Source organism: Pseudomonas sp. fls2-241-R2A-110 (assembly GCF_030209165.1).
Classification (GTDB): Bacteria; Pseudomonadota; Gammaproteobacteria; order Pseudomonadales; family Pseudomonadaceae; genus Aquipseudomonas.
Map to the genome: position 1 here is coordinate 1 of NZ_JARVSN010000047.1, position 82,702 is coordinate 82,702.

General features: G+C 59.7%; 77 protein-coding genes and 1 pseudogene. 40 read left to right on the forward strand and 38 right to left on the reverse strand.

Annotated elements, in window-relative coordinates; all coding sequences use genetic code 11:
* The coding region (locus tag QRN31_RS30395) for a retention module-containing protein (protein WP_285436545.1) at positions 1–1,918 on the reverse strand (1,918 nt) is incomplete at its 3' end.
* 591 nt (positions 1,919–2,509) lie between these two features.
* On the opposite strand from QRN31_RS30395, the gene QRN31_RS30400 reads away from it, so the two are divergent.
* Genes QRN31_RS30400 through QRN31_RS30410 form a run of 3 tightly spaced genes read left to right on the forward strand, consistent with a single transcriptional unit; the run spans position 2,510 to position 7,436 of the window.
* Complete coding sequence (locus tag QRN31_RS30400; RefSeq protein WP_285436547.1) at positions 2,510–3,868, forward strand: TolC family outer membrane protein; 1,359 nt, start codon at positions 2,510–2,512, stop codon at positions 3,866–3,868.
* Between the two features lie 19 nt (positions 3,869–3,887).
* Positions 3,888–6,047: a type I secretion system permease/ATPase gene (locus QRN31_RS30405; RefSeq protein ID WP_222585174.1), complete on the forward strand. Its 2,160-nt coding sequence runs from the start codon at positions 3,888–3,890 to the stop codon at positions 6,045–6,047.
* A 9-nt stretch (positions 6,048–6,056) separates the two neighbouring features.
* Entirely contained in the window at positions 6,057–7,436 is a 1,380-nt protein-coding gene (locus tag QRN31_RS30410; RefSeq protein ID WP_090181407.1) for an HlyD family type I secretion periplasmic adaptor subunit, read from the forward strand.
* Positions 7,437–7,573: 137 nt separating this feature from the next.
* Here the strand turns inward: QRN31_RS30410 and QRN31_RS30415 are convergent, their stop codons facing one another.
* On the reverse strand, positions 7,574–8,170 hold the full coding sequence (locus QRN31_RS30415; RefSeq protein WP_285436548.1) for a tRNA-uridine aminocarboxypropyltransferase: 597 nt from the start codon (positions 8,168–8,170) through the stop codon (positions 7,574–7,576).
* A 4-nt stretch (positions 8,171–8,174) separates the two neighbouring features.
* Positions 8,175–9,068: a LysR family transcriptional regulator gene (locus QRN31_RS30420; protein WP_007945995.1), complete on the reverse strand. Its 894-nt coding sequence runs from the start codon at positions 9,066–9,068 to the stop codon at positions 8,175–8,177.
* A 311-nt stretch (positions 9,069–9,379) separates the two neighbouring features.
* On the opposite strand from QRN31_RS30420, the gene speB reads away from it, so the two are divergent.
* The 6 genes from speB (at position 9,380) to QRN31_RS30450 (ending at position 15,016) form a co-directional block, all read left to right on the forward strand.
* On the forward strand, positions 9,380–10,330 hold the full coding sequence (gene speB / locus QRN31_RS30425; protein WP_090181405.1) for an agmatinase: 951 nt from the start codon (positions 9,380–9,382) through the stop codon (positions 10,328–10,330).
* A gap of 10 nt (positions 10,331–10,340) precedes the next feature.
* Entirely contained in the window at positions 10,341–10,763 is a 423-nt protein-coding gene (locus tag QRN31_RS30430; protein WP_285436551.1) for a YybH family protein, read from the forward strand.
* A 54-nt stretch (positions 10,764–10,817) separates the two neighbouring features.
* Complete coding sequence (locus QRN31_RS30435) at positions 10,818–12,329, forward strand: purine-cytosine permease family protein (RefSeq protein WP_285436553.1); 1,512 nt, start codon at positions 10,818–10,820, stop codon at positions 12,327–12,329.
* Positions 12,330–12,518: 189 nt separating this feature from the next.
* A complete protein-coding gene (locus QRN31_RS30440) occupies positions 12,519–13,898 on the forward strand; it encodes a sodium:solute symporter family protein (protein WP_222585170.1) in 1,380 nt (459 codons plus the stop codon).
* Between the two features lie 85 nt (positions 13,899–13,983).
* A complete protein-coding gene (locus tag QRN31_RS30445; RefSeq protein ID WP_285436554.1) occupies positions 13,984–14,709 on the forward strand; it encodes an MBL fold metallo-hydrolase in 726 nt (241 codons plus the stop codon).
* 55 nt (positions 14,710–14,764) lie between these two features.
* A complete protein-coding gene (locus tag QRN31_RS30450) occupies positions 14,765–15,016 on the forward strand; it encodes an acyl carrier protein (protein ID WP_285436555.1) in 252 nt (83 codons plus the stop codon).
* Between the two features lie 88 nt (positions 15,017–15,104).
* Here the strand turns inward: QRN31_RS30450 and QRN31_RS30455 are convergent, their stop codons facing one another.
* Both QRN31_RS30455 and ptrR read right to left on the reverse strand, forming a co-directional pair.
* Positions 15,105–15,233: a PA1414 family protein gene (locus QRN31_RS30455; RefSeq protein WP_007914492.1), complete on the reverse strand. Its 129-nt coding sequence runs from the start codon at positions 15,231–15,233 to the stop codon at positions 15,105–15,107.
* Between the two features lie 139 nt (positions 15,234–15,372).
* Positions 15,373–16,266 carry a putrescine utilization regulator PtrR gene (gene ptrR / locus QRN31_RS30460; protein ID WP_285436559.1) on the reverse strand — a complete coding sequence of 298 codons (894 nt, stop codon included), beginning with the start codon at positions 16,264–16,266 and terminating at the stop codon, positions 15,373–15,375.
* A 103-nt stretch (positions 16,267–16,369) separates the two neighbouring features.
* Between ptrR and QRN31_RS30465 the strand changes: the two genes are divergently transcribed.
* Entirely contained in the window at positions 16,370–17,551 is a 1,182-nt protein-coding gene (locus QRN31_RS30465) for an MFS transporter (RefSeq protein ID WP_285436561.1), read from the forward strand.
* Here the strand turns inward: QRN31_RS30465 and QRN31_RS30470 are convergent.
* The 4 genes from QRN31_RS30470 to QRN31_RS30485 all read right to left on the reverse strand — a co-directional run bounded on the left by QRN31_RS30470 (position 17,496) and on the right by QRN31_RS30485 (position 21,690).
* Complete coding sequence (locus QRN31_RS30470) at positions 17,496–18,428, reverse strand: DMT family transporter (RefSeq protein ID WP_285436563.1); 933 nt, start codon at positions 18,426–18,428, stop codon at positions 17,496–17,498. The two genes, QRN31_RS30465 and QRN31_RS30470, sit on opposite strands and share 56 nt — an antisense overlap.
* A gap of 166 nt (positions 18,429–18,594) precedes the next feature.
* Positions 18,595–20,040 carry an NCS1 family nucleobase:cation symporter-1 gene (locus QRN31_RS30475; RefSeq protein ID WP_285436565.1) on the reverse strand — a complete coding sequence of 482 codons (1,446 nt, stop codon included), beginning with the start codon at positions 20,038–20,040 and terminating at the stop codon, positions 18,595–18,597.
* A 377-nt stretch (positions 20,041–20,417) separates the two neighbouring features.
* Entirely contained in the window at positions 20,418–20,807 is a 390-nt protein-coding gene (locus tag QRN31_RS30480) for a DUF2177 family protein (RefSeq protein WP_285436566.1), read from the reverse strand.
* A 46-nt stretch (positions 20,808–20,853) separates the two neighbouring features.
* Positions 20,854–21,690, reverse strand: a complete 837-nt coding sequence (locus QRN31_RS30485; RefSeq protein WP_090181387.1) for a CvfB family protein — start codon at positions 21,688–21,690, stop codon at positions 20,854–20,856.
* Positions 21,691–22,041: 351 nt separating this feature from the next.
* On the opposite strand from QRN31_RS30485, the gene QRN31_RS30490 reads away from it, so the two are divergent.
* From QRN31_RS30490 to QRN31_RS30500, 3 genes are all read left to right on the forward strand, one after another.
* Positions 22,042–22,230: a PFL_1563 family small protein gene (locus QRN31_RS30490; RefSeq protein ID WP_017337097.1), complete on the forward strand. Its 189-nt coding sequence runs from the start codon at positions 22,042–22,044 to the stop codon at positions 22,228–22,230.
* Positions 22,231–22,435: 205 nt separating this feature from the next.
* Entirely contained in the window at positions 22,436–23,152 is a 717-nt protein-coding gene (locus tag QRN31_RS30495) for a TorF family putative porin (RefSeq protein WP_285436569.1), read from the forward strand.
* Positions 23,153–23,230: 78 nt separating this feature from the next.
* Entirely contained in the window at positions 23,231–24,100 is an 870-nt protein-coding gene (locus tag QRN31_RS30500) for a DUF6279 family lipoprotein (RefSeq protein WP_285436570.1), read from the forward strand.
* A gap of 57 nt (positions 24,101–24,157) precedes the next feature.
* Here the strand turns inward: QRN31_RS30500 and QRN31_RS30505 are convergent, their stop codons facing one another.
* Complete coding sequence (locus QRN31_RS30505) at positions 24,158–24,547, reverse strand: transcriptional regulator (protein WP_285436571.1); 390 nt, start codon at positions 24,545–24,547, stop codon at positions 24,158–24,160.
* Positions 24,548–24,724: 177 nt separating this feature from the next.
* Between QRN31_RS30505 and QRN31_RS30510 the strand changes: the two genes are divergently transcribed.
* Together QRN31_RS30510 and QRN31_RS30515 are read left to right on the forward strand one after the other, a co-directional pair.
* Positions 24,725–25,459: a DUF899 domain-containing protein gene (locus QRN31_RS30510; protein ID WP_285436573.1), complete on the forward strand. Its 735-nt coding sequence runs from the start codon at positions 24,725–24,727 to the stop codon at positions 25,457–25,459.
* Between the two features lie 174 nt (positions 25,460–25,633).
* A complete protein-coding gene (locus QRN31_RS30515) occupies positions 25,634–25,909 on the forward strand; it encodes a hypothetical protein (RefSeq protein ID WP_222590238.1) in 276 nt (91 codons plus the stop codon).
* A gap of 69 nt (positions 25,910–25,978) precedes the next feature.
* On the opposite strand, the gene QRN31_RS30520 is transcribed toward QRN31_RS30515, so the two are convergent.
* Positions 25,979–27,325: a DEAD/DEAH box helicase gene (locus QRN31_RS30520; RefSeq protein ID WP_090181378.1), complete on the reverse strand. Its 1,347-nt coding sequence runs from the start codon at positions 27,323–27,325 to the stop codon at positions 25,979–25,981.
* 193 nt (positions 27,326–27,518) lie between these two features.
* Between QRN31_RS30520 and QRN31_RS30525 the strand changes: the two genes are divergently transcribed.
* Entirely contained in the window at positions 27,519–28,817 is a 1,299-nt protein-coding gene (locus QRN31_RS30525; protein WP_285436576.1) for a mechanosensitive ion channel family protein, read from the forward strand.
* 137 nt (positions 28,818–28,954) lie between these two features.
* Here the strand turns inward: QRN31_RS30525 and QRN31_RS30530 are convergent, their stop codons facing one another.
* Complete coding sequence (locus QRN31_RS30530; protein WP_222590236.1) at positions 28,955–29,599, reverse strand: hydrolase; 645 nt, start codon at positions 29,597–29,599, stop codon at positions 28,955–28,957.
* Positions 29,600–29,759: 160 nt separating this feature from the next.
* Here QRN31_RS30530 and QRN31_RS30535 point away from each other — a divergent pair, with 160 nt between their 5' ends.
* Complete coding sequence (locus QRN31_RS30535) at positions 29,760–30,647, forward strand: LysR family transcriptional regulator (protein ID WP_285436578.1); 888 nt, start codon at positions 29,760–29,762, stop codon at positions 30,645–30,647.
* A gap of 8 nt (positions 30,648–30,655) precedes the next feature.
* Here QRN31_RS30535 and QRN31_RS30540 read toward each other — a convergent pair whose 3' ends face one another.
* The 3 genes from QRN31_RS30540 to QRN31_RS30550 all read right to left on the reverse strand — a co-directional run bounded on the left by QRN31_RS30540 (position 30,656) and on the right by QRN31_RS30550 (position 32,946).
* Complete coding sequence (locus tag QRN31_RS30540; RefSeq protein ID WP_222590234.1) at positions 30,656–31,522, reverse strand: carboxylate/amino acid/amine transporter; 867 nt, start codon at positions 31,520–31,522, stop codon at positions 30,656–30,658.
* Positions 31,523–31,866: 344 nt separating this feature from the next.
* Positions 31,867–32,466: an FMN-dependent NADH-azoreductase gene (locus QRN31_RS30545; protein WP_285436580.1), complete on the reverse strand. Its 600-nt coding sequence runs from the start codon at positions 32,464–32,466 to the stop codon at positions 31,867–31,869.
* 150 nt (positions 32,467–32,616) lie between these two features.
* Positions 32,617–32,946 carry a 3-phosphoglycerate kinase gene (locus QRN31_RS30550; RefSeq protein ID WP_285436581.1) on the reverse strand — a complete coding sequence of 110 codons (330 nt, stop codon included), beginning with the start codon at positions 32,944–32,946 and terminating at the stop codon, positions 32,617–32,619.
* Between the two features lie 49 nt (positions 32,947–32,995).
* Here QRN31_RS30550 and QRN31_RS30555 point away from each other — a divergent pair, with 49 nt between their 5' ends.
* The 5 genes from QRN31_RS30555 to aqpZ all read left to right on the forward strand — a co-directional run bounded on the left by QRN31_RS30555 (position 32,996) and on the right by aqpZ (position 38,207).
* Positions 32,996–33,919, forward strand: coding sequence for a PA3225 family LysR-type transcriptional regulator (locus tag QRN31_RS30555; protein WP_285436582.1), 924 nt, complete (start codon positions 32,996–32,998; stop codon positions 33,917–33,919).
* A gap of 14 nt (positions 33,920–33,933) precedes the next feature.
* Positions 33,934–34,749: an alpha/beta fold hydrolase gene (locus QRN31_RS30560; protein ID WP_285436584.1), complete on the forward strand. Its 816-nt coding sequence runs from the start codon at positions 33,934–33,936 to the stop codon at positions 34,747–34,749.
* Positions 34,743–35,300, forward strand: a complete 558-nt coding sequence (locus QRN31_RS30565) for a peptidylprolyl isomerase (RefSeq protein WP_285436586.1) — start codon at positions 34,743–34,745, stop codon at positions 35,298–35,300. The genes QRN31_RS30560 and QRN31_RS30565 overlap by 7 nt, the downstream gene beginning before the upstream one ends.
* 85 nt (positions 35,301–35,385) lie before the next feature.
* On the forward strand, positions 35,386–37,218 hold the full coding sequence (locus QRN31_RS30570; protein WP_285436588.1) for an ABC transporter ATP-binding protein: 1,833 nt from the start codon (positions 35,386–35,388) through the stop codon (positions 37,216–37,218).
* A 293-nt stretch (positions 37,219–37,511) separates the two neighbouring features.
* Positions 37,512–38,207 carry an aquaporin Z gene (aqpZ, locus tag QRN31_RS30575; protein ID WP_285436590.1) on the forward strand — a complete coding sequence of 232 codons (696 nt, stop codon included), beginning with the start codon at positions 37,512–37,514 and terminating at the stop codon, positions 38,205–38,207.
* Positions 38,208–38,223: 16 nt separating this feature from the next.
* Here aqpZ and QRN31_RS30580 read toward each other — a convergent pair whose 3' ends face one another.
* Entirely contained in the window at positions 38,224–39,348 is a 1,125-nt protein-coding gene (locus QRN31_RS30580) for a GNAT family N-acetyltransferase (RefSeq protein ID WP_090181356.1), read from the reverse strand.
* 281 nt (positions 39,349–39,629) lie between these two features.
* Between QRN31_RS30580 and QRN31_RS30585 the strand changes: the two genes are divergently transcribed.
* Positions 39,630–40,961: a putative porin gene (locus QRN31_RS30585; RefSeq protein WP_285436593.1), complete on the forward strand. Its 1,332-nt coding sequence runs from the start codon at positions 39,630–39,632 to the stop codon at positions 40,959–40,961.
* A gap of 136 nt (positions 40,962–41,097) precedes the next feature.
* Here the strand turns inward: QRN31_RS30585 and QRN31_RS30590 are convergent, their stop codons facing one another.
* The 5 genes from QRN31_RS30590 to aceK all read right to left on the reverse strand — a co-directional run bounded on the left by QRN31_RS30590 (position 41,098) and on the right by aceK (position 49,352).
* Positions 41,098–41,334: an anti-sigma factor family protein gene (locus tag QRN31_RS30590; RefSeq protein ID WP_090181353.1), complete on the reverse strand. Its 237-nt coding sequence runs from the start codon at positions 41,332–41,334 to the stop codon at positions 41,098–41,100.
* Positions 41,328–41,939, reverse strand: coding sequence for an RNA polymerase sigma factor (locus QRN31_RS30595; protein ID WP_222590223.1), 612 nt, complete (start codon positions 41,937–41,939; stop codon positions 41,328–41,330). The genes QRN31_RS30590 and QRN31_RS30595 overlap by 7 nt, the downstream gene beginning before the upstream one ends.
* Positions 41,940–42,092: 153 nt before the next feature.
* Complete coding sequence (locus tag QRN31_RS30600) at positions 42,093–43,214, reverse strand: beta-ketoacyl-ACP synthase III (protein WP_090181350.1); 1,122 nt, start codon at positions 43,212–43,214, stop codon at positions 42,093–42,095.
* A 329-nt stretch (positions 43,215–43,543) separates the two neighbouring features.
* Positions 43,544–47,455, reverse strand: coding sequence for an ATP-dependent RNA helicase HrpA (gene hrpA / locus QRN31_RS30605; RefSeq protein WP_285436595.1), 3,912 nt, complete (start codon positions 47,453–47,455; stop codon positions 43,544–43,546).
* A gap of 178 nt (positions 47,456–47,633) precedes the next feature.
* Entirely contained in the window at positions 47,634–49,352 is a 1,719-nt protein-coding gene (gene aceK / locus QRN31_RS30610) for a bifunctional isocitrate dehydrogenase kinase/phosphatase (RefSeq protein ID WP_285436597.1), read from the reverse strand.
* 157 nt (positions 49,353–49,509) lie between these two features.
* Between aceK and QRN31_RS30615 the strand changes: the two genes are divergently transcribed.
* Positions 49,510–50,418, forward strand: a complete 909-nt coding sequence (locus tag QRN31_RS30615) for a DMT family transporter (RefSeq protein WP_285436598.1) — start codon at positions 49,510–49,512, stop codon at positions 50,416–50,418.
* Between the two features lie 130 nt (positions 50,419–50,548).
* Here the strand turns inward: QRN31_RS30615 and QRN31_RS30620 are convergent, their stop codons facing one another.
* From QRN31_RS30620 to QRN31_RS30645, 6 genes are all read right to left on the reverse strand, one after another.
* Positions 50,549–52,129, reverse strand: coding sequence for an aldehyde dehydrogenase (NADP(+)) (locus QRN31_RS30620; protein WP_285436600.1), 1,581 nt, complete (start codon positions 52,127–52,129; stop codon positions 50,549–50,551).
* Positions 52,130–52,171: 42 nt separating this feature from the next.
* Positions 52,172–53,167, reverse strand: coding sequence for an AraD1 family protein (araD1, locus tag QRN31_RS30625; protein ID WP_285436601.1), 996 nt, complete (start codon positions 53,165–53,167; stop codon positions 52,172–52,174).
* A gap of 52 nt (positions 53,168–53,219) precedes the next feature.
* Positions 53,220–54,395, reverse strand: coding sequence for an L-rhamnonate dehydratase (locus tag QRN31_RS30630; RefSeq protein ID WP_285436602.1), 1,176 nt, complete (start codon positions 54,393–54,395; stop codon positions 53,220–53,222).
* Between the two features lie 451 nt (positions 54,396–54,846).
* The gene (locus QRN31_RS30635) at positions 54,847–55,851 is read right to left on the reverse strand and encodes a 4-hydroxythreonine-4-phosphate dehydrogenase PdxA (protein ID WP_222590216.1); all 1,005 of its coding nucleotides are present in this window, start codon (positions 55,849–55,851) and stop codon (positions 54,847–54,849) included.
* Positions 55,848–56,819, reverse strand: a complete 972-nt coding sequence (locus tag QRN31_RS30640; protein ID WP_285436604.1) for an amidohydrolase family protein — start codon at positions 56,817–56,819, stop codon at positions 55,848–55,850. Before QRN31_RS30640 ends, QRN31_RS30635 begins: the two co-directional genes overlap by 4 nt.
* Positions 56,812–58,152, reverse strand: coding sequence for an MFS transporter (locus tag QRN31_RS30645; RefSeq protein WP_285436605.1), 1,341 nt, complete (start codon positions 58,150–58,152; stop codon positions 56,812–56,814). The genes QRN31_RS30640 and QRN31_RS30645 overlap by 8 nt, the downstream gene beginning before the upstream one ends.
* 377 nt (positions 58,153–58,529) lie before the next feature.
* Here QRN31_RS30645 and QRN31_RS30650 point away from each other — a divergent pair, with 377 nt between their 5' ends.
* From QRN31_RS30650 to QRN31_RS30665, 4 genes are all read left to right on the forward strand, one after another.
* Positions 58,530–59,546, forward strand: coding sequence for a Bug family tripartite tricarboxylate transporter substrate binding protein (locus QRN31_RS30650; RefSeq protein WP_259151365.1), 1,017 nt, complete (start codon positions 58,530–58,532; stop codon positions 59,544–59,546).
* Positions 59,547–59,598: 52 nt separating this feature from the next.
* Positions 59,599–60,132 carry a tripartite tricarboxylate transporter TctB family protein gene (locus tag QRN31_RS30655; RefSeq protein WP_285436607.1) on the forward strand — a complete coding sequence of 178 codons (534 nt, stop codon included), beginning with the start codon at positions 59,599–59,601 and terminating at the stop codon, positions 60,130–60,132.
* Positions 60,129–61,658 (forward strand): tripartite tricarboxylate transporter permease, encoded by a 1,530-nt coding sequence (locus tag QRN31_RS30660; protein WP_285436609.1) that lies wholly within the window; start codon positions 60,129–60,131, stop codon positions 61,656–61,658. Before QRN31_RS30655 ends, QRN31_RS30660 begins: the two co-directional genes overlap by 4 nt.
* A 69-nt stretch (positions 61,659–61,727) precedes the next feature.
* Positions 61,728–62,669: a LysR family transcriptional regulator gene (locus QRN31_RS30665; protein ID WP_208671748.1), complete on the forward strand. Its 942-nt coding sequence runs from the start codon at positions 61,728–61,730 to the stop codon at positions 62,667–62,669.
* A 38-nt stretch (positions 62,670–62,707) separates the two neighbouring features.
* Here the strand turns inward: QRN31_RS30665 and QRN31_RS30670 are convergent, their stop codons facing one another.
* Positions 62,708–63,571 carry a DMT family transporter gene (locus QRN31_RS30670; protein WP_285436612.1) on the reverse strand — a complete coding sequence of 288 codons (864 nt, stop codon included), beginning with the start codon at positions 63,569–63,571 and terminating at the stop codon, positions 62,708–62,710.
* A 445-nt stretch (positions 63,572–64,016) separates the two neighbouring features.
* On the opposite strand from QRN31_RS30670, the gene QRN31_RS30675 reads away from it, so the two are divergent.
* Together QRN31_RS30675 and QRN31_RS30680 are read left to right on the forward strand one after the other, a co-directional pair.
* Positions 64,017–64,562 carry a hypothetical protein gene (locus QRN31_RS30675; RefSeq protein WP_285436613.1) on the forward strand — a complete coding sequence of 182 codons (546 nt, stop codon included), beginning with the start codon at positions 64,017–64,019 and terminating at the stop codon, positions 64,560–64,562.
* Positions 64,559–64,759 (forward strand): hypothetical protein, encoded by a 201-nt coding sequence (locus QRN31_RS30680; protein ID WP_285436615.1) that lies wholly within the window; start codon positions 64,559–64,561, stop codon positions 64,757–64,759. Before QRN31_RS30675 ends, QRN31_RS30680 begins: the two co-directional genes overlap by 4 nt.
* 52 nt (positions 64,760–64,811) lie before the next feature.
* Here the strand turns inward: QRN31_RS30680 and QRN31_RS30685 are convergent, their stop codons facing one another.
* Together QRN31_RS30685 and cysK are read right to left on the reverse strand one after the other, a co-directional pair.
* Positions 64,812–65,750 (reverse strand): aspartyl/asparaginyl beta-hydroxylase domain-containing protein, encoded by a 939-nt coding sequence (locus QRN31_RS30685; RefSeq protein WP_259151370.1) that lies wholly within the window; start codon positions 65,748–65,750, stop codon positions 64,812–64,814.
* A 223-nt stretch (positions 65,751–65,973) separates the two neighbouring features.
* Positions 65,974–66,948, reverse strand: a complete 975-nt coding sequence (gene cysK / locus QRN31_RS30690; protein ID WP_285436617.1) for a cysteine synthase A — start codon at positions 66,946–66,948, stop codon at positions 65,974–65,976.
* 126 nt (positions 66,949–67,074) lie between these two features.
* Between cysK and QRN31_RS30695 the strand changes: the two genes are divergently transcribed.
* The 3 genes from QRN31_RS30695 (at position 67,075) to QRN31_RS30705 (ending at position 70,454) form a co-directional block, all read left to right on the forward strand.
* Positions 67,075–68,151, forward strand: a complete 1,077-nt coding sequence (locus QRN31_RS30695; protein WP_285436618.1) for an AsmA family protein — start codon at positions 67,075–67,077, stop codon at positions 68,149–68,151.
* A 253-nt stretch (positions 68,152–68,404) separates the two neighbouring features.
* Positions 68,405–69,250, forward strand: coding sequence for an AAA family ATPase (locus QRN31_RS30700; RefSeq protein ID WP_222590206.1), 846 nt, complete (start codon positions 68,405–68,407; stop codon positions 69,248–69,250).
* Positions 69,251–69,275: 25 nt separating this feature from the next.
* On the forward strand, positions 69,276–70,454 hold the full coding sequence (locus QRN31_RS30705; protein WP_285436620.1) for a vWA domain-containing protein: 1,179 nt from the start codon (positions 69,276–69,278) through the stop codon (positions 70,452–70,454).
* A gap of 107 nt (positions 70,455–70,561) precedes the next feature.
* Here the strand turns inward: QRN31_RS30705 and QRN31_RS30710 are convergent, their stop codons facing one another.
* The 4 genes from QRN31_RS30710 to QRN31_RS30725 all read right to left on the reverse strand — a co-directional run bounded on the left by QRN31_RS30710 (position 70,562) and on the right by QRN31_RS30725 (position 74,303).
* On the reverse strand, positions 70,562–71,488 hold the full coding sequence (locus QRN31_RS30710; protein ID WP_285436622.1) for a 5-oxoprolinase subunit C family protein: 927 nt from the start codon (positions 71,486–71,488) through the stop codon (positions 70,562–70,564).
* Positions 71,485–72,189, reverse strand: a complete 705-nt coding sequence (pxpB, locus tag QRN31_RS30715; RefSeq protein ID WP_285436624.1) for a 5-oxoprolinase subunit PxpB — start codon at positions 72,187–72,189, stop codon at positions 71,485–71,487. The genes QRN31_RS30710 and pxpB overlap by 4 nt, the downstream gene beginning before the upstream one ends.
* Positions 72,186–72,938 carry a 5-oxoprolinase subunit PxpA gene (locus QRN31_RS30720; protein ID WP_285436625.1) on the reverse strand — a complete coding sequence of 251 codons (753 nt, stop codon included), beginning with the start codon at positions 72,936–72,938 and terminating at the stop codon, positions 72,186–72,188. The genes pxpB and QRN31_RS30720 overlap by 4 nt, the downstream gene beginning before the upstream one ends.
* Positions 72,939–73,016: 78 nt before the next feature.
* The gene (locus QRN31_RS30725; protein ID WP_285436626.1) at positions 73,017–74,303 is read right to left on the reverse strand and encodes an MFS transporter; all 1,287 of its coding nucleotides are present in this window, start codon (positions 74,301–74,303) and stop codon (positions 73,017–73,019) included.
* A 147-nt stretch (positions 74,304–74,450) separates the two neighbouring features.
* Here QRN31_RS30725 and QRN31_RS30730 point away from each other — a divergent pair, with 147 nt between their 5' ends.
* Entirely contained in the window at positions 74,451–75,365 is a 915-nt protein-coding gene (locus tag QRN31_RS30730) for a LysR family transcriptional regulator (RefSeq protein ID WP_285436627.1), read from the forward strand.
* A 97-nt stretch (positions 75,366–75,462) separates the two neighbouring features.
* Here the strand turns inward: QRN31_RS30730 and QRN31_RS30735 are convergent, their stop codons facing one another.
* Genes QRN31_RS30735 through QRN31_RS30745 form a run of 3 tightly spaced genes read right to left on the reverse strand, consistent with a single transcriptional unit; the run spans position 75,463 to position 77,319 of the window.
* Entirely contained in the window at positions 75,463–76,005 is a 543-nt protein-coding gene (locus tag QRN31_RS30735; protein ID WP_285436629.1) for a DUF2937 family protein, read from the reverse strand.
* 13 nt (positions 76,006–76,018) lie between these two features.
* A complete protein-coding gene (locus QRN31_RS30740; protein ID WP_090181320.1) occupies positions 76,019–76,795 on the reverse strand; it encodes a class II glutamine amidotransferase in 777 nt (258 codons plus the stop codon).
* A gap of 26 nt (positions 76,796–76,821) precedes the next feature.
* Positions 76,822–77,319, reverse strand: a complete 498-nt coding sequence (locus QRN31_RS30745; protein ID WP_285436631.1) for an MFS transporter — start codon at positions 77,317–77,319, stop codon at positions 76,822–76,824.
* A gap of 152 nt (positions 77,320–77,471) precedes the next feature.
* Here QRN31_RS30745 and QRN31_RS30750 point away from each other — a divergent pair, with 152 nt between their 5' ends.
* Both QRN31_RS30750 and QRN31_RS30755 read left to right on the forward strand, forming a co-directional pair.
* Positions 77,472–79,526 (forward strand): S9 family peptidase, encoded by a 2,055-nt coding sequence (locus QRN31_RS30750; RefSeq protein ID WP_285436633.1) that lies wholly within the window; start codon positions 77,472–77,474, stop codon positions 79,524–79,526.
* A gap of 195 nt (positions 79,527–79,721) precedes the next feature.
* On the forward strand, positions 79,722–80,195 hold the full coding sequence (locus QRN31_RS30755; protein ID WP_285436634.1) for a cyclic nucleotide-binding domain-containing protein: 474 nt from the start codon (positions 79,722–79,724) through the stop codon (positions 80,193–80,195).
* Here QRN31_RS30755 and QRN31_RS30760 read toward each other — a convergent pair.
* Positions 80,192–80,482 (reverse strand): hypothetical protein, encoded by a 291-nt coding sequence (locus QRN31_RS30760; RefSeq protein ID WP_285436635.1) that lies wholly within the window; start codon positions 80,480–80,482, stop codon positions 80,192–80,194. The genes QRN31_RS30755 and QRN31_RS30760 overlap by 4 nt on opposite strands.
* Positions 80,483–80,562: 80 nt before the next feature.
* Between QRN31_RS30760 and QRN31_RS30765 the strand changes: the two genes are divergently transcribed.
* The 4 genes and pseudogenes from QRN31_RS30765 to QRN31_RS30780 form a co-directional block, all read left to right on the forward strand.
* Positions 80,563–81,249, forward strand: coding sequence for a spermidine synthase (locus QRN31_RS30765; protein ID WP_090188515.1), 687 nt, complete (start codon positions 80,563–80,565; stop codon positions 81,247–81,249).
* A gap of 49 nt (positions 81,250–81,298) precedes the next feature.
* Positions 81,299–81,673 carry a YajD family HNH nuclease gene (locus tag QRN31_RS30770; RefSeq protein WP_285436637.1) on the forward strand — a complete coding sequence of 125 codons (375 nt, stop codon included), beginning with the start codon at positions 81,299–81,301 and terminating at the stop codon, positions 81,671–81,673.
* 191 nt (positions 81,674–81,864) lie between these two features.
* On the forward strand, positions 81,865–82,335 hold the full coding sequence (locus QRN31_RS30775) for an RNA methyltransferase (protein WP_008153126.1): 471 nt from the start codon (positions 81,865–81,867) through the stop codon (positions 82,333–82,335).
* Between the two features lie 91 nt (positions 82,336–82,426).
* Positions 82,427–82,651 (forward strand): annotated as a pseudogene (locus tag QRN31_RS30780) (YgaP family membrane protein); the annotation flags it as partial.
* Between the last annotated feature and the right edge of the window lie 51 nt (positions 82,652–82,702).

Sequence of the window (82,702 nt, forward strand, 5' to 3'; positions counted from 1 at the left end):
ACGTACCGTTGGCGTTCAACACCAGCGTGCCGTAAACCCCGGTGAACGTGCCGGGCGTGATCGGCCCGGTATTTTCGCCGACGGTCACGCGGTCGGCGCCTTGTACATCGTTGGTCAGCACGTTGCCGTTGAGGGTCAGCAGGGTTTCCGAGGCGGTGCCGGCATGACTGTCATCGAGCGCTTTGGGCACATCGTCGACGATGTTGACGTTGATCTGGCCCGACGCGGTGCTGCCGTCAGTGTCGGTCGCGACTACGTTGAAGTTTTCGGTGAGGCTGTTGGCGCCGTTGGCAGTTGGATGCGCTTCGTTTTCCACCAGGGTGTAGGTGTAGCTGACCACGCCAGTGGCGGCGTTGTAGCCGGTGACGGTCAGCGTACTGCCGAGCGGCGTAACGACCGATTGCGGAAAGCCTGCCGCAACCCCACCGACCACCACATGAATACCGCCGACATCAAGGGTTTGCAGACCATCGAGGGCAGCCACCGTGAAGGTGCCGCTCTGGGTCAGGGTCGGCGCATTAGGGCTGGTGCCGTCGCTGAGGTTTTTCTCGTAGACGGTGAGTTCACCACCTTCGACGTTGAGGCCGCCGAGGGTCACAGGATCGTCGTTGTTGTGGATTTGCAGCACCAGGTTGGCGGTGCTGGTGTCGCCGTCGGCATCGGTGAGGGTGTAGGTGAAGGTTTCGGTGCCGTTGCCACCGCCGTGCAGGGCTTTGAAATCTGCATCGCTGGTGTTGAGGGTGTAGGTGTATGTGCCGTTGGGGTTGAGCACCAACGTGCCGTAGGTCCCAGTGAAGGTGCCGCCAATGATCGGCCCGCTGTGGGGGCCGACGGGAATGCGGTCGGCGCCTTGTACATCGTTGGTCAGGACGTTACCGGTGAGGGTCAGCAGGGTTTCCGAGGCGTTACTTGCGTTGCTGTCATTGACCGCTTTGGGCACGTCATCGGTGATGTTGACGTCCAGCGTGCCGGTGGCGGTATCGCCGTTGGAATCACCGGCCACCACGGTGAACTGTTCGCTGAGGTTATTGGCCCCGTCGCCGGCCGAATGGGTTTCGTTGCCGACCAGCGTGTAGCTGTAACTCAACACGCCCGTGGCCGGGTTGTAGCCGGTGACGGTCAGGGTGTTGCCCAGTTGCGTGGTGATCGACTGCGGAAAGCCGACAGCCACTCCGCCCGTGATCACGTTGATCCCGCCGATGCTCAGGCTGGTCAGACCATCAGGCGCGGATACGGTGAAAGTGCCGTTCTGGGTCAGCGCGCCCGGGTTGCTGGCGGAGCCGTTGGCGAGGTTGGCTTCGTTGAGGGTCAGCTCGCCACCCGCGACCGACAGGCCGGTAAGGGTGACCGGGTTGTTCGGAACGTCAGGCACGGGCACAACGCCTGTGTCGCCGGCACCGTTGTTCGGATCAGCGGCCAGACGCTCCAGCGGAAATTCGGGAATGCCGTTGAAGCCCGCGGTAGGGAACCCGATGGTCGGGTCGACGTGCCCCCCCACTTCTTCGAGCATGACGAAACTGTGGCCACCACCCGCTGCACCACCGGGTGCGCCCGTCGATGCCGGACCGGCCGCCGTGGCTTCAGCGTTCTGGGTCGGGTCATCGCCGGCCGCGATAGCTTTTTGCAGTTGCTCGACATCGGTCAGTTGCGCTTGCGTCGGCGTCACCGCTTCAGCGGTGTCCACATGGGGCGCCTGATGCGCCAGTAACTGCGGCGTCATGTCCAGGCTGCTGCCACGCCCAAGGGTCAGTTCCTGGCCATTTTGCAGATGCACCGCCACCGCGCCTTCGGCCCCGGTGACCAGTTGATCGCCAGCGAACAATCGATCGCCCTCGACCAACGCGCGCCGGGTGCCGTCGCCCGCGACCGCGAATACTTCACCAATGACCTTACTGACGATACCGATGAGCGTTGCCATGTGCATTTCCTCCGCTGCCAACAGCTGTCGGCATCCTGTTGTTCGCGAAGATGTGCTCATGGTTCAAGCAGGTGGCCTGGCGGATCGCCTGCCGGGCGCGTTTACCTGAGTAAGCCGCCGCCCTGGCGATCGTCTCGCCAAGCGTGTCGCTCACGGGGCGAGGTGTCCGGATTTTTTGTAAACCTCAATGCAATCAATGACATTGAAGGTCTGTTCCGGGTCAACCTGCTCAGTGAACGATGCGTAACGATTTTGAAGCACCAAAGTGACAAAAAACCGTCACCCCAAAATCGCTCGCTTCCCTCCCCTTCAGCACTTCTCCGCCCTATGTCGATAAGTGGATGGAACTTTTTCAAAGTCCCGAGAAGCTCCCTAAAGCTCCGAAATCAAGGGCTTTCGGAGTGAACAATGTGCTGGATTTAGCAGAGCGCATAAGTTTTTTTTGGCATAAGGCTTATGAAAAAAATTTCTTAGCTATTCTCTAGAATGTTCTTAGCTCTGTTGTTACAAGAGTGAAACGATTTCACCTATAAAAGTCGTCAAATAATTGGCGATCGATAAAGTACCATCAGGAATCAGGGAGATGTACCCATGCGCGTTTTAACCCCCCTATGCAGCGCAATTCTGCTGGCCATGGCCTGTACATCCCAGGCTCAAGCCATGTCATTGACCGAGGCGATCCAGAGCACCATCGCGACCCACCCGGAGCTGGCGTCACGCGTTGACAGCCGTCTCTCGGCCGATGAGCAAGTGAAAGTTGCCAAAGGGGGCTTTTATCCAACAGTTGATCTGAACGCCGCCTACGGGCGCGGGTACAGCGATAACACCAATACTCGAGCGTTGGGCAATCACCACACCGAAACCCTCAACTACACCCAGTCGGAGCTGCGCCTGCGGCAAATGCTCTTCGACGGTTTCAACACCGCCAACGAGGTTGAGCGCACCAAAGGCGTGGTCAATTCCCGGGCCTATTACGCTCAAGGCACCGCCCAGGATCTGGCATTGCGCACCATCGAGGTCTACCTCGAAGTGCTCAAGCGTCGTGAACTGGTGACCCTGGCCACGAACAACCTGCAGGCGCACCTGCGGGTCAACGACCAGATCGGCCTGCGCACCCAGCGCGGCGTCGGCAGCAACGCCGACTCCGACCAATCGGTAGCCCGTAAGGCACTGGCGCAAAACAACCTCGAAACCGCCGAAGTCGATCTGGCGGACGCCGAGTCGAATTTCTACTCCGTCGTGGGTCGCCTGCCCGATGAGCTCGAAGCACCGCCGTCGATTCGCGGCGAGGTGCCCACCACCCTGCCGGAAGCCCAGCAGAGCATGGTGGAAAACAACCCGTACCTGAAATCCGCGCAGGCCGATGTGCAATCGGCCGAGAGCCAGTACGAAGTCGCCAAGTCGCCGTTCTACCCGCGTTTCGACGCCGAAGCGGCAGTGGGCGCCAACAACAACGTGCAAGGCGATATTGGTCACGACAACGAGTGGCGCGCGGGTGTGGTGATGAACTACAACCTGTTTCGCGGTGGCAGCGACAAGGCGCGCCTGGCGTCCGACGCGCACCAGATCAACCAGGCAATGGACATTCGCAACAATGCCCTGCGCCAACTCAACGAAAACATCCACCTGGCCTGGAACGCCATGGTCAACGCCAAGAAACAAACCCCGACCGCACGCGAATACGCTGAGACCAGCCGGCGCGTTCGCGTGGCGTACCAGGATCAGTTCGGCCTCGGCCAGCGCACCCTGCTCGATTTGCTCGACAGTGAAAACGAGCTCTACAACGCCAATCGCCGCTACACCGAAGTGCGCTACATCGAGGAATTCTCGATGTACCGCGTGCTGGCGAACATGGGCCAGTTGCTGAGCAAACAACGCGTGGTGCTGCCCGCAGATGCGATCGCCTCTTCTGAAGTGAAAAACGAAGCGCGCTTGCCTGAACTGAAATAGCTCAACCGGAGCGATCAATGTGACCAGCATGGAACCCGGCAACATCGGTGTTGATCCGCGCCTGAGCTTCGATGACCCGCTTCTGGACGGTCTGTTGATCCTCTGCAAACTCCACGGCGCGACGGTCAGTCGCGCCAGTCTGAGCGCCGGGCTGCCCTTGAACAAACAGCGTCTGAGCCTGGACCTGTTGCCGCGCGCAGCGGCCCGGGCCAGCTTGCAGGCGCGTTTGCTGCGCCGTGAACTGGCGGATATTTCCGCGCTCAACCTGCCGGTGATGCTGATTTTCAATAACGGGCGCACCGCCATCCTGCGACGTTTTGGCGATGACGGCCGGCTGTTGATCCTGCCCAGCGAAGCCGACGGCGGTGAACAATGGGTCAGCCGCGAGGAACTGGCCGAAAATTACAGCGGCCAGGCCTTGTTCGCCCGGCCGCGTCACGAACTCGAAGACTTGCGCTCGCCACTGGTGCCGCGCGTGGAGGCGTGGTTTCGCGACACGTTGAAGCTGTCGAAATGGCTGTACAGCGACGCGATTCTGGCGAGTTTCCTGATCAACCTGCTGGGGTTGATGGTGCCGCTGTTCGTGATGCAGACCTACGATCGGGTGGTGCCTAACCAGGCCACGTCGACCTTGTGGGTGCTGTCGATCGGTCTGTTGATCGGCACCGGTTTCGAACTGGTGTTGCGGGTGGTCCGCGCGCACTTGCTGGACACTGCCGGGAAGAAAACCGATGTGATTCTGTCGGCCACCTTGTTCGAACGCATCACCGGCATGGCGATGAAAGCGCGGCCGGCGACCATCGGTGGTTTCGCCCAGAGCATTCATGATTTCCAGGGCCTGCGTGAGTTTCTCACCGCGGTCACGCTGACCAGCCTGATCGACCTGCCCTTCGCCGTGCTGATGCTGGTGGTGATCGGCTTGCTCGGCGGCTGGCTGGTGGTGATTCCGCTGCTGGCTTTTCCGATCACGATCATTTTCGCCATGGTGATCCAGGTGCGCCTGCGCGACACCGTGCAGAAAAGCTTGAGCCTGGGCGCGGAACGCCAAGCGTTGCTGATCGAAACCCTCGGCGGCCTCGAAACCCTCAAGGCCTGCAGCGCCGAAAGCGAACGCCAGCACAAATGGGAAAGCACCCACGGCGCCCTCACCCGCCTCGACAGCCATGCGCGCAACCTCTCGGCGCTGGCCACCAACGGCACGCTGTTCATCCAGCAATTCTCCGGCATGGCGACCATCGTCGCCGGGGTCTACAGCATCATCGCCGGCAACCTGAGTGTCGGCGCGCTGGTGGCGACCTACATGCTCGGCAGCCGCGTCCTCGCGCCCCTGGGGCAGATCGCCGGCCTGATCACCCGCTACCAGCAAGCGCAACTGACGATGAAAAGCACCGACGCGCTGATGTCCTTGCCGCAGGAGCGCGACGCCAAACAAAGACCGCTTGAGCGCACGCAACTGCAAGGCGCACTGGACGTCAGCGGCGTGACCTTCCACTACAACGGCCAGAATGCGCCGGCACTGGCCAACGTCAGCTTCAGCGTCAAACCGGGTGAACGGATCGGCATCATCGGTCGCAGCGGCTCGGGCAAGAGCACTCTGGCGCGGCTGGTGATGGGGTTCTATGCCCCGGAAGAAGGCCAGTTGCTGCTCGATGGCCTGGATCTGCGGCAACTCGATGTCGCCGACCTGCGCCAGCAAGTCGGCTACGTCGCCCATGACCTGCCGTTGCTCGCCGGCAGCCTGCGCGACAACCTGACCCTCGGCGCGCGTTACATCAGCGACTCGCGGATGCTTGAGGTGGCTGAATTGACCGGCGTCACCGAGCTGGCTCGCCAGCACCCACAAGGCTTCGACCGGCCCGTGGGCGAACGCGGCCAATTGCTCTCGGGCGGCCAGCGTCAGGCCGTGTTGCTGGCTCGGGCGCTGTTGCTCGATCCGCCGATCATGCTGCTCGACGAACCCACCAGCGCGATGGACAACAGCAGCGAAGACGTCTTGCGGCAGAAACTTCACGGCTGGGTCCAGGGCAAAACCTTGTTGCTGGTGACCCACCGCACCTCGATGCTCAGCCTGGTGGATCGGCTGGTGGTGCTGGACAACGGGCGGATCGTCGCCGACGGTCCGAAAGAAGCGGTCATCGATGCACTGCGCAAGGGCCGTGTCGGCTCTGCGGCTGTCTAGGAGCTCACCATGGCCCGTTCATCTTCCGACGCGTCGCTCCCTGAATCGAAGTCGCGCGGCTATTTCGGCAGCTTCGGCAAAACCGCCGAGAGCGAGTTCATGCCGGAAACCGCTGGCGCTTCGTTGCAGGACTCACCCCGTGGTTCGCGGATCACCGTCTGGCTGGCCGCCGGACTGATTATTGCGGCGCTGGTCTGGGCCAAGTTTGCGGTGCTGGAAGAAGTCACCATGGGCGAAGGCAAGGCGATTCCATCCAGCAAGGTTCAGGTGATCCAGAACCTGGAGGGCGGCATCGTCACCGAGATTTTTGTCCGCGAAGGACAAATGGTGAACAAGGGCGATACTTTGCTGCGCCTGGATGACACGCGCTTTCTGTCGAACAAGGGTGAGAGCGAAGCGGATCGCTACGCGCTGACGGCGCAAGTCGAACGTCTTTCGGCGGAAGCGGAAGGCCGGCCGTTCAAGCTCTCGCCTGAAGTGATCGCCAAGGCGCCGCAAGTGGCCGAAGACGAACGCTCGCTGTATGAACAACGCCAGCGCCGACTGGCCAGTGAACAGCGCACGCTGAGTGAGCAACTGCGGCAGAAAACCCAGGAGCTGGCGGAATTTCGCTCAAAACAAGGGCAGTTCAGTTCAAGCCTGGCGCTGCTGCAACAAGAGATGAACATGTCTGCGCCACTCGTGGGCACCGGGGCGGTTTCCCCGGTGGAAATCCTGCGCCTCAAACGCAGCGCGGTGGAAATTCGCGGCTCGTTGAATGCGACGACGCTGGCGATTCCCCGGGCCGAATCGGCGATCAACGAGATCAAGAGCAAGATCGATGAATCGGAACAATCCTTCCGCTCGGACGCGGCGAAAGAGCTGAATGAAAAACGCACCGATCTGTCGAAAATCACTGCGTCGAGCATCGCCATCGACGACCGCGTGAGCCGCACCACGGTGGTGTCGCCGGTGCACGGGATTATCAAGGTGCTGAAGGTCAACACCATCGGCGGCGTGGTCCAGCCCGGCAGCGACATGGTGGAAATCGTGCCACTGGAAGACAACCTGCTGATCGAAGCCAAGGTGCGGCCGCAGGACGTGGCGTTTCTGCACCCGGGGCAGAAAGCGATGGTCAAGTTCAGTGCATACGACTACACGATTTATGGCGGGTTGAGTGCCAAGCTTGAGTTGATCGGGGCGGACACGATTACCGATGACAAGGGCAACAGTTTTTATTTGATTCAGGTGCGCACGGACAAGAATCACTTGGGCGGGGATGTGAAGCCGTTGCTGATCATTCCGGGGATGGTGGCGACGGTCGATATCATTACCGGTGAGAAGAGCGTGCTGGATTACCTGCTTAAACCGGTGCTTAAAGCCCGGACCGAAGCGATGCGCGAAAGGTAGTTTTTGCTGGGATTCCCTGTGATTGTTCTACCGCTATCGCGAGCAGGCTCACTCCCACAGGGGCCGCATTCCTTCAGGAAGAACTTGGTCAACTGTGGGAGCGGGCTTGCCCGCGATGAGGCCATCAGCGAAACCGCCTATTTCAGCCCATGGTTGCGCTGGAAAGTCTCCTCCCCCATCGCTGCAATCTGCCCTTCGATCAACGCCTCGAACGGTTTTAACAACGGCTCGAACGTCGTTGGCGCTTCAAGCGTCTGCAACGCCTGGACTATCGCTTCCACCGTCGACAACGCCCCCGGCCCCGGCGACTTGCGCAGTCGATAGCGCGACACGCCGCCCTCCGCCAGCGTCACCCTCGGCAACGCCGCCAGCAACGGGTTGAGGTGCAATAGCTTGCGCGCCTTGCGCCAGGTGCCGTCCGGGACCACCAGCAACAGCGGCTCTTCGTTCCCGGTGTACGCTTGCAACGGCTGCGCATCATCAGCTGGAAACAACAACCGCGCCTGATAACCCGGCTGATTCAACAACGCCGACAGATCGTCGAACACCTCGCCCACCACCAACTCGGCATTGTTCAAGCCCAACGCCGCCAATCGAGCGGTGTTCAGTGCGTGGTTCACCTCGCTTGGATGCTGCAACAACAGCACCCGCGTGCGGCTGTCGAGACTGGGGATCAGTGGGCACAGGCAATGGGTTTGTGGGCGCAGGCAGCGCGGACATTGGGCTCTGGACATGTTCTCAAGCCTGATTCAGTTGTGCTTTAAGCAGGTCGCGGAAAGTCTGGATCAATGGTTCACGGCTGCGACCACGGCGCACGATCATCGAGAACGGCGCCTGATAACCAAAGGTCGCCGGCAGCAACACGCGCAAATCTCCCTTGTCGGCCCACGCCTGGGCGTAATGCTCCGGCAGGTAACCGATGTAGGCGCCGGACAACACCAGAATCAACTGCGCCTCCATACTTTCCACGGTCGCGGCGCTGTGCTTGAAACCGTGGCGGGCCAGTTCAGCCTGGCTCCAATAGCCCCGGCCGACCATGCGTTGCTGGGTGATGACTTGTTCTGGGATGCGCCGCTCGGTGAACAACGGATGCCGGCTGCTGCAATACAACCAGTGCTGCTCGCGATAAAGCGGCATGTAGACCAGGCCGCTCATGCGCGTGGAAAACGCCCCGATGGCCAGGTCGAGGCGGTTGTCCTGCACGCCGAGCTGCAATTCGTAGGGGCTCATGACCGACAGGTGCAAGTGCACGGCCGGGTGCTCCTGGCTATAGGCGCCGATGGCTTCGGCGAAAGGCAAGGCCTTGTCGCTGACGGTGGAGTCGATCACGCCGAGGTTCAAGGTGCCGCGCAGCTCGCCCTTGAGCGCCGCCGCGTATTGCTCGAACCCTTCGAGCTCGCCGAGCAGGCGCAGGGTTTCCTGATGGAACAACTCGCCCTTGCTGGTCAGGCTGAAGCCGCCGCGACCACGATGACAGAGCACTAGGCCAAGGGCTGCTTCGAGCTGGCTCATGTAGGTGCTGATGGCCGAGGTCGAGAGGTTGAGCTCTTGCTGAGCGTTGGCAAACCCCTGATGGCGAACCACGCTGACGAAGATGCGCAATAGTTTCAGATCGGGTAAAGCGTTGGCCATGGGTTTCTCCACCGGTCGATCGTTCCCACGCTCTGCGTGGGAATGCAGCCCGTGACGCTCTGCGTCACATGCACAAAAAGAGCGGGACGCGGAGCGTCCGTGGATGCATTCCCACGCGGAGCGTGGGAACGATCACGCGAAGAAGTCTATCGCTGTCGCGGCCTTTAGTTTAGAAAAATCTGAACTAAGTATTTGCCCGTAGCGATTCTTCCCGCGCACTACATTTCGCAGAATCGCCCCACAACGGTGCCTGTGTCTGTCCAGACCTGCGCAACCGACATAAATAAAACAACGACGATGAGGCCTTTCCCGTGGACAAGATTCTTCACCAACCACTGGGCGGTAATGAAATGCCGCGCTTCGGCGGCATCGCCACCATGATGCGCCTTCCCCATTTGCCAACCGCTGCCGGTCTGGATGCTGCCTTTGTTGGTGTCCCACTGGACATCGGCACCTCCCTGCGTCCAGGCACCCGTTTCGGACCTCGCGAAATCCGCGCTGAATCGGTGATGATCCGTCCGTACAACATGGCGACCGGTGCAGCCCCTTTCGACTCGCTGTCGGTGGCCGACATCGGCGACGTGGCGATCAACACGTTCAACCTGCTGGACGCCGTACGGATCATTGAAGAGTCCTACGACGCCATCCTCGAACACAACGTGATCCCCCTGACTCTGGGCGGCGACCACACCATCACCCTGCCGATCCTGCGTGCCATTCACAAGAAGCACGGCAAAGTCGGCCTGGTGCACATCGACGCTCACGCTGATGTGAACGACCACATGTTCGGCGAGAAAATCGCCCACGGCACCACGTTCCGTCGTGCGGCCGAAGAAGGCCTGATCGATTGCGATCGTGTAGTGCAAATCGGCCTGCGCGCTCAGGGCTACACCTCTGAAGACTTCAACTGGAGCCGTAAACAAGGCTTCCGCGTGGTTCAGGCCGAAGAGTGCTGGCACAAATCCCTGGCTCCGCTGATGGCCGAAGTTCGAGAGAAAGTCGGCGGCGGTCCGGTGTACCTGAGTTTCGACATCGATGGCATCGACCCCGCGTGGGCACCCGGCACCGGCACCCCGGAAATCGGTGGTCTGACGACCATTCAGGCGATTGAAATCGTTCGTGGCTGCCAAGGCCTCGACCTGATCGGCTGCGATCTGGTAGAAGTCTCGCCCGCTTACGACACCACCGGCAACACCTCGCTGTTGGCCGCCAACTTGCTGTACGAAATGCTCTGCGTGCTGCCTGGCGTGACCCACCGCTGAGGGATGGTTGATGAACGAACGTGATCAGGTTCTGAAAGCCGCCGCCGACCTGGTGTCGGCGTTTGCCCGCAACGATCGCGAAGCCTACTTCGGCGCCTTCAGCGCCGATGCCAGCTTCGTCTTTTACACCCTCGAGCAGCCTCTGCTGTCGCGCGATGCCTATCAGGCGTTGTGGGACAGCTGGCGCTCGGAGGATGGCTTCGAGGTGCTCTCGTGCACTTCGAGCAACGCCTTCGTCAGCCTGCAGGGTGATGTAGCGATTTTTATCCATGACGTGGCCACCGAGCTGCGCATGCAGGGGGAGCAACACTTCAGCCAGGAGCGCGAGACGATTGTTTTCAAGAAACAAGCGTCTGGCCAAGAACAACAAGGCCTATGGCTGGCCTGCCACGAACATTTGTCCGCAATGCCGGAAGGGCTGCCAACCCCTTAGCCAAACAGGTGACGCTCACACACGATGAGTGCGCCTTTATGATCGGAGCTGATCATGAATAACAACAACAAAGACCAAAGCCTTACGCAAATTGAAACCTACGGGGTGGAACAGATCCCGGACAACGAACGTACCGCAGGCCCGACGGACTTGTTCCGGATGATCTTCGGCGGTTCGAATACCTTTGCCACCGCCGTGCTCGGCAGTTTCCCGGTGCTGTTCGGCCTGTCTTTTCAGGCCGGCGTCTGGGCGATTGTCCTCGGTGTGTTGCTCGGTTCGCTGATCCTCGCGCCAATGGGCCTGTTCGGCCCGATCAATGGCACCAACAACGCCGTGTCTTCCGGTGCGCACTTCGGCGTGCACGGGCGGATCGTCGGTTCGTTCCTGTCGCTGTTGACCGCTATCGCGTTTTTCTCGCTCTCGGTATGGAGCTCGGGTGATGCGTTGATCGGTGGCGCCAAGCGCCTGATCGGCCTGCCGGAAACCGACCTGACCCTGGGCCTGGCCTACGGTCTGTTCGCGATCCTGGTGCTGACCGTCTGCATCTATGGCTTCCGCTTCCTGCTGTGGGTCAACAAGATCGCCGTGTGGAGCGCCAGCTTGCTGTTCCTGCTGGGCATCTTCGCCTTCATCGGACCTTTCGATGTGAACTACGCCGGCACCGTGAGCATGGGCCAGCCGGGCTTCTGGGCGGCCTTTATCGGCGCTGCGCTGGTGGCGATGAGCAACCCGATTTCCTTCGGTGCGTTCCTCGGTGACTGGTCGCGCTACATCCCTCGTGATACGCCTAAAGGCCGGATCATGGCGGCGGTGGTGATCTCGCAGGTTGCGACCTTCATCCCGTTCCTGTTCGGACTGGCGACCGCCACCATCGTGGCGATCAAGGCACCGGACTACATCGCGGCCAACAACTACGTTGGCGGTCTGCTGGCAGTTTCGCCGAGCTGGTTCTTCCTGCCGGTGTGCCTGATTGCGGTGATCGGCGGCATGTCCACCGGCACCACGTCGCTGTATGGCACCGGGCTGGACATGTCCAGCGTATTCCCTCGCGTGTTGTCGCGGGTCAAGGCGACGTTGCTGATCGGTGTGATGTCGATCGCGTTCATCTTCATCGGTCGCTTCGCGGCGAACCTGGTGCAGAGCGTGTCGACCTTCGCCGTACTGATCATCACCTGCACCACGCCATGGATGGTGATCATGATCATCGGCCTGGTCGTGCGTCGTGGCTTCTATTGCCCGGATGATCTGCAAGTGTTCACTCGCGGCGAGAAAGGTGGTCGTTACTGGTTCACGCACGGCTGGAACTGGCGTGGCCTGGGTGCCTGGATCCCGAGCGCACTGGTGGGTCTGTGCTTCGTGAACCTGCCAGGGCAGTTCGTGGGCGTGCTGGGCGATTTGGCGGGTGGCATCGACATCAGCCTGCCGGTCACCCTCGGCCTGGCGTCGCTGGTGTACCTGACGTTGCTCAGCCTGTTCCCGGAATCACGGGAAGTGTTCGGCCCGCAGGATGCACGCAGCAAGGGTTCGAATTCGCTCGGTAAATCGGCGGTTCGACAAGCCGCCTGATCAAACGCATTACCTGTGGCCAACACATGACCTGTGGGAGCGGGCTTGCCCGCGATGAACGATGACGCGATCTGTCTGACAGATCGGTGTACTCCCATCGCGGGCAAGCCACGCGCCCACAGGAATTGATGTTCCCGCAGGGATTGATTTTCGCTTCAACATAAAAAAGACAATCGGAGACACGCCAACATGGCACTGGATTTATTCGTCGTACTCATCTACGCAGCCGCAATGCTGATACTCGGCTACTACGGGATGCGTAAGGCCAAGACCAACGAAGACTTTTTGGTCGCCGGCCGGAACCTCGGCCCGAGCCTGTACATGGGTACCATGGCCGCCACCGTACTGGGCGGCGCGTCCACCGTCGGCACCGTACGCCTGGGCTACGTCCACGGCATTTCCGGTTTCTGGCTTTGCGCCGCACTGGGTTGCGGGATCGTGGCGCTGAACCTGTTCCTCGCCAAACCACTGTTGAAACTGAAGATCTACACCGTTACCCAGGTGCTGGAAAAACGCTACAACCCGATGGCCCGTTCCGCGAGCGCGGCGATCATGCTGGCCTATGCACTGATGATCGGCGTGACCTCGATCCTGGCGATCGGCACGGTCCTGCAAGTGCTGTTCGGCCTGCCGTTCTGGGTCTCGGTATTGCTCGGTGGCGGCGTCGTGGTGATCTACTCGGCGATCGGTGGCATGTGGTCCCTGACCCTGACCGACATCGTCCAGTTCGTGATCAAGACCGTAGGCCTGATGTTCATCCTGTTGCCGATCTGCCTGTATCGCGTCGGCGGCTGGGATGAGTTGGTGCTGAAACTGCCGGCAACTGCCTTCAGCTTCACCACCATCGGTTGGGACACCATCATTACCTACTTCATGATCTACTTCTTCGGCATCCTGATCGGTCAGGACATCTGGCAACGGGTGTTCACCGTCAAGTCTGCCAAAGTCGCCCAGTACGCCGGTACGTTCGCCGGTTTCTACTGCATCCTTTACGGACTGGCCTGCGCCCTGATCGGCATGGCCGCTCACGTGCTGATCCCGGACCTGGACAACGTCAACAACGCCTTCGCCGCCATCGTCAAACTGTCCCTGCCGGACGGTATCCGTGGCCTGGTGATCGCCGCTGCACTGGCGGCCATGATGTCCACCGCCAGCGCCGGCCTGCTCGCCGCTGCCACCACCCTGACCGAAGACCTGCTGCCGAAACTGCGTGGCGGTAAACAGTCGAGCCTGGGCATCAACCGCCTGTTCACCCTGCTGACCGGTATTGTTGTGCTCGGTATCGCGCTAGTGGTGAACGACGTGATCAGCGCGCTGACCCTGGCTTACAACCTGTTGGTCGGTGGCATGTTGATCCCGCTGATGGGTGCGATCTTCTGGAAGCGCGCAACCACCGCCGGCGCTATCGCCAGCATGGGCATGGGCTTCGCTACCGCGCTGGTGTTCATGTTCAAAGACGGTCTGGACGCCAACACCCCGATCTACTACAGCCTCGGCGTCGGCCTGGTGAGCTTCGTGCTGGTCAGCTTGCTGTCCCCGCGCCCGGCAGCCGTGGCCAGCCCCGCCTAAGCTGAACATAACGACTTGATGCTTTCTTCGACGGGTGTGGCGTCGGTTGCCACATCCGTTTTTTTTCGCCTGAAGGAAAATGCTTATGAAGATCGTCAGCCGCGACCAGTGGTTCGAAGTCAAACAGCTCAGTGACGGCATTCGGCTGATTCACGAGCCTTACATCCGGCCCTTCTATCGCTGCAACCTCTGGCACGTTCAGGGCCGCGACAAAGACCTGTTGCTGGACAGCGGGTCCGGGCTGGTCAGCCTGCGCGAGCAATTGCCGTGGATCACCGAGCGGCCGTTGGTGGCGGTGGCCAGTCACTGCCATTTCGACCACATTGCCGGACATCACGAATTCCCCGAACGGCTGGTGCATCCGGCCGAAGCACAGATTCTTGCTCACCCCGATGGCGATAACACGCTGAGTACGGCGTTTGTCGGTGACGACATGTTCGAAGCGCACCCGGACTGTCCGTTGTGCTACGCCGAATACCGGGTCAAAGCCGCGCCGGCCACCGGCATGATTGAAGAAGGCGACGTACTGGATCTCGGTAATCGTGTGCTGCAGGTTCTGCACACACCGGGGCATTCACCGGGCGGCATCAGCCTGTATGAAGCGGCGACCGAAACGTTGTTCAGCGGCGACATCATCTACGACGGCCCGCTGATCGAAGATGCCTACCACTCCAATCTCGACGACTACGCCCGCAGCCTGCAGCGCTTGCGCGAGTTGCCGATCCGCACGGTTCACGGCGGGCATTTCGGCAGCTTTTCCGGAGAGCATTTGCGCACGATGATTGACGAGTGGCAGCGCTCACATGCCTGAAGCCTGCTGTACTCAACGTCAGGGAAAACAACAATAACGCCCTCGAAGAACAACCATGAAAAGAGCCGCCGTTCGCGCCGCCGTGCATCGTTTCATCAGCCGCCTGCTGGAGCGTCAGGATGACTTCGACGACAACGCCAGCCTGGCGCAGATGGGATTGGATAAGCAGGACATCGAAGAGTTGATCTTCCATCTGGAAGATGAGCTGGGGTTAACGGCGTTTACGGCGGAAGAAGACCAGATGCTCAAGACCGCCCGGACGGCGAATGACTTGAGCCGGTTTTTGATCGAGATCGGGCGGCATTGAAGTCCGCCCACTCTTTTGGATTTGCGTCTGCGCCGCCGAACGCGGCCTCGCGGGCTCGGCAGCGGCTACAAACACTACTTGCGCCGCGTTACCGGCGGCGCTGCTGGCGTCGGCGTTGTTCGTCGTCAGTACGAATAGGCACAGGTTGCAGAGGCGGTTCAATCAAACCGAGTGCAACACCCAGATCGTGCAGCCAGTTTTGGATTTTCTCTTTCATGGTGCCCCCTTCAGGGTAGTGCCGAGCGACCGGAATTCTGTAGCCGCTTCGCACTGATAATAGTCCGAAGTCCTACGTATTGCTCGTCCAAATCCGCAATGATCTGTTACTGAATTGAACAAAATACTTGACCATTAGTTCAAGCAATCGCTCGATCCCGAACCGCTGTCGATGGATAGACCGCTTGCTGTTGTTCGATCCAGGCATTCAGGTTGGCCCCGACCATGCCCTTGCGCCACATCAGCCAGGTGGTTGCGCGGGCAAACGGCTCGGCCAACGGGTGCACCGCCACGCTTTCACGGCCCGGCAGGCTGGCGAGCATCGACTCCGACATCAACGCCACCCCTGAACCCGCAATCACGCAGGCGAGCATCCCCGGGTAGGACTCGATCTCCATCGCCCGGCCCATCGCGGCGTGGTCGTGAGCAAACCAGGCCTCCAGACGCATCCGGTACGAACAGCCTTGCCGAAACGTGAACACCGACCGGCCTTCAACATCCCGCGCACTGTGCACCGGCGGATGATCGGCCTCGCTGATCAGCACCAGCCGTTCGTCGCACAATGGCACGCCGTCCAGGCCTGCCAATTCCAGCGGGCCATCCACCAGCGCGGCATCGAGACGACCGGTGAGCAAACCTTCAAGCAATTCGCCGCTGGGCCCGGACTGCACCTGCAGGTTCACCGCCGGGTACGTGCGGTGATAACGCGCCAACAACTCGGGCAGATGAATCGCCGCCGTGCTGTACATGGTGCCCAGCACGAAATCCCCGGCCGGTTGCCCGCCCTGCACCGCCGCACTGGCTTCGTCATGCAGGGCGAAGAGCTTGGCGGTGTAGTCCAGCAGGACTTTTCCCGCAGGCGATAACTGCAAACGCTGACGCTCGCGGACGAAAAGTTCTACGCCCAGTTGCTCTTCAAGCTGTTTGAGCCGGGTCGACAGGTTTGACGGCACCCGATGCAAACGCTCGGCGGCGCGGGTGATCGAGCCTTCCTGCGCGACCGCCTGAAAGATCCGTAATTGGCTGAACTCCACGATATTCTCCAATTCAGAACAAGTTACTCACTATTATTCATTTTTAAAGAAAGTCAATCAGTCCTAGCCTGACGGTCATTGATCCTCTGCTGGAACTCAGACCATGTCCCCTCTGATCCGCTTGTCCGCCAGTTTTATCGCCCTGATGATGGCCATGGGCATCGGGCGTTTCGCCCTCACCCCGCAAATGCCGCACTTGCTCAGCGAAGGCCAGATCGACCTGACCGCCGCCGGTCTGATTGCCGCCGCCAACTACCTCGGCTACTTCGTCGGCGCCGTGGATGCAATGTTCTCCCGTCGCCCGGAGCAAGTCCGGCGACGTCTGCTGGGAGGCTTGTGGCTGTGCGTGCTACTGACCTTGGCGTCGTTCTGGGCCAACGGTTTCTGGTCGCACCTTGTGTTGCGCTTCGGCACCGGCGTCGCCAGTGCGTGGGTGTTGGTGATGATTACGGCGTTGAGCCAGCCACTGGCCGCAGCCGCCGGACGTCCACGCCTCGGCGCTCTGGTATTTGCCGGACCGGGTCTGGGGATTTTTCTGACAGGGTTGCTGGCTTTGGGCTCGAACCTGCTGGGGCAGACCTCTGCCACCTTGTGGCTGGTCTACGCCGGCGTAGGGCTGGCGATGCTGCTTGGGATCCTGCCTTTCCTGCCGCAGCCTGGCGCGAGTGCGCCCACCGTGCAACACGCCGTCACATCGGGCAATCAAGGCATCGGCCGTCTGGCGTTGATCTACGGCTTGTACGGTTTGGGCTACATCATCCCGGCCACGTTTCTCTCGCAAATGGCCAGCGCACAGTTTCATGGCCAATGGCAGGCCGACCTGTTCTGGCCGTGCTTCGGCTTGGCGTCGGCCATCGGCGTGGTGCTGGTCAGCCTGCGTCGACAAACCGCGAATGGCACGCGTCACTGGCTGATAACCACATTGTGGCTTCAAGCGGCCGGGGTGTTCGCCTGCCTGTTGGGCAGCGGTCCGGGCCTGGCATTGGGGGTGATCCTGTGCGGCACGCCGTTCCTCGCCTGCATGCAACTGGTGATGCAACGTTCGCGGGAACTGGCGCCCCACGCCGCCCAGCGCAATGCCGGGCTGCTGACAGCGTGCTTTGCCGTGGGCCAACTCAGCGGGCCGTTGCTGGCAGCCTTGAGCAGCCACTTCAGCGGCGGATTGGCGCCAGCGCTGGTATTCGCCGGCAGCGGCTTGCTCATCGCCGGCGGGCTGTTACTTCGTCCGGTCAGTGCTGCCCAAGGGCTTTGCGCAAACGACGGCGCACCCACTGCTCAGCGCTGACAAAGGTGATGCCAAGCAACACCAGTACGGCACCGATGACGAAGTTGAGGCTCAATTTTTCACCCAGCAGCACCACGCCGAACGTGACGCCGAACAGCGGCGTCATGAACGAAAACACCGCCAGATTCGCCGCCAGGTAACGGCGCAGCAGCCAGAACCACGTCAGGTAGCTGAAGAACGACACCACCAACCCCTGAAACAGCACGCTCGCCACCGCAAACGTGGTCAGGCTGACATGGGTGACCTGACCACTGAGCATCGCGATCAGCAGCAGGCCGACGAATCCGACGATCAGTTGATAAAACAGGGTCAGGGTGACGGGTGCTTCCGACAGTCGCGAGGCGCGCACCACTACTGTGGTCGCGCCCCAGGAAGCACCGGCCAGCACGCCCAATGCATCGCCCATCAACATGCGGTGATCGAGGTTGTCCCAGGACACGCCACCCGCAAAGGCAACGGCGATCCCGACGAAGGCGAGGAAAATCCCCAGCCACTGCACGGGCCTCAAACGCTCACTGGGCAGCAGCCAGTGCACGCCCAACGCGGTGAAGATGGGCGCGGTGTAAAGGAACACCGACATGTGCGCGGCCGTAGTCAGTTGCAAACCTTCGGAAATGAAGTAGAACTCCAGGCCGAACAATGCTCCGGCCAGCAAGCCGCCGCGCCAAGTGCTACCGACCTGATCCCAGCCGCCCTTCCAGCAGATCAACAGTCCTACAAGCAACGCGGAAATACCCGACCGCCCCGCCGCTTGCATCACGGGTGCAATATCGGGCGCCGCCCACTTGATCATGACCTGTTGCACACCCCAGATCAGGCACAGCCCGATCATCACTTGCAGGGCAAACCCATCGGCGCTACGCCGGGTGGCGCTCACCGGAACACCTCGACAACACAATCCATGGCAGTGACTCGACAGTAAAAAGCAAAGCCCCGGCGTGCTTGTTCAAAAAGCATCGCCGGGGCGAAAAATTATGCTGTCGATTATTAACCAGATGGCCAGAAAATGCCGCCTGAACGGGACCTTTAAATTCCCGATTGCGTCATCCGGCGGTGGCCACCGCTACGGTTTGCTGGGTTTGTTCGCGCCAGGCCAGCACGAGATACAGGGCGCCCCCGAGGAAGCAGCCAGTGAACCAGGCGAAGTTCGCCATCGGTTGCAATACAGGGGTAAAGGTAATGGCCACGCCCGTGAAGGTTGCAGGAATCAGCGCTTTAACCGCCGTCCAATTGACCCCGCCGCTGTAGTAATACTTACCGTTGGGGCCATCATCGAACAGCGCATCGACGTCAATTTGCTGTTTTTTGATCAGGTAGTAATCCACCAGCAGAATCCCGAACAGCGGACCGATGAACGCCGCCAACACGTCGAGGGTGTAGTGAATCACTTCGGGGTTGTTGAACAGGTTCCACGGGGTGATGAAGATCGAGGCCACGGCCGCAATCATCCCGCCGGCACGCCAGCTGATTTTGCTCGGGGCGACGTTGGCGAAATCGAATGCAGGGGACACAAAGTTGGCGACGATGTTGATGCCGATGGTCGCGGTGACAAAGGCGAAGGCGCCGAGCAGCACGGCCACGCTGTTGTCGATGCGCGCCACAGTGGCAATCGGGTCGTGCAGCATTTCACCGAACACCGGCAAGGTCCCGGAAACGATGACCACCGTAACCAGGGAGAAGGCCAGAAAATTCACCGGCAAGCCCCAGAAATTTCCACGCCGCACGTCTTTCATGCTTCGGCAGTAGCGACTGAAGTCACCGAAATTCAGGGTCGGACCGGAAAAGTAAGACACCACCAGCGCCGTGGCGACAATCACTTGTCCGAACGCTTCCCAGCCGGACAGGGATTTTTCCGCAAGGGTGAAACTGATGTTGCTCCAGCCGGCCTGCCAGACGATCCAACCCGCGAGCATGAACATCACGCCATACACCACCGGTCCTGCCCAATCGATGAAACGTCGGATCGACTCCATGCCGGCCCAGAACACCAACGCCTGGACACACCACAAGCTAAGGAAACCGAACCAGCCCAGGTAGGACAAACCGGCGAAATGCGGTTCGGCGTAGGCCGCCATTGCAGGAAAGAATCGCAATACAACGATGATCAAGGCGCTGGACGCCAGGTACGTCTGAATTCCGTACCAGGCCACGGCGATCAGTCCGCGGATAACCGCAGGAATATTCGCCCCGAACACGCCGAAGGCCAGTCGGCAGATCACCGGGTATGGCACCGCCGCTTGTTGGCTCGGCTTGGCCACCAGGTTGGCGATCAGTTGCACGATGCAGATCCCGCCAAGCAATGCGATCAATACCTGCCAACTGGCCAGGCCCAGGGCGAACAGGCTGGCGGCGAACACATAACCACCGACGCTGTGCACATCGCTCATCCAGAAAGCGAAGATGTTGTACCAATTCCATTTCTGCGGCAGCGGCCCCAGATCCTCGTTATACAGGCGGGGGCTGTAGCCGTTGGGCAATTGCTCGGTCATCGCGGGGCTCCTCGAAACAGCCCCCGGAATTGATGCAGCAACCACACTGCACACGGGAGCTGGCATGGTTTGTATACGAGTTGCTACGCAGAATGCGTGCCATGCGACTAGAACCTGTGACAAACCGGTCTTTCAGCGCCAGATAGCGTCAAGCAATTAGGGGTTGAAGCTCACGACAATGCCCATGAACAGGGCAACCCCGCCAGCAAACGGTGCAGAATTTTATGTATACAACCGAATAAGTGGCTGCTGCGCAGCCAATCGCGAGCAGGCTCACTCCCACATTTGATTGTTGTCGTACCAAATATTTGTAATCACTGAAGATCAATGTGGGAGCGAGCCTGCTCGCGATGGCGTCACTGCAAACCGCCGAGATGCTAGGCCTTGCGCGCAGCCCAGAATCCAATAGAACAGGCCACACACGTCGCAAAAGTACCCCAGGCCATGTCCATCAACGCCAACTGCGCCGACCACCCGTGCAACGTCGCCCAATTACTCAAGTCATACGTGCCGTAAGCCACCAGCCCCAGCAACGCGCCCAACGCCGAGGCACGTCGCCAGGTTTTCGCCGGCAACACCACGAACACCACGCAACCGAATACATAAAGCAGATAGAACACCGCTGCCGGGGCCAGCAGCGGTGAATCGAGCATCAGCGAACCGAGCAGCGCCCGATAAGTGGGCGCCATCAACACGCCAAGCCAGAGGCCGTCGAGCACGAGAAACGCCAGCAGGGTGCCAGCGTATGCCCACAGTGATTTCTTCATAGCCGCTCAACCCCATGCCATCGACCTGCATGGGGCCGATGCGAGGTCAGCTTAGTTCAATGCGATCGGCATGAATGACGATCTGGCCATTCTTGTACAGCGCGCCGATGGCCTTCTTGAAGTTGCCTTTGCTGACGCCGAACAGATTGGTAATCACGGTCGGGTCGCTCTTGTCGCTGACCGGCAGGGTGCCGTTGTTTTCACGCAACTTGGCAAGGATCTTCGAATTGAGGCTGGTGGCCGCTTCTTCGCCGACCGGTTGCAGACTCAGGCTGATCTTGCCGTCGGCACGGACTTCTTTGATAAAGCCCTTCTCTTCTTTGCCGGCGCGCATGAACTTGAAGATTTCGTTCTTGTGAATCAGGCCCCAGTGCTTGTTGTTGATGATCGCCTTGAAGCCCATATCGGTCGCTTCGGCCACCAGCAAATCAACTTCCTGACCAGGGGTGTAATTGGCCGGGGTCTTGTCCAGGTAGCGATCCAGACGCGCCGTCGCGGTGATGCGGCGGGTGTGTTTGTCGAGGTAGACGTGAACCACGACATATTCGCCGGCCGTCATCTGGCGCTTTTCTTCGGAGTACGGCAGCAGCAGATCCTTCGGCAGACCCCAATCCAGGAAAACACCGATGCTGTTGACTTCAACGACTTTCAAACTGGCGAACTCACCGACCTGAACTTTCGGCTTTTCGGTAGTTGCGATGAGTTTGTCATCGCTGTCCAGATAAATAAAAACGTTAAGCCAATCTTCATCTTCGCTGGGAATATCTTTGGGAATATAACGATTAGGCAGAAGAATCTCGCCTTCCGCGCCACCGTCCAGATATAAACCGAAGTTAGTGTGTTTAACCACTTGCAAACTGTTGTAACGCCCGACTAAAGCCATTTCCAATACCCTCATTGCGTGGGCGACATTCTACCCGGTTTTGCGGGCGGCGTTTCCGTGGCCAGCCCGGTGACACCGGAATTTCTTCCGAACGCCTTGATTTCCGTGGGTTCTGCCGGTTGTGTCTGGCCGCTCGTCAGACCGCACGGATGACTTCTGCCCTCCTCACCCGATCAAACGGCTGAATTTCATCCCCCTTGTTCTTAGTTAAAACAGCGGCTTAGGGGCTTATTTCGAATAATAATCGGCGAATAAATACGCCCTACGATGTGTATTTTGAGGGGATATTTACCAAGCAATTGTCAAGTATTTCCTGTACGATGCCTGGCCAAGTTAATTTTCTACAGGTTAATGGCCGCCATGCGTGTAAAAGCATCCAACAGCAAAGCAAAGCCAGCTCCAGCCGTTGAAACCAGCGAATCAATCAACAACCAGATCGCTGCGTTCCTCAAGTCCGGCGGCGAGATCCAGCAAATTGCCAAAGGCGTCAGCGGCCAGACGTTCGGCCCGTCCAAGCAGATTACGCTGGGCAAGAAGTAACACCCCGCGTTAACTGGTCCATAAGCGCTTTGAGCTTCGAAGCGCTTGGACTGGAACCCTCCCCGCAACACCCCGCAAAACCCATCTAATTTTCAAAAATCGACGAACGGCCTTCGATGCCGAGCATTCGCCGGTATGCTTGCACACGTCTAGATCAAGCGTTTCAGTAGGTTTTAGTTCCTGCTCCGCGGTCATGGAGTGACGCATGCTCAAACCCTCCTGTTTATTACTCGGCACCCTGTTGTGGTGTTCGTTCGCCAACGCGCAAGTCTTCCAGCGCGAATTGGGCGATTTCGATCTCAAACTTGGCACCACTGCCAGCCGCAGCATGGCGCAGGGACTGGTCAAGCCTTCCAGCACCGGCTCGTTTCACGGTGGACTCGACCTGAGCCACAACAGCGGCTTCTATGTGGGCCAATGGGCACCCAGCATGGGCCTGACGCCTGGGGCCAACCTTGAAGTCGACTCCTACATGGGCTTCAAACAGTCTTTCGATCATACCCTCGGCTATGAAGTCGGCATGATCCATTACAGCTATCCGAAAGTGGACACCCTCGACAGCCAGGAGCTGTTCGGTGGCCTGACTTTTCTGGGCAGCCGTTTCGGCGCAGCATTCAGCAACGACCCCGACAAACAGAACAGCACCGTCTTCGCCGACCTGGGCGGCAATCAGCCGTTCGGCATCGGGATCAGCATGAAATACACCACCCACCAGCTCAACACCCCGGTGTCCGTCGACGGCGGGTATGTCGGCAGTTTCACCGATTGGTCGGTGCAACTTTCCCGGCCCTTCATGGGCGTCGACCTGGACTTGATCTACAGTGGATCCAGCCTCAGCGGCGGCGATTGCTCGGCCTATTCCGGGCACAACAGCCAATGCGACGGACTGGTCACCCTCAAGGCCGAACGCGCATTCTATTAATGGGCTGAACTGCCGCGCTCATGCAGCGCTCTTATAAGAATCCACTCAAGAAGCCAGAACTTCGCAAGGATTCGCCCCATGCCGCGCTGGTTAAAGTGTTTCGCCGTCATCATCACCCTCAGCCTCGCACTCGGTGCGTGCAGCCGCGTGGGCCTGGCCTATCGCAATCTCGATGTGATCATTCCATGGACGCTCAGCGATTACCTGGACATGAACGGCGAGCAGAAAGGCTGGTTCAACGAGCGCCTCAAAGAGCACTTGAGCTGGCACTGCAGCACACAGCTTCCGGGATACCTCGACTGGCTCGACCGCTTGCAAACCATGGTCGAGACCAATCAGGTCACCGACGCCGCGCTGCAAACCCGCACAGAGGAAGCGAAAGCAGCCATCGCTCAGACCGCCCGGGAAATCACCCCGTCGGCCATCGAATTGTTACAGGGGCTGGACGACAAACAAGTCGCAGAGATGAACGACGCCTTCGCCAAGGATCAGCGCAAGCGCCAGGAGGAATACCTGAAACCAACGCTCGATCAGCAGATCAAGGAACGTAGCGAGCGCATGGTAAAACGCCTGAATGACTGGCTCGGCCCACTCAGCCCGACCCAGCAACAACGGGTGGTCACGTGGTCGAAAGCCTTGGGCGACCAGAACACCCAATGGATCGCCAACCGCGCCCACTGGCAGAAACAGTTCAGTGCCGCGGTCGAGCAACGGCATAGTCCAGAGTTCCCACAGCGAATCGAGACACTTCTGGTCAATCGCGAGAGCTTATGGACACCGGCTTACCGTCAGGCCTACGCCAATACTGAGGCTCAGGCACGGGGATTGATTGTGGATCTGATGGCCGAGAGCACGCCGGCGCAACGCCAGCGGCTGTTGAAAAAGATCGAAGGGGTGAGGAAGGACTTCAACGATCTGAAGTGCCTGAAAGCCGCTAAACAAGGCTAAGCGCAATACGAAACAAATGTGGGAGCAGGCTCGCTCCCACATTGATATGAGGGGCATTCAGGCAATCTGCGCCTTCGACGCCACCTCATCAAACGTCACCACATCCAGCGCATCTTCCTGCTCATCCAATACCTGGCGCGGATGGTCATTACCCGGAATGCTGCTGTCGATCAGGCTCAACAAACTCGAGCCCCGTGGCGTCAAAATGTAATTGGAGCCCGTACCGCCCTGCTCTTCAGGCCGAGACTCAATGTAGCCGCGCTGCAGTAGCAACTTTTCGTACTCGCCGGCCACCGCTTTCAGGTGATCCAGGTTTTCCGTCTGCTCACCTTCCGTAGCTTTCTCGGCTGCGTAATCTTCGGCATAAGCCCGTGGGGTGTAGCTGGCAGCACCGTTCTGCACTTCGTGCAGCAAGCGTTCAATCAAATCCCAGTTGTAAGTTGTCATCCTGATTCAACCTCCGAAGCCTGTGAGTGAAATGGCCTTCTTAAGTTGTGACCCACTGGGTGTGCAGCCGTTCAGCTGAGGTTTCGAACAGCACCGCCTGGCGGCGTGTCGAATTTGGCGTAGGTCAAACGACTAGGCTTTGTCAGTCACCTCCCAGCACATCGCAGGAGAAAGCCAATGAACATTCAGAATCATCCCGTCGTGTCCCGCGAAGAATGGCTCGTCGCCCGCAAACAACACCTGGCCCATGAAAAAGCCTTCACCAAAGAACGAGACAAACTGAGCGCCGAACGTCGCGCCCTGCCTTGGGTGAAAATCGACAAGGACTACCGCTTTCAGGGCCCGAACGGCGAACTGAAACTCGCCGACCTGTTCGGTGGCCGCAGCCAACTGGTCATCTACCACTTCATGTTCGCCGCAGGATGGGACGAAGGCTGCCCCGGTTGCTCGTTCCTGTCCGATCACATTGACGGCGCTAACCAGCACCTGGCCCATCATGACGTCGCCGTGGTGGCGGTTTCCCACGCACCGTTCGCCGAATTCCAGGCATTCAAACGGCGTATGGGCTGGAAATTTGATTGGGTGTCGTCAGATGGCAGCGACTTCAATTACGACTTCGGCGTATCAGCCCGAGCCGAAGATGTTGTCGCCGGTAGAGCTACGTACAACTACGAAAAGTCTGACGGCGCCGAGGAAGAACTCCCTGGTCTCAGTGTGTTTTATCGCAATGAAGCGGGAGAGATCTTCCACACTTATTCCACTTATGCGCGAGGTCTGGACATGTTGGTCGGGGCCTATAACTACCTCGACCTGACGCCCAAGGGCCGTAATGAAGAGGAAATCATGGAGTGGGTGAGGCATCACGACAAATATGAAGACAAGGGGCCACAGAGTTGCTGCCATGGGGGATAGCCGGTAGACAGCGAGTCGCGGTCAACACAGGCAAGCCTGCGGCATTGACGTACACCTTTCCGCCGGCCTTTGTTGAGGTATTTCCGAAGAGCGATGCGTCCTACAGCCAGATGAACTTTCAGCTACCCGCAACCTCAACCGTTTAACCGCCCAATACGGAATTCGAGGCTTGCTATGAAAACCCTGATAACGCTCACCCTCGCCGCCACGTTTGCCTGCGCCCTCCCCGCCTGGGCCTGCACGCCAGAGGAAGCCACCGCCAAGCGCGAACAGCTGGCCAAGGAAGTGTCCAGGCTCACCGAACAGAATCCGACCAAGGCCAAAGAGATCAACGCCGAGTTGCAGAAGATGGATTTGGGCACCGCCAGCAAGGATTTGCCGGACAAGTGCCAGTTGATTGATCAGCGTCTGAAGGAGTTGCAAACGGCAGACAAAAAAGTCGAAGGCTGATCAGTCGTTAAATCCTGGGCATAAAAAAACCGGACATCAGTCCGGTTTTTTGTGGATCGCTACAACAGCTTATTCAGCTGCTGGCGCTTCCGGCTTGCGGCGCTTGAGTGGCGCCATGCCGTCCTTGCTGACCAGCGACAGTGCGTCGGTCTTCGGCCGGTTAGCGATCTTGCGCTTGGTCGGTGCCTTGGCGCCGGTTTTCTTCTTGTCGCCCTTGGCGTCGACCTTTTTCTTCTTCACGCCAACGGCTTTGCCCGAGGCCTTGACCTTTTTCGGTCCGCCGTAAGTGCCTTTGACTTCCTTGATGGTGCGGCGCTCGAAGCTCTGCTTGAGGTAGCGCTCGACGCTCGACATCAGGTTCCAGTCGCCGTGGCAGATCAGCGAGATGGCCAGGCCATCGTTGCCGGCGCGGCCGGTACGACCGATGCGGTGAACGTATTCGTCGCCGCTGCGCGGCATATCGAAGTTGATCACCAGGTCCAGGCCTTCCACGTCGAGGCCGCGAGCGGCGACGTCGGTGGCGACGAGGATCTTCACGCCGCCTTGCTTCAGGCGGTCGATGGCCAGCTTGCGGTCCTTCTGGTCCTTGTCACCGTGCAGGACGAACGCTTTGTAGTCCTGCGCCACCAGGCGGCCGTAGATACGGTCGGCCATGGCCCGGGTGTTGGTGAACACGATGGCCTTCTGATAGGTCTCGTTGGCCAGCAGCCAGTTGACGATCTGTTCTTTGTGCTGGTTGTGGTCAGCGGTAATGATCTGCTGACGGGTGGTCGCGTTCAGATCGCTGACGTTGTTCAGCTGCAAGTGTTCCGGATTGTTCAGGACCTTGGCGACCATCTCGCGCAGACCCGAACCGCCGGTAGTGGCGGAGAACAGCATGGTCTGCTGGCGGTTGGTGCACTCTTCCACCAGGCGCTGGACGTCTTCGGCAAACCCCATGTCGAGCATGCGGTCGGCTTCGTCGAGGACCAGCACTTCGACTTCCTTGAGGTCGAGGTTGCCGGCGTTCAGTTGCTCGATCATCCGGCCCGGCGTACCGATCAGGATGTCTGGCACTTTGCGCAGCATGGCGGCCTGGACCTTGAAGTCTTCACCGCCGGTGATCAGGCCGGACTTGATGAAAGTGAACTGCGCAAAGCGCTCGACTTCCTTGATGGTCTGCTGCGCCAGTTCGCGGGTCGGCAGCAGGATCAGGGTCTTGATGCTGACGCGGACTTTCGCCGGGCCGATCAGACGGTTGAGGATTGGCAAAACGAATGCAGCGGTCTTGCCGCTACCGGTTTGCGCTGTCACCCGCAGGTCACGCCCTTGGAGCGCCAGCGGAATAGCCGCTGCTTGCACTGGCGTTGGCTCGACAAATTTAAGCTCGGCCACGGCTTTGAGCAGGCGTTCGTGCAGGGCGAATTGGGAAAACACGGGTGCTACCTCGAAGAAATACAAAAAAACAGCTGCATAGGGTAACGGTTTCGAGCGCGAAGGCCGAGTGTCTTTATACAAACGACGGTAAACAGTGGCTTTTTTGTTGCCCGATTTGTCTCCAAACGTCATGCAATGCGTCTTAAATGCTCTAATCGCCCCGTCGCGTCCCATAGAAGAACCGTTTTCGCCCATGGATATCAAACAGCTCTGGCTCAACGCCCAAGACCTTTGGGGTGCCCTCGATCAGCACCCGCTCCTGCATTCCAGCCTGGCGCTGATCCTGCTGCTGATGATTGCGCTGGTCCTCGGACGAGTGGCGCGCTACCTCATTCTGCATGCGACCAAAATCCTCGGTCGCCAGCCAGCGCTGCACTGGATCAACGACTTTCGTCACAACAAAGTGTTTCATCGGCTGGCGCAGATGACGCCCTCGCTGGTGATCCAGTTCGGCCTGCATCTGGTGCCGGAATTGAGCAAGACCAGCCTGATTTTCCTCGGCAATGTCGCGCTGTCGTTCACCATTCTGTTCCTGTTGCTGGCGGTCAGTGCCCTGCTCAGCGCCCTTCTGGACATCTACGCGCGTACCGAGCATGCCCGCACCCGCTCGATCAAAGGCTACGTGCAACTGACGAAAATGGTGCTGTATGTGTTTGGCGCGATCATCATCGTCGCCACGCTGATCGACCGTTCGCCGCTGTTGCTGCTGTCCGGCCTGGGCGCCATGTCGGCGGTGATTCTGTTGGTCTACAAGGACACCCTGCTGTCGTTCGTTGCCAGCGTGCAACTGACCAGCAACGACATGCTGCGGGTCGGCGACTGGATCGAGATGCCGCAAGTCGGTGCCGACGGTGACGTGGTGGACATCACGCTGCACACGGTGAAAGTGCAGAACTTTGACAAGACCATCGTCTCCATTCCGACCTGGCGCCTGATGTCCGAGTCGTTCAAGAACTGGCGCGGCATGCAACAGTCCGGCGGACGACGGATCAAGCGCAGCCTGTTCATCGACGCCAGTGGCGTGCGCTTCATCCGCGATGACGAGGAGTTGAAGTTGTCCCAGGTTCACCTGCTGACCGACTACATCAGCCGCAAACAGGCCGAACTCAAGGCCTGGAACGAGGCTCAGGGCAATGTCGCGGCGATGTCCGCCAACCGTCGGCGGATGACCAACATCGGCACCTTCCGCGCCTATGCGTTGGCCTATTTGAAGAGTCACCCGGAGGTCCAGCCGAACATGACGTGCATGGTCCGCCAGATGCAGACCACCGCCCAAGGCATCCCGCTGGAAATCTACTGCTTCACTCGCACCACGGCGTGGGCCGATTACGAGCGGATTCAGGGGGATATTTTCGATTACCTGCTGGCGGTGCTGCCGGAGTTTGGCTTGAGCCTGTATCAGCAACCGAGTGGTGGGGATTTGCGAGCGGGGTTACTGCCGGCCATGTTGGGCGCAAGCCACATTCCCGAAGCCGAAAAACACATCATGTAAACACCGCAGAACCCAATGTGGGAGCGGGCTTGCTCGCGAAGGCGGTGTGTCAGTCAAAGCAGATGTCGACTGACACTTCGCCTTCGCGAGCAAGCCCGCTCCCACATGGACTTGCATTGTTTTGCGAGGTTGGCGGGTTACTTGATCTGACGCTGCGGCGCCTTGTGCACCATGGTGTAAGCGTAATCCACGCCCATGCCATACGCGCCGCTGTGTTCCAGCACCAATTCCATTACCGCTTCATAAGTGTCCTTGTGTGCCCAATCACGCTGATACTCAAGCAGGACCTGTTGCCAGGTTACCGGTACCGCACCGGCCTGAATCATCCGCTGCACCGACATGTCGTGTGCTTCCTTGCTGGTGCCGCCGGATGCATCGGTGACGATGTATACCTCGTAGCCTTCAGCCAATGCTTCGAGTGCCGGGAAGGTCAGGCAGACCTCGGTCCACAGCGCGGCAATGATCAGCTTCTTGCGGCCGGTGGCTTTCACTGCGTCAACCAGTGCCTTGTCTTCCCACGAGTTCATCGAGGTGCGCTCGATCGGCTTTTGCTCCGGGTGAACTGCCAGCAACTCAGGCCAGATGTAACCGCTGAAGCTTTCAGTTTCAACCGAGGTGTAGATGGTCGGCACGTTGAAAATCTTGGCGGCCTTGGCCAGGCCTACCGTGTTGTTCTTCAGCGTTTGACGGTCGATTGACTGCACGCCAAAAGCCATTTGTGGCTGGTGGTCGATCAGGATCAGGGCGGAGTTGGTTGGGTTGAGCAGTTCACGAATAGACATGGCGCGTTCCTTTTGATGTCGATTTTTCAAAGTCAGTAATGGGTGAGTCGACGTTGCCGTCAGCGGCTTTGTCGTCGGCTTGGATGTCACTTTAGAAGCTGGCACAAAAAGGGACAATCCCATAAAATCGAGAATCATTGATTCTAAAATAGGGACAATCATGGATCGCATCGAATGCATGCGCGCCTTTGTCGTCACGGTCGGCGAGAATGGTTTTGCCGCGGCTGCACGGGCAATGGATGTGCCGCGATCAAAAGTCAGTAAACAGATTCAGGCGCTGGAGGAAGCCATCGGTGTGCAATTGCTGCAGCGCACTACCCGCAGCCTGCACTTGACCGAGGCTGGTGCCGAATACTTCGAGGCAGCACGCGAAGTGCTGGCCGCACTGGACGATGCCGAACAGCGCGCGCGTAACGGCATCGGTGAATTGCGCGGAGTGTTGCGGGTCAATGCGCCGATGTCCTTCGGCCTGCGCCGACTGGGGCCGCTGATCCCGCTATTCCATGAGCAGCACCCGAACATCGAGTTGCAACTGGTGCTCAGCGACCAGCAGGTTGACCCGGTGCGTGGTGGTTTCGACGTGACCATCCGCATCGCCAGCCTGCCGGACTCGACGATGATCGCCCGGCAACTGGCGCCGGCTCCGCGCATCATGGTGGCGTCCCCGGCGTATCTGGCGCGCGCTGGCATACCGCAGACCCCGCAAGACTTGCGCGCCCATCAGTGCCTCAACTATGGGTACCTGCAAAGTGGCGTCAGCTTGCAGCTGTGTAACGGCACGGAAACTCAACGGGTCAACGTGACCGGCCCTTTACACGCCAACAATGGCGACTTGCTCGCCCAGGCCGCCGAAGCCGGCATGGGCATCGCCCTGTTGCCAAACTTCATTGTCGAGGATGCACTGGCGGCTGGTCGCCTGGTGCCGGTGATGTGTGAATGGCAGGCCCCCGCGATCACGATCAACGCGGTGTACCCTTCGGCACGTAAGGTCCCGCAGAAAACCCGGACGTTCATTGAGTTTTTGGTGGAGCAGTTATCGGAGAAATAACGCAGGGTTTAGTGTGCGATTGCAGGCTTGCGGATGCCCAACCGGCTGATCCACACCGCCGCCAGAATCACCGCCCCACCAAAGAACAATCGCCCCAACTCCTCATGCTGATTCCAGATCAGCAAATTGATCAGCAACCCCAGAGGGACATGCAGGTTATTCATCACCGCCAAGGTGCCGCCATTCACCAGGCACGCGCCCTTGTTCCACCAGTACATTCCCAACGCGGTCGAGACCAGGCCGAGGAACACCAGCACGCCCCATTGCAGCGGTGCTTCAGGCAGGAAGTTCTGTTTGCCGAACAATAGGAACGCCGGCAATACGACCGCCAACGCCCCCAGATAGAAGTAGCCAAACCGTCGATAATGCGGCAGATCGCTCGGATGTCGCGCCACCAGATGCTTGTAAAGCACCTGCCCGGCGGCGTAGGTGAAGTTGGCGAGTTGCAACAACAGGAAGCCCATGAAGAAGTCCGGATTGATCCGGTCGTAGCGAATCACTGCCGCACCCATCACGGCCACCAATGCCGCGACCAGCGCCCACGGATTGAAACGTCGGTTCAGCGCGTCTTCGATGAGGGTCACGTGCAGCGGCGTGAGGATGGTGAACAGCAACACTTCCGGCACGGTCAGCACCCGGAAGCTCAGGTACAGGCAAACGTACGTCACGCCGAACTGCAACGCGCCGATCAGCAGCATGCCGCGCATGAACGCCGGTTCCACCGAACGCCAGCGCGTCAGCGGAATAAACACCAGCCCCGCCAGCAACACCCGCACCAGTACCGCGAAGTAACTGTCGACGTGACCGGCCAGGTATTCACCGATCAGACTGAAGGAAAACGCCTGGATCAGCGTGACAAAAAGTAGATAGCCCATGCTCGCCTCGTTTCGAATGGCGGCGACGATAGCGGTTTTTGGCTATCACTGCGAACTGTCAGGCAACACAAAACCCTGTGGGAGCGAGCTTGCTCGCGATAGCGATATCACATCCAACATCAATGCCGACTGACACATTGCAATCGCGAGCAGGCTCGCTCCCGCAGTAGATGGGTATCGATTCACTAAATCGCAGGCAAAAAAAGCCCGATCTCGCTAAAGCGTTCAATCGGGCTACAGCACTCAGGAGCAACAAGTGCAAAGGGAGGTTCGATGCGCGTAAAGCCTTGAAGGGGTTTCGCCAGGTCACTTGAACATCAAGGGATTATCTGGCGATTAAAGCCTCAAGCCACTTGGGAAAGCTTGGCGTTGGCCTGGTTCAGGCCTTTCTCCTGGAAGTCACCGCCCAGGTTCATGCCTTCGGCGTGAATAAAGGTCACGTCGTGGATCCCGATGAAAGCCATTACCTGACGCAGGTACGGTTCCTGGTGATCGGCGGTGCTGCCAGCGTAGATCCCGCCGCGAGCGGTCAGCACATAAGCGCGCTTGCCGCTGAGCAGGCCTTGCGGGCCGGTGTCGGTGTACTTGAAGGTCACACCGGCACGCAGCACATGGTCGAGCCAGGCTTTCAAGGTGCTTGGGATGGCGAAGTTGTACATCGGTGCGGCCATGACCAGTACGTCGGCTGCCAACAGTTCGTCGGTCAACTCATTGGAGCGATCCAGGGCAACCTGTTCGATGTCGTTGCGTTGTTCGGCAGGTTTCATCCAGCCGCCGAGCAGGTTGATGTCCAGGTGCGGCACCGGGTTCACCGCAAGGTCACGCACGGTGATCTGGTCGGCGGGGTGGGCGGCTTGCCACTGGCTAATGAAGGTCTGGGTCAGTTGACGAGAAACCGAGTCTTGCTGACGGGCGCTGCTTTCGATGATCAGAACGCGTGACATGGGATGTAGGCTCCATCTGAGAATGCTGTAAGGCGATGGAGTGAAGGTTAAACAGAGTCATATCGATGAAAAAGCGCAAATAACTGCTATAACCCATCAACAATTTCGTTTATAAGCGGAGCATGCCGTGTGGGTGTGCTCCGCCGGGTGTCATTTAGGTAAGCACGTCAGGTCGATGCGCATCTTGATGATGGTGCGGGTGAACTTGGCGGTGGCGTTTTTGTGTTTGCCGGCGTCCACTTCGATCTTGCGGGTGCGCGGCGCTTCCGGGCCATTGCTGAACACCGCCGTACAGTTCGCATCGGTGGTGCCGTAGTTGCTCACCTTGATGGAGGCGATGTCGCTATCCGTGTCATACGCCTCGTAGTCGATGCTCATGCCGTTCAGCTTTTTTTGAACATCGACCGGATACGCAAACGCCGTCAGCGGCAGCATCGCCAGCAGCATGCAACCCGATACCACACAACAAAGCTTTTTCATTCAGCGGTCTCCAATAAGGACTGCCAGCTTAGGACAAGAGGAGCTATTCATGAAAGCGCCCCGCGTGACCCTTGATCAATGGCGAACGTTACAGGCCGTGGTCGACCACGGCGGTTTCGCCCAGGCCGCCGAAGCGCTGCACCGCTCGCAATCGTCGGTGAGCTACACCGTGGCGCGCATGCAGGACCAGCTTGGCGTACCGCTGTTGCGCATCGACGGCCGCAAGGCGGTGCTGACCGAGGCCGGCGGCGTGTTGTTGCGTCGCTCGCGACAACTGGTGAAACAGGCCAGTCAACTGGAAGACCTGGCCCACCACATGGAGCAAGGCTGGGAAGCGGAAGTACGGCTGGTGGTCGACGCCGCGTACCCGAGTGCCCGCCTTGTGCGCGCCCTGACGGCGTTCATGCCGCAAAGCCGCGGTTGCCGGGTGCGCCTGCGTGAAGAAGTGTTGTCGGGCGTCGAGGAAGTGTTGCTCGAAGGCGTGGCTGACCTGGCCATCAGCAGCTTCAGCATTTCGGGATATCTGGGGGCGGAGTTGAGCGACGTTGAATTCGTCGCGGTCGCCCACCCCGAACATGCCCTGCATCGCCTCAACCGCGAATTGAATTTCCAGGACCTTGAAAGCCAGCTACAAGTGGTGATCCGAGATTCCGGTCGCCAGCAACCTCGGGACGTCGGCTGGCTCGGCGCAGAGCAGCGCTGGACCGTCGGCAGCCTGGCCACCGCGGCAACTTTTGTCAGCAGCGGCCTGGGTTTCGCCTGGCTGCCCCGACACATGATCGAACGCGAACTCAAGGAAGGCACGCTCAAGCTGCTACCGTTGGATCAGGGTGGCAGCCGCAACCCGAGCTTCTACTTGTATTCGAACAAGGAAAAACCCTTGGGCCCGGCCACGCAGATTCTCATCGAACTGCTGCGCACCTTTGATACCGCGCCGCTGGATGCGCCGTTCGCCGCCCCTGAACAAGCCTGACACGGAGTGAAACCATGGCCTATTTCGAACACGAAGGTTGCAACCTGCACTATGAGGAATACGGCCACGGCACGCCGCTGCTGCTGGTCCACGGCCTGGGTTCCAGCACCCTGGACTGGGAAGAGCAGATCCCGGCGCTGTCGGCACGTTACCGGGTCATCGTCCCGGATGTGCGCGGCCATGGCCGCTCTGACAAACCCCGCGAGCGCTACAGCATCGCCGGGTTCAGCGCCGACCTCGTCGCCCTGATCGAGCATCTGAACCTGGGGCCGACACACTATGTCGGACTTTCGATGGGCGGCATGATCGGCTTTCAACTGGCCGTGGATCAGCCGCAATTGCTCAAAAGCCTGACCATCGTCAACAGTGCGCCCGAGGTCAAATTGCGCAGCCGTGACGACTATTGGCAATGGTTCAAGCGCTGGAGCCTGATGCGCGCCCTCAGTCTGGGCACCATCGGCAAGGCCTTGGGCGCTAAACTGTTCCCTAAACCGGAACAAGCCCAATTGCGTCAAAAGATGGCCGAGCGCTGGGCAAAAAACGACAAACATGCTTATCTCGCCAGCTTCGATGCGATCGTTGGCTGGGGGGTTCAGGAACGACTTTCAAGGGTGTCCTGTCCAACCCTCATCATCAGTGCCGACCGTGACTACACACCGGTCTCGCTGAAAGAGACGTACGTAAAACTGCTGCCCGATGCGCGGCTGGTGGTGATCGCCGATTCGCGCCACGCCACCCCGCTGGATCAGCCCGAACGCTTCAACCAAACCCTGCTCGAGTTTCTCACCGCAGTCGACACCACCCCACTCAGGATCCCTGACCCATGCTGAAAAAAATCGCCCTCGTCGCTGGCTCCGTTCTGTTTGCCGCCAACCTGATGGCCGCCACGCCTGCCAAGGCGCCGCACGTGCTACTGGATACCACCAACGGCCAGATCGAAATCGAACTGGACCCGGTCAAGGCGCCGATCAGTACCAAGAACTTCCTTGAGTACGTCGACAGCGGCTTCTACAACAACACGATTTTTCACCGTGTGATCCCGGGCTTCATGGTCCAGGGCGGCGGTTTCACTCAACAAATGCAGCAAAAAGAGACCAAGGCAGCAATCAAGAACGAATCCAAGAACGGTCTGCATAACGTGCGCGGCACGCTGTCCATGGCCCGCACTTCGGTGCCTGATTCGGCCACCAGCCAGTTCTTCATTAACGTCAAGGACAACGACTTCCTCGACCAGGGTGACGGTTACGCCGTGTTCGGCAAAGTGGTCAAGGGCATGGACGTGGTGGACATCATCGTCAACTCCCCGACCACCACCAAGAGCGGCATGAAAGACGTTCCGGCTGACCCTGTATTCATCAAGTCGGCCAAGCGCATCGACTAAACTGCACAGGAGTGCTTGAGCGGCTGCCGGTCTCTGGCGCCGCTCATTTCGTTCAAAGGAAAGCCCGCGAGCGGGCGGAGAACTGATGCTTTATCGCCGTTTTGAAAAACTGATCGACATTTTCCGTGATGCACCGACGGCGGCTCCGCCGGATCGGGTTCTCCCCTTCTATACCTATTACTTGAAGCAGGTCTGGCCGAGTTTTGCCGCCCTGCTGATCGTCGGCCTGTTTGGCGCACTGATCGAAGTGGCGCTGTTCAGCTACCTGAGCCGCATCATTGACCTCGCCCAAGGCACGCCCGACGTCAACTTCTTCAAGGAACACGGCATCGAACTGGCGTGGATGGCCGTCGTGGCGCTGATCCTGCGCCCGGTGTTCGTGGGTCTGCATGACCTGCTGGTGCATCAGACGTTGAGCCCCAGCATGACCAGCATGATTCGCTGGCAAAACCACAGCTATGTGCTCAAACAGAGCCTTAATTTCTTCCAGAACGACTTCGCCGGGCGCATCGCCCAGCGCATCATGCAGACCGGCAACTCGTTGCGCGATTCCGCCGTACAAGCGGTGGACGCGCTATGGCACGTGCTGATCTATGCGATCAGTTCGCTGGTGCTGTTTGCCGAAGCCGACTGGCGCCTGATGATTCCGCTGCTGAGCTGGATCGCCGCCTACGTCGGTGCGCTGTACTACTTCGTGCCACGCGTGAAGGAGCGCTCGGTGGTGTCCTCGGATGCGCGCTCAAAACTGATGGGGCGCATCGTCGATGGCTACACCAACATCACCACCTTGAAGCTGTTTGCCCACACCAATTTCGAACAGCAATACGCCAAGGAAGCCATTGAGGAACAGACGGTCAAAGCCCAACTGGCCGGTCGCGTGGTCACCAGCATGGACGTGGTCATTACCACCATGAACGGCTTGCTGATTGTCACCACCACGGGCCTGGCCCTGTGGCTGTGGACACAGTCGCTGATCACGGTCGGCGCCATTGCACTGGCCACCGGCCTGGTGATCCGCATCGTCAACATGTCCGGCTGGATCATGTGGGTGGTCACTGGCATTTTCGAAAACATCGGCATGGTCCAGGACGGTTTGCAGAGCATCTCGCAGCCGGTCAGCGTCACCGATCGCGATCAAGCCAAACCGCTGTCTGTCGCCCGTGGCGAAGTGCGCTTCGAGCATGTGAATTTTCACTATGGCAAGAAGAGCGGGATCATTGGCGACCTCAATCTGGACATCAAGCCGGGTGAAAAGATTGGCCTGATCGGTCCGTCCGGTGCCGGTAAATCGACGTTGGTCAACTTGCTGCTGCGCCTGTATGACGTCGAGGGCGGGCAGATTCTGATCGACGGGCAGAACATCGCCGACGTCGGCCAGGAAAGCCTGCGCGAACGGATCGGCATGATCACTCAGGACACTTCGCTGTTGCACCGCTCTATCCGCGACAACTTGCTGTATGGCAAACCCGACGCCACCGACGCGCAACTTTGGGAAGCGGTGCACAAGGCCCGTGCCGATGAGTTCATTCCCTTGCTGACGGACTCCGAAGGCCGCACCGGTTTCGATGCGCATGTGGGTGAACGCGGGGTGAAACTCTCCGGCGGCCAGCGTCAGCGGATTGCGATTGCTCGGGTGCTGCTCAAGGACGCGCCGATCCTGATCATGGACGAAGCCACCTCCGCGCTGGACTCGGAAGTCGAAGCGGCGATCCAGGAAAGCCTGGAAACCTTGATGAAGGGCAAAACCGTGATTGCCATCGCGCACCGGCTTTCGACCATCGCCCGGATGGACCGGCTGGTGGTGCTGGAAAACGGCAAGATCGCCGAAACCGGCAGCCACGCTGAGCTGCTGGCCCATGGCGGATTGTATGCTCGGCTTTGGCAGCACCAGACGGGCGGCTTTGTCGGGATCGACTGATTCCAGCTCACCACCTCCCCCCCTGTGGGAGCGAGCTTGCTCGCGATGACGGCGTAACAGTCAACATGTATGCCGATTGATACTCCGCCATCGCGAGCAAGCTCGCTCCCACAATAATCTTCGACAATCTGAAAAACCGCCACAACCCGCCAACCACGGGCTCTGGCGGTTTTTTTATCGCCACTGGAAATCCGCAAAAATCCTGCTGTACTCAGCCAAGGTTCTGGATCCGAGCCTGTCGTAACTGCAGGAAGCATCACTCAATGATAGGTCCGCCTATCAAGGACGCTCTCATGTCTCTGTTCAAACGTTCAGTCACTGAGTTGTTGGGTACGTTCTGGCTGGTGTTGGGAGGTTGCGGCAGTGCAGTCCTCGCCGCATCTTCTCCGCTTGGGATTGGAGTGCTGGGCGTGGCCATCGCGTTTGGCCTCACCGTGTTGACCATGGCGTTCGCCATTGGCCATATCTCCGGTTGTCACCTGAATCCCGCCGTCTCGGTCGGATTGTGCGTCGGGGGTCGCTTCCCGGCCAATGAGCTGCCCGCCTACATCATCGCCCAGGTCATTGGCGCGATTATCGCTGCCGCTTTGATCTACTACATCGCCAGCGGCAAGGAAGGCTTCGACCTTTCGACCGGACTGGCCTCCAACGGCTACGGCGAACATTCTCCGGGCAAATACTCGATGGCCACCGGCTTTGTCTGTGAACTGGTGATGACCGCAATGTTCGTGCTGATCATCCTCGGCGCCACCGACAACCGCGCCCCCGCCGGGCTGGCACCGATCGCCATCGGTCTGGCCCTGACGCTGATCCACTTGATCTCGATTCCCGTCACCAACACCTCGGTCAACCCGGCACGCAGCACAGGCCCGGCGCTGATCGTCGGCGGCTGGGCCATCGCGCAATTGTGGATGTTCTGGGTGGCGCCGCTGCTGGGCGCGGTGATTGGCGGCGTGACCTATCGCTGGCTGGGCAAGACAGGCACTTGATGCCTCACGGCGAGGATCAGTCTTGTCGATACGGCAAGGCGGTTCTCGCTTCCTCGGCATAGGCCAATACCCCGAGACGTTCCTGCTGCAGGAAGTCTTTGACCGCCGCTTTCAGGCCCGGGTGGCGCAAGTAATGCCAGGAATGGGTGATGACCGGTTCAAAGCCGCGAATCAGCTTGTGCTCGCCTTGGGCGCCCGCATCGAAACGCTGCAAGCCATTGGCGATCGCATAGTCCATGCCCTGATAAAAACAGGTCTCGAAGTGCAGGCGGTCGAATTCCGCCAGGCACCCCCAATAACGCCCGTAAAAGCTGTCGCCGCCCACCAGGCTGAAGGCCATCGCTACCGGCCGTGAGCCTTGCTTGGCCAGGACCACGCGAATGGATTCAGGCATGCGCTCGGCCAGCAGACTGAAAAACTCGCGCGTCAGGTACGGCGCTTGCCGGCGCACCGCGTAGGTATTGGCGTAACAGGCGTAGACGAAATCCCACTGCGCCTGATCCAGCTGCCCACCTTCAAGCCATTCAAACTCAATGCCCTGCCCCGCCACCTGCTCGCGTTCCTTGCGCATCTGCTTGCGCTTGCGAGAACTGAGCGCATCGAGAAAGTCCTGAAAATCCCGATAGCCGCGATTCTGCCAATGGTACTGGCAGCCAATCCGTTGCAGCCAGCCTGGCTGTTCGGCCAATGCGGCGTCGGTGAACGGGTCGGTAAAATTGATGTGAGCGCTGGAAAGTTCTTCGATCTCAAGGTAGCCCGGCAGGCTCTTCAGCAACTCGAAACCGTCTTCGACACTGGCCGCCAGCAAGCGCGGCCCGCTGACCGGGCTGAACGGCACGGCAGTCAACAGCTTGGGGTAATAGTCGATACCGGCACGCTCGCAGGCATCGGCCCAGGCGTGATCGAACACGTACTCGCCGTAGGAATGCCATTTGCGGTAACTGGGCAACGCCGCAATCAGCCGCCCGCCTTCGGTGTGCAGTAAATGCTCGGGCTGCCAGCCGGAATGCGGGCCGAGACTGGCGCTGTCTTCCAGCGCACTGAGGAACGCGTGGCGCAGGAACGGCTGAGCCTGCGGCACCAAGGCATCCCAGGCGCGCGGTGAGACATCGGACAGACTTTCCAGGCGTTGCAACGGCATCAACTTCCTCTCCACTTCTTGGCGCGACAGCCCCGCGAGTATCGCTTATCGCGGCGCAATCCACACTCGCGATTCGCTGACAAAGCCCGGAATAGAAAGTTCACTCGCGCTGTGCATCGTCATCGAGCCGCCATCACTTTGCCACTGGTTTGTCATAAACCATCGCGATACTGGCGCCAGTTTTTATAGCGCCGGGTTCTAACCCTTCCCTGTTTCCGTCCTTCAACGGTCGGTTGTGTCCTGGATGGCTTTGTCATCCCCTTACATCTTCGGAGATTGATATGCGTCTTGCTTCCACGAAAACTGCGGCGGCCCTGTGTGGCGGTCTGCTGCTGGCCATGAGCGTTCCGGCCAGCGCCGCAGTCGACGCCAAACTGCTCGACATGCTCAAGGCGAACGGCTCCATCACGCCTTCTCAGTACACCGAACTGCAAGCCGAGCTGGCCAGGGATCAGAAAGACCAGCAAATCGCCCGTCAGGCTCAACAAGAGACCAACGAGCAAATCGCAGCCACCGCGAAGAAGACCACGGAACTGAGCACCTTCGACCAGAAACTCGCCTGGGCCGCCAAGACCCAATTCAAGGGCGACGTGCGGTTCCGTCAGGAAACCGTGAAAAACGATGGTGTTCCAAACAACAAAGACCAGGATCGCCAGCGCATTCGTGCCCGCCTGGGTGCCTACAGCGAAATCAACCCGCAAGTCGACACCGGCATTCGCATTGCTACCGGCAGCAACGATGACGCCCGTTCCACCAACCAGGACCTGAACAACTACTTCGACAAGAAGTCGATCTGGCTGGACCAGGGTTACGTCGATTACCACCCGGACGCGATCAAGAACCTGCACCTCGTCGGCGGCAAGATGCCGCAACAATGGGTGAGCATGGGCGACATCATCTGGGATAGCGACATCAACCCGGAAGGCCTGGCAGCGACTTACAAATACCCGCTGGGCGGCAGCACCGAGCTGTTCGGTAGCGCCGGTCACTACACCCTCAAGGACAACGTCGACGGCGAAGGCGTGCAGTTCAAACACGACCTGCGTCTGTACGCTGGCCAGTTGGGTGCGCGCTTCGCCATCACCGACAGCATGAAAATGACCTTGGGCGGCAGTATCTATTCGTACGACAACGACGCGAACAGCGCCTGCCCGACCACCGGCACTGTCACCGCGCCATGCGCCCTGGCCGTCAACGGCAACAGCCCGAACGAACGCTTCAAACTGTATGAAGGATTTGGTCAACTCGACTTCAGCAACCTGCCAGTACCGCTCTCGTTGTACGGTCAGTACGTCAACAACAAAGACGCGAGCAACGATCAGGACACTGGTTGGTTGGCCGGCGTCAAGTCCAAGATCTACGGCTTCGCAGTGGACTACAACTACCGCGATGTACAGCGTAACGCGGTGGTCGGCGCTTTCACCGACTCCGACTTCGCCAACGGCTTCACCGGTTCGCGCGGCAGCAAGTTGAAAGTGAGCTACGAGTTGGACAAGAACTTCAATCTGGGCGCGACGTACTTCCTGGCGACGTCTGACCAAACCAACGCCAACATCAACAAGAAAGATTCGGACATCAACACCCTGCAACTGGACGCCGAAGCCAAGTTCTAAGCACGACCGCTACACGCCTCAGGTCATGGACGCTTGAGGCGCTTTTACAGTCTGGCCTGGATGGATCGATCCCCATCATCCGTTCGGTGCATCCACGCCGGCCTGTTCTCTTCCCCCCCGCGACAACATCACCGATCTACGGAATGTCCTTGCGACGCTCCGCAGCCAGACGCTCGGCGAGCGCATCGATATCCGGCACAGCCTTCTGCGGCAAAATACGCAACGTTGCCTGCATCAACCGCATCTGCCGAATGAACCGCCGACAATTGGGGCAGAACATCAGATGATGACGCACCATCAGGCGCTCACGAAAACTCAGTTGGCCATCGAGATAGTCGCTGGAGCGCGCCACTTGTTCCTTGCAGGTCAGCATTCGCCGGTTTCCTCAAAATGTTCTACGGTCGCAAAGACCTTCAACCGTGCCCGATGCAGCAGCACCCGAACATTGGAGAGTGAGATTTCCAGAAGATTACAGATCTCTTCCAGCTCCAACCCCTGACGCTCGCGAAGTAACAGAACACTGCTTTGCAGTTCCGACAAGCTTAGCAACGTGTGCTCCAGGCACTCGCGCAACTCGTTCTCGGTCAACAACGCCTCTGGCGTGTCTTGATGCCAGGCGAACGGGGCGATCAGCCAGTGGCCATCTCCGGGAGAAAAACGATCGTCATCGAGGGTGCCGTGAGGCGACGGAAGGTCATCGAGCAAGACTTCCCGACGATTTTGCTTGTAACGACCCTTGGCCGAGTTTGCGGTGATGGTCAGCAACCAGGTCTTGAGGCTGGAACGCCCCTCGAACCCTTTCAGGCTGCGTACCACCGACAGCCAGGCATCCTGCACCACTTCGTCGGCATGCCGGTTGCCCACAATGGCGTACGCCACTGCGCGCATGGCGCTTTGGTAAGTGCTGACCAACTCTTTGAAAGCCAGTTGCTCACCTGCCAGTAACCGCTCGAGCAGTTGCGCGTCGTCAGCCGCCATTTGCAAATCCCCTTGTCCTGACCTCGAATATGAGCCAGCAGGATCTTGCCGTAGGCAAAGTCCTGCTGTCATGTCCGAAAATTACAATGTCCTGACGGCTTCGAATGTAGGAAAAGTCTTCGAGAGCCAAAGGAAAGTGCGACAACCGCTCACTTAACGCTTGCGCAGAATCACGCTGCCGATCGAGTAGCCGGCACCGAACGAGCTGAGCACGGCCAGCGAACCTGCGGCCAAGTCGTCCTGATTCTTGTGAAACGAAATCACCGAACCGGCCGAGCTGGTGTTGGCGTAGGTGTCCAGAATCACCGGCGCTTCTTCTTCGGTGGCTTCGCGACCCAGCAGTTTCTTGACGATCAGGTGGTTCATGCTCAGGTTGGCCTGGTGCAACCAGAAGCGTTTCACGTCACCGATGTTGAGCTTGTTTTCTTCCAGGTGTGTAGCGATCAGCTCGGCCACCATCGGGCAGACGTCGCGGAACACCTTGCGGCCTTCCTGGACGAACAGTTTGTCTTTGGTGCCGATGCCCTCTTCCGCCGCGCGGTTGAGGAAGCCGAAATTATTGCGGATGTTGTTGGAGAACTTGGTCAGCAGTTTGGTGCTGACCACATCGAACTGATACTTGGACGTCGCCAGATCAGCACGCTCGATGATCACCGCCGTGGCGGCGTCGCCGAAGATGAAGTGGCTGTCGCGGTCGCGGAAGTTCAGGTGACCGGTGCAGACTTCCGGGTTGACCATCAGGATCGCCCGGGCCTGGCCCAGTTGCACGCTGTTGGCGGCCGCTTGAATGCCGAAAGTCGCCGAGGAGCACGCCACGTTCATGTCGAAACCGAAACCCTGGATTCCCAACGCTTCCTGAACTTCGATGGCAATGGCCGGGTATGCCCGTTGCAGGTTGGAACACGCGACGATCACACCGTCGATGTCCGCGGCGGTCTTGCCGGCGCGCTGCAAGGCTTGTTCGGCGGCGCCGATGGCCATCTGGCAGAGCACCGACCATTCGTCGTTGGAACGCTCAGGCAGACGTGGTGCCATGCGTTTCGGGTCGAGGATACCGTCCTTGTCCATGACAAAGCGGCTTTTGATGCCGGACGCTTTTTCGATGAACGCAGCGCTGGACTCAGTCAACGCTTCCACTTCACCACGGGCGATGGCCTCAGCGTTGTCGGCGTTGAACTGCGCGACGTAAGCGTTGAAAGACTGCACCAGCTCTTCGTTGGAAATGCTGTTGGCCGGGGTGTACAGGCCGGTGCCGCTGATGACGACGTTATGCATGGTCGTTTCTCTAATCTGTTCAGGCAGAAAATATTGGCACCGACGTACCAACACACAAAGGGTCTGCTCCCGTCACGGCAAGCACACCTGGCATCGCTTTATTCCGTACCGCCCGAACCTGAAGTGGCTCAAAAACGCGGGACCGGCGTTTATAGGCGCGAAGTTTGCCATAAACCTCGTGGTTTGGCCCTATTTGCTGGATCAAACACATACCAAATGTGGGAGCGAGCTTGCTCGCGATAGCGGAGTGTCAGTCAACATTGATGTTGAAGCTGACGGCCTCATCGCGAGCAAGCTCGCTCCCACAGGGTATTGTGCAAGACTTGGTTCTAGGGTTCGACCTGGGTCCACTGCTTGTTCAGGCGCTTATCGGAGATCGGCACCTTGGTCCCCAATTGCTGGGCGAACAGCGAAACCCGGTATTCCTCCAGCCACCAGCGGTAAAGCTCCAGCTGCGGATCGCGCTTGCCTTCCTGGGCGTGTTTGTTGGCACGGGTCTGGTATTGCGTCCAGAGACCGGACAATTCGCGGCTCCAGACCCGATCCCTTTGTACCTGAGCGCCGATTTTCTCGAAGCGCTGCTCGACCGCTTTCAGATAGCGTGGCAGTTCCTTGAGCCACTGCATCGGGGTTTCCCGGACGAAGCCCGGATACACCAGATGACTGAGCTGCTGCTTGATGTCGTTAAGGGCCACGGCTTGCGCCAGGTCGATCTTGCCCTTGAAGCGTTTTTGCAAACCGTGCCAGAGCTTCAAAATCTCCAGCGTCAGCTTCGCCAGGCGTTCGGCGTGCTCGGTCCAGCCGCCGCGCTTGCGCTCGGCCAACGACGCCAACCCGGCGCCATCGCGAGGCAACGGGTCTTCGCCATCCAGAATACAGTTGTCGAGGCTTGCCAGCAGGATGTCTTCCACCAGCGCATCGATGCGCCCCAGCTCGCGGTACATCAACCCCAGCTCGGTCAACCCCGGCAACTTGCCGCGCAGGAACTTCGCCGGCTCGGCCAGTTGTTGCATGAGCAAACGCTGCAACGCACGGCGATGCTGGAACTCGGCTTCGGCCGGGGTCGAAAAACGCCCTTCCTTGACCGTGCCGCTCTCCTCCACCAGCGCCGGATACACCGTCATCGACAGCCCGGCAATCTTCTGCTGGGTTTTCTCGGCCACGGCGGCAAAGACTTTCGGCTCGACCGGCTGCTGATTCTTCGCGGTTTGCGGCACGGCCAATGCGGCCTGACTGGCTTCGGCAAAGCGTGCAGTCAGTTCCGCCAGGTCTCGTCCTTCGCCGAGAAACTTGCCTTGGCCATCGACGATCTCCAGGTTCATGCGCAAATGGCTGTCGACCTGTTGCGCGGCTTCCGCCCAGGCTTCGTCGCTGACCCGCGCACCGGTCATGCGCAGCAGTTCACGGCCCAAGGCCTGAGGCAATGAACCTTCGGCGAAGGTCATGCGCTGCAAGGCGGCTTTGACGAAGTCCGGCACCGGCACGAAATTCTTGCGCAGGGCTTTCGGCAGGTTACGGACCAAGGCAATGCACTTGGCCTCGATGACGCCCGGCACCAGCCATTCCAGGCGTTCTGGCGGCAGCATCGGCAGCAACGGCGCCGGCACGCGCAGGGTCACGCCGTCGCGCGGGTGGTTAGGCTCAAAGTGGTAACTGAGCGCCAACTCCAGATCGCCGATGTGCAACGTGTCCGGGTAATGCAACGCAGTGACTTCACTGGCCTCGCGGGCCAGCACGTCTTCTTCGCGCATGATCAGCAGTTGCGGGTCTTTCTGACTGTTGACCCGGTACCAGCTGTCGAAGGTGGCGGTCTGGTGAATCTCCGCCGGCAGTCGCGCATCGTAGAAGGCGAACAGGGTTTCCTCATCAGCCAGAATGTCGCGACGGCGAGCCTTGGCTTCCAGTTCGTCGAGCTGTTCGAGCAACTGCGCATTGGCAGTCAGGCACTTGGCCTTGGATTGAATCTCGCCGCGCACCAGGCCTTCGCGAATGAAAAACTCACGGGAAACGACCGGGTCGATCGGCCCGTAATGCACCGGGCGGCGACCGACGATGATCAGCCCGAACAAAGTGATCTGTTCAAACGCTACCACTTGGCCGCGCTTCTTTTCCCAATGCGGTTCGAAATGGTTTTTCTTGATCAGGTGCCCAGCCAGCGGCTCGATCCAGTCGGCGTCGATCTTGGCGACCATCCGTGCGTAAAGCTTGGTGGTTTCCACCAGTTCGGCGGTCATCAGCCATTGCGGGCGTTTTTTGCCCAGCCCCGAGGACGGGTGAATCCAGAACCGCCGCTGACGGGCGCCAAGGTAATCGCCTTCATCGGTTTTCTGGCCGATCTGGCTGAGCAGGCCCGACAGCACGGCTTTGTGCAGTTTCGGGTAATCCGCCGGCTCCTTGTTGATGCTCAGCTGCATGTCACGGCAGATCAGGCTCAACTGACGGTGAGAATCACGCCATTCGCGCAGACGCAGGTAATTCAGGAAATTCTTGCGACACCAGTTACGCAACGGGCTGGCCGTCAGTTCCAGGCGTTGTTCTTCAAAACCGCGCCACAGATTGACCAGTCCGGCGAAGTCCGAGTCCACGTCTTTCCACTGCGCGTGGGCCTGATCCGCCGCTTGCTGGCGTTCCGGCGGACGTTCGCGCGGGTCTTGAATCGACATGGCGCTGGCGACGATCAGCACTTCCTGCAAGCTGCCCAGTTTCGCCGCTTCCAGCAGCATGCGGCCCATGCGCGGGTCCACCGGCAGCCGCGCCAATTGGCGGCCAAGCGGTGTCAGCTGACTGTTGCGGTCGACTGCAGAGAGTTCTTGCAGCAGGTTGAAACCGTCGCTGATGGCTTTGCCATCCGGCGGCTCGATAAACGGGAAATCGGTGATCTCGCCGAGGCGCAGATGCAGCATCTGCAAAATCACCGCCGCGAGGTTGGTACGGAGGATTTCCGGGTCGGTAAATTCCGGGCGGCCGAGGAAGTCTTCTTCGGCGTACAGGCGGATACAGATACCTGGCTCGACCCGTCCGCAACGGCCTTTGCGCTGGTTGGCGCTGGCCTGGGAAATCGCTTCGATGGGCAGGCGCTGGACTTTGGCGCGGTAGCTGTAACGGCTGATGCGCGCGGTGCCGCTGTCGATCACGTAACGGATGCCCGGCACGGTCAGCGAGGTTTCCGCGACGTTGGTCGCTAACACCACGCGACGGCCCGGGTGCGACTGGAATATCCGCTGCTGCTCGGCCGGCGACAACCGCGCGTACAACGGCAGAATCTCGGTGTGCTTGAGCTGCGCCTTGCGCAGCATGTCCGCCGCGTCGCGAATCTCGCGCTCGCCGGGCAGGAACACCAGCACATCGCCAGGGCTCTTGCGCTCGCTACGTTCGAACGCGGCGATTTCGTCGAGGGTGGCGAGGATCGCCTGATCGACGGTCAAGTCATCCTCGACCCGATTGCCCTCTTCGTCCTGCTCCAGCGTCAGCGGGCGGTACCACGTTTCCACCGGGAAGGTGCGGCCCGAGACTTCGACGATGGGTGCATCATCGAAATGCTTGGAGAAGCGCTCAAGATCGATGGTCGCCGAAGTGATGATGACTTTCAGGTCGGGACGACGGGGCAGCAGGGTTTTCAGGTAACCGAGCAAAAAGTCGATGTTCAGGCTGCGTTCGTGGGCTTCGTCGACGATGATCGTGTCGTAGCGTTCGAGGTAGCGGTCGTTCTGGGTTTCCGCCAGCAGGATGCCGTCGGTCATCAGTTTGATCAGGGTGTTGGAATCGCTCTGGTCCTCGAACCGCACCTGATAACCGACCAGCGCGCCCAACGGTGTCGCCAATTCCTCGGCAACGCGGCTGGCCACGCTGCGCGCCGCGATTCGGCGCGGCTGGGTATGGCCGATCAGGCCGTGCTGGCCGCGGCCGATTTCCAGGCAGATCTTCGGCAACTGGGTGGTTTTGCCCGAGCCGGTCTCGCCGGCGATGATCAGCACCTGGTGCTTGAGCAACGCCTCCTTGATTTCATCGCGCTTGGCGGCAATCGGCAAACTGTCGTCGTAACGAATCACCGGCAGGCTGGCACGCCGCGCCAACACCTGATCACAGGACGCCTGCGTGCGCGTCACCCACTGGGCCAGCTTGGCCTCGTCGGGTTTCTTGCGCAGCTCAAGCAACTGCCGCCGCAGCCGGTGGCGGTCGGCAAGCATGGCGTGATCGAGGTTTTTCAGCAGTTTGTCGATGGAGGGCGATTCGTCGGTCATCAGGTACGCAATTCAGTCGTCTAGTGGCGCAGGGGGGCGATTGTCGCAGATTTGCGCCGCCATGTGATCGTTCCCACGCTCTGCGTGGGAATGCCTCAATGGACGCTCTGCGTCCGCTCTTGGGACGCGGAGCGTCCCGGGCTGCATTCCCACGCGGAGCGTGGGAACGATCGGTGCGTTATTCGTTATCGAAGCCTTTACGCCGATACGGGAACACATCAATGATCTTCCCTGCCCGAATCGCCTCTTGCAGGCTCTTCCAGTAATCGGCGTTGTACAACTCGCCATGCAACTGATCGAACAACTTGCGCTGCCCGGAATCGGCAAACAAAAACGGTGGAAACTCTTCGGGGAACACGTCCAGCGGACCGATTGAGTACCACGGTTCGGACGCCATTTCGTCTTCCGGTGTGCGCGGCTCCGGGATGTGGCGGAAATTGGCTTCGGTCAGGAAACAGATCTCGTCGTAGTCATAAAACACCACGCGCCCGTGACGGGTCACGCCAAAGTTCTTCAGCAACATGTCGCCCGGAAAAATGTTCGCCGCCGCCAGTTGCTTGATCGCCAGGCCGTAATCTTCCAGGGCTTCGCGAACCTGTGCGTCGTTGGCGTTTTCCAGATACAGGTTCAACGGCGTCATCCGCCGCTCGGTCCAGCAGTGACGGATCAGCACCGTATCGCCTTCGACCGACACGGTGGACGCCGCTACCTCAAGCAGTTCTTCCAGGCACGCCGGATCGAATTTGCTCAACGGGAAACGGAAGTCGGCGAACTCCTGGGTGTCGGCCATGCGCCCGACCCGGTCGACGCTTTTCACCAGTCGGTATTTTTCGATCACCGTCGCGCGGTCAACGTTTTTCGACGGTGAGAAACGGTCCTTGATGATTTTGAAAACGGTGTTGAAACCCGGCAGGGTAAACACGCTCATTACCATCCCGCGCACACCCGGCGCCATGATGAACTGGTCATCGGTGCTGGCCAGGTGATTGATCAGCGCCCGGTAGAACTCGGACTTGCCGTGTTTGTAGAAGCCAATCGACGTATACAGCTCGGCGATGTGCTTGCCCGGCAGGATGCGCTTGAGAAAACCGATGAACTCCGCCGGCACCGGCACATCCACCATGAAATACGAGCGGGTGAACGAGAAGATGATCGACACGTCCGCTTCATCGGTGATCAGCGCGTCGATCTGAATTCCACGACCTTCGCGGTGCAGCAGCGGAATCACCAGCGGCCACTGTTCATCCTGGGTGTAGATGCGCCCCACCAGGTACGCGCCCTTGTTGCGGTAAAGCACCGAGGAAAACAGCTCGACGCACAATTGCGGGTCCTTGCAGACCCAATCGGGCAGGTTTTCGCGCAGCTGTGCTTCGAGGCGACGCAGGTCGCCGGCAAGGTCAGCGTAATCTTCGCTGAACCGGTAGTCGGCAAAAATGCTCGCGAGCATGCCGGACAACTGCCCCTCGGGCTTGTAGGTCCGGGTTTGCGCGGCGCGAGCCCGACGCAGGCTCGGCCGGGTGGTGTGGATGAACATGCAGCCGTCGCTGATCAGGTCATGGCTGAACAGCCCGCAGAAAATCGAGTTGTACCAGGTTTCGGACAGTTCATCGTCAAAACGCAGGTCGATCAGGGTGATGTAGGCGTTCTTGACCAACGGCCAGCAGCTGACGTCCAGCGTGTCGGCGTCAAAAGCGATGTGCAGGCGTTCTACCGTTTCGCCGACCTTCTCTTCGTACAGATTGATCCGCGCGGCCGAGGCGACCTGCGCCTCTTGCCACTTGGCCTGCTCGAAGCGGGCCCGGGCGCCGTCGGTGATCTGCCGGAAATGCTCGCGGTAATCGTCAAAGCCATCGAGGATCATTCGGGCGATGTCGGCGGCTGGCCATTGCTGCGGCATGGTGAGACCTCTGCGGGAATTCGGAAGCCCTGAGCTTAGCCAGTGAACCGGGTGCAGGAGAAGCGTAATTTTCGGGCAGAGTTATTTGCTCGTTTTCCGGTTGCCATCGATCAGGCGCTCGGCAACACTCTCGTCCCCACCCAGCAAGGAGCACACCGTGAACCCCGTCGATATTTTCCGTTTACTGTCACTGGCGGCGATTTGGGGTGCGAGCTTTCTGTTCATGCGCATCATCGCCCCGGTGATTGGCTCGATCCCCACGGCTTTTTTCCGTGTGTCGATTGCCGCCGTCGGCTTGCTGGTGATTCTGGGGTTGATGCGCATCAGCTGGGATTTCAAAGGCAAACTCAAGACAGTGATGCTCCTGGGCGTGATCAACTCCGGCATTCCGGCGACGCTCTATTCGGTGGCAGCCCAAGTATTGCCGGCCGGGTACTCGGCCATTTTCAACGCCACGACGCCGCTGATGGGCGTGCTGATCGGCGGTCTGTTCTTCCATGAAAAACTCACGGCCGCCAAGCTGGGCGGGGTGCTGCTCGGCCTGATGGGTGTCGGCATCCTGACCCGTGCCGGTCCCGTGGCGTTCGACATGCAATTGCTGATGGGCGCCCTCGCCTGCCTGCTCGCCACCACGTGTTACGGCTTCGCCGGCTTCCTGGCTCGCCGTTGGCTCGATCACGCGGGCGGTCTGGACAGCCGCCTGTCGGCGGTGGGCAGCATGATGGGGGCCACGTTGTTTTTGCTGCCGCTGTTCGGTTACAGCGTGATCAGCCAGCCACCGGCGAGCTGGGGTGGCTGGAATGTCTGGCTGTCATTGCTGGGATTGGGCCTGGTGTGCACGGCCTTGGCATACATTGTTTACTTCCGTCTGCTCAGCTCGGTCGGGCCGGTGAAGTCGATGACCACGACCTTCCTGATCCCGCCGTTCGGGGTGCTGTGGGGGGCGTTGTTGCTCGATGAACCGCTGTCGATGGCGCATCTGTATGGCGGGGTGTTGATTGCGGCGGCGTTGTGGCTGGTGTTGAAGCCTTCGGTGGTGAAGGCTTCGGTGATTTCTGCCAAATAGTTTGTGGTGTAGCTGATGCCGCTATCGCGAGCAGGCTCACTCCCACAGTGATTGGTGTCGTACACAGATTCTGCGATCAATACCAAACCCCGTGGGAACGAGCCTGCTCGCGATGGCGGTAGGTCAGGCGCTACAAAGCCGACTGACTCACCTCCCCATCCACCAACCGCCGAATGCCCAGCGGGTTGGCGTTTTGCAGTGCCTCGGGCAGCAGTGCATCCGGGTAGTTCTGGAAGCACACCGGCCGCAGGAAACGATCGATGGCCAGCGTTCCCACCGACGTGCCCCGTGAATCGGACGTCGCCGGATACGGCCCGCCGTGCACCATCGCCTCACACACCTCGACCCCGGTCGGATAACCATTGAGCAGAATCCGCCCGACCTTTTCCTGAAGCGACTCCGCCAGCCAACGGTACTCCAACAGTTCGTCCGCCTCGCCGATCAATGTCGCCGTCAGTTGCCCGCGCAAACCCTGCAATGCCGCCGCCAGCTGCGCCCGGTCCTCGACCTCGACAATGATGGTGGTCGGCCCGAAAACCTCTTCCTGCAGCAGTTCATCGCCCTTGAGCAACAGGCTGACGTCGGCCTTGAACACTTGCGGCTGTGCCTGATTGCCCTGTTGTGGCTTGCCCGCCAGGTGCGTGAGTCCCGGGTGTTCGTGGAGTTCAGCAAGGCCCCGGCTGTAGCTGACCAGCGCGCCGGCATTGAGCATGGTTTGCGCCGGTTGCTGGTTCATGTTGGCGCAAAACGTTTCCAGGAACTGACTGAACTGCGATGAACGCAGGCCGATCACCAAGCCTGGGTTAGTGCAGAACTGACCGCAGCCCAACGTCACCGAACCGGCCAGTTGTACAGCGATCTGCTCACCTCGCACGGCGAGCGCTTCGGGCAACAGGAACACCGGGTTGATGCTCGACATTTCGGCGAATACCGGGATCGGTTGCGGTCGGGTGGCGGCCATGTGGCTCAGCGCATTGCCGCCCTTGAGTGAGCCGGTGAAGCCGACAGCCTGAATCGCCGGGTGCTTGACCAGCCATTCGCCGACGCCCCCGCCAAAGATCATGTTGAAAACACCGGCGGGCATTTCGGTTTTTTCCGCCGCGCGAATGATCGCATCCGCGACCCACTCGGCCGTTGCCATGTGCCCGCTGTGTGCCTTGAAAACCACCGGGCAACCCGCGGCCAGGGCCGAGGCGGTATCGCCACCGGCGGTGGAAAACGCCAAGGGAAAGTTGCTGGCGCCGAACACCGCGACAGGCCCTAAAGCGATGCGGTATTGACGCAGGTCCGGACGCGGCAATGGTTGGCGATCCGGCAACGCCCGATCGATGCGCGCCCCATAGAAATCACCGCGACGCAGGACCTTGGCGAACAAGCGCATCTGGCCGCTGGTGCGACCGCGCTCGCCTTGAATACGCCCGGCCGGCAATGCGGTTTCGCGGCACACGGTGGCGACGAAATCATCGCCCAGCGCATCGATTTCATCGGCGATGGCATCGAGGAATTGCGCACGTTTTTCCGCGCTCAGGCTGCGATAGATCGGGTACGCAGCTGCTGCAGCGCTCGCAGCCGCGTCGACTTCGGCTTCGGATGCCTGGAAAAAGCTGCCGGGCAGCGCCTCGCCGGTGGTCGCGTCGAGGCTTTGCAGCTGCACGGTGCCTTCTGCACTGCGGCGACCGCCGATATAGTTGTGTCCAAATAGCGTGGTCATGAGGGGTTCCTTGACCGGCAGACAGCGCCGGCAATTAAAGACTTAAAGCGCGCGGACCTGGCCGATGGCCAACGGCTGGGCGCTTTCGCCAATCCCGTTTTCCAGGGGCGCGCCGAACTCATCGAGGCAGATCTGGAAGCGGTCACCCGGCTGGGTTTTCACCCCGTCGGCAAACGACAGCGTGGCAGTGCCGAAGTAATGCACGTGAACATCGCCGGGGCGCAAAAACTGAGCGTATTTGAAGTGGTGGAATTCGAGGTTGGCGAGGCTGTGGCACATGTTGTCCTCGCCGCTGAGAAACTCTTTTTCCCAGAGCGTTTCGCCATTGCGAATGATACGACTGGTGCCGGCCAGATGCTTGGGCAACTCACCCACGCGCACCTCTGGACCGTAGGCACAGAAGCGCAGTTTCGAATGGGCGAGGTACAGGTAATTGCGCCGTTCCATCACATGGTCGGAAAACTCGTTGCCCAGGGCGTAACCGACGCGGTACGGCTGGCCGTCGTCGCCGATCACATAGAGGCCAGTCAGCTCCGGCTCTTCGCCGGCATCTTCGGCAAATGGCGGTACCGGGAAGTCTGCGCCGGGGCGTACGACGATGCTGCCGTCGCCCTTGTAGAACCACTCCGGCTGAGCACCGACCTGGCCAGCCGCCGGTTTTCCGCCCTCCAGCCCCCATTTGAAAATGCGCATGGTGTCGGTCATGCCGGCTTCGACCGCGCCATCGTGCTGGTGCATTTTGTCCCGGGCCGAGGCGCTGCCCAAATGGGTCAGGCCGGTGCCGCTGATCAGGCAATGGGCCGGATCTTCGTGGTCCAGTGGCGGCAGGACGCGACCCTGCTGCAACAGTTGCGCGTAATCCGGGCCTGGCGCAGTGCCGCACCGGGCGACTTCTTCTTGCAGGCTGCGTTGAGCGCGGATGGCCTCGAGTGCCAGTTCACGGGTGCTACGAATGCCTTTGAGCACCTGGATCTGTGCGCCCTCGACGAGGCCCACCTGGCGTTCACCGGCAGTGTTTTCAAATTGAATCAGGCGCATGACGGCCTCCAGAAAGTCGTGAATGGCGCCGCGTGTGTGCGGCGCCTCAAGATCACTCGATGATGTTGAAATCGCTCAGGTACTCATCAGAGATTTCCAGGCCCAGGCCGGGCTTGTTATCGTCGAGCTGGATGTAGCCGTTCACCGGTTGCGGCTCGCCCTTGAACACGTAGTAGAAGAGTTCGTTGCCAACCTCGACGTCGAACACCGGGAAAAACTCGGCCATTGGCGAGGCGGTGGTGGACATGGTCAGGTGATAGTTGTGCATCTGCCCGGCGTGCGGGATCACCGGCACCGACCAGGCTTCAGCCATGGCGTTGATCTTGCGCGCCGCGGTGATGCCGCCGACACGGTTGGTGTCGTACTGGATCACGTCGACGGCGCGGCGCTCCAGCAGGTCTTTGAAGCCATAGGAAGTGAACTCGTGCTCGCCGCCGGAGATCGGCATGATCCCCATTTTTTTCAGCTCGATATAGCCTTCGATGTCGTCGGCAATCACCGGTTCTTCGAGCCAGCGCGGTTCGAACTCGGCCAGTTTGGGCAACATGCGGCGGGCATATTCCAGGGTCCAGCCCATGTAGCATTCGAGCATGATGTCGATGTCGGGACCGGCCAGGTTACGCAGCGCCCGCACTTGCTCGATGTTCTTGCGCATGCCCGCCGGGCCGTCTTTCGGGCCGTAGCCGAAACGCATTTTCAGCGCGGTGAAACCCTGGTTCAGGTAACCCTGGGCTTCTTCGAGGAACAGGTCGAGGTTGTCGTTGGCATAAAGCTTGGAGGCGTAGGTCCAGATCTTTTCCTTGGTGCGCCCGCCGAGCAGTTTGAACACCGGCTTGTTCACCGCTTTGCCCATGATGTCCCAGATCGCGATGTCGATCGCCGAGATCGCCGCCATGCCGATGCCTTTGCGGCCCCAGGCGTGGCTCTGGCGATACATTTTTTGCCAGATGTATTCGTTGTCGAACGGGTCTTCGCCAATCGCAATCGGCGCCAGATAGGTGTCGATGATTTCCTTGGCCACACGCGGTGCCAGGGCGCAGTTACCGATGCCGACAAGACCGGTGTCGGTCTCGACTTCCACCACCAGCCAGCCGTGGAAACGGAACGAGCCCATGGCATCGCCGCGCTCGAACAGGATGTCGCTGGCGTTGGTGCAGAAGTGCGTTTGCGGGGGAACGACTTTACCTTTCCACTCGAAAACGCGGGTACGGATGGCTTTGATTTTCATGAATACAGTTCCTTGCGCTACCGGCTTTTTGTAATTGTTGGGTCGCTGCGCAGAGCCGTTCGTGCGGCCAGCCCCGGGCATTCGATGGAGCGACTTTAGCCAGCGCCCGGGGCGTGCGGATAATCACTTATGCGTATCCGGCGATAACCTGGGGTGATGGCAAAAACGCGATATCCGTTAGATCGGGTTATCAGCCCCAACCCAAAACAAATGTGGGAGCGAGCTTGCTCGCGATGGCGGCGGGCCAGTCGATATTCATGCTGACTGACAGACCGCTATCGCGAGCAAGCTCGCTCCCACAGTGGTTGTTGGTGTTACTTGGATTTTGTGTTCAATACAAAACCCTGTGGGAGTGAGCCTGCTCGCGATAGCGGTTTGTCAGTCACTGAAAGGGTGACTGAACCGCCGTCATCGCGAGCAGGCTCGCTCCCACAGGGAAGTTGTGTTGTTTTCAGTAGTTGTTGGTGCCCATCCGGCAGGCGATTTCGAATGCCTGGCGGATGGCGCCTACGTTGGCCTTGCCCTGCCCCGCGATATCGAACGCGGTGCCGTGTGCCGGCGTGGTGATCGGGATCGGCAACCCGCCCTGCACGGTCACCCCACGGGAGAAGCCCATCAACTTGATCGCGATCTGTCCCTGGTCGTGATACATGGTCACCACCGCGTCGAAGGCACTGGCATCGCCCTGCACTTTGAGGAAGATCGTGTCGGCGGGATAAGGTCCTTCAGCCGCAATCCCCAGTGCCTGGGCCGAACGCACGGCCGGGCCAATGATGTCCAGTTCTTCGCGGCCGAACGAGCCGTTATCGCCGTTGTGCGGATTCAGCCCGCACACGCCAATGCGTGGTTTTTCCAGGCCGTTGCGCTTGAGCGCGGTGTCGATCAGCTGGATCGCTTCCACCACTCGCGTCTGGCTGAGCATGCCCGGCACTTCGGCCAGCGCCACGTGGGACGTCACGCGTGACGTCCAGAGGTTGTCGAGCACGTTGAATTCGCAGAACGGGCCGTGGAAATCCAGCAGCTCGGCGAACCAGTGCAGCTCGTCGCTGTGGGCCATGCCGGCCATGTGCAGCGAGGTTTTGTTCAGCGGGCCGAACAACACCGCGTCGGTGGTCCCGGCCTCGGTCAGGCGCAGGGCTTGCTCCAGGGTGTCGAGGCTATAGCGACCGCCGATGACACTGGCTTCACTGCGCGGGAACTCACCCACTGTGTCGCCGCGAAAGTCATAGAACAACGGCGTGTCATCGACAAATGACAACTGCTCCAGCGACTCCACGCGACGGTATGGAAATTCCGTCCCGGCAATGCGCATGCCCCGGCGCATTTCGGCCTCGTCAGCAATCAGGATCACGTTGGCCTGACTGCGCACCGAAGGCTCTGCAAGCAGGCGCGCGATCAGTTCCGGACCGATGCCCGCCGGGTCACCCAGCACCATGGCGATAGTGGTTTTGTTCATGCTTCACTCCTCAAGGATTCAGGCCGCACCCGGTCAATGGCGCAAGGCTCGCAGCGATAGACTTGCTGCGCGTTGCTGTAGAAAAGTCGTTGCTGATCGGCACTCGGAAAATCGGCAACGATGGATTTGAAACCGCTGTAGATCTCGTCGAACGAGCCACACAGGCTGTCCACGGGAAAGTTGCTGGCGAACATCGCCCGGTCGCTGCCGAACATGGCGATGACTTCGCGCACGATCCAGGCGTTGTCCTTGGCCCGCCAGCGTTGACCGCCCTGCCCGAGGCCGGAAATTTTCACTCGCACGTTCGGCCACTGCGCCAGCCGCGCCATCGCCAGGCGCCAACCCGCCAGGCCTTCGGCGCTGCGGTCGTTGGGCAACCCAGCGTGGTTGAGAATCAGCGTGGTGCCGGGAAAATCCCGGGCCAGGTGCTCGGCTTCGTGCAAATTCCACCAAGGTGTTTGCAGGTCGAAATGCAGGCCCAGGCCTTCGAGCGCGGCGTAACTGCGGCGCCAGTGTTCGTCACTCATCAGGCTGCGCACATGGCCAACCTGCGCGGGCGACGCAGGTCCGCCAGGTTTGTGGCGCACGCTGCGTACGCACTTGAAACTGGCTTGCTCGGTCAGCACCGCGATGGCGTCCGCGTGATCGAGCCAGGCCTGCGCCACGATGGCATTGGGAACGCCGTATCGGGCGATCAGCCCTTCGATAAAAACGGTTTCACCTATCGGGTCTTGCGGATCCCATTCGGTCTCGACGTACACCGTTTGCACGACGTTATGAGGACCGACATCGGCGAAGTAATCTTCGGGAAAATAGCGACGCTTGATCGCGCTGTAATCACCGTAGCGAAACGGGATATTCGCCTCGGGCGCCAACCACGGATGATCATTGATCGACGGGTCCCAGAAGTGATGATGGGCATCGATGATCGGGCCGTTCCATGCTCCGTCAGATAAGTGTTTAACCATGGCGCACCTCATCCAGGCTGATGAACAACGTCGCCAGCACAAACACCGCCGAGCACGCCGCGAAGAACCCCAGTACCGGCGCAAATCCACCGGCCATTTGCACAATCACCCCCACCAGAATCGGCACCGCGATGCCACCGGTGCTGCCGGCCATGTTCATCACGCCGCCGATCAACCCGACCCGCGCCGGCGCCGCCAGCAACGCCGGGAAGCTCCAGTAGAGGCTGCCCCACATAAGGAAAAATGCGGTCATCGCCAACAACGCCACGGCCGCAAAAGGATTGCTCAGGGTCGGCAGCAACAGGAAGGCACCGAGGGCCACCAGACCGGAAAACGCCAGCAGGCTCTTGACCGCCACCCCACGGCTGACACCTTTGCGAATAAGACCATCGCAGAGGAAACCTCCGGTCAACGAACCCAACGCACCACACACAAAAATCACGAACGTGGCCGCGCCAATGCCCTTGATATCAAAACCGCGAGCCTGCGCCAGATAACTCGGGCCCCAGGTCAGCAAGCCAAAATAGACCATCGCCCAACTGGCACGACCGATCAGCAAACCGCTCAGCGAGCGGGCCGCAATGCCCAGCCCCTTGACCGGTAAACGGGCGGCTTCAGCCGCTGGCGTAGCTCGCCCGGCGTTGATTTTTTCGAGTTCTTCGGCGTTCACCTGCGGGTGAGTGGCCGGGTCGTCACGCAGGTAACGCCGTGCCAGCCAGGCGAGCACCAGCGTCGCTATACCGGCAATCACAAACGCCAGGCGCCATGAATCCAGCGAGGCGATCAGGTACGCAATGATCAATCCGCCCAGCGCCACGCCCAACGGGCTGCCGCTGTCCATCAGCACGGCACCGCGACTGCGCTCGCTCGGCGCCAGCCACAACGAAATCAGTTTGCCGCCCGATGGAAACAAGGGCGCCTCTGCGGCGCCAAGTGCGACCCGGGCGAACAGCAATGACAACCCACCCGTGGCGAATGCCGCGATCACCTGGAAAGTCCCCCACAACCCGGTGGACCAACCGATCACCCGGTGCGGTCCGAAGCGGTCGATCAACCAGCCGCCGGGAATCTGCAGCAGCGCGTATGCCCAGAAGAAGCTGCTGAGGATCAGCCCCTGCATGCTCGGCGAGAGGGAAAATTCATGGGCGATGGTCGGCATCGCAATCGACAGCGACACCCGATCGATCAGGTTGACCATAGTCAAGGCGAAGATGATCGCGAAGATCCGCCAGCGCACGCTGCTGGCCTTGGTGGTGCCGGTCAGCGGTGCGGCCGCGGCGATCGGTTGGGCAACTGCGCCGGGCAGATGCAGGGAAGCACTGGGACGAGCCATGGTGCGTACCTCATTTATTATTTTTGTGGATACAAAACGCAGCTTCTGGGGCGGCGCTGGTGAGCACTATCGAAGGCTCATTGATAACCGTCTAATCAAAACTTGAAATAAGGCGATAGCCTCGGGTTATGGCATGCCCGGCTTTCAATGAGCTTTCAACCGATACCCTCGCCATCGGATTTCAGGAAAAAAGACTCTGGGGGCAGAGTCTTGAGCCCTCACCGCCAGGTTGCCCGGCGCGACGTATAACTCCAGGCTATCGGTGTATGTATTGTTTTGACTAGACGCCGGCGCGGAGGCTTCCCACACTCAGTCCAGGCTTGCAGCTTCCAGCGTCGACAAGCCACTCATAACAACTACAAAAACGAGGCCCTTCCATGCGAAATGCATTCGTGCGCCGCACATCCCGTCTGTTTCTTGGCTGCACTCTGGTCGCCGCCGGCGCCCTCCCCGCATTGGCCAGCGCCGCCTGGCAACCGGACAAAAACGTCGAAATCGTTGTCGCTGGCGGGCCCGGTGGCGGCACCGATCAACTCGGCCGGCTGATCCAGTCGATCATCACCACCCACAAGTTTCTCGACGTCAATACCATCGTCCTCAACAAGGGCGGCGGCAATGGCGCCGAAGCCTTTCTCGACTTGAAAATGAACAAGGGCGATCCGGAAAAACTGGTGATCGGCACCAACAACATCTACCTGTTGCCGCTGGTATCGAAACTCGGTTACCAATGGCAGGAACTGACCCCTGTAGCGGCCGTGGCCGAGGATGACTTCATCCTCTGGAGCTACAAAGACGCCCCCTGGAAAGACGCCAAAGGCTTCTACGAAGCGGTCAAGGCCGACCCGTCGAACCTGCGCATGGGCGGCAGTCAGTCCAAGGATGTCGACCAGACCCTGACCCTGCTGCTGAACCAGACCAACAACAGCAAACTGGTGTACATCCCGTTCAAGAGCGGTAGCGAAGCCGCGACCCAACTGGCCGGCAAGCACATCGCCGCCAACGTCAACAACCCCAGCGAAAGCATCAGCCAATGGCGCGGCGACCAGGTCGAGCCGCTGTGTGTGTTCAGTAAAGAGCGCATGAGCTACACCGAGAAAGTCGCCGGTGACAAATCCTGGGCCGATGTGCCAACCTGCCACGAACAAGGCCTGGGCATCGATCAGTATCGCTTCCCGCGCACCGTATTCATGCCCGGCGAAGTCACCGCCGAACAGCGCGCGTTCTATGTCGAGCTGATGCGCAAAGTGACCGAGACCCCGGAGTTCAAGGCCTACGTCAAGCAGAACGCTTTGGTACCGACCTTCCTCGAAGGCGAGCCACTGACCGCCTACATTGAGAAAGACACCGCCCGCGTCACCCCGGTGTTCAAAGAAGCCGGCTGGCTGAAAAACTGAGTTGTTCTCGGCCGTCCGCTTGCGCACGGCCGTCACCTCTGGAGGTGTTTTGATGTCCCATTCTTCGGATTCACCGGCGCTGGTCGGCACCCGTTGGGTCGAACTCGGCCTGGCGCTCTTCACCACGCTGATCGGCGTGGTCGTGATGTTCGGCAGCGTCGAACAAGGTATTGGCTGGGGCGACTCCGGGCCCGAGCCGGGTTACTTCCCCTTCTATATCGGCCTGCTGTTGAGCGCCGCCAGTGTCGGCAACGGCGTGTTGACCGTGTTGCGCTGGCAGGCCCTGAGCCTTTCATTTGTCAGCCGCAGTGCGTTCAAGCAAGTGCTGTCGGTATTCATCCCGATAGCGTTGTTCGTCGGCGCCATGCCGCTCACCGGCATCTACGTGGCCTCGGCTTGTTTCATCGCCTGGTTCATGTGGCGTGACAAGGTCCGCGTCAAACCCTATGGCAAGTGGATGATCGGCACCGTATCCCTCGGCGCGGTACTCGCCAGCTACTTGATTTTCGCGCTGTGGTTCAAGGTCCCGCTGGATGCCGGCCCGATGGGCGACTGGATTAGCCTGGCCGGGAGAAGCTTCAAATGAGCGAGTTCGATTCCCTGCTGCAAGGCATGAACCTGATCCTGACCCCGGGCCATATCGGCCTGATGGTGATCGGCGTGCTGCTCGGTATCCTGGTCGGCGTATTGCCCGGCCTCGGCGCCCCCAATGGCGTGGCGTTGCTGCTGCCACTGACGTTCACCATGTCGCCAGTGTCGGCAATCATTCTGCTGTCGTGCATGTATTGGGGCGCGCTGTTTGGCGGCTCGATCACCTCGATTCTGTTCAACATCCCCGGCGAGCCCTCATCGGTGGCGACCACATTCGACGGCTACCCGATGGCCCGCGAAGGTCGCGCCGCCGAAGCCTTGACTGCCGCGTTCAGCTCGGCACTGATCGGTGCGTTGGCCGGGGTGTTGCTGCTGACGTTCCTGTCGACCCGGATTGCCGCGTTCGCCATGTCGTTCAGCTCGCCGGAGTTCTTCGCGGTGTACCTGTTGGCGTTCTGCACCTTCGTCGGCATGAGCAAGAATCCGCCGCTGAAAACCGTGGTGGCGATGATGATTGGTTTCGCGATGGCTGCGGTGGGGATGGACACCGTCTCCGGGAACCCGCGCTTGACCTTCGACCAGCCAATCTTGATGACGGGCATCAGTTTCGAAGTAGCGGTGATCGGCCTGTTCGGTATCGGCGAAATCCTCTGCACCGTCGAGGAAGGCCTGGTGTTTCGCGGCGAGCATGCGCGCATCACGCCGATGGTCATCCTGCGCACCTGGGCCAAATTGCCGCGTTACTGGTGGACGATTGTGCGCAGCACGTTGGTCGGTTGCTGGATGGGCATCACGCCCGGCGGCCCGACTGCGGCCTCGTTCATGAGCTACAGTCTGGCGCGGCGCTTTTCGAAGAACCGCGAGAACTTTGGCAAGGGCGAACTCGAAGGCGTGATCGCCCCGGAAACCGCCGACCACGCGGCAGGCACCAGCGCTTTGTTGCCGATGCTGACGCTCGGTATTCCCGGCTCAGCCACCGCAGCAGTAATGCTTGGCGGCTTGATGATCTGGGGCCTGCACCCCGGCCCGACGCTGTTCGTGGAGCAACATGATTTTGTCTGGGGCCTGATCGCCAGCATGTACCTGGGTAACGTGGTGAGCCTGATCGTGGTGTTGGCCACCGTGCCGCTGTTCGCTTCGATCTTGCGCATTCCGTTCTCGATCATCGCGCCGATTATCATCATGGTCTGCGCCATCGGCGCTTACTCGGTGCACAACTCGTTCTTCGACGTGGTGCTGATGCTGGGCTTTGGCGCGCTGGGTTATCTGTTCAAGAAACTCGGTTACCCGATCGCGCCGCTGGTGCTGGCGGCGGTGCTGGGCGACAAGGCCGAAGATGCGTTCCGTCAGTCGATGCTGTTTTCCGACGGGCACCTGGGCATTTTCTGGTCCAACCCATTGGTCGGCAGCCTGACCACGGCCGCGCTGTTGATGCTGTTCTGGCCGTTGATTTCCAAGGCACTGGGCACCTTGACGGGCCTGCGCAAACCCCACATCGCCAAGACCAAATCGGTGCTGTGACACAGCAATGCTGGCAACGCCTGACATTTGTTGTCAGGCTTGCCGCAGTCCTTTTTGCGAGCACGGCCCATGACCCGAATTCCTGCTGCCAACGTGATCCACAGTCGACTGCGCCTGCGCCAATTGCGGCTGATGCTGGCGTTGCAGGAATTCGGTTCGTTGCGCCGCGCCGCCGATCACATCGGCATGACCCAGCCGGCTGCGACCAAGATGCTGCACGAAGCCGAGGACTTGCTTGGCGTCGAGCTCTTCGAGCGTCTGCCTCGGGGCATGCGCTCTACCCCGTTCGGGGAAACCGTCATCTACTACGCCCGCATGGTGTTTGCCGAACTCAGCGGCATGCGCGAAGAACTGGTTGCACTGGAATCCGGCAACCTCGGCCGGGTCGCGGTCGGCGCGATTCCGGCGCTGGCCTCGGGGCTGTTGACCCGCACCATCGCGACCTTGAAACAAAGCCATCCGCGGTTGTCCATGAGCATTCAGGTCGACACCAGCGACGTGCTGGTGCAAGCGCTGTTGCAGGATCAACTGGATATCGTATTGGGGCGGATTCCGGCCGGTGCGCGAGCCGAAGAATTGCTCTTCGACAGCCTCGGTGAAGAAGCGTTGTGCGTGATTGCCGGTGCGCAACATCCGCTGGCGAAGGAAAAACAGCTGAGCTGGGCAGAATTGCAGAACATGACCTGGGTGTTGCAACAGCACCCGAGCCCGATGCGCGCGATCATCAATCAGGTGTTCCACAACGCGCGGGTCGACATCCCCAGCAGCATCGTTGAAACCACCTCGATCATGACCTTGCTCTCGTTGATCCAGCAGACCGACATGCTCGGCGTGACGCCCGTATCGGTGGTCGAGGACTATCCGGGGCGTGATTTGCTGGCGGTGTTGCCGATCAAGTTCGAGGCACGGTTGCCGCCGTATGGACTGATCACCCGGCGCCATCGCATTCAATCGTCAGCGATGCAGGCGTTCATGAATTCGGTGCGGGCCGAGCATGCGCTGGCCAAATGAAAAAGGCCCGGAGCACATGCCCCGGGCCTTGTTTTGCTTCAAGCGGTTTTACGGAACACGAACACCAGACCAATGATAATCAGCAGCATGCCGAGCAGGCTCAATGTCGCCAGCCGATTACCGAAAATCAGATAGTCCATGACCGCCGTCACCGCCGGTACCAGGTAAAACAGACTGGTGACATTCACCAGATTGCCCCGGGCGATCAAGCGGTACAGCAACAACGTCGCCAATACCGACACCACCAATCCCATCCACAGCACAGGCACGAAGAACCCGGTGCTGTGTTCAAAATGAAACGGCTGGAACGGCACGAAAATCCCGCAGAGCAACAGCCCCGCCAGGTACTGCACCGGCAGCGTGCCGAGTGGATTGTCGGTGATGCGTTTCTGCATGATCGAGCCGAATGTCATGCTCGCCAGCGCCAGCAGACCGAAGAACATTCCGGCCAACGACATGCCGGCCAGACCGATGCCCTGGTAAACCACCATGATCAGCCCGGCCAACCCCAGCATCAGGCCGAACATTCTGCTGGCTGAGCGCTGGCGCTCCATGATCGCCACCGTGAGAATCGGTTGTACGCCCATGATCGTGGCCATCATCCCGGGCGTCACTTTCAGGTCCAGGGCCAACAGGTAGAAAATCTGATAAGCCCCCAGCAGCACCACACCCGTGGCCATCGCATACAACATCGGTTTGCCGCCCTTGGGCAGCTTCAGCTTGAGCAACGGCACCAGCAGCATCAATCCGCACAAGGCGATGACGAAGCGAATCAGCAGAAACGCAAAGGGTGACGCGTGGGCCAGGCCCCATTTGGAGAAGATCGCCCCGCTGCTCCACAGCAGAACGAACAGGCTCGTGGACGCCACCGCGAGCGCGGATTGTTTCGAAAGGACAAACATGAATACCACCTGTCGTCAGGCAAAAAGCCAACTCAGCCGAAGCTGAAGTTCAGTAGTTTTTTCAGACGGGCATGGGGAACAGCAGTCAAGCAGCTGATCAGCCCTATAAGCCAACGTCTGGCGGTGATACGACTGCGCACACCGGCGTGCTACGAACAGGCGGGGGGTAGTGACTGATCTGCGCAGGCTGCTGATTCCCGCACGGCGCCACGACAGCGTTGAGCGCTGAATCGAGGACCGCGTTAATGAGGGAAACTGGCATGGGCTGATCTTTTTTGATGGGATGAACGGTGGGTTGGAAATCACCGAGCGCCGACTATAACCAGCGACTGACATGGATTGCAACGACTTGGACAAAGGGCCAGCAGCGACAGCTGTAGAGGCGCTCCTTACTCTGGGGGAACGGAATCGCCCATTGCGGGGGACATGGATTGCAAGAGATCGAATGCCAAGGGAACGGACACATCTTCGGTATCAGTTGTATAGGTCAAGAGCTAGAGCACTTGCTGGTATCAAGACCGCTCAACTGCAAAATGAGCTTGAATCGTACGGCCAGACAAACCTCGATTTTTCGAAGGTGCGCTATGAAGCGATAAATACCCAGGCACTGAGTGCCTGGGAACTCTGGGAGGATCCACAATTTGCGTGGGACGAGGTCATTGGATGGAAAGCAAGGGAACCACTGGCCTTTGACCTTGCCATCTGGTTCGGTGAAGAACTGTGCGGACTATGCTTTGCCAATCCAAACAATAGTCGGCGACGAATCCGCATCGTGCGATTGGAGGGGCGGCCCGGAGAGGTTCACCCTCTAAAAAAACGTATCGCGCCACTGTCCATATTGGCCATTGAGCAATACGCCCGAATCGTCGGCAGCAGGTTCATCGAAGTTCAGGAGCCGCTGAAAGGTGCAATTTCAATCTATCAGCAACTCGGTTTTTACTACGATGATGAACGCCGACTTGTTAAATCAGTGGAAGGCCAAGTATCTTGAAAACTGTTCAACTAATGACCAACAAGGGGGGCGAGATGCGCAAAATGATTAAAAAATCATCGTCAAGGAAACGCTCACCCACAACCGAAAATAAAAACGTTGTTGCAGAGCTGACAGACAGTGAACGGCGCCTTCTACAACTTATTGCGACGGGCATCGAAGGCGAAGAACCTAATGTGCTCGCCGGACGCCGATGAAATTGAAGGAAAAAAAACCGCTCAAAAGGAGCGGTTTTTTTCATGACTGAAATCACCCAAACAACCAATACCCCAACAACGTCAACACCACCACCGCCAACACCGGCCGTAACACGCGGTAGGCCTTGGGATTACGGCGTTTCCAGCGTTTGACTACGCCACTGAACTTATCGCTGGAGTTCTTGCTCCAGGCGTAAGCCTGGTTAATCCCGCCGACACGTTCATCATCAAGATTCTGTGGGGCGGTGGCGCGACCGAGAAGGCCGCTGATCCAGCGGTTGATGCGGGTCATGACGCGATTGCTCAGCGGCCGTTCGACGTCGCAGAACAGAATGACGCGGGTTTTCTCGGTTTCGTTCTTGACCCAGTGCACGTAGGTTTCATCGAACATCACGTCTTCGCCATCGCGCCAGGCGTAAACCTGGCCGTCCACGAAGATGCGGCAATCATCGGAATTCGGTGTCGACAGCCCCAGGTGATAACGCAGGGAACCGGCGAACGGATCGCGGTGCGGGTTGAGGTGACTGCCGCCCGGCAGCAAAGCGAACATGGCGCCTTTGACATTGGGAATGCTGCTGACTAACGCCACGGTTTTCGGGCACAAGGCTTCAGCCGAAGGCAGCGGCTTGTCATACCACTTGAGGTAGAAACGCTTCCAGCCCTTCTTGAAGAACGAACCGAAACCGGCGTCGTTGTTCTTTTCGGCGGCGCGGATGTACCCCTCGTCGAACAGGTGCATGGCTTCGTCGCGGATGACTTCCCAGTTGTCCTTGAGCACGTCCAGCTCCGGGAATTTGCTGCGGTCCAGATACGGCTTGGACGGCACACCGGAGAACAGGTACATCAAGGCGTTATAAGGCGCAAACAACGCGGAATGGTTGACGAACTGACGCAACACCGGCAACCGCGCCTTGCCACGCAAATGCACATAGAGAGTGCTGCCGAGGAACAGCAACAACACTGACGCTTTCGCGGCTAAGGAAAAGGTCATTAATGACTCCTTGAGAATAGGCTCTATGCGCAACGCCTCTTACCCGACGTGGCAGCCGGCCATGATAAACATTACCGGCCTCGAGAAAAACCCGCAAAACCAAACATTCAGTATTAAGCATTGTGCAACAAAGCACTTATTAACATAGGGCTCCTGAACAGGGGCTGACCTGGATCAGCCCTGCTGATCAGACGATGAATATCCGCGCATACATAGCGCCTTTTTACTGTTCATTCTCCTGATCGGTGAACAGATCGCTGAACAACATGCTCGTCAGGTAGCGCTCGCCGGAGTCCGGCAGGATCACGACGATGGTCTTGCCCTGCATTTCCGGTGTTTCAGCCAGGCGAACCGCGACTGCCATGGCGGCACCGCAGGAAATACCGGCCAAAATCCCCTCTTCCTGCATCAGACGCAGAGCCATGGCCTTGGACTCCTCGTCGGTCACCAGCTCAACGCGGTCGACCATCGACAAGTCCAGGTTTTTCGGGACAAAACCGGCGCCGATGCCCTGTATTTTATGAGGACTGGGCTTGATCTCTTCACCGGCAATCGCCTGGGTGATCACCGGCGATACCACCGGCTCTACCGCCACCGAGATAATCGGTTTGCCCTGCGTATTCTTGATATACCGCGAAACCCCGGTAATGGTTCCACCCGTTCCGACCCCGGCCACCAGCACATCTACCGCACCGTCGGTGTCATTCCAGATTTCCGGACCGGTGGTTTTCTCGTGAATCGCCGGGTTGGCCGGGTTTTCAAACTGCGCCGGCATGAAGTATTTGGCCGGGTCGCTGGCAAGAATTTCGCTCGCCTTCTCGATGGCGCCTTTCATGCCCTTGGCCGGTTCGGTCAGCACCAGTTCGGCGCCCAGTGCCTTCAGCACCTTGCGACGCTCGATACTCATGGAGGCCGGCATGGTCAGCATCAGTTTGTAACCACGAGCCGCCGCAACGAACGCCAGGCCAATGCCGGTGTTGCCCGACGTCGGTTCGATGATGGTCATGCCAGGTTTGAGTTTGCCGGAGCTTTCGCCGTCCCAGATCATGTTCGCGCCGATCCGGCACTTGACCGAATAGCCGGGGTTGCGCCCTTCGATCTTGGCCAGGATGGTCACGCCGCGCGGGGCAATGCGGTTGATCTGCACCAGCGGTGTATTACCGATGGAATGGGCGTTGTCAGCGTAAATACGGCTCATGGCTGGGTCCTTGTACAGCGTTGAATTAGCTCCCAAAGGTATGCCTGTTGCCGCTGGTCGTCCAGTCAGGTCGAACGTCCGCTGTCCGGCGCAGTCAATGCTTTACATAGCCAGAGGTATGCCACCATGAAACGTCGATACAGTTGGCCTCTGTGGACCCTCGCCGGCCTTGCTCTGGTTCTGATTGCCCTGCACATCACCCTGCCGTACCTCGTGCGTAATTACCTCAATGACAAACTGGCGAACATGGGCGATTACCGAGGCCAGGTGACCGACGTGGATCTGGCCTGGTGGCGCGGCGCCTACAAAATCAACGGATTGAAAATCGTCAAAGTTGAAGGCAAGGTGCCGGTGCCGTTCGTCAACGCTCCGTTGATCGACCTCGCCGTCAGCTGGCATTCGCTGATCTATGACCATGCCGTGGTGGCTGAAGTGAAGTTCTTCAACCCCGAGGTGAACTTCGTCGACGGCGGCGCCAACAAACAGAACTCCCAAACCGGTAAAGGCACCGACTGGCGTGCGCAGTTGAGCAAACTGGCGCCGTTCACCCTGAACGAGGTGCGCATCTACGACGGCAAGATCAGTTTTCACAATTTCAGCTCCACTCCCCCCGTCAACATGAACGCCACTCAAGTCAACGCCAGCATTTTCAATCTGACCAACGTGGTCGATACCGAAGGCAAACGCGATGCGCGCTTCGAGGGCAAGGCGCTGTTGCTTGGGCATGCGCCCCTGGAAACCAGCGCGACCTTCGACCCGTTGAGCAATTTCGAAGACTTCGAATTCCGCCTGCGGGCCAAGGACATCGAACTCAGACGCATGAATGACTTCGCCTCGGCCTACGGCAAGTTCGACTTCAACGCCGGTCACGGCGACGTGGTGATTGAAGCGCAAGCCAAGAAGGCCAAATTGACTGGCTACATCAAACCGCTGTTAAAGGACGTCGACGTGTTCAATTGGCACCAGGACGTGGAAAACAAGGACAAAGGGCTATTCCGTTCAATCTGGGAGGCCATTGTTGGTGGCTCCGAAACGGTGCTGAAAAATCAGGGCAAGAATCAGTTCGCCACGCGGGTTGAACTGAGCGGTAATGTCCATCGGCAAGATATCAGCGCGTTCAATGCGTTTTTGCAGATTTTACGCAATGGTTTCATCCAGGCATTCAACGCTCGGTACGAACGGCCGAAGCCGGAAGCAGGTTAAGGCTTGCGGGTCACGAACGGGGCACCGCTTCACGGCCACTGCTGTAGCGCGTGATATTGCGGGCGCTGACGTATGGCGATAGCTCAATGCTGGCTAGCGGCCGAGACTGAGTCAAGATGTGACGCTCCATTCAGAGACTGAATAAGCCGTCTGCGTTCACAGTCGACCGGCCTGCGCGTTATAGTCGGGCACTACAATTATTGCGCCCCGCCCTGCCCCGTTCAGGTCGGCGTTACCGTTCGAGGATTAGCAGATGAAGTTCGAAGGCACCCAGGCCTACGTCGCCACCGATGACCTGAAGCTGGCAGTCAATGCCGCCATTACCCTGGAGCGTCCACTGCTGGTCAAGGGCGAACCGGGCACGGGCAAGACCATGCTCGCCGAGCAACTGGCCGAGTCCTTCAACGCCAAGCTGATCACCTGGCACATCAAGTCCACGACCAAAGCGCATCAGGGTCTTTACGAGTACGACGCGGTCAGCCGCCTGCGTGACTCGCAACTGGGCACCGAGAAGGTCCACGACGTTCGCAACTACCTGAAAAAAGGCAAGCTCTGGGAGGCTTTCGAGTCCGAGGAGCGGGTGATCCTGCTGATCGACGAAATCGACAAGGCCGACATCGAGTTCCCCAACGACCTGCTGCAAGAACTCGACAAGATGGAGTTCTACGTTTACGAGATCGACGAGACCATCAAGGCCAAGAAGCGCCCGATCATCATCATTACCTCCAACAACGAGAAAGAGCTGCCGGACGCCTTCCTGCGTCGCTGCTTCTTCCATTACATCGCGTTCCCCGATCGCGTGACGTTGCAGAAGATCGTCGACGTGCACTACCCGGACATCAAGAAAGACCTGGTCAGCGAAGCGCTGGACGTGTTCTTCGATGTGCGCAAAGTCCCGGGCCTGAAGAAAAAACCGTCAACCTCCGAACTGGTGGACTGGCTCAAGCTGCTGATGGCCGACAACATCGGCGAAGCCGTACTGCGCGAACGCGATCCAACCAAGGCCATCCCGCCACTGGCCGGCGCGCTGGTGAAGAACGAACAGGACGTGCAGTTGCTCGAGCGCCTGGCGTTCATGAGCCGTCGTGGCACTCGCTAAGCTCCATTAGATAGAGGCCAACGCCATGCTGCTCAACCTGTTCAATGAAATGCGCGCCGCCAAGGTGCCGGTCTCGGTGCGTGAGCTGCTGGACCTGATCAACGCGCTGAAACAGCGCGTGACCTTTGCCGACATGGACGAGTTCTATTACCTGTCCCGGGCGATTCTGGTGAAGGACGAAAAGCATTTCGACAAGTTCGACCGGGCGTTCGGGGCTTACTTCAACGGCCTGGAAAAACTCGACGATCACCTTCAGGCGTTGATTCCCGAAGACTGGTTGCGCAAGGAATTCGAGCGTTCACTGACCGACGAAGAGCGAGCGGCGATCCAGTCCCTGGGGGGACTCGACAAGCTGATCGAAGAGTTCAAGAAGCGCCTCGAAGAACAGAAAGAACGCCACGCCGGCGGCAACAAGTGGATCGGCACCGGCGGCACCAGCCCGTTCGGCTCAGGCGGCTTCAACCCGGAAGGCATCCGGGTTGGCGATGCCGGCAAACGCCAGGGCAAAGCGGTCAAAGTGTGGGATCAGCGCGAGTACAAGAACCTCGACGATTCGGTTGAACTGGGCACGCGCAACATCAAGGTGGCTCTGCGCCGGTTGCGCAAGTTTGCACGTCAGGGCGCGGCGGAAGAGCTGGACATCGACGGCACCATCGACCACACCGCCAAAGATGCCGGGTTGCTGAATATCCAGATGCGCCCGGAGCGGCGTAACACCGTGAAGCTCTTGCTGCTGTTCGACATCGGCGGCTCGATGGACGCGCACGTGAAGATTTGCGAGGAATTGTTCTCGGCCTGCAAGACCGAGTTCAAGCACCTGGAGTACTTCTACTTCCACAACTTCGTTTATGAATCGGTGTGGAAGAACAACATGCGCCGCACATCCGAGCGCACCGCGACCCAGGACCTGCTGCACAAATACGGCGCCGACTACAAAGTGATCTTCATCGGTGACGCCGCGATGGCGCCCTATGAAATCACCCAGGCCGGTGGCAGCGTCGAGCACTGGAACGAAGAAGCCGGTTACGTGTGGATGCAGCGGTTCAAGGAAAAGTACAAGAAGCTCATCTGGATCAACCCGTATCCGAAAGATACGTGGGGCTATACGTCATCGACCAATATCGTGCGGGACTTGATTGACGACCAGATGTACCCGCTGACGTTGCGGGGGTTGGAGGAAGGGATGCGGTTTCTGTCCAAGTAGAACACCGATCGTTCCCACGCTCTGCGTGGGAATGCATCAAGTGACGCTCCGCGTCACAGGGACGCGGAGCGTCCCGGGCGGCATTCCCACGCAGAGCGTGGGAACGATCAGTGCGAAGAAAACCGCCGCAAATACTCAACTTGCTCCCGATGTGCCACGTCCTGCACCACCGGTTTCAATCGCACCTTCGCCCCCGGCAGACACTGCGCCAGACGCGCCAGCGCCAATGGCGTCAACGCTCCCAAGCGTGGATAACCGCCAATGGTCTGCCGATCATTGAGCAACACGATCGGCTGCCCGTCCGGCGGCACCTGGACCGCGCCCAGCGGGATGCCTTCGGAAATCATCGGTTTACCCTGATAGTGCAACGCCGTTCCCAGCAAGCGAATGCCCATGCGGTCGGCGCGGCTGTCGAGCGTCCAGAAACTGTTGAAGGCATCGAACAGGCTTTGTCCGCTGAACTCACCGATCTGCGCACCGAGCACCACATCCAGCGGTAAATCGACGTTGAAATCCGGTCGATGTTCTTCCGGCAACTGTCGCAGCAACAGCAGCGAACTGCCGCGATAATTCAACTGTGCACCTTTGGCCAGTGCCCGGCCCATGCCATCCAGGCCACCGAGTTCTTCGCGGACCACCGTGGCGCTGCTGCCCAACACTTTTGGGGCTTCAAACCCGCCCGGCGCGGCGAGATAGCCCCGTGCCCCGAGCAGCGGTTGAGTGAATTGCAAGCGTTGGCCTTTGTTCAGTCGGAAACTGCGCCACGGTGCCAAGGGCTCGCCGTCCACTTGCGCGCCCAGGTCCGCGCCGGCCAGCGCCAGCACGCAATCATCCTCGGCCACCACGGTGAACCCACCCAGGGTGATTTCAACCACCGTTGCATCCAGCTCATTGCCCAGCAACCAGTTGGCCCACGACATGGAGCGCCAATCCAGCGCCCCGCCCTGAGTCACGCCCAAGTGCCGCACGCCGAAACGGCCCGCGTCCTGCAACAGGCACAGCGGCGTGCTCGCTTCAATCGATAGATGGCTCATGCCTGCGCCTCCAACGGTGTGTCGTCGCCGCCCAGATTGATGAACTCGGCATGGCTGACCGCTTCAAAGCGCACCGTATCGCCCGGTTGCATCAGGCTGTAACCGTCGCGTTCGCGGTCGAACAACTTGGCCGGTGTGCGGCCGATGAGGTTCCAGCCGCCGGGAGAAACCACCGGATAAGCAGCGGTTTGCCGTTCGGCGATGCCCACGCTGCCGGCGGCAACCTTTTTACGCGGCGTATTCAGACGCGGTGCAGCGAGCACTTCTTCCACCAATCCCATGAAGGCGAACCCTGGTGCGAAGCCCAAGGCGAACACCTGATATTCGTGTTCGCTGTGTCGGCGGATCACCTCCTCCACCGTCAATCCGCTGCGCCGGGACAACAGGCTCAGCTCCGGGCCGACGCTCGGGTCATACCAGACCGGCAGCACATGGCATTTACCGCCAGTGCGGGCATTCGGTGACAGATCGATCAAGGCTTCGGCGATCAATTCCCGTGCCTGAGACGGACTCAACGCGCTCAGGTCGTAATGCACCATCAACGTCGTGTACGACGGCACCAGATCGATCAAATGCCCGGCGAAGGCCGCACGCAGGCTTTCGCTGGCAGCCAGCATCCACGGCATGTTTGCCTCGGCGATCTCGTCAAACAGACGCACCATCAGGCAATCCAGGGCCACCACCTCTACCCGCGGTTTCATGGTGCGCTCTGCTGATCGAGGGCTGCGCGGATCCGGCGCACGGCTGCCACCGAACTGGCGTTGTCGCCGTGCACGCAGAGGGTATTGGCTTGCAGGAACAAGGCGCTGCCGTCGCTGGCCGTAAGGTTGTCTCCACGGGCAATGGTCAGGGCTTGCTCAATGATTGTCTCGGGATCGTGATGCACCGCGCCCGGCAGTTGCCGCGAGACCAGCATGCCCGCGCTGTCATAGGCGCGATCGGCGAAGGCTTCGAACCACAGCGTCACGCCGTATTCATCGCCCAACTGCTGGGCGGCGCTGTTGTCGCGGGTCGCCATCAGCATCAGCGGCAAAGTGCGGTCATACGCCGCCACGGCCTGAAGCACTGCACGCAGTTGCGCCGGCTTGGCCATCATGTCGTTGTACATCGCGCCGTGCGGTTTGACGTAACTCACCTGCCCGCCCTGAGCCCGGCAGATGCCGTCGAGGGCACCGATCTGGTAATGCAGGATGTCTTGAAGTTCCTGGGCGGTGTAGGCCATGGAACGACGGCCAAAACCGACCAGATCCTGATAGGCCGGATGCGCGCCAATCTTTACGCCGTTGCTCAGGGCCAGGCTGACGGTCTTGCGCATGATGCTCGGGTCACCGGCGTGGAAACCGCAGGCGATGTTGGCGCAATCGATGAAGGGCATGACCTCGGCGTCCAGACCCATGGTCCAGTTGCCAAAGCTCTCGCCAATGTCGCAGTTCAATAGCAGGCGGCTCACGTTGAACACTCCTGTAGGCATATTCTTTTTTTGCTGCGGGGCAGATACCCCGCAGATTATCAGTTGCTGCCGTTTTTGTTATTGGGCATCCAGTTGTTTGCCACGGGTTTCCGGCAGGCTCAGCGCCGCGAGAATCACCACGCCGTAGGACACCGCCGCAAACGCCCCGATGCCTACGCTCAACGGCACCTTTTGGCTGAGCAAGCCGATCAACAGCGGGAACAGCGCCGCCAGTGCCCGACCGATGTTGTAGCAAAAACCCTGGCCCGAGCCGCGAATCCGCGTTGGAAACAACTCAGTCAGAAAGGCGCCCATGCCGCTGAAAATCCCAGAGGCAAAAAAGCCCAACGGGAAGCCCAGCCACAGCATCACAGCGTTACTGACCGGCAATTGGGTGTAGAGCAAAACGATGGTGAAAGAGCCAACCGCGAACAGAATGAAATTCTTCTTACGGCCAAGGATGTCAGTCAAATACGCGCTGATGACGTAACCGATGTAGGAGCCGACGATCACCATCGCCAGGTATCCACTGGTGTTGAGTACGCTCAATCCCCGCTCGTTTTTGAGGAAAGTCGGCAACCAGGAGGTGATCGCGTAGTAACCGCCCAGTGCGCCCGTGGTCAGGACCGACGCGCGAATCGTGGTGAAAAGGATGCCCGGAGCGAAAATCTCGTAGAACTTCGCCGGGTTGCTTGGCTCCTGCTTGGCCTTGGCTTCGCGGTAGATTTCCGGGTCCTTGACCAGCCGACGGACGAATATGACGAAAATCGCCGGCACGATGCCCAGGATAAACAGCGCACGCCAGGCGTCTTCCGGCGGCAACACCGAGAACAGCAGCGCGTACAGGATTGCCGTCAGCCCCCAGCCCAGTGCCCAACCCGATTGCACCATTCCCACAGCCTTGCCACGGTCCTTGGCGCGAATCACTTCACCCATCAGTACGGCGCCAGCCGTCCACTCGCCGCCGAAGCCGAACCCCATCAAAGTGCGGCTGATCAACAGTTGTTCGTAGTTTTGCGCGAAGCCGCAGAGGAAGGTGAAGCCGGCAAACCACAGTACCGTCAGTTGCAAGGTGCGCACGCGACCGATGCGATCGGACAGAATCCCCGCCACCCAACCACCAATGGCCGAGGCGATCAGCGTGCTGGTGTGAATCAGCCCGGCCTCACCGGTGGTGATGCCCCACATCGCAATCAGGGTCGGGACCACGAAGCTGAGCATCTGAGTGTCCATGCCGTCCAGGCCGTAGCCGATCTTGCAGCTCCAGAAGGTCCGGCGTTCCTGCTGATTGATGTTGCGGTACCAGTCGAAAGGTCCCGGGCGAGCCGTGGCCTTGGGGATGTCGAGCGTGTCGGGCGCACTCATGGCAACTCTCCGTACAAATTTTATTGGTATTGTTCTGAGCCCCGACGACGCCTATCGTGGGAACCGGATGGCCTGATTTTTGGGCTGCCGGCCCTGCTGCGTCCAACTAATAAAAACCCGCCCTAGACATAAGAAAAACTTTATCCCATGAACCTGAAGTTTCTTGAGACCTTTGTCTGGGTCGCCCGCCTCAAGAGTTTTCGCCTGACGGCCGACAAGCTGTTCACCACCCAGGCGTCGATTTCCAGCCGCATCGCGGTGCTCGAAGGCGAGCTCGGCGTGAAGCTGTTTCTGCGCGATTCTCGCGGCGTGAGCCTGACGCCCGAAGGCTTGAAAGTGCTCGAATACGCCGAGCAGATGATGGACACCATGCAGGCTCTGAAGCAGTCGATCGAGACGCGCTCGAGCAAAGTCGGGCGCGTGCGCATCGGCGTGATGGACACGGTGATTCACACCTGGCTGAGTCCATTGGTGGCGCAGATGATGGATCACTACCCACTGGTGGAAATCGAGTTGGTGGCCGATACCGCGCTGAACCTCTGCGATCAGCTGCAAAAAGGCTTCCTCGATCTGATCCTGCAGACCGATCTGATGCGCCAGGAAAGCGTGCGCAGCCTGGAGCTGGCCAGCCACCCGATGGGCTGGATCGTGGCGAGCAGTTCAATCTACAACCGCGAGTATTCAGGCATTGCCGACCTGGCGCGCGAACGCATCATTACGTACTCGAAAAACTCCCATCCGCATCAGGACATCCTGAGTCTGATGCAGGCGAACGGGATTCTGACGCCCCGGCTCAATTGCGTGAATTCGGTGTCGGCAATTACCCGGTTGCTGCGCGACGGATTTGGCATTGGCGCGTTGCCGCCGGTATTGGTGGCCGAGGAGCTCGCACGGGGGGAATTGACCCTGCTGGCCATCGATCAACGGCCGCCGAACTTGCAGGTGGTGGTGTCGTGGCGGGTGGGCGTGGAATGGGTCGAGGAGATCGTGACGCTGTGTCAGCAGGTGCTGGAGGGGTATGCGCAGAAGGTGGGCGAGGATTACATCACGCTGGCGCGCTGAACCGATGATGGGACGCGGAGCGTCCCGGGCTGCATTCCCACGCAGACGGTTCGACGCCTCGACGTGGGAACGATCAAACGATCAAACGATCACTGGCTTAGAGGCCGCGCACATCCCGGTCTACGATCGGACGGCTCTGGCGCAGGCGTTTGCCGCCCAGCACCACCCAGTCGATGAGGCGGAACAGGCATTCAATCCCGAACGACAGCAGCAACGCGCCGCTCATGCCCCAGATCATCGCTTCCGGCGTCAACAGGATCTGGTAGCTGTAGCCGTACCAGGTTTCCTTGCGAATATCCGGATCAGCGGCCAGCGCCACTTGCAGGAAGCGGATGTACCACGGGCCCTGCATGGCCTGGAATTGCTTGTCGAGCGCCAGCTGGCGAGTGAGCATCGTGCTCAGGCTATCGGCATCGCTGCGAAAGATCGGGTCTTCGCTGGCACGATAATGAGCGACCAGCGCCTGCATATCGCCCTTGAAAAACTCATTGGCCGTGCCCTGGAAACCCGTCAGGCCGGTCTGGGCCTCGATCAGATGCGCTTCGACCCGTTTCGCGTAATCACTGATAAACCCAGGCACCTGAACGCCAATCAACAGGCCCGCCGCAAACAAAACAAGCCGTAGATAACTGAGCAACATGAGGGGTGAGTCCTTATTCGGTCTTGCCTTGGCTGACGCATTCGCCGCGTCGCCAGAGGCTCCATTGGCCCGGTTCATAGCGGGTCCAGGTTTCGTTTTCGGTGAGAGGTTCGGTGGCGATCACCGTGACCACGTCGTTGGGCGTGGTTTCGGCCTGGAAATCGACGATCACATCGACATCTTTCAGACGCGCCGGGCCGAAGGGCGCGCGACGGGTGATCTGCGCCAATTTGGTCGAGCAATAGCAGAACAGCCAGTCACCGTCGCTGAGCAGGCAGTTGAACACGCCTTTGCTGCGGTACTCGGCGCAGGCGGCTACCAGGTCCGGCAACAAGTCTTCGACTTCAACCGGCTCCGGGAACGCTGCGCGAACACGGTTGAGCAGGTCGCAGAATGCCGCTTCGCTGTCAGTATCGCCGACCGGACGATAGAAGCTGGCGGTTGGATTGAAATCGGCCAACTGGCCGTTGTGGGCGAAACACCAGTTGCGCCCCCACAGTTCACGCACGAACGGATGGGTGTTGGACAGGCAAACCTTGCCGACATTGGCCTGGCGGATGTGCCCGATCACCACTTCACTCTTGATTGGATAGCGCTGCACCAGGTTGGCGACTTCCGACTCGCAGCTCGCGGCCGGGTCCTGGAAAAGCCGCAGGCCACGACCTTCATAGAAGGCGATGCCCCAGCCGTCACGATGTGGGCCGGTGCGGCCGCCTCGCTGCATCAGCCCGGTGAAGCTGAACACGATGTCGGTCGGCACATTGGCGCTCATGCCCAATAACTCACACATGCTCGGATTCTCGCTTCAAGGCCGGATTACAAACGCGGTTCGACCCGCAAACGCTGAGGGTTGCTCGGAACGGGTGGACGACCGTACCGATCATCGCCAGCCCCGCCGAAGGGCTGATCGTCTTCAGGTTCGTCGGACCGGGCCGCGGCCTTGGCGGCAGCCGCCTGTTCCTTGCGAGCCCTGGACGCGCGCTCGATCGGAAAACGAATCGCCACGACCACCAGGTAAAGACCGAAAGCGATCATGGAGTACATCAAGAGGTCGGAAATCGCTCGCCAGGCGTTGTTGCCGACCTTGAAAGCCAGGTCCAGCGTGGTGATGGCGATGGCCGGGGCCACTTTTTCCTTCACCGGGTCGATGATTGTCGGGCTGAACAGCAGCACGGCGACCAGCAGCTGCAGCGGCTCACGCAACCAGCGCCACATCCAGCGGGTCATGCGCATCCACACCAGCAGGCAGCCTAAAGCGGCAAAGGCGTAGAGGCCCCAAGCGATCAGATAGTCGTTCTCGGTCATGGTGTCCATGGCAAGGCAGGCAAAGAGGCGCTTATAGTAACGACTTTTCGCACATCAGGCTTGTCCCAATGCCAGTCGGTCATGACACAAGGCCGGCAGAGACATCAAGAGTTGCATTGCGCCTGCAAAACCCTATTTCGTACAACGCCCGAGAGCCCTTCATGCCCCTATCCGTCAACGTTTCCGACGCGCCCATTGCCCGCAAGGCCGAGGGCGATGACCCGTATGCCTGGCTGCAGGAGCGCGACACCGACGCGGTGCTCGACTACCTCAAGGCTGAAAACAGCTATCAAGAGGCGCAAACCGCCGATCAGGCCGGGCTGCGCGAAACCCTGTTCGAAGAGATCAAGGGCCGGATTCTCGAAACCGACCTGTCACTGCCTTCCCCTTGGGGCCCGTACCTGTATTACACGCGCACCACGGCCGGTGACGAATACGCCCGTCATTACCGCTGCCCCCGTCCGGCCGATGACAGCCTGCAGCTAGACGAAGCCCGGGAGCAACTGCTGCTGGACCCGAACGAACTGGCCAAGGGCGGCTTCTTTTCCCTCGGCGCGTTCAGCATCAGCCCGGACCACCAACGCCTGGCCTACAGCATCGATTCCACCGGCGATGAGATTTACACGCTGTTTGTGAAGGAATTATCCAACGGTCGTGTCAGCGAACTGGAGTTCCAGGACTGCGATGGCAGCATGACCTGGGCCAACGACAGCCTGACGCTGTTTTTCGGTGAACTGGACGACACTCACCGTCCGCACAAACTGTTGCGCTATCGACTGGACGGCACCGCAGCCGAAGAAGTCTTCAATGAGCCCGATGGCAGGTTTTTCCTGCATTGCTACCGTTCCAGTTCCGAGCAGCAGTTGCTGTTGTCGCTGGGCAGCAAGACCACCAGCGAAGTCTGGGTCCTCGACGCCTCGCAGCCGCATCAGGCGTTCACCTGCATTGCGCCACGAGTGGAAGACCATGAATACGATGTGGACCACGGCACGCTGAACGGTGAGTGGACCTGGTTCATTCGCACCAACCGCGACGGTATCAACTTTGCCCTGTACACCGCCGTCGATACTGGATTGGCGCCGACCGAGGCCGACTGGCAGAACCTGATCCCCCACAACGACACCACGATGATCGAGGGCATGAGCCTGAACCTCGGCGTGATAACCCTGAGCCTGCGTGAAGGTGGCTTGCCGATCATCGAAGTTCATCCCCAGGAACTGCCGCATTACCGCGTGCAACTGCCGGATGCGGCTTACAGCCTGCATGTGCAGAACAGCCTGGAGTTTGTCAGCGACAAGATCCGCCTGCGCTACGAAGCGCTGAACCGACCGGCGCAAATCCGTCAGCTGGACCTGGCCAGCGGCGAGCAGACCGTCCTCAAGCAAACCCCGGTGCTGGGTCCGTTCGATGCCGATGCCTATGTCAGCCAACGCTTGTGGGCCACCGCGCCCGACGGCACACAAGTGCCGATCAGCCTGGTGGTCAAACGCGAAGCGCTCGGAAAACCTGTACCGCTTTATCTCTACGGCTACGGCGCTTACGGCGAAAGCCTTGACCCGTGGTTCTCCCACGCCCGTTTGAGCCTGCTGGATCGCGGCGTTGCGTTTGCCATTGCTCACGTGCGGGGCGGTGGCGAGCTGGGCGAAGCTTGGTATCGCGCCGGCAAGCAGGAACACAAGCACAACACCTTCAGCGATTTCATCGCCTGCGCCGAGCACTTGATCGCCAACGGTTTCACCACGCCTTCTCAATTGGCGATCAGCGGCGGCAGCGCCGGTGGCTTGCTGATCGGTGCGGTGCTCAATCAACGTCCTGATCTGTTCGGCGCGGCGATTGCCGAGGTGCCGTTTGTCGATGTGCTCAACACCATGCTCGACCCGGAACTGCCGTTGACCGTTACCGAATACGACGAGTGGGGCAATCCCGAAGAGCCGGACGTCTATGATCGGATCAAGGCCTACGCCCCGTATGAAAACGTCACCGCGCAAGCCTATCCGGCAATGCTGGTGATTGCCGGCTACAACGACAGTCGTGTGCAGTACTGGGAAGCGGCGAAGTGGGTGGCGAAATTGCGCGCGACCAAGACCGACAATAATCCGCTGCTGCTCAAGACCGAATTGGGTGCCGGCCACGGCGGGATGAGCGGCCGTTATCAGGGATTGCGTGACGTAGCACTCGAATACGCATTTGTTTTCAAGATTTGGGGAATTGCCTGAGGAACTTGGCCCGGCGTTTTGGTCTTAAGACCTGCCCCCCCTCTCAATGTGGGAGCGAGCTTGCTCGCGATGACGGAAGCACATTCAGCTTTGATGTTGAATGACAAACTGCTATCGCGAGCAAGCTCGCTCCCACAGGGGATTGGAGACATCCCGAATAACCGGAACCAGACACAAGAAAAAGACCGTGCCGACATGTCAGAACCGACCTTACTGAACAACGAAATCCGCGACTGGCTGATGGATTGCGGCCTGTTCGATCAATTGCTGCCGGCCGATTTCGCGGCCGCTTCGGGCTACTTCAGCATCAGCACCATCGCCCAGGGCGAAGAGATTTTCCACGAAGGCGATGCCGGCAGTTTCATGTGCATCATCCACACCGGCCAGGTGTCGGTGCAGAAGACTAACGGCGACGGGCAATTGGTGACCCTGGCCACCTTGCGCAGCGGTCGCTCGTTCGGCGAAATGGCCGTGCTCGATGGTGAACGGCGCTCGGCCAGTTGCGTGGCCGCCAGTCACTGCCAGCTGCTGAACCTGGGCAAGGACTCTCTGGAAAAGATGATCAACGACGCGCCGAAAATCGCCGCCAAGATCATCCGCGCCCTCGCCGTCGCCCTTTCAAAACGCTTGCGCATGGCCGACGGGCAACTGATCTCGCAACAGATCTAACCGCCGGGCGACTTGTCCTTTGTGCTGTTTGGTTCGATGCCCGGCACTGGTTGATCCTTGGTCGGAGGACTGGGCATTTCGATCGGCACCAGCGGTGGGCCACCGCTGCCCGGCCCGGCCTTGGGCAGGGGCGTCGGAGTGATTTGCGGGTAAGGCGTCGGTGTCGCGGTGCCGGGCGACCCCGGCAGCGGTGTGGGGCTGGTTGGAAGGGTTTGCAATTGCTGGGCCCGCACTGCAGTTATCGAGAGCGCGGCCAAGGCAATGACCGTTAGAATGGTGCGCTTCATCAATGGCTCCGTTGGCCTTGTTGTCATTGGCAGGCTACTCCCAACTGCCTCTGTTTGCCTTCCCCCAATTTGAGATTTCCATGAAACGTTTTGTTCTGCTCGACACCGCCCCTATCCCCGAGAACGGCGGCGCCCTGTGCCTGTTCGAGTATGGCGAGGATTTCGTCATCAAGATCCAGGGCGGCGATGGCGGGCAGTTGATGAACACCCGTATGCACGGTTCCGAGGATGCCTTGGCCGAGATTCCGTGCCGCAAGGTGGCGGGCCGGCCCGACTCGCGCGTGCTGATCGGCGGCCTGGGCATGGGCTTCACCCTCGCCTCGGCCCTCAAGCATTTGGGCAAGACCGCGCAAGTGGTCGTCGCCGAACTGGTGCCCGGCGTTGTGGAATGGAACCGTGGACCACTGGGCGAGAAAGCCGGGAATCCGCTGCTCGACCCGAGGACGGTGATCCGCATGGAGGATGTGGCCAAGGTCCTGCAAGCCGAGCCACAAGGTTTCGACGCGATCATGCTCGACGTCGACAACGGTCCCGAAGGCCTGACCCAGAAGGCCAACAGCTGGCTCTACTCCGCCGGTGGCCTGAGCGCTTGCGCCAAGGCGCTGCGGCCCAAAGGCGTGCTGGCCGTGTGGTCGGCCAGTGCGGACCGCCAGTTTTCCGACAAGCTGAAAAAGGCCGGTTTCAAAGCCGAAGAAGTCCAGGTCTTCGCCCATGGCAACAAAGGCACACGCCACACCATCTGGATTGCCGAGAAGCTCAAGGGCTGAGCTAAACTGCACCTATTACCGTCATTAGTCTTTTTACAAAGGTGAACCCATGAGTTCGTCAACGCCTCCGTCCAACACGTCGAAGCTGGACCGCATCCTTGCCGACAACCAGCGCGACAAGGAAATGGGTTACCGCGACAAGGCCCTGAAAATGTACCCGCACGTGTGTGGCCGTTGCGCCCGCGAGTTCTCCGGCAAACGCCTGAGCGAACTGACCGTGCACCACCGCGACCACAACCACGACAACAACCCGCAGGACGGCTCGAACTGGGAATTGTTGTGCCTGTATTGCCATGACAACGAACACTCGCGGTACACCGACCAGCAGTATTTCGACGAAGGCTCGCTCAGCAGCCCGAAAATCGCCAAGGCGACGCACAACCCGTTTGCGGCGTTGGCTGGGTTGATGAAGAAAGAAGACTGAAGATTTCAGTTGCCTGATGCTGATCGTTCCCACGCTCTGCGTGGGAATGCAGCCCGGGACGCTCCGCGTCCCTTCACAGCCGGACGCGGAGCGACCGTTGAGGCATTCCCACGCAGAGCGTGGGAACGATCACTGCCCGCCCTCCCCCAATCCCCGTATAATCGCCGTTTTTCCCCGAAGGCACCCCGCTCGTGGCAGACAAACGGTACAGCTGCATTGGTTTGTATAACCCCAAATCACCGGAAAACGTCGGCTCGGTCATGCGCGCCGCCGGCTGTTATGGCGTGGCGTCCGTGTTCTACACCGGCAAGCGCTATGAGCGCGCCGCCGATTTCGTCACCGACACCAAGCGCGTCCACTACGACATTCCGCTGATCGGCATCGACGACCTGAAGAAAATCCTGCCCCTGGGCTGCGTGCCCGTCGCAGTGGAGCTGGTCGAAGGCGCTCGCTCGCTGCCGGAATACACGCACCCGGATCGCGCGCTGTACATCTTCGGCCCGGAAGACGGCTCGCTGGATAAAGAGATTCGCGACTGGTGCGAAGACGTGGTCTATATCCCGACCACCGGTTGCATGAACCTCGCCGCCACCGTCAACGTCGTGCTGTACGACCGCATGTCCAAGGGACTCAACACCCGTTCCGGGGCGAAATTCCGCTGAATCACCCGACATCCGATGGAACAAGCGGACCGCCCTGGCAGTCAGCTTAACTATCTATTCTTGAAGCAGCGATTCCGCCAGGAGACAGATCATGAACGAACTCAAACGCGTAGAACGCATCGGACCCACCCCGTTCCAGACTCATTCCGATCAGAACGTTCAGGGTTGGGAGCGCATCGGCTCCCTGGCCGGTGGCGTGGTGATGATGGGTAAAGGACTGCGTCGCGGCGGTGTGTTCGGCTTGATTCAAGTGGCGATCGGCGGCGTGGCACTGGCCCGTGGCATTACCGGGCACAGCTCGGTCAAGAGCCTTGTCTAGTCCTGAAATAGGTTTACACCTGTTTCACCCCAACGCCCGATGCACTGC

Excerpts from the sequence above, each read along its gene's own strand:
- QRN31_RS30665 (WP_208671748.1), top strand. The coding sequence starts at position 61,728 with ATGACCCGAATTCCTGCTGCCAACGTGATCCACAGTCGACTGCGCCTG.
- QRN31_RS30660 (WP_285436609.1), top strand. The coding sequence starts at position 60,129 with ATGAGCGAGTTCGATTCCCTGCTGCAAGGCATGAACCTGATCCTGACC.
- QRN31_RS30700 (WP_222590206.1), top strand. The coding sequence starts at position 68,405 with ATGAAGTTCGAAGGCACCCAGGCCTACGTCGCCACCGATGACCTGAAG.
- QRN31_RS30420 (WP_007945995.1), bottom strand. The coding sequence starts at position 9,068 with ATGGCCAACGCTTTACCCGATCTGAAACTATTGCGCATCTTCGTCAGC.
- QRN31_RS30515 (WP_222590238.1), top strand. The coding sequence starts at position 25,634 with ATGAAAACCCTGATAACGCTCACCCTCGCCGCCACGTTTGCCTGCGCC.
- QRN31_RS30455 (WP_007914492.1), bottom strand. The coding sequence starts at position 15,233 with ATGAAAGAGAAAATCCAAAACTGGCTGCACGATCTGGGTGTTGCACTC.
- QRN31_RS30585 (WP_285436593.1), top strand. The coding sequence starts at position 39,630 with ATGCGTCTTGCTTCCACGAAAACTGCGGCGGCCCTGTGTGGCGGTCTG.
- QRN31_RS30590 (WP_090181353.1), bottom strand. The coding sequence starts at position 41,334 with ATGCTGACCTGCAAGGAACAAGTGGCGCGCTCCAGCGACTATCTCGAT.
- QRN31_RS30415 (WP_285436548.1), bottom strand. The coding sequence starts at position 8,170 with ATGTCCAGAGCCCAATGTCCGCGCTGCCTGCGCCCACAAACCCATTGC.
- QRN31_RS30445 (WP_285436554.1), top strand. The coding sequence starts at position 13,984 with ATGAAGATCGTCAGCCGCGACCAGTGGTTCGAAGTCAAACAGCTCAGT.
- QRN31_RS30435 (WP_285436553.1), top strand. The coding sequence starts at position 10,818 with ATGAATAACAACAACAAAGACCAAAGCCTTACGCAAATTGAAACCTAC.
- QRN31_RS30650 (WP_259151365.1), top strand. The coding sequence starts at position 58,530 with ATGCGAAATGCATTCGTGCGCCGCACATCCCGTCTGTTTCTTGGCTGC.
- QRN31_RS30760 (WP_285436635.1), bottom strand. The coding sequence starts at position 80,482 with ATGAAGCGCACCATTCTAACGGTCATTGCCTTGGCCGCGCTCTCGATA.
- QRN31_RS30510 (WP_285436573.1), top strand. The coding sequence starts at position 24,725 with ATGAACATTCAGAATCATCCCGTCGTGTCCCGCGAAGAATGGCTCGTC.
- QRN31_RS30710 (WP_285436622.1), bottom strand. The coding sequence starts at position 71,488 with ATGAGCCATCTATCGATTGAAGCGAGCACGCCGCTGTGCCTGTTGCAG.
- QRN31_RS30480 (WP_285436566.1), bottom strand. The coding sequence starts at position 20,807 with ATGAAGAAATCACTGTGGGCATACGCTGGCACCCTGCTGGCGTTTCTC.
- QRN31_RS30740 (WP_090181320.1), bottom strand. The coding sequence starts at position 76,795 with ATGTGTGAGTTATTGGGCATGAGCGCCAATGTGCCGACCGACATCGTG.
- QRN31_RS30430 (WP_285436551.1), top strand. The coding sequence starts at position 10,341 with ATGAACGAACGTGATCAGGTTCTGAAAGCCGCCGCCGACCTGGTGTCG.
- araD1 (WP_285436601.1), bottom strand. The coding sequence starts at position 53,167 with ATGCGCCTGATTCAATTTGAAAACACTGCCGGTGAACGCCAGGTGGGC.
- QRN31_RS30745 (WP_285436631.1), bottom strand. The coding sequence starts at position 77,319 with ATGGACACCATGACCGAGAACGACTATCTGATCGCTTGGGGCCTCTAC.
- QRN31_RS30465 (WP_285436561.1), top strand. The coding sequence starts at position 16,370 with ATGTCCCCTCTGATCCGCTTGTCCGCCAGTTTTATCGCCCTGATGATG.
- QRN31_RS30725 (WP_285436626.1), bottom strand. The coding sequence starts at position 74,303 with ATGAGTGCGCCCGACACGCTCGACATCCCCAAGGCCACGGCTCGCCCG.
- QRN31_RS30620 (WP_285436600.1), bottom strand. The coding sequence starts at position 52,129 with ATGACCACGCTATTTGGACACAACTATATCGGCGGTCGCCGCAGTGCA.
- QRN31_RS30550 (WP_285436581.1), bottom strand. The coding sequence starts at position 32,946 with ATGAAAAAGCTTTGTTGTGTGGTATCGGGTTGCATGCTGCTGGCGATG.
- QRN31_RS30485 (WP_090181387.1), bottom strand. The coding sequence starts at position 21,690 with ATGGCTTTAGTCGGGCGTTACAACAGTTTGCAAGTGGTTAAACACACT.
- QRN31_RS30675 (WP_285436613.1), top strand. The coding sequence starts at position 64,017 with ATGCCAAGGGAACGGACACATCTTCGGTATCAGTTGTATAGGTCAAGA.
- QRN31_RS30540 (WP_222590234.1), bottom strand. The coding sequence starts at position 31,522 with ATGGGCTATCTACTTTTTGTCACGCTGATCCAGGCGTTTTCCTTCAGT.
- QRN31_RS30770 (WP_285436637.1), top strand. The coding sequence starts at position 81,299 with ATGAGTTCGTCAACGCCTCCGTCCAACACGTCGAAGCTGGACCGCATC.
- QRN31_RS30655 (WP_285436607.1), top strand. The coding sequence starts at position 59,599 with ATGTCCCATTCTTCGGATTCACCGGCGCTGGTCGGCACCCGTTGGGTC.
- QRN31_RS30630 (WP_285436602.1), bottom strand. The coding sequence starts at position 54,395 with ATGAAAATCAAAGCCATCCGTACCCGCGTTTTCGAGTGGAAAGGTAAA.
- QRN31_RS30560 (WP_285436584.1), top strand. The coding sequence starts at position 33,934 with ATGGCCTATTTCGAACACGAAGGTTGCAACCTGCACTATGAGGAATAC.
- QRN31_RS30525 (WP_285436576.1), top strand. The coding sequence starts at position 27,519 with ATGGATATCAAACAGCTCTGGCTCAACGCCCAAGACCTTTGGGGTGCC.
- QRN31_RS30410 (WP_090181407.1), top strand. The coding sequence starts at position 6,057 with ATGGCCCGTTCATCTTCCGACGCGTCGCTCCCTGAATCGAAGTCGCGC.
- hrpA (WP_285436595.1), bottom strand. The coding sequence starts at position 47,455 with ATGACCGACGAATCGCCCTCCATCGACAAACTGCTGAAAAACCTCGAT.
- QRN31_RS30750 (WP_285436633.1), top strand. The coding sequence starts at position 77,472 with ATGCCCCTATCCGTCAACGTTTCCGACGCGCCCATTGCCCGCAAGGCC.
- QRN31_RS30685 (WP_259151370.1), bottom strand. The coding sequence starts at position 65,750 with ATGACCTTTTCCTTAGCCGCGAAAGCGTCAGTGTTGTTGCTGTTCCTC.
- QRN31_RS30600 (WP_090181350.1), bottom strand. The coding sequence starts at position 43,214 with ATGCATAACGTCGTCATCAGCGGCACCGGCCTGTACACCCCGGCCAAC.
- QRN31_RS30505 (WP_285436571.1), bottom strand. The coding sequence starts at position 24,547 with ATGACAACTTACAACTGGGATTTGATTGAACGCTTGCTGCACGAAGTG.
- QRN31_RS30735 (WP_285436629.1), bottom strand. The coding sequence starts at position 76,005 with ATGTTGCTCAGTTATCTACGGCTTGTTTTGTTTGCGGCGGGCCTGTTG.
- QRN31_RS30695 (WP_285436618.1), top strand. The coding sequence starts at position 67,075 with ATGAAACGTCGATACAGTTGGCCTCTGTGGACCCTCGCCGGCCTTGCT.
- QRN31_RS30570 (WP_285436588.1), top strand. The coding sequence starts at position 35,386 with ATGCTTTATCGCCGTTTTGAAAAACTGATCGACATTTTCCGTGATGCA.
- QRN31_RS30580 (WP_090181356.1), bottom strand. The coding sequence starts at position 39,348 with ATGCCGTTGCAACGCCTGGAAAGTCTGTCCGATGTCTCACCGCGCGCC.
- cysK (WP_285436617.1), bottom strand. The coding sequence starts at position 66,948 with ATGAGCCGTATTTACGCTGACAACGCCCATTCCATCGGTAATACACCG.
- QRN31_RS30545 (WP_285436580.1), bottom strand. The coding sequence starts at position 32,466 with ATGTCACGCGTTCTGATCATCGAAAGCAGCGCCCGTCAGCAAGACTCG.
- QRN31_RS30440 (WP_222585170.1), top strand. The coding sequence starts at position 12,519 with ATGGCACTGGATTTATTCGTCGTACTCATCTACGCAGCCGCAATGCTG.
- QRN31_RS30565 (WP_285436586.1), top strand. The coding sequence starts at position 34,743 with ATGCTGAAAAAAATCGCCCTCGTCGCTGGCTCCGTTCTGTTTGCCGCC.
- QRN31_RS30755 (WP_285436634.1), top strand. The coding sequence starts at position 79,722 with ATGTCAGAACCGACCTTACTGAACAACGAAATCCGCGACTGGCTGATG.
- QRN31_RS30765 (WP_090188515.1), top strand. The coding sequence starts at position 80,563 with ATGAAACGTTTTGTTCTGCTCGACACCGCCCCTATCCCCGAGAACGGC.
- QRN31_RS30635 (WP_222590216.1), bottom strand. The coding sequence starts at position 55,851 with ATGAACAAAACCACTATCGCCATGGTGCTGGGTGACCCGGCGGGCATC.
- aqpZ (WP_285436590.1), top strand. The coding sequence starts at position 37,512 with ATGTCTCTGTTCAAACGTTCAGTCACTGAGTTGTTGGGTACGTTCTGG.
- QRN31_RS30645 (WP_285436605.1), bottom strand. The coding sequence starts at position 58,152 with ATGGCTCGTCCCAGTGCTTCCCTGCATCTGCCCGGCGCAGTTGCCCAA.
- QRN31_RS30595 (WP_222590223.1), bottom strand. The coding sequence starts at position 41,939 with ATGGCGGCTGACGACGCGCAACTGCTCGAGCGGTTACTGGCAGGTGAG.
- QRN31_RS30490 (WP_017337097.1), top strand. The coding sequence starts at position 22,042 with ATGGCCGCCATGCGTGTAAAAGCATCCAACAGCAAAGCAAAGCCAGCT.
- QRN31_RS30670 (WP_285436612.1), bottom strand. The coding sequence starts at position 63,571 with ATGTTTGTCCTTTCGAAACAATCCGCGCTCGCGGTGGCGTCCACGAGC.
- QRN31_RS30450 (WP_285436555.1), top strand. The coding sequence starts at position 14,765 with ATGAAAAGAGCCGCCGTTCGCGCCGCCGTGCATCGTTTCATCAGCCGC.
- QRN31_RS30530 (WP_222590236.1), bottom strand. The coding sequence starts at position 29,599 with ATGTCTATTCGTGAACTGCTCAACCCAACCAACTCCGCCCTGATCCTG.
- pxpB (WP_285436624.1), bottom strand. The coding sequence starts at position 72,189 with ATGAAACCGCGGGTAGAGGTGGTGGCCCTGGATTGCCTGATGGTGCGT.
- QRN31_RS30475 (WP_285436565.1), bottom strand. The coding sequence starts at position 20,040 with ATGACCGAGCAATTGCCCAACGGCTACAGCCCCCGCCTGTATAACGAG.
- QRN31_RS30400 (WP_285436547.1), top strand. The coding sequence starts at position 2,510 with ATGCGCGTTTTAACCCCCCTATGCAGCGCAATTCTGCTGGCCATGGCC.
- QRN31_RS30555 (WP_285436582.1), top strand. The coding sequence starts at position 32,996 with ATGAAAGCGCCCCGCGTGACCCTTGATCAATGGCGAACGTTACAGGCC.
- QRN31_RS30640 (WP_285436604.1), bottom strand. The coding sequence starts at position 56,819 with ATGGTTAAACACTTATCTGACGGAGCATGGAACGGCCCGATCATCGAT.
- QRN31_RS30500 (WP_285436570.1), top strand. The coding sequence starts at position 23,231 with ATGCCGCGCTGGTTAAAGTGTTTCGCCGTCATCATCACCCTCAGCCTC.
- QRN31_RS30730 (WP_285436627.1), top strand. The coding sequence starts at position 74,451 with ATGAACCTGAAGTTTCTTGAGACCTTTGTCTGGGTCGCCCGCCTCAAG.
- QRN31_RS30535 (WP_285436578.1), top strand. The coding sequence starts at position 29,760 with ATGGATCGCATCGAATGCATGCGCGCCTTTGTCGTCACGGTCGGCGAG.
- aceK (WP_285436597.1), bottom strand. The coding sequence starts at position 49,352 with ATGCCGCAGCAATGGCCAGCCGCCGACATCGCCCGAATGATCCTCGAT.
- QRN31_RS30495 (WP_285436569.1), top strand. The coding sequence starts at position 22,436 with ATGCTCAAACCCTCCTGTTTATTACTCGGCACCCTGTTGTGGTGTTCG.
- QRN31_RS30705 (WP_285436620.1), top strand. The coding sequence starts at position 69,276 with ATGCTGCTCAACCTGTTCAATGAAATGCGCGCCGCCAAGGTGCCGGTC.